This window comes from Vibrio coralliirubri, assembly GCF_024347375.1.
GTDB lineage: Bacteria > Pseudomonadota > Gammaproteobacteria > Enterobacterales > Vibrionaceae > Vibrio > Vibrio coralliirubri.
Genome location: NZ_AP025470.1, coordinates 1,728,967 through 1,844,309, shown reverse-complemented (window position 1 = coordinate 1,844,309; position 115,343 = coordinate 1,728,967). Strand labels below are relative to the sequence as shown.

Below are 115,343 nucleotides of genomic sequence, written 5' to 3'. Positions count from 1 at the left end.
GAGCGTTCCGCTGATTGGGCACAAGGTTTCATCGACAGCGCCAACGTCCATTGCGACGGTTGGGATATTGCATGCTTGAGCTTCGAGTGTAGAAAGCGGCAGACCTTCATGGCGTGAAGGTAGGCAGAAGGTATCCAACGCTCCGTAAAACGTGGTCATGTCTTCAACTAGGCCAAGAAAGATCACTCGGTCATTCAGATTCAAGCGGCTAGTCAGTTGCTCTAGTTGATTGCGTTTAGTACCGCCGCCAGCCAATACGACAACCATGTTTTCAGGTAAAAGAGTCAGTGCTTTAATAAGTTGGTCTTGGCCTTTGACATGTTCTAGTCGACCTGCACAACCGATGATGTGTTTGTCTGTCGGCAGGTTTAGGCTTGCTCTCGCTTGGTCTTTCGACATTGGCTTAAACTTCTCACAATCGACGCCGTTTTTGATGGTAATGATGTTTTCATAAGAAAAAGCGGTGCGTAGTTGGTTATAAACACGTGTTGCGTCGGCAACTAATGTTGGTTGAGCGGCCTTTAAAGCAAGCGCTTGTAATCGACGACGTTTGTTGTTGTTCAGATGCCAAGCGTCATGTTCGGTATGGATTCGAGTTGGAACCCCTGTTACGCGAGCGGCATAACCAGCGTATAACAGTGGGCCTATATGATGAGTATGAACAACATCAGGGCGAATCGCATTGAAGGCTTTAATTAGCTTAATAATGATATTGAATTGTACGCCTGGTGCTTTATCCAAAAAGACGATTTGCTCTTTGTATGGCTCTAGCTTCGGCCAGTTGTTTATAGACTCTTGTTTTGTACCTTCTAAACTGACAATCAATACTTGGTCTGTTGGTTTAGCAAGGCGCAGCAAATCCAGAGTTAGGGTTTCTAATCCACCCGGTGCAAGGTGCTGAACAACGTGTATGATCTTTTTGCCATGCTTCGTTAAATGCGTATTCATAGTTTGGACCCTGCCTTTATAATTCTTGTTTCGCCTTTCTGACGTTTCTCTTGAAGTAACTTCTTTAAAACGTTTATCTACACAAGGAGGTTGCAGGAGTTGTGCCAATTAAATAATCTTTATTTTTCAGTTGTTTAAGTCGTTTTGTTCTAGGGCGGTTTTCATTTCTCAAAATGGGAATCAAAACAAAATACGATTGAATGGCAGTTTGAATCATAGGGCTTGGGTAAATCGAAAGTGGGATTAATAATTGGGGCCTTAAACAAACACAACGCCAAGCGAGTGTTGGCGTTTTGCTCTAGGAAGCTAGGAAGCTAGGAAGCTAGGAAGCTAGGAAGCTAGGAAATTAGAAAGCTAAGAAGCTAGCAAGTCAAATTATGGCTTTGAGGCTGACTAGCTCATTTTAGGGATCACCGTAATCACTGGGACGCCTAAGATCTCTTCGATTTCGTCTTTACGTTTGATTGAAGAGTCAAACAGTTCAAACAACACAGCTAAGCCAACACCCAATCCGATACCTGCAACGAATCCAGCCAGAATAAAGACAAAAGTCGGCATGTTAGATTTGATACTCGGTGTGAAAGGCAAATCAATAATCTTCACACGTTTGTTTTGCTCGAATACACCAAGCGAACCCGTTAGCTGAGCCATTTCATAACGCTCTGTCAGTTCATCATATAGTTGACGTTTGATTTCAACTTGACGTTTAAGGCGGTACATCTCTTTTGCATTTTCGCCGAAATTATTCGCCTTGTGTTCTAATTCGAAAATCATAGTACGAAGGCTTTTGGTCTCTTCGGTTAATGACTCAAAGCGAGCACGAACCAGCTGTAGGCTGTGTAATTGAGTGACCAGAAGAGGTTGGGTATCAGAAAGTTTGTTCAGTGTCGTGCTACTTGCGATGTCCCAAAGCTGGTCGCTGTTCATCGTTGGCTGGGTTACCTCGAGCAAACTCTTACGTTCATTCTCTAGTCTGTCTAACTCACGCACTTTAGCTTGCACAGCACTGTGTTTGTCCGTGTATTTTGCTTGTAACAAGGTTAGGTCGCTTCGAATGTCGATGATCTGGTCTTCCAATTTACCGATCACAGGGTTGGTTCGTGAAAGTTGTTGGTCGATTGACCCTAAACTTTTTTCGACACCCGATAACTCTGCCTCTTTTTCCGCCAGTGTTTGTTTGAGTGACGCTAAGCGATTCAAACTTTGGCTTTGTACCTCAGGTGTCGACTGGACGTTTTCGTTCATGTACAAGGCCAAAGCTTCTTCCGCTTCTTCAAGTTCCACACTCCGTTTGTCGATATGAATTTTTAAGAAGTTACTTGAGTCTTCAATCGATGAACGTTCCGGCGCGAGCAACTGTTCAATGAAATGTTCACTCACCGAGCGCAGCGTCTCTTCCATTCCTGTTGGTGTGTTGGAGGTTAAGCTTATCTTTAGAAAGTCTTTCCCAAGCTGAGTCACCGATAAACGCTGAGACAGGTCAGTAATGATCTCTTGTTTCTCAATTTCAGGCATATCTGGCGTGGTTAATTGCAGTTCATCAGCGACCGAGTAAAGCACATGTCGACTGTGAAGCAGTGTTCTCAATGCATTAAGTCGGTCTTTGAGCATGGTAGAAACGGCGATGTCTTCCAAGAATGGATTCATCTTGGCCGTTTCTTGAATCAACATACTGGTATGCGCGTCATATTTAGTTGGAGCTAACTTGCTCACACCAAAGCCCACAAATGGCAAAATAAGCATTGGCAGAACGATAACATAGCGTTGGCGCCACATCGCATTGATGATAACTAATAACCGCAATTTCAGATTATTCATAGTAGCTCCAACATCCAATGTACGAAGTTACCACGGTTCTGCCAGCTCTCTTGTTCGACGACAGATATAGGTGAATTGCTCAGTTGGCGTGCATGATCAAGCGCCCAAATCATTTGGTTGGCACTACCAACCGTGGTCACGTGCTCTTGATATGGAACCAAAGCAGGGAACGGTGTTGTGATAATGGGTGTGCCAGCCGCAAGGTATTCCATTAGTTTGAGTGGGCTACAAGCTCGGATCTGCTCGTTATCAACAAACGGCAACAAGCTCACATCCCAGTGTTGAGAATAGCTTGGTAGCGTGTGGTGTGGACGAGGACCAAGGTAATGAACGTTACTCAACTTAGGCAGCATGAGCGTATCAAGCTCGTTTGGACCAATGAAAACAAAGTCCCATTCCGGCATCGCATTCGCAACATGATCAATCATTTCATAATCAAGCCATTTAGAAAGGCTGCCATAAAAACCAGCAATAGGGCGGTGGTTGCTTGGTAAATCTTTTGCTCTTGGTACGGGTGTTGAAAACAGGTTTACGTCGACACCATGTGCTAACAAGTGCGCTTTATGCTTTGGAAATTTATCCATCAATTTTTTGCTAGACGCGAATATAAGCGTCGATTTATCGATCAGTTCCGATTCGTGCTGTGCAACGGTTTCATGATCAACACCAGCCAGCGCGCTAAAATCATCACCGCAGTAATAAACCACAGATGACTCGCCTAAGTGTCCGCACAAATCAACAGCGGTCGGAAGAGAAGTCCATAGGATAGGCGCGTTAAGATTAAGCTCTGCAATCACTGGTTTTAGTTGGTGCAACATCATTTGCTGAGCCAACTTTCTAGAAAATTTAGAAGCAGGCGCAGGGATTGTCTTTAAGTTAACGATAGTAATGTTGTCGTGTCCCTCAGAGTCGAGCATGTTTTGAGTAACGGCCTTGGTTTTACCAAACAACTTGTTGAACGCTCGGCTTACATCTTTGGCGGACAGCTTCGGTTGTCTTAGGCCAATAGAGTTGACCCATAAGACTTTGTGTTGCTTAGCAAGGTGACGAACTAAATGTTGAGTCGATGAAGGTAGGCCACCAAAGTCTTCACCAAATACGATTAAATCACGCATGGTCACCTCCATGAGTCTCTAACGAATCGAACATATCGGATTCTGTCACTTCAATGGGTTTAATGTGACCGACAACTCGAGCTGGGTTACCGCCTGCGATTGCGAAGGCCGGGATATTCTTTGTTACTACGCTGCCTGCGGCTATAACGGCACCTTCGCCGATGGTTACGCCACCTTTAACGGTAACATTCGTGCCCAGCCATACATCGGGCTCAAGAATGATGTCGCCGATTTGCTGAGGGTCATCGCCTTCACCTAACGCTCGGCGCTTTGCATCAAGCGGGTGTCCAGAGTATCCAAATAGAAAAGCGCCGCCTGCGATTCGTACGTTGTCAGAGATAACCACTTTACCTCCAACAGCGATAGTCGACTGCCAACCGATGTCGACGTTGTTGCCAATCGACAATAGTGGGTGTTCCAAGCCTTCAAGTGGCTGAGTACAACCAGAGAATGTCGTGTGGCCAGAGATACGGCAGTTGTCTCCAATCGAAATTTGCACCGGACCACTGACGAAAGGCAGTCCACCATACAAATACAGGCGCTTACCACATTGAGCCACACGACCTTTGAAAGCGGGTGTCCAGTAGAAGAATCGAGTAAAGCCAGAAACCAAACTCACCACTAACTTGTGCGCTTGATACAGGCAACGATTGAGTATTTGAGGGGTAGGTAGCTCTGCGCTTCTGATGTCTTTCAAAATGAAAAACACATTTCTAATTCGAGAATTAGGATGAAACTTAAGCCAATGTTTGAATTGATGTATAGATACTGACGTCATAATGAAAATCCTCTATTTTGTTATATAGAAGTACTTTCATATACTGTGCCACTTAATAAATGCAATAATTTCAAGGAGTTAAAATGTTGCCTTTAGGTTTTCTCATTTTGACAGGCAGTTTGAGATACGTTTGAGACGCAAACTGTGAGTGCTGCGAGGATATAGATCGGCCAGTTGAAGCCTTGAGTCAAAAATGTCCCCGACACGATTGTGCCAATCAGACCTGCATAGATCGCATAGGCGACCGCGTTAAGTTCAGGTGCGATTTCTGTGGTCGAGTTTTTTAATCTCGCGAGCGTAGAGCGAGAGGTTTTGATCAAAGAAACGATAAGACAAACAAAAATGATCAGACCAATAAAACCTGTTTCTGCCAACACACCAAACCAAGTACTGTGAACGGCGTGATTCAGCCCGTCCCAGTGCGAGCTGTAAAAGAAGTAGTTCGAGAAGAAGTTGTTCAACCCTACGCCAGTCAGTGGATTCTCAACTGCCATTTTTACTGCTGCTTCCCATGCATAGATTCGCCCCATTGCAGATTCATCGATACCTTGTTCAGCGGCACCACCAGAAGACCTGTCTGAGATCCCAGCAACCAAGTAGAGCACCACGGCTGCGACAGTTCCTACCGAGATTAAGAGGACTTTAGAGCGCACTAGTTTCCACGCAAAAATACCAATCACCGCAATACAACCCAGTAATCCGCCACGGCTTTGAGTGGCAATAATGGCGGCGAGCAGTAACAGACAGACTAAGGCACTGATTAAACGTTTGGATCGTGAGATGCCAGTCGTGGTGGCTTGGCTTATCGTAAAGGCGAGTGGGAACATCAGTACCAGTGCTAGGTCGTTCGGGTCACCTAACATAGAGCCAAAATCGCGGCCAATAGTCACGCGTGAGCCCTCGACAAGCCCAATACCATTTACTGAGTTGTACACGGCAATAGAGCTGACTAAAGCGCCAGCGTAGATAATCGTCATCGCGGTTTTTGCGAGATTTTCAGTGGTATTTACTAGCCAAGTAATCGCAAGCGTCATCACGATGATTTTCCAATAAACGCCTTTGAATTCTGCCAGTGCTATGGGCCTGTTGGACGCGAAGATAATACCAATGAAAACCAATACCCAAAATATGGCGAGCCAATTTAAACAAGGGTGCCAGAAGATTTTAAGCTCTTTACTGATTAATGCATGCCAGAGCAGAGCTGACAGAGCACCTAATGAGAGCATCAGAGGAATTTTTAACGAATAGAGCTGGGGTATGGCTTCGTGAATTCGGAAAAATGAAAAGACAACGAACAATAGAACTAACCAGAATGTCTTGTTTAACACGAATAACCCGGCCAATGGCACAAGAGCGAGGGCCACAATGACAGCGGGATGAGGCACAAAGTACCAAACAACACCAAGCCCAACACACAAGGTGCTGATCGTGATGATGACTGGCAATCTATTGGCTTCAGGGTTGACCATTGTGACCTCTATTGGCAAATAAACTTTTCATGACTCGGCTCGTAATCTTTTAAGACGTAGTTACGCCTGATGTTAAAGATTGCAAAGTGAGTGCCAGTTATGCATTTTGTTTAACTAACTGATTTACTGTTGGATTATTAAGTGAGGGCTTAGCCTTGAGGTGAGTGTTGTCATTTTGAGAATCAGTATAAAACTGACTAAAGCACTTAAATCATCAAGCCCAAATAACCAGTTAACTACTAAGACGAGTATTAACGGTCGAGTTGATAGATTTCCAACAACTGCGGGACAACAGCTTGTGGAGAGTATTGGTTTTTGACGGTTTTTATCGCGTTACTCTTGAGAGAGTCACGTTGCTCGTTCGTCAATGACATCCACAAAGATAAAAACTGTTGTAGCTCGGCCTCTGAATTGGCGAGGTAGCCATTAACTTGATGATCGATGAGTTGAGGCAAGTTACCAACCGAGGTGGCAAGGACGGGAATGCCGCGAATCATGGATTCTAATGCCGCCATAGGTAAGCCTTCAAAGCGAGAAGGGATGATTAACAGATCGATTTGGCTCCAGACGTCATCCATATTGGTTTGATGCCCATGAAAGGTAACATTATCAGGCTGCGATTTAACTAAGACGTCCATTTCTGGTCCGTCACCAAAAAGCTCAAACCGAACATCAGGAAACTGTTTGGCTAATGCGACAAATCGATCCGGCGCTTTTTCATGACTCAATCGCCCCACAAAACCAACATGGAATGGGCTTGATGAACGGGAGTTTGTTAACCCAGTTGGGACTTTAACAAAGTTGTTCAATTGATAGGTCTTGCTCGGTACCTTCGCTTTAATCTTCTCACTGACCACGAGCGACTGATCAGAAAGAAAGCTGCTGTAACGGTCGAGCCAGTCATAAAGCCATACTTTGCCGGTTGGGGTTTCACCAGCGTGATAAGTGGAGATTTGCTTTGTGTTGTTGAAGCGAGGTGGGAGCTTGATTAACTTACTGACCAAACTGGCTTTGTAACCATGAGCATGGATAAGCCTTGGTTGATAATGTTGAACTGCACGTTTCAGCTGTGTCGCGCTATTGCCATTTGAATCTGCAGAACATGAGGCTAAATCGGAGAGGTAACTAAAAGGGATGTTCAGCGCATTCAACTTTTCAACGATGATCGCTTCAGGATTAAACTTAGTCAAAAGAACGACTCTAACAGCCTCTGAATACTGAACGCTTTCAGATATCAGGCCTTGTGCTAATTCTAAAACATGCGTTTCTATACCTCCAAAAGTTTGGCTGTCGATCAACAACCAAATCTCATGAAGGTTTACGTTGAGTACCCCTTGGCTAGGCTTGATTGTACTCATCTTCCGATTCCCAAGCCTGTTTCTTACGATAAACAGTAGAAGGGCTCAGTTCTAACAGCACAGCAGCGTTTAACACATTCCCATCGCAATGATTGATGGCATGTTGAATAGCTTCACGTTCTATTTGCCACATTGGACGAATAGCACCTTCGCTTGTGGTAAATGCAGGCGTCATCGGCTCGTTGTGAGTTTGAGCAACTGACGATTGTTCTAACTCTTCCGGAGTAATCGGTGGCAACTTAGCTTCTGGTGCTTCAACAACAGCAGGTTGGGGCGCAGTTACTCGAATTGGTGTCACTGATTTCGATGATGGAGCTGTATCTACTTTATTAATCGGAGGCGGTAACATGTCTTTGGTCACGCTCGTTTCATTGTTCAACACCACGATGTTACGGATGATGTTTTGCAACTGGCGCACGTTGCCTGGCCACGCATAACGTTTAAGTAGATTCTGCGTTTCTTTGTCTATTGATTTGAACTTCTTCTTGTCTTGCTTAGCGTACAGCTTCAAGAAGTGATTAGATAGGGTGACAATGTCACTTCCTCGTTCACGAAGCGGTGGCATCTCGATAGGCACAACGTGAACACGGTAGTAAAGGTCTTCTCTAAAACGTCCTTCTTCTACCTCGACCAGTGGGTCGCGGTTGGTCGCACAGATAATTCTGACATCCACTTTAATCTCGCGATTACCACCGAGTGGAGTAAACGTACCAGTTTGCAAAAATCTGAGGAGCTTCTTCTGCATCTCCAGTTCCATTTCACAAAGCTCATCGAGAAATAGGGTACCGCCATGCGCTTGCATTGCTGCACCTTTACGGTCGGTTGTCGCACCGGTAAACGCACCTTTAACGTGACCGAAGATTTCACTCTCCATTAGGTCTCGCGGGATAGCGCCACAGTTAATAGCCACGAAGGGTTTGTCATTACGTTGGCTCTCTTGGTGAATAGCTTCCGCACACACTTCTTTACCGGTACCACTTTCGCCGTTAATAAACACGCTGGCAGTGGTTGGTGCTACCGAATCAATGATCTTGTAAACCGCCTGCATAGGTAGGCAAGAGCCAATGAAATTATGAAAACGATCACGATCGAACTTGCTTTGCATGTTATCGACAAGGTTTTCGAGTTTCGCTCTTTTTAGATGTAAGCGAACAGAGGTTTTGAGTCGATCGGCTTGAATGGGTTTCTCTAAGAAGTCTTCTGCACCGCGTTGGATAAGGTCTACCGCAATGTTTACTGAACCATGCGCTGTCGCGATGATGACTGCAGTCGGTATTTCGTTGGCAGTAATCCAATCTAAGACTTCTTCGCCTGGCATGTCAGGCAGTTTAAGGTCGAGAATAACAAGCTGTGGAGAGTGCCTTTCAATGAAGGTCTTAGCTTCCGCGCCGGTTTCGACGTGGAAAATATCATAGGGCTCGTCTTTTACGTACTGCTTGTAGAGTACGGCGAGCGAGGTGGAGTCTTCAACTAACAATACCTTAGGGCGCATTGTGTATTCCTTTTGAAACTTTATCCTAACCAATCAATAACATAGTGATATGCAACCATCAATACGAGTCTTGTGTATTTGTTATCTACCGCATGCAATCTTTTAAGATGTGGCCTGTATAAATTCTCGCATTGCTGTTCATGATGGAGCACATCTTATGGCGACTATATTAATAACGACTGTTTTGAGTTTTTAACCTGCTACCGATAATGAGTATGCAAAGCTAGCTGAAGCCTGCCTCTTTCCTTTCAAGCAAGGCTTTTATTGAACGCTCTGCGAGCTCTAGTAACTCATCAACTTGTCGAAATGCAGCATCATGACTCTGTTCTAAGCATTTTTTTTCTAAAGCGCGAGCTAATTCACCCAAAGGGCGATTACCTAATGAAAGCGCCGTGCTGCCAAGAGTGTGGACCTCGAACTCAAGCATTTGAGCGTCTTTCTGAGTGACAGCCTCTTTTATGGCTACCAAGCGAGTTTGTGATTCTTCGACATAATGGTCGATCAAGATAGGGATAATGTCCGCACTTGTATCGCGAATCATTTGCTCCAGAACGCTTTCATCGACAAGCTCGCTCACTTGTTGTGAGTTTAGATTTGTAGCTGCGTCTGACGCTAAAGTAGAATTCATCAAACTAAGTCCTTTTGTTGAGCTTAATATCCGTGAGTGCAAGGGGCTGTTGACCTTTCGTGGTTAAGTTTTGTTCGAGATAAAATCGTTTTAGGCGCGGCGAAGAGTATGTAGCCTAGTCATTCTAAGCAAATATTCTTCAACAAAGCATAAAACGATTTTAGCTGAACCCTTCGGGCAGCCCTTGTGGTTCATTTCTACTGCGTTAGAGACTTTTCATGTAGGCCAGCTACATGTCAAAGCCTCTTCCTTGTATTAATTTCCCACAAGATGCTGCAAAACCCAGCTCGAAAGGTCAACAGCCCCTATTAAGTTTTAGTCATTTTCTAGAATAATTTCAACTGGTTGCCGTACAAATAGAGCATTTAATTGGCATCTCACTCATCTTGCTATTGGGTTTCTGACAAACCTAACGGACTGATTTTATTTTGTTTTCTCTTATGAAATATAAACTTAGGTGCCTATAAAGCCTAAGGTGCGGGTAGATCTCAGAAGAAAACGAGCCCGATACAAATAAAAAAGACCACTGCAGTGAATTAACAACAGTGGTCTTAGAGCGGGATAAGCAGTTTGGGCTAATCTAAATAGCTATATAACCCAAATAGCGATAACCCAAATACCTATAACGCAAATAGCGGTAATTTAAAAAGCCGTACTTTAAATCACGAAAAGTAGAACTACGAAGCTTTAGCTATCTTTGGCTTTGGGTCGGCTTCTACTTCTTCCTCGCTACTTTCTGAGAAGATATCAGCAACAGCGCTTCTCTCTAGTTCACCTTTTAGATTACCGTCTTCATCAACAACCGGAAGAGAGTAGTCACAAGACATTGTGTCGGGTAGCACTTCTTCAATCACCGCATCAGGTAAGATGGCAGGGACTTCTTCGTATATCTCATCACTAAAGTCATGTACCGATGAATCTTCAACGGCGTCTTGTAGGCTCTCCTGTGTGACTAAGCCTTGATAGCCGTCATCCGTTACGTGATAAGCGTAATCGTTTTTAAGCATCTTCATTTGTGCCAGAGCACCTTCAATCGTTTCTGATGTGATTCGATAGAGAGGAGGCTGCATAACGGTTTCAACGGTCAATGCACGAGCGCGGTTTACGTCTTTCACGAACGCTTCCACGTAATCATCGGCTGGATTTAGCAGAATCTCATGTGGTGTGCCTTGTTGTACTAACTCGCCGTCTTTCAAAATTGCGATTCTATCGCCTAGGCGGAGTGCTTCGTCCAGATCATGAGTGATGAAAACAATCGTCTTATGAAGCTTCTCTTGAAGTTCGATAAGCTGATCTTGCATTTCGCTTCGGATCAAAGGGTCGAGTGCCGAAAAGGCTTCATCCATTAACAAGATTTCAGCGTTAGTACACAGAGCGCGAGAAAGGCCAACACGTTGTTGCTGACCACCTGAAAGTTGCGCAGGGTATTGCTTGCCGTAACCTTTCAGGCCCACCGTTTCTAACCATTCGTTGGCTTTCGCTAAACGGTCTTCTTTTTTGATGCCTTGTACTTCCAACCCGTACGCAACGTTTTCAACCACAGTGCGATGAGGCATTAAGCCAAAGCGTTGGAATACCATCGACATTTTATGACGACGGAACTCTTCTAGCTGTTTAGTGTTGAGGCTCATCACATCAATGCCTTCAACCATGATTTTACCTTGAGTAGGGTCAATCAAACGGTTGAAGTGGCGAATCAGCGTCGATTTACCCGAGCCAGAAAGCCCCATGATTACGAAGATTTCGCCACGGTTAATCTCAAGGTTAATCTCTTTTAAACCAACGGTATGACCCGTATCCGCAAGAATCTGATCTTTGTGTTCGCCGTTTTGAACTCGGTTCATAACAGACATTGGTTTCGGTCCAAACACCTTGTATAGACCACTAATTTCAATCAATGGTTTAGTCATGCTTGAATCCTCCTAAATGCGCATTAGTTCTTCTTGCGTACGCCTGAGAAGCGCGGTCAAAAAGGATTGCGAGGGCAACAATGGCGAAGCCATTCATCAAACCTAATGTGAAGTATTGGTTGGTGATCGATTTAAGAACCGGTTGTCCTAGGCCTTTCACACCAATCATGGATGCGATAACAACCATAGACAGTGCCATCATGATGGTTTGGTTGATACCCGCCATAATGGTTGGCATTGCTAGAGGAAGTTGAACACCCCACAAGCGCTGCTTTTTGCTCGCACCAAAAGCGGTAGCGGCTTCAAGGACTTCTTTATCGACTAGGCGTATGCCTAGATTGGTCAAACGAATCACAGGTGGAATCGCGTAGATAACAACGGCGATTAGCCCTGGAATCTTACCGATGCCGAGTAGCATCACAACAGGAATCAGGTAAACGAATGCAGGCATGGTTTGCATGATATCGAGCATCGGCGTAACGATAGATTGCGCTCGATTTGAACGAGCCATCGCAATGCCAATCGGAATGCCCAAGAATATTGAAACCAAGGTACACACGGTAATGATACTGAGCGTCCGCATGGTGTCTTCCCACATTCCAAAGTAACCAATGAGAAGTAGAGAAACAACACAACCTAAAGCCAGTTTCCAAGAACGGCTTGCTGCGTAGACAAGACTGGTACACACGGCAAGGACAATAATCCAAGGTGTTGAGATAAGGAGTTTTTCAAACCAAACAAGGAATGAAAGAAGAGGGTCAAAGAGAGATTCAATCATTTCGCCGTATTCACGGGAAAATTCACGGTATGCGCCATCTAGCGTCTTTTTTATGGTTCGTAAATCACCGCGTTCCATCTCTGGAAAGCTTGATAACCAATTGCTGTCAGCCATTTTATATCCTTATAGTTCGGAGCCACTCGTTCACGCGATAAGAAAATCGCTAATGAAAAGGGCTCCGAATCATGAATAACATCAAGTATAGCGACGTTATTTCTGTTTTATTGTTGAAGCGTAATTACTTGTTATTAAATCAAGCTCTTACAGCTCTGCTTCAACTTTCTTAGCCACTTCTTCAGAAACCCATGGGTGCCATACTTCTGGGAATTCACTTAAGAAATGCAGACTCGCTTCTTCGCCATCAGCTTGGTTGTCTTCCATCCAAGCAAGTAGCGAGTTCATTTTGTCGTTTGTGAAACCACGTTTAGTAAAGTAGTCGTATGCTTCAGGAGCTCGTGACGCAAAACTTTCAGTGGTAATCGTGTGGACAGGTGAAGGCGGGTACATGGTTGCTTTTGGCGATTCACAATCTTCTTTGGTGGTACAGTTAAGGAACTCTTCCTCATTAACGCCACTGCCAAAGTCGACTTTAACCATGTCGTATTTACCTAGCACAGCGGTTGGTGCCCAGTAGTAACCAAACCAAGCTTCTTCACGTTCATAAGCTTTTGCGATAGAGCCAGATAAGCCGGCACTCGAGCCTGGATCAACAATCGTGAAACCACTGTTTTCTAGCTCAAGAGCGTTAAACAAGTTTCCGGCGCTGATCTGACAGTTCCAGCCTGCAGGGCAGCTGTAGAATGCAGATGTATCTGGGTCTTCAGGGTGTTTGAATAAGCTAGCGTTCTTGCGTACGCCTTCGATGGTTGCCATTTCAGGGTATTGTTTAACTAGGTAAGCCGGAACCCAAAAGCCTTCTTCACCGCCGTTCACAAGTGCTTTACCTGCGTAGCGAAGACGTTTTTCTTCAACACCTTTATCTAATGCGTCTTTTAAGCTGTTGCTCCAAAGTTCAGGTGCAACATCAGGCTGGCCTTTTTCGATCATCGACGTGCCTGTTGGCATAGTGTCGCCAGGGATAAGTTCAGCATCACACCCATAACCATGTTCAAGAATGAATTGGTCGATATTGGCGATCAGTGTTGCAGAGTTCCAGTTCATATCTGCGATTGTTACGCTGCCACATTCTCCAGCGTTAGCATTACCGCTGGCTGCTGCTACTAACAAAAATACGGAGCTTAACTTGTATTTCATATTGAGTTTCCTTTCTCTTTAATAATACAACTAAGGTAACCAAGGTAAATTGATTATCTAAATTGCTCGATGGTGATCCTTTCCGTGTATTTGAACCATTTGAGCAGAAGGAGGGATGGGTGAAGTTTGAATAGATAAACGTGCAAAGTCTGTGAAGTGTGATTTGCCAATTCATCCACTGTGTTTCAACAGCCATCGGATAACTTTGTCAAACTATTACAAATTCGTCAAAAACCACCTCTATTTATAATCTTAGGGAATAATCGTACGAATTCCATCTTTGATGCGATTTACATGGCACTTTAACCGTCTGTGTCACATTACCGCTAAAGTTAGGCGTGGGGCTGTTGATTTTTGAAGGGATTTAAAGGTGGTAAGACCATGGTTGATGTGTGTGAAATGCGTTGAATGGTTTTTAAAATCTTATTTTTAATAATAATTTCGCCAAAAACACCCAATTTGGTTTTGATTTATTCAGAGCTGTCGGGGGCTTGAAGTCTAATAGGATAGGTGGCTGTCATGGTTTTAATGACAGCCAGAAAGTAGCAAAAGAAAGCTACATTGGAAGGTTCAAAAATTCATTTTGATACAGCTTGTTTGCCAAGCTATCGCGAAGCTTAACGGGGATGAATTTCATTCGATTGATTTGTCTGACCAACTCTTGTGCAAAGCTAGGCGTTTGTTTCATGTTCATCACGCAGCCCATTAGGTTGATGCTTTGGGCATCAAGCAGCTTTTTCGCTTGTTCTAGGTGGTGAGTCGACGTTTTACCATAGGCGACAACTATCAGTGTACTGTCACAAGCGCTCGCCACAGACTGTGCCGGAATATTGCCTTTGTTTATGTTGAGAAGCGGTGAGGTATCAATGATGACTCTGTCGTATTTCTCTAACCATTTGTTGACCACTTTTTGTAACGTTGTCGGATCTTTATAAGCCAATTGCGTTGAAGCAACTTGTGGAGCAGGTACACCGATAAACGTACGCTGAGATTCAACATGTTCAATCAATTGACCTTGCTGATTATCTTCTAGCATATTCAAATCTTTGAAAGCAGGGTTGAACAAGTTGAGATCGACATAAAGCGTTGAATGACCCGCAAGAAGAAAACGCTCGGCTAATGCGGTTGCAATAGATGTTACGCCGTCACCTGAATGGCAGGCGGTGACGCATATTGATTTTTGGCCGTTAAGTTCAGAAGCTAAATACAGTTGCTCGACTTCGGCATGGGTCGCTGAAATAGTCATTATAAAGCTCCTATTAATACGATGGTGGTCGTAATACGCAGTATGTCATCAAGTCCGACACGTGCTTTTTCAATAAAGCTTTCGCGACGATCTGGAATGTAAATCGTGTCACCAGCGCGCAGCACCGGCAGGTTGTAAATGTTCGCCGTTTTGCTGAATTCAACAAGGTCGAAGGTACGAGCCTGACCTTGGCAGCAAGACATATTCACAATGGTAATTTTCTCGACGTAAGCATTGTCGGTAGGGCCTGCAGCTTCTGCCAGAATATCTAGAATGGTCATGTTGTCGTTGAATACATAACGCCCTGGGTTGTTAATCGCACCAAGCACACGAACGGTTTCTTCTTTCGGTGTATCTAACCAGTTTTTGCCTTTCTCTGGGATGTAAATCGTGTCGCCAGTGGTTACGTTTGGCAGTAACGATTCGTCACCGGTTTCGAAGTACAGTGATAAGTTAAGTTTGCTTACTTGCGAATAGGTTTTGTCACGATGCGTTACTCGAACGTTGTGGATGTCGGCATCCTTTGTTGGACCGTCAGCCGCAGACAAGATATCAAGGAAGTGCATGTCTTTGGTGAAGCGGTAACGACCAGGCGCATTCACTTGTCCAAAGATGTAGATCGAAGCATCAGAGCTTTGACGAACCCATTGTGATTTATTGTCTGAAGGATCTTGTGGCAAGTCGTGAACACGCACGATAGAGCCCGCTCGAATTTGTGGCATTTGGTCACGTGGCGCACCATTTCGAATAAAATCATCAAGGTTAAACACAACTAGCTTTCTACCAGTAACAACCTCGATTTTCGATGTGTCAGCGCGTAGCGTAGGGCCACCGACGTGTGCCAATAATCCCATGAAGTTCATTTCATCTGACCATTCAATACGACCAGGTCGATTCACCTCACCAATCACGTTAACTGCTCTGTCTGGCGTGATTTTCAACCAAGACTTCTCGTTCATGTCGGTTTTCTCAGGAACGAAAATCGCGTCACCAGCTTTGATGCTAGGAGGGTTAGAGTTAGGTAAGCCTTCAGTGTAAGCCGCTAAATCGAATTTAAGCACTCTGCCATCGGCTTTGATGACACGGATTTGTCGTGACTCTGCAAATCGAGTTGGGCCGCCCGCATTCGCCAAGATATCCATAAAGGTCGCGTCTCTTTTGCCTTCAAAAGCACCAGGTGCTGCGACTTCACCCATCACGTAAACCATGTTTGCGCCAGATTTGATCTCTTCTTCTTGCTTGGGAACGAAAATGGTCGCACCCGGGCGTAAAATTGGAAGCAGACTTTCGTCACCAGAATCTAAGTAACGTTTTAGGTTGAATAGCGTGGGAGTGTTGTTTGAGATTACTCGGATTTGCTCAACACTGGCATAACGAGTGACACCGCCCGAACGCATAAGTACGTCGACAAGGTCGGTGTTCTCTTTGTAAGTGAACGAACCCGGTGCGTTTACCTCACCAAACACTTTAATTGAATTTCGAGAGTCAGCACTGTCGCCTGAGTTAGCAAGCTTTGCTGCATCGAACTCTTGCTCGATGTTACCGACTAATGGAGAAGCTGGAACGAACAATGAATCCAGTGATTGCAGAGTAGGTAATGTTGACTCGTCTCCTGAATCAAGGAATCGTTTGTAGTTAAACTCTTTCTTATCTGCGCCTCGTTTTAGAATAAGCTTATCCAGTTGCGCGCCCGGGCGTAAACCACCCGCAGCGTAAAGTGCCATTTGGATGCTAGAACCTAATGCGAGCGTGTATTCGCCAGGTTGTTCTACATACCCTTGCACGTAGATGATGATTTGCTGCTCTTTTACATACACTGAAGCGTTCGAAAGATCCTTATAAGCGGTTGCCAGCGACTCTAGAACCACTTTGTTAAGCTGCTCACTGTCGTAACCTGCAACAAACACAGCGCCTACTTCAGGAAGGGTAATACGGCCACGCTTATCTACTTGGAACCCCTTGTTTAACGTACTTTCACCGGGTACGTTAACTTGGATAAGGTCACCGACTTGGACCGCGTCTGAAAACTCGTCGTTAGCATTGACGACATTCGCAAAGCATAACGATAGGGTGATGATAAAAGCGATCAAGGATTTCATAGTCCACCTCCCATTTTCTCGGCATTCTTAGGCGAGATAACTTCGATACTTACTCGGCGGTTAGTTAAACGTGTGCCGTCAGATTCACCTTCAAAAAGAGGGACGGTTTCGCCAACAGATACGGCTTTGATTCGTTGAGCGCCTAAGCCAAAAATAGTCAGGTAGCGTTCGACTTGTTTCGCTCGTCCAAGTGCTAACTTATCGTTGTATTCTTCGGTACCTGTCGCATCAGCATGGCCGGTAACAACAAGGTCTAGAGATTTGTGTTCTTTCAGTAGGCTGGTTGCTTCCGCAAGTCTTCCCATGTACTTCGGGTTTACTTCAATCGAATCTTCCGCGAATTGGTTATCAACATTAAGCAGGTTATACAACTGTTCGATAACCGACAGTTGCATTCTAAATTGGGTTTCATTTTTAGGTGGCTCACAGCGGGCTTGAGAGGTTACGTAATCCAGTTGGACTTCAAGTTCATTTAGACGTTTTCTTTGGATCACTAAGTCGTTGGCTGCGTCCAGTAGTAGACCACCTTGAAGTTCACGAGCAATACGATTTTGCTTTTCGATTGCTTGAACAACAGCGGCGGGGAAGCACCAACGAGCGCCTTCTTGGATCAAGGCATCAAGGTGCAATTTAGCAAGCTGCCAATCAAAGCGTAATCCATGTTCTGGGCCAAGTGGCTCGTCTGGCATGACAGGAGAGAAGTCTGAGTTTTGATAGTTGATAGAATCATAACTTTCCGCCAAACCCCCTGTGCCTTGTTCGGGGTAGCTAGTACAGCCACCCAGAACGAGAGCATACAGAGAAAGGGCTATGTAGTTTTTCAGTATTTTCATGCCAACGTCCTATGTTTCTAATTTTTATTATTATTTTTTGTTACTTCTAGCTTAGTGGATCTTCATGAATTTGTAGGATTTTTTGAATTTACTGGGATAGCGTGACCAATACGTAGTAGGTTCATAATTTCAAGAGGCTGACCAGTTACATTTTCAAGTCGCATGTTGCGTTCGCGCTCAGTCAGACGTTTGAACATATAAACAATCGCGCCAACACCAGATGAATCTAAAAACTCAACTTGGCTAAAATCAACTTCGATTTCAGGGTGGCCATCGTTAGAAATCACATCATCGATGTCGGTTTGTGCATCACGACTGCCAGCTGCATCCAGATCACCGAAAATAGAAAGTGTCAGTGTCGTTGTATTTAAATCAATCTTACGTAGTTCCATAGCGATATCTCCTTTAAGTATGTATTGACAAGTGCACTGAATGTGCCAACTTTTATGTTGTTATTTTTCAATGACTTATATTTGTCGTAAATTCCCATCTCATATTGAGAAAAGACGTTTCTCAATATGAGAACTAAAAACGACGGAACATATGAGAGCTACAAGTCATTAATTTAATGAATAAATGCAAAGGTTAGATAAGGTTGGTGAGTGGATCGCATCTTCTGGCAAAGATTGTCTAACTGCGTGTTAGAGCGCTTAGGATTAAAAACATTTGTTGACCACTACAGATATTCATACGGAGCAGATGATGAGATTAACCAAACTGGCTTTAGCCACTCTATGGGCGTGTTCGCTTTCATCTCATTCATCCTATTTGCCTCCTGACCATTTGGTGCTTGCAAACTCCTACCAGCAAGGCATAGATGTTTCTGAATACTGGAAGAGTGAAAAACTTGATGGGATTCGGGCTCTATGGGATGGACAACACCTTTATACACGCAATGGTAATCGCATTTACTCACCCAAGTGGTTTACGGAAAACTTGCCTAAGGTCCATCTCGAAGGGGAGTTGTGGGCAGGAAGGGGCAAGTTCCATCTCGTTCAATCTACCGTTCTCGACCATACGCCGAGTGACACTGCATGGCGCCAAATCGATTTCATGCTGTTTGATATGCCCGGCGCCGCAGGAGATTATCAAAAGCGCTATTACAACATTTTGCATTGGGTAAGCGTGATTGGAGAATCTCATGTCGGCTACATAGAACATGTACCAATTCACAGTGAAGAGGCTTTATTTCATCAACTTGATAATGTCGATAAGCGTAATGGCGAAGGTTTGATGCTTAGAAAGATCACCAGTCGTTATCAAGCAGGCCGAAGTAATGATTTGTTAAAGCTTAAAAGGCATCATGATGCCGAAGCCACGGTTATTGGCTACAAGGGAGGTACAGGGAAGTATAAAGGGATGATGGGTTCAATTTTGGTTCACACAGAAGAGGGTGTGGAATTTTATATCGGCAGCGGGTTCAGTGACCAAATGAGACTCGCACCGCCAGAGATCGGCAGCCGTATTACATTTCGCTACAATGGTTTTACTCAAAACGGAAAACCCAAGTTTGCGCGCTTTGTTCGAGAGAAGAGTGAATATTAAGGCAGATACGATCTTCCTGACCATTAAACGAAAAGAGCCCTGAAAATCAGAGCTCTTTTTTGTATTCGAAATCAGATAGACCGACTTAGTGAGTGCGAATCTAGCGCGAACTAAACTCTAGCTGTACGTCGTCGTCTTGTTTATGCATCCAGTGTAGTCGCATACCCAGCATAATCGCTGCTGATGTTAGACCGACAATGAAACCAATCCAGAAACCGTGCGCGCCCATAGGTTCAACAATCCAATCTTTCATTCCTAAGATGTAGCCGATAGGAAGGCCAAGCAACCAGTAAGCCACAAAGGTGATGTTGAAGATTGAACGCATGTCTTTGTAGCCACGTAGAGCACCTGCTGCGATAACTTGGATGGCGTCAGTACATTGATAAACCGCCGCGAACAACAGCAACTGCATTGCAACGGTAATTACTGCCGTGTTCTCTGTGTAAAGTAACGCAACCTGCTCTCTGAACAGGACAGTTAACGCCGCTGTCATTAAGGCTGTCACTAAACCAACAATGATACCCACGTGTGTCGCGATCTTAGCGCCTTCGGTGTTGTTTTCGCCCAACTTATGCCCAACACGAATACTCACGGCTGCACCGATACTCATTGGAATCATGAAGACCAGTGAAGAGAAGTTGATCGCGACTTGGTGCGCCGCAACAATCAATGAACCTAATGGTGCAACTAACAGAGAAACCACCGCAAACAGAGTCACCTCGAAGAAGATAGCGGCCGCTACTGGGAAACCAAGTCTAAACAGACGGATTTGAGCTTTAAGTTGCGGTTTATGGAACGTACCGAAGATGTTGATTTTTGCCAAACGCTTTGATGTTAAAACGTAAGCGAACAGCAGAGCAAACATCACCCAATATACGATAGCCGTTGCCACGCCACAGCCAACACCACCCAGAGCAGGAGCACCAAGTTTTCCGTATACGAACATCCAGTTCAGCGGGATGTTTAATAGTAAGCCAATAAAACCAATTACCATCGCAGGCTTAGTTAAAGACATACCATCGGTAAAGCTTCGCAATGTTTGGAACAACAAAAACGCAGGTACAGCAAACATCACCGCATTCATATAGCCGATGGTCTTTTCCGCCATGAGTTGTTCAATGTCCATCCACTCCAATATCAATTGTGTCTGAAACAGTACACCAATGATTGGAAGGGCGATGACGAGCGCTAAAAACGCACCTTGTTGAATCTCAAACGGAATTTTGACTTGTCGACCAGAACCATTCAGTTGTGCAACGACAGGAACCAACGCCATCAATAGACCGACACCAAATAAAATTGATGGTAGCCAGATACTTGCTGCAATCGAAACCGCCGCCATATCGATAGCACTTACGCCACCGGCCATTACGGTATCAACAAAACCCATTCCAGTTTGTGCAACAGATGCGATCAATACTGGGGTCGCAAGTTTGATTAGATTCGAGGATTCTTCTTTGTAACGATGCACAAACAACTCCAAATAAGAGGGAAAATTAGAATAATAGTGTAGGAAAGGACATTCTGAAGGAATCAGAGACAATGATCTTAAGCTTCCACTGGACGAATCATAAAGAAATGTCACAATAACTGCTATGAAAAACTGTTATTAGGGCGTGTTGATCTTTCGAGCTGATTTTTGCAGCGAGTTGCTGGGTATTTTTACAAGGCAGAGGCTTTGATGTGTAGCTAGCCTACATGAGAAGCCGATAACGTAGTAAAAATGACCAGCAAACGCTGCCCGAAGGGTTCGGTTAAAAGCGTTTTACTCTTTGTTGAGGGAGATTTGCTTAGGATGCTAGGCTACTTCCCCCTCGCCGCGATTAAAACGCTTTTATCTCGAACAAAATTTAACCGCGAAAGGTCAACATGCCCTAGAATGCTAAATAGGAATCTTATGTTTACAGGTATCGTTCAAGGTATGGCAACACTGGTTGCTATAAACAAAAAAGAGTTGTTTCAAACTCATACCATTGAGTTAAGTGACGAAATGGTTGAGGGATTAGCAATTGGTGCTTCAGTAGCTCATAACGGTTGTTGCTTAACGGTAACGGAAATTTCAGGTAACCTGATTGCTTTCGATTTAATGCAAGCGACACTGCGATTGACGAACTTAGGCCAGCTGAATGTTGGTGACAAAGTGAATGTTGAGCGTGCAGCAAAGTTTGGTGACGAAATTGGCGGGCATAGCATGTCTGGCCACATTACTCTGATGGCTAACCTCGTTGATGTGATTAAGACAGAAAACAACCGCACGCTTTGGTTTGAGCTGCCTCAGGAATCAATGAAGTATGTATTGAGCAAGGGCTACATCGGCGTTGATGGTTGTTCATTGACGATTGGTGAAGTGGAAGAGAACCGTTTCTCTGTTCACCTGATCCCAGAAACGCTGAATCGTACTCTGTTTGGCAGCCGTGAAGTAGGCGACCAAGTAAACATTGAGTTTGATCCTCAAACACAAGCAATTGTTGATACTGTTGAACGCGTACTAGCAAACCAAAAATAGTAGTAGCGGTTTATCAACAGCATTTGCCTAAAAAGCGCTGACTAAGCAAACGTCGCAGATATCAAAAAAGAGCACATTAAGTGCTCTTTTTCTATTTTGTGTATTTGCGTTTTTCTAGGCTAGCCTCAAAATCGAGGGTAGCTTTAAATCGAGGTGTAGATCCAACTCGACAAGAGAGTAGGTGTTAGAAGACTTGTTCGTCGTCTGCATCAATCGAGAGATTAATCCTGTCTCTTACTTCATCTACCTGCATGTCGAGGTGAATGGCATTGCAACACGCTGGGCAATCGTCATAAAAATCTTGGCTCCCATTAGAAGCATCAAGCGTTATGCTGATGGCATGCCCACAGTGGGGGCAGGAGACATGTTTCTCTGTGTATTTATGCATCGCGAATTCTCCTCACTGTAACTTGTTCCAATCGTATTAGCTTGTATAGCTCGTAGTAGCTTCATAGAACGACTTAGCTCGCTGTGATTGGTATTAAACGGCCTGTATCTTCTGAATGCATGCTTCAGTTTGTGCTAAATATTCGCCGCCAAATTGATTGCAGTGGTTAAGAAGATGGTACAAGTTGTAAATGTCTTTCCGATCAGTATAGCCAACGTCGAGTGGATTGACGCTCTGGTAACCGTCATAAAACTCTTTTGGAAATCCTTCAAACAATTCCGTTAATGCCAAATCGCATTCATGATCACCCCAGTAACAAGCCGGGTCGTAACAGATTGGCCCAAAGGCTGAATTTGCTACATTGCCATTCCAAAGATCCCCATGAAGCAAAGAGGGGCGAGGGTTGTGGCCAGCAAGACGCATATTCACCACATCAACGATGTCATCAATATCACCGAACTCGATGCCTTTCTCTTTGAGCAGTTGCAGTTGGAAACCAATGCGTTGCTCGGAGAAAAAGCGACCCCATTTCTTATGCCAAGGGTTGGGTTGAAGTGTGCTGCCGATATAGTTGTCTTGGTCGCAACCAAACTCTTTTTGCTCGCCCCATTGATGAAGCTGCGCAAGCTGAACGCCGAAATCGAAGCTATTGTTGCCCGTCTCGAGCGGTTTGGTCGGCAAGTAATTGAGAATAATGAACGAGCACTCTTTGGTTTTGCCAATAAGCACCAACTCAGGAACGTAAACGGTGGAGGTTTCTCTTAACAAGCGTAAGTTCTCAGCTTCAATTTCAAACTTAGGTAAAAATTCTCGCTGATTCACTTTCACAAAGTAACGTTCATTACCATCGCTTATCATATAGCAATCGTTAATGTCGCCACCAGAAACCTTGGTACGTTCAGTAATCTGAAAGTTAAATAGAAGAGTATCTGAAAGTTGTTGAGAAATGGCCTGCCACATAGGAAATCCTCAAAGACTGAAAGTTAAAAAGATTGAAGGTTAGAAATACTGTTTGTTTAATAGCAATAGTTTAGGATAAATCTGAACAATTTATAGACGCACTCGTCAATGTTCTTAGCTCTTCTTCATCTTACGCAGAATCAATTGGCCGAATTGTGAACTCGAACTGATTCAAGCTCTTTGAAATACAAACATAAATAGAAAACCTGACGTGATGAAATAGTTTGGAACTGGTCTCACAATCGAAACGGTTTTGAACGCCACAAGCTGGAAAAGTGGTTTGAGCTTGTTATTGTCTACCAACCAATTTAAATGAGCTTTTAGAGTAAGTTGAAAAGGCTATTGTTAACTGGCGCAATACTTTGCTTCAAAGTTTGTCTTACACTTTGTTATGCGCGAATTTACTTATGGCTCAAGTATGCAGGTATACCACTTAACCCTATATCGATTTAAATTTAGGCTGAAATACTAACTAGGATCATTTTAATGCGGTTTTGGGCAATAAAGTGATGACAAATAGCTTCATTTACATAGTATTAGGCAAGTACGTATTAATCTGCTCTAGAGCTTAAAACGGAGAATTATTGTGGTTGTAGAAACCGATGGCTATTTGGCTTTAATCGAGCACCTATCATTCAACCTTGATGTGTTTACCAATAGTAATGGTGATACTGGAAACGAAAGTGTCGAAGACATTGTTACCGACATGATTTCAACGAACATCATGGCTATTTTCGAGCAAAACCCAGAGTTGCATTCGAGCGTTCGTTTTCAGCTTTTGAAAGAAGCCGATGCCGTAGTAGCGGATCTTGGTGAAGTATTAGCGGGTGTGTGGGCTAAGAAAGCAACTAACGAACAAATTGTATTCCTTGATGAGTACATCGCGTTAGTGAAGAACCTGTTTGATACTGCTGTTGCTAAATACGACTAACGGTTTGTTTGTCCACTTATTGTCGTAATTGGTCAGCATAAATAACAACGGGCGTTTAAGTCGTATCTTTCTAGAGTTACCTCGCTCAGCGGTTTTTCTTTCGAACCGCTATAAACGCCTAAAGTGCCAAAACTTGGATGCCCAGTAGGGGTTGTCTAACCTAGAAATAATGACACCTTTTGATGTCGAGGCATGTAGGAATTGGTTGTTTCCTAAGTAAACGCCTACATGTCGCACCGTCATCGAAGTCTTGAAAAACACTAAGTCACCACTTGTTGCTTCCCCATATGCAATTTCTTTTCCCTTTTTACTTTGGTCTTTTGTGGTTCTTGGTAGGGCTTGTTGAGTCGCATTTTGCACTGCGATTTGAACAAAAGCGGAGCAATCTACGCCTCGAAATGATGTCCCACCGAAATGGTATGGCACACCTTTCCACTGTTCATAGACGCTCATATAGGCATTTGTAGTCAATTGTTCTGACTTTGATAAAGGTTTCTGTGCGGTTTGACTAAGCTGAGAAGGCGATGGTGACGAGCTACAAGCAGCCAATGTTGCTAAAGTTATTGTAACTACAGCCATTTTTCTGATCTTCATATGTAACTCTTCTGACAAAAAACTGAAATAAAAACGTCATCAAGGACTTCTAGTATACGACCTAACTTAAGGATATCTCTTTTCGTAGTCAAACTGGATTTCACATGCCCGACACAAATTTATCAATAAAACCCTCACGTTATACATTCTCGCTCATTCAAACCGTCACTGCTGTATTTATTTCCATTCTTTTACTCGTTAGTTTTTTATCAATGGTTAGCATTCGGGGCGTTGAACGGGTCGGGGGACATTTTGATGCACTCTCGGAACAAGCATTACCCCTTGCTCTACATAACGCCGAATTAACGCAAAGCGTATTAGAACAAGTAAAACTTCTCACTTACAGTACCCAATCAACCGACTTAGATACACTGAATGCCACAAGAGCCTCAATTGACCAACTCGCGACAGAGAGTAATACCACGCTAGAGGAACTTCTTTTTATCTCCCAATCTTTTCCTGATGCGATCTCTTTAGAGCAACAACAAATCCTTGTCGATGACATGGCGCAACTGCAAGCTATGACCAACACGGTACTGCTGGCGCAGATCGAAATTCAAAGTAAGCAAAATCTGATCGACAGTAAAATGGGCGAGTTCCGTTATGGCGTTGGGTCTATCGGACCAGAAATGAATAGAATCAGCTCATTCTTGGTTGAAGACAACCCAGAAGCGAGCGATGCAGCGAACCGATTTACATCCAGCGCGTCTGCTATGGCGAACACCTTCTTGATGCTGATGATGCAATCTGACATTGATAAAGCACAAGACGAATACCGTCAATTGAGAAACCGAATCGCAGGTCTGAACTTGGCTTACAGCGATTTTGCCGATTGGCACCCAGACATCGCTGAGTTCGCGAGCTTAACGGCGCCTTACGAGATGGTGAAAGAAGGCTTTACCGAAGAAGGCGTGATCAAACAAATCCTCTTGAAACTCGAACTGGTTCAGCAGCAAGGGCAGAACTTAACGCAAGTCATTACCTTAGCGAATACCGTCATCAGCACATTGAATCAGTTGTCTTCTACCGCTTCCCATCTGATTGATGAAAGTGAACTGGTTGTAAATCAAACCATCACCAACATTGATCGTGTGTTGTTTATCAGCGGGCTAGTGATTGCCGTAATCATTGTGATTTCATGGTTCGTGTTACGCCGTTGGATGAATAAAGGGCTTAAAAACATAACTCAACAGTTGAGTTCATTGGCAGATCATGACTTCTCTAAACAGAGCGAATTGCTTGGGCCGCTAGAGCTGCAAGTTATTACTTCAAAACTCAATACGGTCGTTGATTCAACCGCAGATTCGGTTCGTTTAGTAACGCGTAACTGTGAGACGCTTTATCAAACGGCTGAAGTAAGCCACGACGCTGCAGAGCAAACCAATTCGAGCTTGAACGAGCAGAACGAATCACTTCAGAATATGATCACCACCATTACTGAACTAGAAGCATCGATTGGTGAGATAGCTCGTATCTCTAACGCGTCGAACGACGATGCACAAATAGCAGAAGATGAGTCAGTGAATGGCAGCCAAGTGGTTGGCCTTAACCAACAACGATTACAAGCGCTTGAGCAATCTCTTAGCATGAGTGAAGAGTCGATGGCTGACTTGGATGGTCGAGTGAAACAGATTCGTGAAATGGTCGACATGATCAGTGGTATCGCTGAAAACACCAACTTGTTGGCACTGAACGCTGCGATAGAAGCGGCGCGAGCAGGTGAACAAGGTCGAGGTTTTGCGGTAGTTGCAGACGAAGTGCGTAAATTGGCGAGCGGCACATCCCAGCAAACCACCAATATTCGTAGCATGATGAACGAACTAGTAGCGGCAGCAGATCGCTCACGTGCTTCTGTAACGGAATCGAGAAGTGAGATGGCCAATGCATTGCAAACCAGTGGCGATGTAAGACAAGCCTTCGAGAAAATCGAATTCGCGGTTAGCCAGATCAAAGGGCGTGTTGAACAAATCATGGTGGCTACCGAAGAACAAGCTCGTGCAACTGTCGATGTAACCCATTCAATCACTCGCGTATCTGAGCAGGGCGAGAATACTAAGCTGCAACTTGAATCTATGATCGAGAGTTCAGAGCAAGTCGGAGAGATAGCAGGGCACCAACAGGCGATGCTTCATAAGTACGTTTTAAAGTAAACAAGCGTGCTGAAATAAGCGAGCGTGCTGAGTTAAGCCTGACAGCACAAGACTTGAAGCACTAGCTGCGCTTATATTCCTATAGATACACAAACGCCCTTAAATTCTCACATGAATCTAAGGGCGTTTGTGGTTCTAAGATAACTTTGGTATTAAGCTAAGGTTGGTCTCAATATAAACTTGAGACTCAACTGAATTCGAACCTAGTTTTTCGTTGTCGGGAATCGTGCAAATGGCTGACGCAACATTAAATCTAGCCGTTGCTCTTTACCATCTTGAATCTCGGGAACACCAATATGCACCTTGTCATGACCAAGCTTGGGTTGAGCGCGGTAAGTCTTAAACCAGATGTCCCACACTGATAAAAAGAAGCCAAAGTTTGAGTGCGTTTCCTTAACAATGACCGAGTGATGAACGCGGTGCATGTCTGGTGTCACAATCACTTTTCTCAAGCGTTTATCGAACCATAGCGGAAGACGTGCATTGCTATGGTTAAACATCGCGCTGGCATTAAGAACAATTTCAAAGATCACGACCGCAATGACAGGCACACCAAGTGCGATCACCAAACTCACCTTGATGAGCATTGAAAGAATCATCTCAATAGGGTGAAAGCGCGTTCCGGTTGTGACATCAATATCGAGGTCCGCATGGTGAACTCGATGTAGCTTCCACAACCAAGGAACACGGTGAAACACCAAGTGTTGTAGGTAAATGGCACAATCCAAGAGCAATACACAGATCAGAATGGTCAGTTCTTTCGGAAGTGACAGGGTATTGAACAAACCCCATTGGTTGTCTTGTGCGATAACCGCCGCTTGGAAGGCTGCAATAGGAATTAGAGTGGCCAATAGAAAGCTGTTCAAAGCAACCAGCGCAAAGTTGTTTCCCCAGCGAAACCATTTGTTTTGAGTCAGTGCTTTACGTGGAAAACGGTATTCCCAAAGCGCACACAGTCCAAAAACGACAATAAAACAAACAAGGCGAAGCAGTGATGGGTCTTGCATGGGAATTCCTTCTATCATTCTAGGGACACTGTAAGTACAATCGTGCCACTTTTCTAGATTTATCGTTATTGTCCATGAGAATCCACGCTTTTCACCGTTTATATCAACACCGTTTGTCTCTTTCTACCAAGCCGTTTAACGCGCGCGGGTGTAAAGTGGTTCGATGTGAGTTCTGTAAAATCAAACAAGACAGCTGTATCTGTGAACATCAACCAGACGTAAATACGAACGTCGCGACCATGTTGATCTTATCGGACAATGAAATACTTAAGCCAAGTAATACCGGCCGTTTAATTCTTGATACCGTTAAAGACAGCTATGCCTACCTTTGGCACCGCACTGAACCGAATCAAGAGATGCTTGATGTGCTGAAAGACGATAAATATCAGCCAGTCGTGGTCTTTCCTGAAGATTATACCGATGACAAATCGCGCGTGGTTACTGACCTTGGTGAGATGCGAGATTCGAACAAGACGTTGCTGCTGATCTTCATTGATGGCAGTTGGCGTGAAGCGCGACGTATCTTCCGTCGTTCTGAGTATCTGCAAGACTTACCGGTGTTGTCGATTGAACCAGAATCGGTTTCGCAATATATGATGCGTAAGTCAGACAACGAACAACATCTCTCGACTGCAGAAGTAGCGAGCTTGGTTTTGAAACAGGCTGGTGAAGAGCAGGGCGCTCAGACTTTACAGCTGTGGTTTGAGACATTTCGCGAAAGCTACATGCTAAGTAAGACGCGTTATAAGTCCGACCCAACCAAACCAAGCCTGAACGCTTTCATAGAGCACACTAAAAATGAGACGTCACTCTAACCTTTAACCGCTTTGTGCTGACTTGTTGTTCAAACAGATTCGAACACGAGATAAGTTTGTTATCTATCACGGTTTGTAGGGGGAGTGTTATGGATAATGCTTCCTAGATGTTTAATTTGAAAAATTTATTTGCCCGAATTTAGGGAAAAATTGGAGAGATTTCATGTATTACGGCTTCGATGTTGGCGGCACAAAAATTGAATTTGGTGCGTTCAATGAAAAACTTGAGCGAGTAGCAACAGAACGCGTACCAACGCCTACTGAAGATTATCAACTGCTACTTGATACGATTGCCGGTTTGGTGAAGAAGTACGACAGTGAATTTTCTTGCGAAGGTAAAATTGGTCTTGGTCTTCCTGGTATGGAAGATGCTGACGACGGCACGATGCTGGTTGTTAACGTGCCAGCTTCAACGGGGAAACCACTACGTAAAGACCTAGAAGCGCTTATTGGTCGTAGTGTAAAAATTGAAAATGATGCGAACTGTTTTGCGCTTTCAGAAGCGTGGGATGACGAACTTAAAGACGAACCATCAGTAGCAGGCCTAATTCTAGGTACTGGCTTCGGTGGCGGTTTAGTTTACGAAGGTAAAGTGTTCTCTGGTCGTAACCACGTTGCAGGTGAGCTAGGCCACATGCGTCTTCCTATTGATGCTTGGTTCCACCTTGGCGATAACGCACCGCTACTAGGTTGTGGTTGTGGCAAGAAAGGTTGTCTAGACAGCTACCTATCAGGTCGTGGCTTTGAGCTGATTTATGAACACTACTTCGGTGAGAAAAAGAAAGCGATTGAGATCATTCAAGCGTACAACGAAGGTGAAGCAAAAGCGGCTGAGCACGTTGATCGTTTCATGGAGCTATTGGCTATCTGTTTCGCGAACCTGTTTACCGGTCTTGACCCTCACGTAGTTGCATTGGGCGGCGGTCTTTCAAACTTCGAACTTATCTACGAAGAGATGCCAAAGCGTATCCCTAAATACCTACTGTCTGTAGCGAAATGTCCAAAGATCATCAAAGCGAAGCACGGTGATTCAGGCGGCGTTCGTGGTGCTGCATTCCTTAACATTAAGTAATCGTGACTTAAGTTAAGCTAGCTAAGGTTAGATAGTTAAAAAGTACAAATAAAAATGCCGCAATCTCGAAAGAGGTTGCGGCATTTTTTATTGTTCGGTGTTTTCGTTTCTTTAGCTGTTAGCTACAAACGAAAAGCTAGAAACGGCATATTAAGAAAAGAGCCAAGAGGGCTTACTTCTTCTTTTTACCAACACCAAGGTTGTCTTTTTGCTTCAACGTAAGCTTAGTAAAGCCAAGCTTGCGGAAGTAGTTGTCTTGGTAGTTGCGAACCGCTTTAGTATCAGAAATCAACTCAAGCTGTTGCTCAGTTTTTAGATACTCAGAGATGTCGATGCCTTCAGCTGCAGCAACGGCTTCTTGGATCGTGCGGTGTTCTTGTTTTGAAAACAGTAACTCTTTGTCTTCGTCTTTGTAAGTGTACAGAATGGTACGAGCCATGGTGCTCTCCAATAGAATTATTACTTTGCGCGCACTCTACATAAAAACCGTACGTGGCTCAAGGTAATGGTAAGAAATCTTAAGAATATCGTTCTAAACGTTTAGCGTAATTTAAGCTATTTGTCTCTTAGGAAACGAACAGGTTGTTTTTCTCGAAGCGAAAAGAACAAAAAGCCCCTAACATCAAAAAATCTGTATAGGGGCTTCGTTTATGTTTTGGCGAAGATCTTCCAAATCAATTAAAAAGCTTCTAAGTCAATTTAGGTGTTTGTTTTGAGTTAAACGCGACCTTGCAGAGGAATGATCGTCACTGTCTCGCCAACTTTCACGGTATCAACCGCAGGTGAGATCTCGATTAAGCAGTTCGCTTCGCTCATTGAGCGCAGAATACCTGAACCTTGCTTACCCGTTGTTTTCACTTCGAGCACGCCGGATTCATTCATCGAGAACACACCACGGCTGAACTCAGTACGGCCTTGGCGTGAGCGCAGTTGTTCCGTCGCTACAGCATTTGCTTTCACTGGCGTCCAGTTCGTTTGACCTTGAAGCTTGCGGATCGCAGGCTCAACAAAGTTAATGAACGACACCATCACAGCAACAGGGTTACCCGGCAAACCAAAGAACGGTTTGTTTTCAATTTTACCGTAAGCCAGTGGGCGACCTGGACGCATGTTGATACGCCAGAAGTTGATTTCGCCCAGTTTATCTAACGCAAGCTTGATGTAATCCGCATCACCAACAGACACACCACCAGAAGTCAAAACCATATCGGTTTCAAGCGACGCAGAGTGCAGTACATCCATCATCTTTTGTTCGTCATCTTCAATGATGCCGTAATCGACGATGTCACAGCCAAGCTTTTGAAGCATGCCGATAATAGTAAAACGGTTCGAGTCGTAGATAGAGTTTGGTTTTTGTTCGCTACCCGGCGCTTGAACTTCATCACCCGTAGAGAACACACCCACTTTCACTTTACGCAGAACAGGGCAGGTACCAAAACCTAACGACGCCATCATGCCCATTTCTGGCGCTTCGATGCGTGTGCCACGTGTAAAGACAGGTTGGCCGATTTCTAAATCTTCACCTGCCATGCGGACATTTTGTCCAACCGAGATTTTAGCATCAGGGAAGCTCACTTTATCGCCATCTTGGACGGCTTGTTCACGCATCACGACAACATCAACGCCTTCTGGCATTGGTGCGCCGGTCATGATCTTAACCGCTTCACCTTGTTGAACAATTTGCTCGTAGCTGTGACCCGCCATGACTTCAGCAACGATGTTGTAGCTGTCCAATTCTAGATCTTCACTACGTATCGCATAACCGTCCATTGCAGAGTTGGTATTCTGAGGAACGTTGATTGGCGAAATCACATCTTCAGCCAGCACGCGGCCGTAGCCTTGCAGTAATTCAACACTCTCTGTGAGATCAAGCGCGTCAATGCTATCAACAATCTTTTGTTGGCCTTGAGTAACGGTTAAACCTGCAGGAGAGAACGAGTCACAACATACTGCGGGCGCTGCGTCTTTTGAAGGTGAGCATGACACGACTTTGCCTGTTGTAGAGGCAAGGTCAAAGGACTGCGCGTAATCGATGATGAAATCACGAATCGCTTCTAAATCGCTGATCGCCATTTGTGGCAGTTCTGATTCAACTTGGCTGTCTGCCGCGATAGCAATAATGTTGTTATCGTTCGGGTACAACCAAGGTTTGCCCACTTCATCTCGGTGCAGTTCAATTTTAGGGAAGGCGATGTTCTTACAGCCTTCAACCAAAATCAGATCAAGCGTGTTGGTATCAAATCGAGTCAGCAGGTAATCAAAATCTGCTTCGGCTTCTGGTGTTTCTGTCATCATCACGTGACGATTACGAGAAGCGATCAACATTTGGTTTGCGCCCGCTTTACGTAGACGGTAACTGTCTTTGCCCGGCTTATCGACATCAAAATCGTGGTGAGCATGTTTTAACACGCCAACTTTTAAACCCGCATCAGTCAACAGAGGAAGCAGGGCTTCAAGTACGGTCGTTTTGCCTGTACCGCTATAAGCAGCAAAGCCCAATAAAGGAAGGTTAGGGCGTTGTTTAGAATCTTTCATTATTGAAGCGTTCCGAATTGGGTGAGTTCTTCTGGCGTGTTGAGATTAACAAAGCAGTTAGGAGAATCGCTGAAATCAACGTATTCGGTAACACACTCTTTGTATAGCAAGATGATTTTACGATCACCACGTTCCAAAAACGCTTCTAACTTTGGTAGAACACGTTTGTGGAATAGGGTGAATACAGGTTGCTTAAATTCGCCATCATGCGCGACAAGAATGTCGCTGTCTTCTTTAACTGCAGAACAAAAACGCTCTACAAGGTCGTCACTGATTTGCGGGCTGTCGCAAGGGACGAAGCCAACCCAGTCGGTGTTCGAGTTTTTAAGGCCAGCATGAATGCCACCCAATGGACCTGGGTAGTCAGGGAAAGAATCGGAAACAACCGGAGCAAATGCTTTATAACTGTCTAAGTTACGATTGGCATTGATAGTGATGCTGACATCTTGTTGTGACAGCTTGTTTATAACGTATTGAATAAGCGGAGAACCGTTGAGCTCAACGAGTCCTTTATCTTTTCCGCCCATACGGCTGGCCTGTCCGCCAGCCAGAATAACCCAACTAGTTTGCGTTGGAAGCAGCATAAATATTCTCTTGTGCTTTATCTTTCTGAATAACTTGCAGAAGCGGGGATTCGGTCAAAGTATTGTCTTTGATCCACCACTGCTTCTTACATAAATCGGTTAACGCGTTAGTTTGGTGACTGGTGATGACTAAACTCGCGCCTCTCTGAAGAAGATCTTCGGCCATAATCACCAATCTTTCAATAGATTCTTTGTCTAAAGAAGCACTTGGTTCATCCATAAGCAAGATTGAAGGCTTAAGAATCCAAGCTCGAGCCATTGCTACGCGTTGACGCTCACCGCCAGACAACACAGAAATGTGCTCATCTGCCAAGGTTTCTAAACCTACCATTCTCAATGCATTAATTATTTGAGCTCGCTTATCTTTTTGGCTCTCTTTGTTAAAGCGAATGCCATAAGCGACATTTTGGTACACCGAGCCATCAAAAAGATAGGGGGTTTGATGCAGGTAGATGATGTCTTTGAACTTGAGCCGTGGGAATAACTTCTGCTGCCAGCTCTGTGTTGGAGACTGAATACGGCCAGAGCTCGGCTGAATTAATCCAGACAATATTTTAAGTAGGGTCGTTTTACCAACACCATTGTCTCCCTTGAGATAAATGGCATCGTTGGGGCCGATCGACAATTCGGGAATGTGGAACAAAACACGCTCTTTGTAGCGCATTGAAATTTGCTGCGTTGTTATTTTTATACTCATGACAGCGTTCCTAAGTTCTTAAATAGCCTTTTCCTCTCACACTGGAAAGGAAAAAGTTAAGGGCTAATGCCAATGCTAATAACACCATACCGAGGGCGACACCTTGAGCAAATGCGCCTTTGTGGCTTTCCATGGCGATAGCTGTTGGGATGTTTCTCGTCATCCCCATAATGTTGCCACCGACCATCATTGAACAACCGACCTCTGTCACGATACGAGAGAAGGCAGCAATGGTTGCAGCCAACAGAGGAAAACGTGTTTCCCAAATTAAGGTACACGCCACGCGTGTTGTTGATACACCAAGTGTGCGCGCTGTTTCTACGGCTCGGCGGTCACTGGCCTGCAGAGCGCCATGCATCATCGCAACTAGGATAGGGAAACAGATCACCATCTGACCTAGAATCATCGCCTTTTGGGTGAACAGCAATTGCCAGTCACCTAACGGGCCAGAGCGAGAAAGCATCATGTACATCAACAAACCGATCACCACAGTAGGGATCGCTTGCAGGGTGTTGATCACTGAAAGCAAAGCCCATTTCCCGGGGAACTCGGTATAAGCCAATAAGAAAGCCATAAGGATTGCAGGAACAATCACCAATGAGATGGCGGACAAAGATACGCTGAAGGATACCGCGACGATTTTCCACAATTCGTGGTCAAAACTCACAAGTAGATTCATTGCATCAATCGTTGTTTGCCATAGGGTCATGAAGTATCTCGTGTAAATCGATAATAGGTTTTATCGGTAATAACTGATGTTAATCATAGCTGACCCAAACTATTTGAGTGTGTATTGGTCAGCTATTGCTCTTAAGCATGATTGTGTTTCTAAGCATGAATGTGTTGTTAAGCGTGAACGTTATTAAAGCGAGACAGCTTTATAGTGATCTGTTGTTAAACCAAGACAGTTTTTAAAACGACATTGCTTAGGTGCTTCGTTAACTGTTTAGTTAAGCGTAGCGCTAATTGATTCGGGTTGAACCCTTAGCGCTACTTTTACTTACAGAAAACGACAGTTCACTTACAACAAACTATTCTGCGCTTGCAACAAACAGTTGTTTTCCATGCAGTTTAAAGTCGTTAATCAGTTTCTGACCTTTAGGGTTAACTAACCAATCACTGAATACTTTCGCTGCTTGGTAGTTAATGCTTGGGTAGCGCTCAGGATTAACCAGAATCACTTGGTAAGGGTTGAAGAGGTTCTTGTCACCTTGGAAAAGGATTTTTAGATCCAGTTTGTTTTGGTAAGCCAACCAAGTACCACGGTCTGTCATGGTGTAACCTTGCATCTCTGACGCCATGTTCAGAGTAGGGCCCATGCCTTGACCAACACTGCGGTAACCACCAAAGTTTGGTTCGATTTTAGTTTGCGCCCAAATACCCATCTCTTTCTTATGAGTACCAGAGTCGTCGCCACGAGACACAAACGTCACGTTATTAGTCGCGATCGCTTTGAACACATCTGCCACTGCTTTTTGAGATTCAATTTTTGCAGGGTCGCTTTGTGGGCCAACGATGACAAAGTCGTTATACATAAGCTTACGAGGTAAAACGCCGTAACCTTGTTCTACGAAATTCGCTTCAGCCTTTGGTGCGTGAGTCATCACCAAATCAACGTCACCATTTTCACCCATGCGAAGTGATTTACCTGTACCAGCGGCAAGAACATCAACCTTGATACCAGAATCCTTTTCGAACTCAGGCAATAAGTAGTCCAGTAGACCAGAGTGATAAGTACTTGTGGTTGTCGCCAACTTAATATGAGTGGTGTCTTCCGCGCTGCTAGCCGTGTAACTGACGATAGATAGAGCTGCAATAGTTAGGGGAATTGCTTTCATTATTATTATGTCCATTCTGTTATAAATGAATGACATGCCTTCAGTTTTAAAGGGCTCAAAGAAGGGCATGTGCATAAGACGCTAATTGTTGTAATTAGAAATCTACACCTTACTAGCAATCTTAATGCCAACAAATCATGCATCAGATTTCATTAAATTGCTGTTATTTCGGACAAAATTGCGTCATTTACCCCGTTAAAATGAATCAAAACATGAGCTAGGACAAAATGTCGCACATTGTCCCTGTTGGACAAAAGGTTAATTGGTACACTCTGTCCCAACTTTCCTCACCGGCTAATCATTATGTCTTTACCTAGTTCATCTGCATCCAATCTCAACCCGAACACATTGACTCAGTATCAGGCGTTTTCCGTTTTGGTGGTCGATGATGAATTGGGTATGCAGGCTATCTTAAAGAAAGCACTGGGTAAGTTCTTTGGCAAGGTATCGAGCGCAGGGTCGGTTGAAGAGGCTGAAACACTGCGTTCGAGCGAACATTTTGATCTAATTGTCCTTGATATCAACCTACCAGGCCGCTCGGGCATTGAGTGGGAAGAGGCGTTTAACGACACCGACAAACGCGCCGATGTGATTTTTATGACGGGTTATGCCGATCTAGAGATGACCATATCTGCGCTTAAGCTTGGTGCTTCAGATTTTATTCTTAAGCCGTTCAACCTCGAACAGATGATACAAGCGGTGCTGCGTTGTATGGATAAGCGACTCGACCAAAGAATGCAGTACGCGTTGAAGCGTGATGTTAGTCGTCATATCAAGACCGAACTGATTGGCAATTCAGACAAGACCAAACAACTTAAATTGCTGATCAGTCAATTTGCGCCGTCTCGAGCTTCCGTTTTGATAGAAGGTGAGTCGGGTACAGGTAAAGAGCTGGTTGCTCGTGGTGTACATGAAGCCAGTAAACGCACAGGTCCATTTGTGCCAATCAACTGTGGCGCGATTGCTCCAGAACTTCTAGAAAGTGAACTGTTTGGACATACATCAGGCGCATTTACTGGTGCGAAGAAAAACCGTGAAGGTCTTTTCCGAGTCGCAAGTGGCGGCACTTTGTTCCTTGATGAGATCGGTGAAATGCCACTGCCAATGCAAGCTGCGTTATTACGCGTGTTAGAGCAAAGAACCATTCGCCCTGTCGGTAGCGAGAAGGAAATTTCCGTCGACGTACGAGTGGTGGCGGCGACCAACCGAAACCTTCAAGAAGAGGTCGATAAAGGGCACTTCCGCCGTGATCTGTTCTACCGACTCAATGTACTTAAGATTGATGTAGTGCCATTGAGAGAGCGCCCGTCAGACCTGATTGAACTTGTTCCATACTTTACTCGTCTTTTATCGAGCGAGCTTGGCATGCCTGTTCCAAATTGGGCACATGAAGATATCTTGGCGATGAACGAATACGAATGGCCAGGGAACATTCGTGAGCTTAAAAACTTAGTCGAACGATGCATTCTTTTAGACAAGCCACCAGCACACTATTGGCGAGAGATTAATGGTGATCCTGTTCCTGCTAGTATTTCAGTGACGGTGTCACATGGTGCAGAAATGCCAAACTTGAATAACGCAGACGCTGCCGAGGGTTATCCAAACACTTGGACACTCAAAGAAGTAGAAAAATCTCATATAGAACAGCTTGTTAGTTTCCATGATGGCAACAAATCGGCAGCTGCAAGAGATCTTGGCGTGGCACGTAAAACGCTCGAGCGTAAGTACAAAGATTGGAACACAGAAGGCTCTGAATATGCCGATTAGACGTCGTTGGTGGTCAAAGTGGGCGTTCCGATTCAAAACCATGGTTCGCTACCGCCTATTATTCCTAACATCAGCTCCGATAATTTTGACCTTGTGCGCGCTTGTGGCTATCACACTGTATTGGTCAATACATTACACGTGGCAGGGCGCTCTGATTGATGTCGATGAGCGTTTGGATGTTGCCGATAACAGTATTCACCTGATCCAAAATCAGCAAGCATACAACGTTCGTGCGTTTGCCGAGTCTTATAACTTTCGAACCAAACTTGCGAGTGATCTTTCACACGAAGAGCTAACTCGCTGGGTGTCTGAGAACAAATCTCGCTATGAGCTCGATTTTCTGCGTTGGCGCAGTGTCGAGAGTATGGAGAAGAAACTCGAATATCTAAACTTAACTCACAAGTCTTCGTTTTTCAGTGTCTTAAGCCGTAATGAACTCGATTATCTCGATCGTGACCTCGCTAAAAAAGCGGAAGTTCCGATGCTCAATGGGCAAGAAGTTGAGACCCGCGGATTGGTAAGCCGAACCGTTGTATCCATCAAAGATGAACATGATCATGTGATTGGTTTTCTGGATGGTGGGATCTTACTGAACAACAGCACTCAACTTGTCGACCAAATCAGTAACCTTATCTACCCACAACGAGAAGGTTTTAATCGTCATATAGGGACGGTCACAGTCTTCCTTGATGATCTTCGTGTCAGCACCAACGTGCCTTTGAGCAGTGAAGACAGTGTAGGGCGCGCCATTGGTACGCGTGTTTCTCATGAGGTTCACTCAAAAGTCTTGAATGAAGGTAAAGAGTGGCTAGATCGAGCGTATGTTTACGATGCTTGGTACATCACAGCTTACCAACCAATCCATGACCAGTTTAATAATGTGATTGGCATGCTTTACACCGGTTATTTGATTTGGCCGCTGATAGAAACTTACTTGACCAACCTTGGCGAAATCAGCATTACCATTGTGTTGCTGTTGTTGGCATCAGGTTTGATCGTTCACCGTGGCGCACGTGATCTTTTCAACCCAATTGAACGCATTCATAAAGTCGTCAAGCTAGTCCAGATGGGGCAAGACAAACGAATTGGTACGCTAGGTTTGGATGATCAACACGAACTAACGTTACTCGCTAAACAGTTCGACAAGATGTTGGATCTACTGCACGAGCGTAATCAAGAGATTCAACAAGCGGCGTCTGAACTAGAGTGCAAAGTGCATTCTCGTACCGCGAGTTTGAAAGAGAAAACCGAAGAACTCGAACTGCACATCAAGCTTCTCAATCAAGCCAGAGATAAGCTGGTGGTCAATGAAAAACTCGCCGCATTAGGTGAATTAACGGCGGGTATTGCTCATGAGATCAATAACCCAACCGCCGTGATTCTTGGCAACGTTGAATTGATGAAGTTTGAACTGGGCGATGAAGTGAGCCGCGTAGACGAAGAAGTCCACGCGATCATGGAGCAGATTGATCGAATTCGAAACATTACACGAAGCCTGCTCCAGTACAGCCGTCACGGTGGCGTACAAGACGAAATTACGTGGCAACATATCAACCCAATTGTCGATGAAAGTATTACGCTCGTAAAAACAGGCGCGAAGAAGAAAGGCATTGTGTACGTATCACAACTGAATGCTAAAACATCAGTCGAAGTGAACCGAAATCAATTGCTACAGATTCTGGTTAACCTACAAATGAACGCGATTCATGCAATGGATGGTCAGGGCACGTTAACCATTTCGAGTGAAGACTGGGTTGAAAATGGTGTGTCTCATGGCGCTATCGTTCATGTTCAAGATGAAGGCTGCGGTATTAAGGAAGAACAATTGAAACGCATTTTCTCGCCTTTTTATACCACCAAACGTGATGGTACGGGCTTAGGCTTATCCGTTTCTCAAAGTATCTTGAGCCAAACTGGCGGCGAGATCCGAGTTGAATCGGAGGTAGGTAAGGGAAGTTGCTTTAGTATCTATCTTCAACAGAAAGCGACACCTCAATTGCTAGTATCAAACTTATAAGTTCTAAGAACTAATTCACCGACATTATCATCTGATAATACTTCTAACGCGCTTGGGCTATTACACGAACGTTTTAGCCCAAGCACGAAAATCCCGCACTAATAATCTATCGCAAACCAAATCTCAACCTCTGTCGGTTTGACGAGTACCTCTATTTGGCTATGTAACACAGTGTATATCTTTCGATCTTGATGCATATCATCTGAACTGTACGAAATTTTGATACCTTGGCCGAAAATACATAATCAAAACAAATAATAAAGTCAGCCAGCTATGAAATTAAGTAACTTATCTATCAAATCAAAACTCGTCTCCATCGTCATTTTATCGGTTGTTCTATTGGTAATGGCGTCCACTTTTAACCTAATGCAGCAACGTGCTAGTTCCATGCAAGAGCGTCAAGATAAGCTCAGTGCTCAAGTCGAAACTGCAGTCAGCTTAGCGAGCTACTATTACAACCAACGTAATGTGCTCGGTGAAGAGGTCGCAAAGAAACAAGCACTTCAAGCCATCGAAACTCTTCGTTATGACACCACCAATTACTTCTGGATCTTAAACCAACAACTCAACGTTGTTATCCATCCATTAAAACCTGAACTCAATGGAAAGAACGCGGGTAATTTTAAAGATGGTGCGGGTAAACACCACTGGCGTGAGATGGTCACCATTTCTCGTACTCCAGAAGAGAAAGGCTTTCTTGATTACCAATGGATGAGCCCGCAAGGTGAACTCAAAGACAAGATCTCCTACGTACAACTGTTCCCAGAGTGGAATTGGATTGTTGGCTCGGGAATCCTAGTTGCGGACATCCAAGAGGCGTTCTATGCATTGGCGCTCAAAGAGGGATTGGTTGCGGTCGTATTGTCAGGCTTGTTGTTTGCGATGGGTTACGCAATTTCAAATAACATCCTAGTGCCGCTTAACAAGCTTATCGACAACACCCACAAAATCGCCGATGGCGATCTTCGTGTACGCATGAACATGACACGAAAAGATGAACTGGGCGATATGAGTCAGCAAATTGATACCATGCTCGACAAACTGCAAAGCACGCTTCGTACAGCCAATGAATCGGCGGATTTGTCCAGCAACATGGCGAGCCACATTGCTCAAGCCAGTGAAGAAGCAGCAACCAGTGTTAACTCACAACATGCACAGCTTGAATTACTATCTACCGCAATGACAGAAATGAGCGCAACCATTTCTGATGTCGCTGTGAATGCCGAAAATACCGCGGCTAGCACCAATAAGGTTGTCGACCACGCAAACCAGAACGACCAAAACATGCAGGTAACGTCTGAGACTATATCTCAGGTTTCAGAGAACATTTCGACCGCGAACAACTTAGTCAGAGATCTGCAATCAGGCGTGACTGAAATAAGCCAAGTCGTTGGTGTGATTCGTGATGTATCAGAACAAACGAACTTGTTAGCGCTCAACGCAGCAATCGAAGCGGCTCGAGCAGGAGAGCAAGGCAGAGGATTCGCAGTGGTTGCTGATGAAGTCCGCAACCTTGCTAGCCGCACTCAGAATTCAACTAACGAAGTGCAATCCACGATTGAGAAACTGACTCAACAAGCAGAACGCACCTTTAAGGCAATGCAAAGCAGTAACGAGAAGGTTGATCACAGCGTTATCGCGTCTAACGAGACTCGCCAGCAACTCGATGTGATTGTGAATGAACTGCATAACGCCAACGACATGGTCGCGCAGATCGCCGCAGCCTCAGAGCAGCAAAGCACGGTAGCCACTGAAATGAGTGAAAGTGTCACTGGGATTCATCTCGCTGCAAATGAGGTACTGCAGGCCTCACAATCACTCGCAGAAGACAGTCAGAAAATGGCGAACACTACAGAACACCTTACTGAGCAATTGAAATACTTTAAGGTATAGCATCAATACGAACATTAGCTTGAAGATAAAAAGCTAATAAAAAAACACCTCCGCACTCGAGATAAGTTCGGAGGTGTTTCTATTTATGGCAAGTCATTTGCTATCAGAAATAAACGTCTAAAGCACAAACCTAATGCGCCGCCACTGAAATCTTCGGTGGGTTGATGTTGTGCTTCTTAAACTCTTTCATCACACGCAAAGTAATGTCGGTTTCAAACAGCTTCTCATACGCAGTATCCACAACATAAGCCTTACAAGTTAGCTGTATCGCTAGGTAGTTATCGGTAATCGTCTGTTTAACCAAAACCGTTACAGGTTTCGGTAAGTGGATATAACGACTTGAAGACGCCGCTTCTTGAATCAGGTCACGGGCTAGGGTGATGTCTTCATCCATACCAACGTAAAACGGAATCACCACCTGCATGTCCAACGCACCGTAGTTACCACTGGTGGTCACTTCATTTAAGAACTTGTTGTTCGGAATGGTAATGATGTCGTCATTCAGGGTTCTCATTCGCACTGAACGCAAACCAATGGTAATGATATCGCCGTAGTTTCCTTCGAACGTGACGCGGTCACCAACTTGAAAGGGTCTATCAATCATCACAGTGATACCCGCGATGAATGAAGCTGCCAAATCTTTAAGCGCAAAGCCGACTGACACGGCGAGGGTACCACCAATCAAAGCCAGTATTTGGTCGTTGATTCTAAAGCTCATCATGAACACGATAAGACCGGTGCTCACGTAGATAAAGAACTGAGTAAACGACTGCAGTTTCTGTAGCAGCATTCGATATTGCACGAATTGGCTACCAAAACTGGTCACCATTGAGTTGATGAACTTAAGCAGCAACCACATCGCAGCAATAACGATCATGGAGAAGAACACGCCGCTCCATCGCACTAGGCTCGCTATCTTTGAGATGTTTTCTACATTGGCTAACTCTTCCGTCGCAAAGGTCGGGAAACTGACAGCACTTGCCAAGCCAACAAATAGTAGGATAAATAACTTCTTCATTTTACTTCACCAGTAGATGTTGACGGTCGAGAACGTTAGTAATATGGCGGAACCAGTGCTCGGAAATTCGAGCCTTTTCTTCATGCCAACCAATATAACCACGGCTTTCAAAGTAACGCAGAATGCCGGTTATCTCTGCGGTGCTTAGCTGCGTACAATCAGACAAGACTTCCGGAGACGCGATTTCCAACTGCACGATAGAACGAAGCACAGCCAGCATAGGTTTTGGCATGTTTTCTAGTTCCTGTGCTTCTGGAACATGGAACAAGCGCACCACGGCTTGATCGGTATCTTTGTTTCGATTCAATGAGAGTCGGAAGAAGCGCAGAGCAACGGTAGGGTTACCATCAGAGTAGTGCCACAAGATTCGGTAGAAGCCTTGGCGTGCGCGATCTTCTTCGCTCATGTCATCTTGGTCCCACTGTTTAGGCACCACTAAACCATCAAACGACAGCGGCTTCTCAAGCTCTGTATTGATACGGCTATTCAGAAGCTCACCGACTTGTTTCTCTGTCCAACGTGGCAGAAAACACACCAAATCAAACAGCAGACGTTCACCACGCGCTCGATCGACAAATCGCCAGCTCGATTTAGCAATCGAAATGACGATACGGTGGTTCTTTTTAGAACGGCGCAGTAGGTTGGTTAAACGAATCAAATCAGACAGGCCGCCAACCATTGGCTTAACTAGACGTTGTGCATTATCGATCGCAATCAAGTACGTGGTCTTGCTTTTGCGAAGATGCGCCAAGATCTGAATCTCAGTTGCTTTATCTTCCAAGCCGATGCTCACCGCTAGATGCGCTAACAGCTCTTGATAACCTGCGTAAGGGCAACTTACGTAGACAGGTTCAGCGTTAGAGACTTTGTGCAGCAGGGTATAAAGCAGCGTTGTTGCGCCCACACCACGCTCGCCTGAAACAATACAGATAGCAGGGCTGTCCGACATCAAGTAGCGAGACAGTTGCTTAACCTCATCACCGGCGTAATCAATCAGCGTGCTGTCGATATTACCCGGTAGGATGTACTCATAGGTTTGATCGCCTTTAATTCGAACCAAGTTTTGTTGGTTTTTATCAAGGTCAGACTGCTTAGCCACTTCGATTCGAAATAGATAAGCCAAAGCTTGGCTAAACAGCGTGTAATTAGATAGCAAGGCCATGATGCGGTGTTGGAAGCTGTACACGCTCAACCATACGATGCCAATTGCCGTTGCTAATATATTAAGTAGGAAAGTTTCCTTACGGTTTACCGCCCAATTCACCCATACCGGACGATCGGAGATGTGTTGCAACGTATCGAAGACTTTCGCGCGCCATAATCTAAGCACTGAAATGGTAACCAGTACAAACCAGAAAAATAGGGCGCTGTAGATCCAGCTATAGATAGTCCCTTTTCCTAGCGTGATGCTCGATATCTGAAGGGTCACACCCGCAACAATGAAGCTCCATACATAACGGCGAATAGTCGATAGGCGCAGCGCAATCACTTCTTGATTGGATGTGCGACCCAAACGATACGCAAATTCCAAAATAAAGCTGATGGCAATCGAACCACCTAGAATCCACCAGGTGAAGATCTCAAGGAAAATCAGGTGTTGTAGGCTAGGGATGCTGGAGAGCACTCTTAGAGAAAGCGTAATCGCGATTAACCAAGCAATCGCACGATCAGCGCGGCTGATATACCAGATCACACGTACTAAGAAAGGAGGGTTCGTTTTCGCTTCAAGAAAATTAATTCTGAACAACTCAATCAAGCGAGTGCTGTTGGCAAGCCACCACGCTAAACCAAAATAGATAAACAACACTTTTAACGATGCGCCAATCACAGGCACTGGCGAAATAAAGATGTCTTTAACGAGCGCTTTAAAGCTACGAATCTGGAAGTAAACAAGATACTCAATGTTGAGCTTGGTTAATTCCCACTCTTGTTTAAATTGAGTTACGCCGTAAGGGCCAAAACCGGTTAGACGCTCTTTATTAGCGGAGTTCGTCTGCTCTAACAGGTGTTGCTTGCTTACATTCAAGCTATTCAAAGTGACGTAGCTGGTTTGAACGGCAAACCATTGTTCGGCGTCGTTGTTCGCTCTGTAGGCTTTTAACTGTTGCTCGAAGGTTTTGATTTCCTGCTTTTGAACTTGTAGCACTTCAGTGAGCAATATATTGACTTGGCGTCTGTCCGACGGCTCCATAAAGAGGGGATCGGGTAACGAATCAATTCGATCATCGAGGTCAATAGCAGAATCAGATACCTGCGGTTGAGATTGTAAGTCATATTCCAGGTTGGCATGACTGGGCCAAGAGAGAATGGCCAAAGTGAGGATTAAGAAGCGCGATAGTGAACGCATAAAAGTCTCTTAGAATTATGAGGTTAGGATTACTATAGTTAGATAATCTGACTTTGTGAAATCCAACCCCGTGTCGGGGGCGAGTACTTTATTCCCGTTTCGGCTGATTTTGTCATAAAATTGTCAGGGATTAGGCTAGTCTTGCCTATGTATGTTGTTGCTTTGATCGGGTTAGTTTTACTGTGACCAATCAGCATACGATATATTCAATGGTTGGCATGATTTGGGACGTTATATACCGCCCATTATAGGGCGCTGTTCGATATTTTGTTTTTCCTTAAAATCGACGACTTTTCGGCGATAAATAGAAAATCAAAAAGGTGAGTCAGCTCAAACTATGATTTGGCTAGGTTATCACTCACTTAATGGCCAGTAATTGCAATCAATACTTGCAGTTAAAGCCCTGAACAAGTAACGTTGCGGCGTTTTTCACATTAAAAAGGTAATGGCATTGATCTCCACAGCAAATATCACCCAACAATTCGGCGCTAAGCCACTTTTCGAAAATATTTCAGTTAAGTTCGGCGAAGGCAACCGCTACGGTTTAATCGGCGCGAATGGCTGTGGTAAATCGACGTTCATGAAGATCCTATCTGGTGAACTTGAGCCTAGTGCTGGTAACGTAAGCTACGATCCAAACGAGCGCGTTGCTAAGCTAAACCAAGACCAATTTGCTTACGAAGAATTCACGGTAATCGACACGGTTATCATGGGTCACAAAGAGCTTTGGGCTATTAAGCAAGAGCGTGACCGCATTTACTCTTTGCCAGAAATGAGCGAAGAAGACGGCATGAAAGTGGCTGACCTTGAAGTTCAGTTCGCTGAAATGGACGGCTACATGGCAGAAGCGAAAGCTGGTGAGCTTCTTCTAGCGGTAGGTATTGAAGAATCAATGCACTTCGGTCTGATGAGCGAAGTAGCACCGGGTTGGAAACTTCGTGTTCTATTGTCTCAAGTACTGTTTGCAGACCCGCATATCATGCTTCTTGACGAACCAACGAACAACCTGGACATGGACACCATCAAGTGGTTGGAAGATACGCTAAACCAACGTAACTGCACAATGATCATCATTTCGCACGACCGTCACTTCCTGAACTCTGTTTGTACACACATGGCTGACCTTGATTACGGCGAACTTCGTCTATTCCCAGGTAACTACGATGAGTACATGACGGCTGCGACTCAAGCTCGTGAGCGTCTATTGTCTGACAACGCTAAGAAGAAAGCACAAATTGCTGAACTTCAAACGTTCGTATCTCGTTTCTCTGCTAACGCATCTAAAGCGAAGCAAGCAACGTCTCGTGCTAAGCAGATCGATAAGATCCAACTAGACGAAGTTAAAGCGTCTAGCCGTCAAAACCCATTCATCCGTTTCGAACAGTCTAAAGAGCTATTCCGTAACGCACTTGTGGTTGAAAACCTATCTCAAGGTTTTGAAGAAGACCTATACAACAAGTTCGACGGTATTTTCGAAGTAGGTGAGCGTGTTGCTATCATCGGTGAGAACGGTGTGGGTAAAACAACACTACTTAACACACTAGCGGGCGCTCTTGAGCCTCGCACTGGTGAGTACAAGTGGTCTGAAAACTCAAACATCGGTTACTATGCTCAAGATCACGCACACGATTTCGAGACAGACATGAACCTGTTTGATTGGATGAGCCAATGGCGCCAAGAAGGCGAAGACGAGCAAGTTGTTCGTGGCTTCCTAGGTCGTATGCTATTTGGTCAAGACGACATTAAGAAATCTGTAAAGGTTATCTCTGGTGGTGAGCAAGGTCGTATGCTTCTTGGTAAGATCATGATGCATAAACCAAACATCCTGCTAATGGATGAGCCAACAAACCACATGGATATGGAATCTATCGAAGCGCTTAACTTGGCTCTTGAGAACTACAAAGGCACCTTGTTCTTCGTATCTCACGACCGTGTATTCGTAGACTCGCTTGCAACTCGTATCCTTGAAATCAAAGATGGCAAGATCAACGATTTCCGCAGTACTTACGCTGAGTTCTTGAAAGCTCGCGGCTAATACCGTGTAGCAAGAGCTAATACGTAATAACACGTTAGTACGTATTCAAAATTAGAAAGGCCTCTATCTTAGCAATCAGATAGAGGCCTTTTGTTTTTCTATACCACATAAATCAACTAGCTTGCGTCAATCGTCAATCGTCAATCGTTAATCACTAGTACTTAAACTGCGCGACAATCTTCTCTAGCTTCACACTCACGCTCGAGACTTGTTCACTGCAACGTACTGATCCAGAAACCACGGTATAGGTATCACTGGCAAGGTGAGCGATATCCGTAATGTTTCGGTCAATCTCAACCGAAACCATCGATTGCTCTTCGGACGCTGTTGAGATCTGACTGTTTAAGTCGAACATCTCGCCAACTTGGAAGTGTATTCCTTCTATCGCATTCACCACGTCTTTGGTTTGGCTTTTCACCAGCTCAGTTTGTTCTAAGCTCGCTGTCATCTTAGCAACGGTCTTGTCTATCCCAGTGGTTAAACCATGAATCGTTGATTCTATTTGATGGGTTGAGTCGTTAGTCATTAACGAAAGCTGTCGTACTTCCGAGGCAACCACAGCGAAACCTCGTCCATGATCGCCAGCACGCGCTGCTTCAATCGCAGCATTAAGTGCCAATAGGTTAGTTTGCTCAGCAATACCTTGAATGGTCGTCACCACCTGATTGATTTCACGGCTCTGTTCTTCAAGCTGAACGATGAGATCCTGAGACTCTGCGATGTTTTCTACCAAAACATTAATACTGTCGTTGGTTGATTGTGTTTTTTGTAGCGCTTGATGGGCATTTTCTTTGATCTTCTCGGCATTGGTTGCGGCATTTTCGATGTTCGCCGTCACCTCATTACTGGTCATCACTAACTCGTTAACTGCCGTCGCTACCGATTCAGATTGCTGCTTTTGTTTCTCTGCATTGCTCATGCTTTTGACTGCCGCTTCTTCAGAGCTGCATGAACTGTCTGTCAGCACCGTCATCACGCCGGATAGCTCTTTGATGTTACCGTGCAGTTTATCGATGAAGGTATCGAACGAGTGGGCAAGTTGAGCGAGCTCGTCGTTACCTTTGGCGTTCATTCTGACGGTTAAGTCTCCATCTCCATTTGCAATAGACTCCATCATCACGTTTATCGCTTTGATACGACCCAGGATGTTGCGACCGATGAATACCAATAACAGAGAAAGCAGAGCGACGATAGCTGCACCAAACAGATGTAACATGTTTTGTGTGTTTCTAACTGCCGCTGTAATCGCTTGGCTTATCTCATTCTGCACTTCTTCAATGGCTTGTTCCGTTTGATGAACATTGCTACGTAAGGCGCCTCTAAGCCCCAACTCTGAAGACAAACCTAGATTGCTGTTAGCAACCAACAGAGTTTCAATCGCAGCCTTATATTCGGAATAGGCTTGTTCAGTCGCAATCGAAGTTTGGGAGTAGGGTTCAAACTCAACAAGAGCATTAGTTAACGCCGCATTCGTTTGGCCATTAATATGTGCGAGGTAATGGAAGTCTTTTTCAATCAGCTCTAACAACGCAAGTTCCAGTGCCAAACTTGATTCTGATTCGATTGCTGATTTTAGCGCTGTTCTTTTTCCATCGAGAACTGCGACAAAGCCCAAAGGTGGGGTGGTGCGTTCGATGTCATTCACTTGATTAACGATCTGGTGGAACTGTTTCTGATATTGATGAAGGGTATCGGAGATCTTGGTCATTTGATCGGTCAGGTGAAGCTCGTGCGAGGTTAGGGTTTGGTTCAACGTCACCAATCTTTGATTCAATGTGTCAGCGGTTTTATCGAAACGCTCTGCGTATTTTTGATCGTGGCGAGACAAGAAGTCTTTCTCATGTCGCCTAAGCGTTAATAAATCGACTGAGCTTCTGAGGTTTTCGGTTGCAGCGATCTCCAATGATTCCAATTTGTCTAAGCTGAACTGCTCGTAGATGGCATAGATAAAAACAGAAATAAACAGGGTGAGGTTGATTAAAATAAACTTACTGCGAATAGAAAGAGACAGCAAACGATGCTGAGGTTCTGATGGATTGTTCATGGTTAACTCCCTTTAGCCGATGACGTTTCATGTCCATCTATGCTTAATAGTTATTAGATACATTTAAATGATGGATATGTAACTAATAGCCTATAGGATTGTTAAAGCAAGGTCGGTTGGTGGGGAAAGCAACTTAATCGATGATATGAACCAACTTAACGATTAACTTAGTAATTTGAAGAGTCTAGTTAGCTGGGTAAGATGAGGTTAAGCACATGAGATTAGATGCGAAAAGAAAAAGTCCTCATTAACACTCATGTCGGCGATCTTTGAAATCGCAGGCATCGCATTAAGTGAGGACTTTCAGTTATTTTAAGTAGTTAGCTTACTATCGAGTTAACAGTTGTTAGTAACTTTACCGATCAATTTTGTTCGTTTTGTTCATCGAGAAAGTCGGTGTGCTCTAACCACAGCGCATTAATGATTCCAAACGCGCAGGCGAGTAATACGCCCAGTACCCAACATAAATACCACATAGGTTATCCTCCTATTTCATCTTTAATTAATACAGTGACGAGCTGTTATCGTGAATGTATTGGCTGTCTAGTCGACCGAACATTTTGTAGTAACACCAGATTGTGTAACCCAAAATAATTGGCACCACGATAACTGCCACAACCGAGATAATGCTCAGTGTTAACTCACTCGATGTTCCGTCCCACAGCGTTAAGCTGTGCGATGGCATCAAGCTAGATGGCATGATCATTGGGAATAGGGCAACGCCCGCTGTCGTTATGATGCTTGCTATCGATAAGCTCGACGAAGCGAAGGCCAAACCAGCGCGGTTAAGTCGAGTCATCACTGCACAACTCAGCATTCCGATGATGCCTAGAGCAGGGATTCCCCAAAGTACTGGATAGTTTTCGTAGTTATGTAACAGTAAGTCATCAAACTTCATGACATGTTTTAGCAACGGGTTTGAAACACCATCAGTCACAACTGGGCTAGTAATCAGGTAACCCGGAAGTGTATACGCGTATATCCCACCAACAATAAACAGTCCGACAGTGACAAGCGCCATGCATACGATCACTTTCTGCGCGCGTTGTTTTAAATCACCCGTCGTTTTCATCTGTAGGAATGCCGCGCCTTGCGTGACAACCATCGCCAAGCTCACCAAGCCACATAGCAGTGGGAAAGGCGTGAGTAGATCCCAGAAACCACCTTGGTATGACATCATTAGCAATTCGTTAAATTCAAACGGAACACCAATCATCAAGTTACCGAAACCAACACCAAAGATAACCGGAGGAATGAAGCCACTGACGATAAGTGCAATATCACACGCTTTCTTCCATTGTGGGTTGTCGATTTTAGCGCGGTAATCCATACCGAGCGGTCTTAACCACAAGGTCGCCAACACGATAATCATGGCTAAATAGAACCCGGAGAACGCAGCCGCGTAGATTGCAGGCCATATCGCAAAGATAGCGCCACCCGCGGTAACCAACCATACTTGGTTGCCATCCCAGTGAGGGGCAATCGAGTTAATCATGATTCGTCGGTCAACTTCTGACTTCCCTAGAACAGGGAGCAACGCCGCAACGCCCATGTCGAAACCATCGGTAATGATAAAACCGATCAACAACACGCCAATAACTGCCCATGTAAACAGGCGAAGATTTTCGTAATCAAACATCTGAATTCCTTAATGAAGGTCGATAGTTTTATCTAGCTGACGCGGTGCGCTTTGCTCACCTGTAATGGCTAGATCTTGGTTTGATTGCTCATGGTGATAGCGACCCGTTTTCAGTGCGCTCGGGCCCATTTTTGCAAACTTAACCATCAGGAACATTTCTACAATCAGGAATGCGGTGTAGAACAAGTAAACCAATCCGATAGAGATCCATAAACTTGAAGCGGGTAGATTAGAAGCCGCCATGTTTACTGGCAGAATTTCACCAATAGCCCAAGGCTGACGACCGTATTCCGCAACAAACCAACCGGCTTCACAGGCAATCCAAGGTAGTGGAATCGCGCATATTGTTGCTTTCAGTAACCAACGGTTGGTACCAATCTTACGACGACAAATTTGTACGAATGAAAGACCAATGATGGCAAACATCAAGACGCCACACACCACCATGATGCGGAAGCTCCAGAACAGAGGGGCAACCGTGGGGATTGTGTCTTTGGCTGCTTGTTTGATCTGTTGCTCTGTTGCATCCACTACGTTATCGCTGTATTTCTTAACCAGTAATCCATAACCTAAATCATGTTTAACCGATTCAAAATCATCGATATTTTGTTGTGATTTATCACCAGAACGCAGTTTTTCTAATAGCCCATAAGCTAAGATACCGCTGCGAACACGTTCTTCATTCTTTGCCAATAGATCACGAATGCCGACAACTGGCGTATCCAAAGATCGCGTTGCGATAATACCCATCACATAAGGGATCTTAATCGCGTAGTCCGTTTCCATGGTTTCTTGATTCGGGAAGCCGAACAGTGTGAATGAGGCAGGGGCTTCTTCTGTGTACCATTCAGCTTCAATAGCCGCTAGCTTCACCTGTTGAACATCACCCAATTCATAACCAGATTCATCGCCTAGCATCACTGTCGACACAATCGCAGCCATACCAAAAGCACTTGCTACTGCAAATGAACGACGAGCGAACGGTAAATCACGCCCTTTAAGCATGTAGTAAGCACTGATACCCATGATAAATAGCGCGCCGGTTGTGTAACCTGCCGCAACGGTATGTACGAACTTCACTTGAGTCACTGGGTTGAAGATCACTTCGACGAAGTCTGTCATCTCCATACGCATGGTTTCGAAGTTAAACTCTGCGCCCACTGGGTTTTGCATCCAGCCATTGGCCATCAGAATCCACAGACCAGAGAAGTTCGAACCCAACGCCGTCAACCACGTTACCGATAAGTGCTGACGCTTAGAAAGCTTGTCCCAACCGAAGAAGAACATACCGACTAAGGTTGATTCCAAGAAAAACGCAATCAAGGCTTCAATGGCCAGCGGAGCGCCAAAGATATCGCCTACGTAATGCGAGTAATAAGCCCAGTTAGTACCGAACTGGAATTCCATGGTTAAGCCGGTAGCAACACCGACAGCAAAGTTAATACCAAACAACTTACCCCAGAACTTGGTCATGTCCTTGTAGATGGTTTTGTTGGTCATGACATACAGCGATTCCATCACTGCGAGTAAGAAGGAGAGGCCTATAGTTAGGGGGACGAATATAAAGTGATAAAGAGCGGTACTTGCGAATTGAAACCGCGACAGATCAACGACATCTGTAAGCATAAAAACTCCTTCCCGCCACGAGTGTGACGGGTAAGATAATGGAAAATAAGATGATAATTAGAGAGAACTAATTAAGGGTTTTACATGTAGCTGTGTGAAAAGAATCTATTACCAACGAAGTGCTTTGTTTTGTTTTTTAGAGAACTGTTTACGCAGCCAGTAATCTGCACTCACGTAACGGCCACCACCGTAAACAAGCAGTACTAACAACATCACGAAGTAGGTTCCTGCGAACTCCATACCGTTGTTCAGCATTACCGGGTCGCCAAGTTCTGTGATGTAGTTGTAACGACCTGGGAAGTTAACCGCGAGCCATTCGATGAAGCCGTTAAGACGAACGGTTGCTTCCATACCACCAGTCGCAATCGCATCCCAACCGTGTTTCCAGTGAACCATTGCACTTGCTACGCTCATCATGAAAATCATTGGAATCGAGATAAAGCGAGTAAACAGACCTAACGCGATACAGATACAACCTAATACTTCGGTCGCTGCCGCTAGAAATGCCAGTAGCTCAGGGAAGGGAAGGTTAAGACCACCGTCGGCTGCTGAAGCACCAAACCATGCCACTGTTCCCGAGAAGCCCAGCACTTTAGAGCGTGCACCGACATAAATCACCGGAATCAAATAAAGACGTACTGAAAGTAGTACTAAGTAATCGTATTGTTTGCATTTTTCGACAATAGCGTCGTACCAGCTGAGGGCTGACTTAATCATAATTTTTCTCCTAAAGAGTGAACGCCAATCAGTTCAACTTCACTGAAATGTTCGACCCAATTAATAAACTCGAATCTCGCCAATTGTTGAGCAATTATTTGTTTTATATCGGCTAAAGAACGATTTGGTTGTTGTTGAATTATTTGAATAATCGCAACATCAATTTCTCTTAGTTTTATCGTGTTGACGCGTTGGTCACGGTCGCGATAAATCGCGTAATAAATGGGGTGTCGCCTTTGTGTTAGAAACGTCAGTGACTCACCATGAACAAGGAAAGGTACCTGTACGAGCTTCATCGTACTGTTGACTAACAAACCCAATTGAAGCTGTTGTTCATCAACACGAAGGTCACCCGTCCATGACATCGGCAATACTTGCTTTGAAGCGTCAATCTCAACGCAAAAGGCACACCATTCATACTCCAACACCGCTAGCTGGTCGGCTGTAAGATCATGACTCGCACTCAAAGTAGACAAATCACTCAGATTAGACATACCCATTGGTTGAGTGCGACGCTGGATAAAGCTGACAAACTCAGTGGCTATATGATGAAACTCTGGCTCTGAGGCGTAATGCACGACAACAAACTCATCAACCAATATCAGTAGTTGGTCTTGGTCGACTTGCTGGCAAAACAGCGGGAATGTGTTGTTCAATACACCAAATACGTTGTCTCTAATGAACTCGCTGTATCGACACACTGCGTTGTCTTCAAGTGGCGAACGTATCAGTGCGGTTAGTGCGTGTGTTTGAGTAATCATCATGCTAGGAGGGTTATGCATAAACCAACTCCTGATTCATTGGGCGATGAGCAACACCAGCATCTAGAACCTGACTGTGCATCGTTCGTAATTCCTCAGTCAGCACGACCAAAGGCGGTACGTTGTTGTCTCTTTCGAGCAATAACGGTTTACTGCCATGAATAGAGAAGGTGTAACGCGCCAAGTCAATAACCGCTTGCTGTACCGGCATACCGTGGGTATCAATCAGCGATTTGTTACTTCCACCTGAGCCATCACTTTCAACTAAATGCCCAGCAATGTGGTAGTAGCGAATAGCATCGCTTGGTAAAGCCTTAAGCATTTCAGCGGCATCAAAGTGGTGGTTCTGACTGTTCACGTAGAGATTGTTGATGTCGACCAACAACTCACAGCCACTGCGCTTTGCTATTTCAGCGACAAACTCACCCTCAGGCATCTCATCTCCGTAGTTGTGGTAATAAGAGATGTTCTCCATTACCAAAGGACGTTGAATGATGTCTTGGACTTGCTTGATTCTGTCCGCTAAATAGCCGATGTTTTCTGCGTGACGTGGCACGGGTAACAGTTCATACAGATACCCTTGGCTGTCTCGAGAGAAGCTCAAATGCTCGCTGTATACCTGAATATTCAGTTCATCGAGAAATTGACCAACCTGACGTACAAACTTCGTGTTAAGCGGCTGACAATCTCCAATGGATAAGCTTAAACCGTGTGCGATCAAAGGGTATTGCTTCGCTATATCCTGTAGTTGTTCGCGCTTAAGACCACCTAAGCTCATCCAGTTCTCGGGAGCCAATTCCAGAAAATCAATATCAGGGTGCTTTGGGGAACGAGCGAGCAGTTCAATATGCTCACTGCGTAGCCCAATGCCTTTGTCTGTATTCTGAATGGTTCGCACTTTATGGTTTAACTCGCTGCTTTTAGGGGCTTGGTCATTTGATGCTAAAGCCTTAGTTTTTAAAGCTTTAGTTTTATGCGTTTCTACTGGCCACATACTCCACCTGTCACCTTGCTATTCGCCGTTAGGATGCGCTCTTTGCTTGGCGAGATACCTTCAGCCGTTAAGCCACATTTCCCGTCACGAGCGCGCACTAAACGGTCTTGAGGGTTGCTTGTCAGTTCCGCTTTTTCGAAGCGTTTTTCTGTACCACATTTACCCGCAGCACATTTACCACCGTGTCCTGAAGATTGTTTAGCTTCAACAGGGGCTTCGGCAGGTGCATCAGCAAATGCCATTGCAGAGTTAAGGCTAATCACAGACGTGATCGCGATTGATAGGGCGATTTTGTTGTTCATATTATTTCTCCTTTACAGCAGACATAGGGAAGCTCGCTAAATCACGACCAGACATGATTGGTCCGTCGTAGTATTCGCGTACAATTTTGATTGATTCAGATTTGCGCTTAAGGCCTAGACCCATCCAGTGGTTAAGTACCAACATTTTTGGATTGATCTCTTTCGCAATTTCACCAATGACAGAAGGCTTAGCGTGCATGAATGTAGAGACACCATCAGCTTGTTCATGAATCGCCATTGGCATCATCATGATGTCGGCACCACGAGCGAAATCTAAGAACGCCGGGTTGCTACCGTTTTGGTCAGCTGAAATCACCATCACGCCTTCTTCACTTTCTATTCGGTAAGCGAGACAAGGCACATCACCATGAGGAATACCCAGAGCAGTGATTTTCAAACCATCTTTTTCGTAAACGACGGTTGGCACTGTGGATTGATAGTCAACATCGGTAAGATTGACTGGGAATAGACCATCGGTTCCATCGTATAAGCCAGCAAGGTAAGCGTATGCGCCATGGTCTGGGTCAAAGTTCGCTGCAAAGTAACCGTTGAGGCTTGGGAAGGCAGAACCTGCGGCTGGACCTGAAATCTCCAACGCCTTTTCACGTTCAAAGAAGTAGCCGCCTTTAAGAAGAGCGGGCATGTCATTGACGTGATCGGTATGGAAGTGAGTGATACCCATGAAATCTAGGTCTTCAAGTTTTGCACCCGCTTGACCGAAACGCAGGTAAACACCGCCACCGGCATCAATCATGATTCGTGATTTGCCTTTCCACCATACGATTTCACCTGATGATGCACGTAGGTCATCCGAGATAGGACCACCCGAACCCAGTATTTGTAATGTAAAGTCGGTATCGACCGGCTTAAGTTCAATTGCGTGACAGTTGGCGCCCAAGGTCAATCCAAGAGCTATTGCTAAAGCTTTTAAAGGCTGTTTCATATTGTTATCCAATTCTTTTTTCTTATGTGTTTTCTTCGAAGTGAGCATTCAAAGAAGTGAAACTTTCGCCAAGCAGCACGATAAGTGCGTGCTTCGTTCTGTTCACGGAGCATAAGATAAAGAATTGTTAATGTTTGGTATATCTAGTAATTTTGAAATCAACGTTAAGTAAAACTAAACGGCAATATTAAGCGCGTTCTGTTGCTGAAATAATGTGCAGAAAGGGTGGTAACAGCGAACTGGCTGTTAAAATTATGCGAATAGAATGATGGAGCAAGCAGAGGGAACAGTAAGGAGAGTAAATCGAATAGAGGACACAAAAGAAAAAGGTGCAAGCCTTCGCCTACACCTTATATAAGTTCACCAGAAAACTAGCTTTAGATAGCATTTGCCTTTAGAGAAGTGTGCCTTTAAAGAACTTACGCTGATTGTTCGCCTTTAACATCAAAGTCGATCTTGTCTGCACCCGTGAACACTTGGAAGCGTAAACCTTTAGCGCGAGCAATGGTTGTGATGCCGAACTTCTGAGCCAAGTCTAAACCCATTTGCGTTACGCCAGAACGTGATAGCAAAACAGGGATACCCATCTGAGCAACCTTAATCACCATCTCAGACGTTAAACGGCCTGTGGTATAGAAGATCTTGTCTTCACCGGTCTCTTTGTTAAGCCACATCTCACCAGCCAACGTATCAACGGCATTGTGTCGACCAACATCTTCAACAAACGATAGAACCTTGTCGTCTTTGCAAACCGCACAACCGTGCACTGCGCCTGCTTTCTTGTAGGTATCGTTGTAATGAGTCAACGCTTCAAGCGCTGTATAGATTTCAGATTGTTTAATCTTGTTTTGAGGCACTTGGTAATCTTCCAACTGCTTCATTACGTTGCCATACATGGTGCCCTGACCGCAGCCAGAGGTTACTGTCTTCTTCTTAAGCGCTTGCTCAAGTTGGCTCGTGTCTTCTTTGGTGATAACCGCAGCAGAGCTGGTTTCCCAATCGATGATAATGGATTCAACCGCTTCGGGATCGGAAAGGAAGCTTTGGTTCTTCAAATAGCCTAATACTAATGACTCAGGACGAGAGCCCAATGTCATTAAGGTTACGATCTCTTTCCAGTTCAACATCACGGTAAGAGGGCGCTCACACGCGATCTGTTTTGTTAGCTTTTCGCCATATTCATCAAACACTTCAACCTCGATTGTCTGAAGTGGGTTCTCACTGGTTTTTATTATGTTTGGTTTTACCACAGTCATTTCCTACTTAATGAGATAGCGATTTTATGAGATAAGAAGTCAACAAGAGCAATAAGGCTCTCATTCATCAATGCGCTAGTTTGTTAGTTCGCTATAGCCTAGGTTTCGATTATCGTTTCGAACATGCCATAGCTCTGTGAATAACATTAGCGAATTAGCTAAAGCAAATCTTATTCCAAAATAACGGGGATTGATGGAAACATGAAGCATTAGATTAAAATAGCGCAAAATATGAGAGTTCACCGGGTGGAGTTGTCTGAAATAACCAGTATCGACTAACGTTATAGTGACAACTTGATAACGAACGCTATAGATACGCTCTCGCAGTTAATCCGTATTGGCGTGTTTATTGCTTTATGGGGTGTATATGAATGCACACAGTACAAAATGTCCTAAGTGCATTCAGACCAAAGAAAATCAATTGGGTGAAGTATGTCTGAGATAAAAGAATTCAAAGAACAATATGAAAAAACAGAAGCAGCTTGGCCAATCGGTGTCCAAAGAATAGAGAAAGAGATCAAAACAGGTATCTGGGTAACGACGCAATGGGAATTGACGGGGTTTGAACTGTCGCCAGAAGATAATGCCCAAGACGTTTGTTTGCTCCAACTACATAAAGACGAGCGTACAGACTATCGTTTCAACCTCAGCTCGCAGCAACCTAAGCTTTTCTTAGTAATGGATAATGTTGATTCTGGCGTTAAGCCCGTCATTCAGTTACTTACAGCATCACAAACCGTTGCAGGGCAATACATGGACGGTGACAACCAAGTCCTTTCATACGACATTCCATTGCCTGTACAAGCTTGGATGGAAGCATTCATCGGTCGTCATGGCGAGTTATTAGAAGCAAGACGTAAGAAACGTAAAGGCGCGGGTCGATCAAATGGCAACTAACTTTTTTAGCCGTTGGTCTCAACGAAAGCTTGATGAATCGACCGACCAACCATTAGAAGCGCAACAAACTCTTGAGGAAACTGAGCTTACTTCCGCAAAGACTTCGTCTGCTGCTTCATCTATAGACGCAGAAACATCGGAGTCATTAGAGCGTGAGACTTTAGAAAATGGTGCTCTAGAAAATGAGTCTCCAGAACAGAATGAAGACGCTCATGCTGTCGATTCTCAAGCTATTGAATCTCAGGAGATAGCATCAGAAACGACTGAAGACTTGTCTGTTGCTCAATTATTGGTGTCAGAAGCCTCAGAGAGCGTAAAAAAAGCGGCATTGCGTAAATTATTCCTCTCAGAAGAGTTCAACATTCGTGATGGTTTAGATGATTACGACGACGATTACAGTAATTTGAAGTCTCTTTCTGAAGGGGTTGCGGAAACCTTGCGTGATTGGGTTAAAGACAAAACGGAAGAAGAAACTGCGCCAGAAGAAGAGCAAGTCATTGATAATAAAGACGAAGATGAGGTTTTAGAAAATTCTGAAAGCGATCTTGAGGTATCTGATCATGAATTTGAAACGTCAGAAAGTGCCGAAATAACCGAACAAGAAAATGAACTGTATAAAAACACAGTATCAGATAATAACGCTACAGTGTCAGACGAAGCTGACCTGAAAGAGATGGGACAAAATATACCACACAAAGAATAGGTACATTTTGACTAAACACTCAATGAACCGCTTGCGACAAAATGTCCCAAGCGGTTTTTTTATACGCACAATAAACGCTATAAAGGATTAAATTACTGATATATAAGGCATATTAAATTGGCATGGCATTTGCTAAATAACGTTCATTATCAACTTTTTTGTAGATAGACGAGTTCACGGTCTGACCAACGACACACTGGCTAAAGGGTTAGTTGTTAACGGATTACTCAGCAAGTTCTCTATCGCTTACTACAATGAAGGTTGAACAGATTATCCATGTCCAAAGATGGAACTGAGCAATGCTTAAACAATTATTAGAACAAGCAACTTCAAATAACGCTAAAGCAAGACTGTATGCATTTGAAAATACAGTTGAGTTAACAAATCTGATTCCACCTACTGTTAGCTACGAAAGCGGCGGTAATACTCTTGTCATTGGTCCAACTGCGATCATTGAAAGTGCTGCGGCTCAATTACCTCAATTGACGAGCCTAACCTTATTGTCAACAGACGGTGAAAAGGGCACAAACCCAGAACTGTACTTCGCGAATTCGGTTCAAGTATCCGGTTTCCTTGGCACGTTTGAAGTTGTAATCGAAAGTAAAGGCACATCAAGCAACCTAGCGAAGATCGCGATTAATCACGATTGTTTCGATGTTGTTCTAGACCTATGTCTGAATAGCTGCATGACAGAAGAAGTGCCAGTACCGGGTTATTACCCAGTAGGCCGTGGCTATCCAAAACTGGCTGAAGCACTGGAAGAGATTCCAACGCTTATGGGCACATTTGATAAGCCTAAGTTCTTCCGTCTAGACACTGACCTTTGCGCGCACAGTTCTCGTGGCGTAAAAGGCTGTGAGCGTTGTGTAGATGCTTGTCCTGCTGGCGCACTATCAAGTGAAGGCTCTGATAAGACGGGTCACAAGATCGAGATTAACCCTTACCTATGTCAAGGCGTTGGTACTTGTGCAACAAGCTGTCCTACAGAAGCTATTACCTATGCGCTTCCAAACCCTGACGATACTCAAAAGTTTATTGAGCGTACGCTAGCGAACTATGAGCAAGCGGGCGGTCTGGATCCAATCGTACTTATCTGTAGCTCTCGTCATGAGACTTACAATGTGATGGCGCTAAAAGCACTGCCAGATAACGTGATTCCAATCGTTGTTGAAGAACTGCCTTCTATTGGTATCGATACTTGGTTTGCAGCGTTAGTGAATGGCGCAACTCAAGTCCTGTTTGCTGCTTCTCGTTTTATGCCAGAAACCATCATTCGTGTTCTGAATAACGAAGTAGGGATCGCTCAAGAGTTACTAGACCAAATCGGTGTTCCAAAAGAAACCATCGATATCCTATATTTAGAATCTCTACGTGAAGGTCCTCCAACTCTGTGTGTAGATTCATTCGATCTTGCACTTGGTGATCTTCAAGGCAATAAGCGTCAACGCCTGTTCACAGCACTTGATGCAATGTCTTCATCTCGAATTCCAGTTGAGAACATTGTTGAGCTTCCTTCGAATGCGCCATATGGCACGGTTTCGTGTGAAAGCAAAGATTGTACTTTGTGTATGAGCTGTGTGGCGGTTTGTCCTACGCGTGCTCTTCACACCGACGGCGCATCTCCATCACTTAAGTTTGTAGAACAAGACTGTATTCAATGTGGTCTGTGTGAAAAGGCGTGTCCTGAAAATGTTCTGACTCTAACGCCTCGTATGAACTGGGTGAAAGAAGAACGTCAGAAGGCCGTTGTGATTCATGAAGAGAAAGCAGCGGAATGCATTCGTTGTCATAAGCCATTCGCACCGCAGTCTATGATTGACATGTTACAAAATAAGTTACGCGGTCACTCTCATTTTTCAGACGAATCAGCAATCAATCGTATTGCGATGTGTGAAGACTGCCGTGTGATAGATATGTTTGATTCGATGGCTCAAGACCCATTGAAACAACTGAAATACTAGGAGTTGGCATTGGATACTCATTTAGATCAAGCACAAACACCTGAGCTCGCAAAAGAATTAAAGCAAGAACAGACACTAAGAACTGAAATCTATTTGGTTCTTTCTGCATTGTTTCGTAGCGCGCCTTCTGAAGAGGTGATTGATTTCCTAAAGACGCTAGACATTGAAGCGTCTGAGAGCGCAATGCAAAAAGCTTGGATTGCGATTCAACAAGCGGCAACGGAATCAAATCGCGAAGCATTAGAAGACGAATATCAAGACCTGTTCATTGGCATTGGCCGTGGAGAGATTGTTCCATTTGGTTCTTGGCATAGAACTGGCGCCATGATGGAAAAACCATTGGCAGAGATACGTCATGATTTAGAGCTTTTAGGCATTGAGCGTGATGATCAGGTGAAAGAGCCAGAAGATCATATTGCTGCATTGTGTGAAGTAATGGCCATGCTAACCGGTGAAGAAGAAGCGCTTCAACAAGCCGTTTTCAATAAGCATCTTGGCCCTTGGTTCAACTCTTTTACGCGTCAGCTTGAAAGTGCAGAAAGTGCGAATTTCTACCAAACAGCGGCTCAGCTGTGTGAAGCATTCCTAACGTTAGAGCAAGTGCGTTTTAGCGTTAATACCAAAAGCAGTAAGCATAAATTAAAGATTGATGTGAAAAACGTCACTGATTACGAGTAATCGAGCAGTACGCGATTATATCGATAGAGGGGCATTAAGCCTCCAAAAAGATCTACCGTAAGGTAAGGAAGCAATGATGAAAGATAATAAAGAAATAAACACAAGCCGTAGGGACTTACTCAAAGGCTTAACGACTGCAGCCGTTGCTGGTGCCGTTGTCGCTGGTACAACGAAAGTGGCAACTGCTTCAGAAACGGTTGAAATGCCGAAAGAAGACATGAAGAAGACGGGCTATCGTGAAACGCAACACATTCGCGATTACTACGACACACTTTAGGAGATAACGGATGAAACTTGTCAAACGCTCCGATAGTGTGAGCAAAGAAACCAATCAACTGGGTGTGTCTCGACGTGCCTTCATGAAAAACACTTCACTAGCCGCTGGTGGCGCGGTAGTAGGCGCAAGTCTATTCGCTCCGGGTATGATGAAAAAGGCGCAAGCTAAATCAGTCGATCCAGAAGCGAAAACAGAAGTGAAACGTACTATCTGTTCTCACTGTTCTGTGGGCTGTGGTATTTACGCTGAAGTTCAAAACGGTGTTTGGACAGGTCAAGAGCCTGCGTTCGATCACCCATTCAACGCTGGTGGACACTGTGCGAAAGGTGCAGCTCTGCGTGAACACGGCCACGGTGAACGTCGTCTTAAGTACCCAATGAAATTGGAAGGCGGTAAGTGGAAGAAGCTTTCTTGGGAACAAGCGATTGAAGAGATCGGCAACAAAGCGCTAGAACTTCGTAAAGAGTCAGGCCCTGATTCCGTTTACTTCCTAGGTAGTGCAAAACACAGTAATGAGCAAGCTTACGCATTCCGTAAGATGGCGTCGCTTTGGGGTACCAACAACGTTGACCACCAAGCGCGTATTTGTCACTCAACCACAGTAGCCGGTGTTGCAAACACTTGGGGTTACGGTGCGATGACAAACTCGTTCAATGACATGCACAATTGTAAGTCGATGCTGTTCATTGGTTCGAACCCTGCAGAAGCTCACCCAGTTGCGATGCAACATATCTTAATCGCGAAAGAGAAGAACAACTGTAAGATCGTTGTTGCGGATCCTCGTCGTACGCGTACTGCTGCGAAATCTGATCACTATGTTTCTCTTCGCCCAGGTTCAGACGTTGCGTTTATCTGGGGTGTGTTATGGCATGTCTTTGCTAACAAGTGGGAAGACCAAGAATTCATCCGCCAACGTGTATTCGGCATGGACGAGATCCGTGAAGAAGTTGCGAAGTGGAACCCAGCAGAAGTTGAGCGTGTAACAGGCGTTAGCGAAGAAGACGTTTACCACACAGCAAAACTGCTTTCAGAGAACCGTCCGGGTTGTATCGTTTGGTGTATGGGTGGTACTCAACATACTACGGGTAACAACAACACACGTGCTTACTGTGTACTTGAGCTTGCGCTCGGTAACATCGGTAAATCAGGTGGCGGTGCAAACATTTTCCGTGGTCACGATAACGTACAAGGCGCAACTGACCTTGGCGTACTATCAGACACACTACCGGGTTACTACGGCTTGTCTGAAGGTTCTTGGCGCCATTGGTCTAAAGTTTGGGATATCGACTTTGACTGGGTTAAAGGGCGATTTGACGACAACGCATACGGTGGTCAAAAACCAATGAACAGTGCAGGTATTCCTGTCTCTCGTTGGGTTGATGGCGTGCTTGAAGACAAAGACAAGATTCGTCAGCGCGAAAACATCCGTGCCATGTTCTACTGGGGTCACGCGGTGAACTCTCAGACTCGTGGTCCAGAGATGAAGAAGGCGATGCAGAAGCTGGATATGATGGTTATTGTTGACCCATACCCAACAGTTGCAGCGGTAATGAACGATCGTACCGACGGCGTTTACTTGCTTCCTGCAACCACTCAATTTGAAACCTACGGCAGTGTAACGGCATCAAACCGTTCTCTACAGTGGCGTGACAAGGTTGTTGATCCTCTGTTCGAATCTAAGCCTGACCACGAAATCATGTACCTTCTTTCTAAGAAGCTTGGTTTCTCTGATCAGCTGTTCAAAAACATCCGTGTTGAGAACAACCAACCATTGATTGAAGACATCACACGTGAATTCAACAAAGGTATGTGGACGATCGGTTACACAGGTCAAAGCCCAGAGCGTTTGAAAGAGCACCAACAAAACTGGCACACGTTCCACAAAACCACGCTTGCTGCAGAAGGCGGCCCAGCGAATGGCGAGACTTACGGTCTGCCTTGGCCATGTTGGGGCAACCCAGAGATGAAACACCCAGGTACGCATATCCTTTACGATACGTCTAAGACTGTCGCTGAAGGTGGTGGTAACTTCCGTACTCGTTTCGGTGTCGAATTTGAAGGTCAAAGCCTATTGGCGGAAGACAGCTACTCAAAAGGCAGCGAAATCAAAGATGGTTACCCAGAGTTCAGTGACAAACTACTGAAGCAACTGGGTTGGTGGGATGACCTAACAGCAGAAGAGAAAGCCTCTGCTGAAGGTAAAAACTGGAAGACTGACGTTTCTGGCGGCATTCAACGTGTGGCTATCAAGCATGGTTGTATTCCTTTTGGTAACGCGAAAGCGCGTGCGATTGTTTGGACATTCCCAGACCGCGTACCACTGCACCGTGAACCACTTTACACACCGCGTCGTGACCTAGTTACTGACTACCCAACATGGGATGACAAGGAAGCAATCTTCCGTGTTCCTACGTTGTACAAGTCAATCCAAGAGCAAGACAAGTCTGGTGAATACCCGATTATTCTTACTTCTGGTCGTCTGGTTGAATACGAAGGTGGTGGTGAAGAAACTCGTTCTAACCCTTGGCTAGCAGAACTGCAACAAGAGATGTTTGTTGAAGTGAACCCGAAAGATGCAAACGACATTGGCTTTAAAGATGGCGATGACGTTTGGGTTGAGGGTGCTGAGAAGGGCCGAATTAAGGTTAAAGCGATGGTAACTCGTCGTGTGAAACCGGGTCTGGCGTTCATCCCATTCCACTTCGGTGGTAAGTTCGAAGGCGAAGATTTGCGTTCTAAGTATCCAGAAGGCACTGATCCTTACGTTATTGGTGAAGCTGCTAACACAGCAACCACATACGGTTACGACCCTGTCACGTTGATGCAGGAAACGAAAGTAACCCTTTGTAATATTCGTAAAGCGTAAGGAGTCTTAAAATGGCTAGAATGAAATTTCTTTGTGACACCAAGCGTTGTATCGAATGTAACGGTTGTGTCACTGCATGTAAGAATGAAAATGATGATGCTCTGGAATGGGGTATTCAGCGTCGCCGCGTTGTAACACTAAACGACGGTGAACCGGGTGAAAACTCTATCTCAGTAGCGTGTATGCACTGTACTGATGCACCATGTATGGCAGTTTGTCCTGCGGACTGTTTTGAACATACAGAAGACGGCATCGTACTTCACAATAAAGATCTGTGTATCGGTTGTGGTTACTGCTTGTTTGCTTGTCCGTTTGGCGCACCGCAATTCCCTAAACAGGAAGCATTTGGTGAGCGCGGTAAGATGGACAAATGTACGTTCTGTGCAGGTGGCCCTGAAACAGAGCCAGGTTCTGTTGAAGAGCGTCAGAAGTACGGTGCGAACCGTATCGCTGAAGGCAAACTACCAATGTGTGCTTCTTTATGTTCAACCAAAGCACTGCTAGCGGGTGATGCAGAGAAAGTCTCTGATGTATTCCGTCAGCGTGTTGTTGAACGTGGTGCGAAAGGTGCAGGTTGGACAGACGGCAACGACCTTTCTTACGATGCGACTAAGAGCTAAGTAGGAGAGACATATGCTTACAATGTTTAAGCGTCTCTTCCTTGTTGTGCTGCCGATGTTGGCAGCACTAACAATGCTTTCTCCTATGAGTCATGCATCTGAGACGAACTCATCACAAACTCAATCGAGCTCTGCTCAACGAGAAATCACACAACTTGCTGGCGCTGATTTTTGGCGACAAGTAAGAAATGGTGAGGAAGGTTACACCACATCTCAATCAGCTGAGCATGGTGTGTTGATCAGTACTCCGGGTCAAACGTGGTACATATTGAAAGAGAAGTGGATGTCACCAGCCGGTGCCGTCGCTATCTTTGGCAGTATTGCTTTCGTGACTTTGATGTACGTTGTGATTGGCCCGCTAATGCTAAGTGCACCAAGAACCGGCCGTAAGATCAAACGTTGGTCTCGACTAGACCGTGCCTTGCACTGGAGTATGGCGTTTACCTTCTTAACACTGGCGTTCAGTGGTTTGATGTTGGTTTACGGTAAGCACTTCTTGAAGCCGTATATACCAACGGACCTTTGGGGCTTCATCGTTCTATTGGCGAAGCAATACCACAACTACATCGGCCCGATTTTCTATGTGCTGTTGATGGCTGTTCTCATCAAGTGGTGGCGCAAGTCTATCTTCAAGATGGTCGATGTCCAGTGGTTCATGAAACTGGGCGGTATGGTTGGGAAACATAAAGGTTCTCATCCATCTGCAGAGTTTTCGAACGCGGGTGAAAAAGCGCTGTTCTGGCTCTTGATTGTAATGGGTAGTGTCGCTGCGATCAGTGGCTTGGTTTTAGACTTCCCAATCTTCGGTCAAACGCGTCGTGATATGGAGCTTTCAAACCTAGTCCACATGTTGGCTGCTTTGATCCTTATCTGTGGCTTTGTGTTCCACATCTACATCGGCTTGTTCGGTATGGAAGGTGCACTAGAAGGCATGGTAACAGGCGAAGTTGATGAAACTTGGGCAAAAGAGCACCATGACCTTTGGTACAAAGAAGTGATGGAACAAGAGAAAAACGGCGTTGAACAAAGCGCTAACGCAGCAACAGAGAAAACGGAAGGGGTGAATAAGAATGAACAAACCTCATAAAGGTATTTGGGTTGCTTACATCCTAAGCTGCTTTACACCATTTACTTGTCTTCTCTCTGGTGTGATTGCCATTATCTACGCAGGCTATCGTTTAGATAAAGGTGAAGACGGCGAAGTAGTGGATACCCATTACTACGGCTTGATTCGCTCGTTCTTCTTGAACCTGACGTTCTTTGTTGTGCTTATCGTCACGGTAGCGACCTCAAACGGCGTGTTAATTGGTGTGAACGATTACTGGTATCAAAACCACATTATCGATGACATCGCTTACTACATCCCGTATGTAGGCATGTTGTTTGGTGGTGTTGCGATTGTAGTTTGGTTTATTCGTATGTATCAAGGTATGCAGCGTTTAAGTCAAAACCTACCGCAAAACCCGACAACAGGTCCAAACTTGTAGTCGAGTATTGGCTCATTAGATAGCGAATTATCCAGCACAATAATCCTTTTGAAAGCCCAATGATTTCGGTCATTGGGCTTTTTGTTTCTAATCAGCAACGAAACTTAATGAAGCATGGTATTGACCGCTTCAATATGGTGCAACTCCCTTAATTGGTGCAATTCTTGTTTCCATTTTCACGCTTATTAAGAACCAAGAAAGTGCACTGATAAATTTATGCACTATTAATCAGTAAGTTAAAAGCAAAAACTGTTGCACGAAAATTACACCACACACTTGGAACGCATCTTGCGTTCACTGTTGAGTCTTTAATTAATTACAACATTGAATCGCACGATATCAGTGCAAATCAGATAAAGCGAAGGAGAATGCTTTAATGAGTGAAACGGTGACTCAAGTTCATAGTGCAGTACAAACCCTTACCCAAAGTTCAGATACTTTATTCCTATTACTCGGTGCCATCATGGTTTTCTTGATGCACGCTGGCTTTGCATTTCTAGAAGTCGGTACCGTTCGAAAGAAGAACCAAGTAAACGCGCTCGTTAAGATCCTGTCGGATTTTGGTGTCTCCGCCATTGCTTACTTCTTTATCGGTTACTGGGTTGCTTACGGTGCACACTTTTTTGCAGACGCAGAAACACTGTCGCAAGGCAACGGGTATGAGCTGGTGAAGTTCTTCTTCCTTATGACATTCGCTGCGGCAATCCCAGCGATCGTTTCAGGCGGTATCGCAGAGCGTGCACGTTTCTACCCAATTTTGATTGCGACACTGTTTACGGTTGGTTTCATCTATCCATTTTTTGAAGGCATCATTTGGAACGGCAACTTTGGATTCCAAGATTGGCTAGAAGGCCAGTTTGGTTATGGGTTCCATGACTTCGCAGGCTCTGTAGTGGTTCACGGAGTAGGTGGTTGGATTGCTTTGGTTGCGGTTTACTTCCTAGGGATGCGTAAAGGTCGAATCCGTGCGGGTAAACACACTAACTTTGCACCATCGAACATTCCTTTCCTAGCACTAGGTTCTTGGATCTTATGTGTGGGTTGGTTTGGCTTTAACGTGATGTCTGCACAAGCAATCAACGGCATCAGCGGCCTAGTGGCGATGAACTCACTCATGGCTATGGTTGGCGGTATTCTTGCGGCTCTAGTTGCAGGTAAAAATGACCCAGGTTTCATCCACAATGGTCCTTTGGCTGGTCTCGTCGCTATTTGTGCGGGCTCAGATTTAATGCACCCATTGGGCGCTTTGGTGACGGGCGGCGTGGCAGGCGCGCTGTTTGTTTACCTATTTACTTACATGCAAAACAAAACACAGATCGATGATGTACTGGGTGTATGGCCTCTGCACGGCGTATGTGGTGCTTGGGGTGGCGTTGCAGCAGGTATCTTCGGTTCGCAAACATTCTGGGGGCTAGGGGGCGTGAGCTTTGCTTCTCAAGTTGTCGGTACACTAGCGGGTATTGCTGTGGCATTGATTGGCGCAATGATTGTTTATGGTGTGTTGAGCAAACTAACAGGCCTGCGTTTAAGTGAAGAAGACGAATTCAACGGCGCGGATCTTTCAATCCATAAGATCTCGTCTATCAACGAAGACTAACGTCGTTCACTTTGATGGGTTTAAGCTCATCAAGTAGGCATCAGTTAAACAGAACTAAGCGGCTTCGGTCGCTTTTTTTGGTTCTGTGAAAAGCTAAACCAAGAGTTTGAGTAACAACGGCAGTATCCATCAAGCGAGTTATGTCACAAATATCCAATGAATTCAGTTGCCTAAGACTATGGTCTAATCCCTAAAACTATTGTTGGAATTTGAACAGTGCTAAGCTGTTACAAAGTGACATATTGAAAAGGACGTTGTATGCATTTCCCATATCGAAATATCGTAATTCTTACTGGCGCTGGCATCTCTGCGGAGTCGGGGATACAAACATTCCGAGCACAAGACGGGCTATGGGAAAACCATAAAATCGAGGATGTCGCGACCCCAGAAGGGTTTGCTAAAGATCCCGACTTGGTTCAAGCATTCTATAATAAACGTCGCCATGGCTTACAAGGTGAGAGCATTCAACCAAACTCCGCCCATAAGGCGCTAGGTGAGCTCGAAGACAAACTTGATGGCAAAGTAACAATCATCACTCAGAACATCGACAACCTACACGAGAGAGGCGGTAGCAACAACATTATTCACATGCACGGTGAACTTTTAAAAGCACGTTGCAGTGAATCGAATCAAGTTATCGAGCATAAAGGTGACATCGAAACCGGTGAACTTTGTCACTGCTGTCAAATTCCAGCGCAGATGCGCCCTCATATTGTGTGGTTTGGCGAGATGCCGTTAAGAATGGGTGACATCTATTCAGCACTGGAAGAAGCAGATCTGTTTATCTCTATCGGAACGTCAGGTGTCGTTTATCCAGCGGCAGGCTTTGTTCATGATGCGAAAATGCATGGTGCGCATACCATCGAGATAAACCTCGAACCTAGTGCGGTTGAAAGTGAATTTGAAGAGAAGCGTTACGGCAAGGCGAGTATCGAGGTGCCTAAACTGGTTGGCGAGCTGTTATGTTCAGAGAAGGGCTCTCTAACGGCTTAAAACTTCCTAATCCGTTATCAATGGCAAATGTACATCGGCTTTAAGAACACTAGAGTCACATGTATGTTTGCTTTTTTGTTTCTACTTACGCTTTCGCAAATGTCGTAAGGCGAAACGGGCGTTAATGCAAGGTTCAATTATGTTCGTTGAGCTTTCTTCATCTCGTACATTGCCTTATCTGACTCAATAAGCGCCTGTTTAAAGTTATCTTGATTGGTCACTTCAATGCCGTAAGAGAAACTGATGTTTTCTCCATGCAGTAGGTTAGTAAGTTGAGTAACAAACTCGCCTCCACGGCCCAACTGCGCTGTCGCAACAAACTCATCGCCTCCAACCCTAAAGACCATTTCATCTTCAAGTGCAGCTTGACTGAGCGCTTGAGAAAAACGAACGATCATCAGATCGCCAACTTGATGCCCTTTGCGGTCATTGATTTTCTTTAATCCATCCAAATCAAAGTAGATTAACTCGAATTCCTTAAGCTGAATCGCGTCGAATTTCTTACGATTGTATAAACCTGTTAGCTCATCTTGCTTGCCCTGATCTTTCAATTTGGTTGTCAGTTCAGTAATACCGTAAGCGATAAGTAGGAAGGCGATCTGCAATAAACCATCTTCAAGAAATGTATCGAGTAATTCGTTTCTATCTGCCCACTCATCAAGATATTTGAGCTCTGTCGTTACATCATAAAAGAGGTTGAAAATAAGCAGTAGAGCGCCGCAGCGAAGGATTTTATGAGGGCGAATGGCATGTCGAGCAACGTAATAGATATACATGGTAATCACGAGCGTGTTTGTTTCGAAAAACAAGTCGTAATTTGAATCGATATGGATAAACGAACTGAGAGCAAGCATCAAGAATGACGCGAGAAGCATCAGTGTCACGACCAATAAAATAGGGTTTGCTGGCATATTAAATCGCACTTCGTATTGTTTAATACAATCCTATATAAAGTGTAGATAAAAATAAAGCGGCTTACGCCGCTTTAATTAACTTATTAGCAAGAACCTAGTTGTTTACTTTAAGTTTTTGGAAGTACTCGTCATAAATGACACTCGCTTCACCAACTTCGTCTTGCCAAACACCGTTATCCATCACTGATTGCGGTGGGAAAACGTTCTTGTCTTCAGCAAATTCTTTAGGAAGAAGAGGGTAAGCGGTTTTAACTGGTGTCGGGTAACCGATCTCCAGAGCAATTTTCGCAGCGTTCTCAGGGCGAAGAAGGAAGTCGATCATCTTATGAGCCGCTTCAGTGTTCTTAGCACCTGCTGGAATTGCTAGGCTGTCCATCCAGAAGATAGCGCCTTTTTCTGGCCAGATAATGTCAATCGTTGCGCCTTCTTGGCGTGCCATGTAAGCAGAGCCATTCCAAAGCATACCAAGCGACACTTCACCCGCTAGGTAAGGGTTCGCTGGGAAATCTGAGTTAAATACCAATACGTTTGGCATTAGCTTACGAAGTTCTTCGTAGGCTTCTTTGATTTCTTCAGGGTTAGTCGTGTTTGGAGAGTAGCCCAGTTTAGATAGAGCGATATGGAAAACCTCACGAGAGTCATCCATCATCATCAGTTGACCTTCCCACTGCGTATCCCACAGATCGCCCCAGTTTTTAACTGAAGACTTGTCTAGCATGTCTGAGTTGATACCAATACCCGTCGCACCCCAGATGTATGGGATTGAGTAGTTATTGTTTGGGTCAAATGGCTTATCTAAGTAATTGGGATCCAAATCTGCAAAGTGGCTTAGCTTGGTTTTATCAAGCTCTTGAAGCATGCCTTCTTTACGCATCTTAGAAACGAAGTAAGTAGAAGGAACCACTAAGTCGTAACCCGCACCTTGAGTTTTTAACTTAGCGTACATGCTTTCGTTAGACTCATAAGTAGAGTAGTAGACTTTGATGCCAGTCTCTTCTGTGAAGTCTTCTAGTACTTCATTTGGAATATATTCAGACCAGTTGTAAAAATACAGTTCTTGGTCAGCTGCGAAAGAGGGTGTAGAAAGTAAAGTAGCAGCACACAATGCGCCGGTATACAGTGTTTTTTTCATTACTGTTCCGTTCATTTGTTTGATTTGGAGCTGGGTAGTGAACCCAAAGTAAAAGGATTTCGAAAAATCGCGCTATATTATAGCAGCGATATAATAAAATAGGCAGCCTAAGCTGCCTATTCATTGATATTCTTATTTTTAACTTATTGATTCTCTACGTCGGGCTGTTAAGTAAACCCGTTACTTAGTCGCTGTGAGATAATAGGCTAAATTACTGACCTGCTTTAAGTTTCATGAAGTAATCTTCATACTTCACTGTCTTATCGCCAACCGCAGCTTGCCATTCAACACGATCAAGGTCTTCTTGCGATGGGAATAGCGCAGGGCTGTCTTTGAACTTCTCGTTAGACGCTTTAACGGCTGTTAGGTAGCCGGTGTCACGAGAAATTTGCTCAGCAATCTCAGGGCGAAGTAGGAAGTCGATCATCTTATGAGCCGCTTCTACGTTTACCGCACCAGAGCTAATCGCGAAGTTATCAACCCAACCGATACCGCCTTCTTTAGGGAAAACCAGTTTGATTGGTAGACCTTCGTTTTGCGCTGCAGCAGCAGAACCGTTCCACAGCATACCAAGACCCACTTCACCAGACATGTAAGGCGCACCTGGGTTGTCTGAGTTAAATACTAGAACGTTCGGCATTAGCTTTTGTAGCTCAGCGTACGCCTCGTCGATCTCTTTTTCGTTGGTTGTGTTACCAGAGTAACCTAACTTACGCAACGCGATGTGGAACACTTCACGAGTGTCGTCCATCATCATCAGTTGACCTTCAAGCTCTGGCTTCCATAGATCAGCCCAGCTTTGGAAATCTTCTGGATCGTACATGTCAGTGTTAACAGCAAGACCTGTGATCGCAACTACGTGTGGAATAGAGTAGTCGTTGCTTGGGTCGTACGGCTTATCTAGGTAGTTAGTATCTAGATTCTTGAAGTTGTTCAGCTTAGTTTTGTCGATCTTTTGTAGCATACCTTCGTCACGCATCTTAGATACGAAGTAAGTCGACGGCACAACTAGGTCATAGCCTTTGTTGTGTGTTTTTAGCTTTGCGTACAGGGTTTCGTTCGACTCGTAAGTCGAGTAGATAACCTTGATACCAGTTTCATCAGTGAACTGTTCTAGAATCTCACTGTTGATGTAAGGTCCCCAGTTCATGAATACCAATTCTTTGTTATCTTTTGCAAATGATGGTGCAGATAACATTGAAAGCGCACATGCACTACCAGCTAATAGAGTAGCCCATTTTTTCATTGACGTTAGCTCCAAACTAAACGTTGCCCGAAGGCAGTAGATAGAAAAACAGAATGGCAATTTACCATTCTGTTTATGATTAACACTTTTTTGAACTTGAAGTCTCTTAACTTCTTAATCAAGCCTGTCTCTGTATAGAGTAGGAGACTTACTTGATTTTTTCTCTCGCTAATAACTGAGAAATGATCACCAGTATTAACGACACCACTAACATCACTGTTGCTAGGGCGTTTACCTCAGGAGAGATACCCACTTTAACCATTGAGTAAATCTTCAGTGGTAAGATTTCATACGTTGGGCCGGTTACGAAAGAGCTGATGATCACATCGTCCAAAGACAGAGTGAAGCTCAATAACCAACCCGCAGCAACCGCTGGCTTAGCAAGAGGTAGAATGATCTGCTTTAGAATCGTCCATTCACTTGCACCTAAGTCTTTTGCGGCTTCTAGCATCTTCACATCAAAACCATTCAAGCGACTGTAAACCGTTACCACAACGAACGGTAGACAGAAGGTAATGTGAGCAGCAAGTAGGGTAAAGAACCCAAGTTGAACACCCATTACCAAGAATAGCGCAAGAAGCGAAATCGCCATTACGATATCTGGAGACATCATTACAATGAACAGCATGCCATTTACGATGCCTTTACCTTTGAATTGGTAACGGAATAGGGCTACTGCTGTAAGGCTCCCGACAATCGTTGCGGCTGTTGCAGAGAACACCGCTACGTTGATCGAGTGCCACGCAGCCTGCATTAGGCTGTCGTTGTTAATAAGCGCGTCATACCATTTAGTGGTGAAGCCACCCCATTTCATACCAAACTTATTGGCATTAAACGAGTTAGCGATCAATACGATAATAGGTAGGTATAAAAAGGCGTATACCAGCGCCATAAAGCTGAACTTAACTGTGCGACCCATTAGTCTAGCTCCACTTTCTTGTTCAATAGCTTACCTGCTCGGTAGTAGGCATACAGCATCACAGCCATTGCCATGGTCAGTGCGATACTCGTCGCTGCACCAAACGGCCAGTCTCGAGCGTTGAGCACCTGGCTCTTAATCACGTTACCAATCAATAGGTTCTTAGCTCCGCCTAATAGGTCAGAGATGTAGAACATACCTAACGCTGGCAGTAGTACTAATAAACAGCCGCCAATAATGCCCGGCATTGTTAGTGGCAGTACCACTTTCAATAACGTTTGCAGTTTGTTCGCACCTAAATCTTTAGCCGCTTCTAAGTACGTATCGTCCAGTTTTTCAATCGCTGAATACAGCGGCAGAATCATAAACGGAAGTAGGATGTACACTAAACCGATCATTACTGCGGTTTCTGAGTACATGATACGTAGCGGTTTATCAATGATATCGAGCGCTAACAAGCTTTTGTTCAAGACACCTTGCGTACCCAGTACAATTTTCAATCCGTATGTACGAATCAAAGAGTTAGTCCAGAATGGCACTATCACTAGGAACAACATGATTGGACGCCACTTCGCTGGCATTTTTGCCACGATGTAAGCGAACGGGTAACCAATGATTAAACAAAGTAGGGTTGCGACAATTGCCATATAGAAAGAGTGCATCAACACTTTAAAATACAGCGGGTCAGCCAAACGCACGTAGTTATCGAGAGTGAAGGTCATCTCGATCAAGTTCGCTTCATCACGAGTTAAGAAGCTAGTACCAATGATCATGATGTTTGGAATCATCACGAACAGCACTAACCAACCTGTGATTAAAGCAACAATTGCGTTTTGTAAATTAAACTTCTTGCTCATCTTCTAATACCACTTCCCAGCTCTCAACCCAAGTTACTGCAACTTTTTGGCCCAGTGAGTGATCAACATCAGGGTCATCTTCGTTGAAGAATTCGCTAACCATGACACGCATACCAGATTCAAGTTCTACGACTGAATCTAATGTCATGCCTTTATAGGTTCGCTCGACAATGTGGCCAACAATACCGCGTTGCTCAGACTCTTTAATTTCTTCGATACGAAGATCTTCAGGGCGAAGCAATACTTGCAGTTTTTGACCCGGTGTTACGTCTTTATCGTGATAGATAATGGACTCTTCACCTTCGATTGTCGCAACAATGCGTTTTTCATCTTGACGAGATTTCGCTGTCGCTTCGAATACGTTAATTTCACCAATGAAACGCGCTACAAATAGGTTCTTAGGCTCTTCGTAGATCTCTCTTGGCGTTCCGTCTTGTTCAATCACGCCATCACGCATAACAATAATACGGTCAGACATAGACAGCGCTTCTTCTTGGTCATGCGTTACAAAAATGAACGTAATACCAAGTTGGCGTTGTAATTGTTTCAGCTCAATTTGCATCTGTTTACGTAGTTTGTAATCCAGAGCAGATAGAGATTCATCCAACAAAAGAACTTTAGGCTTATTAACGACAGCACGAGCGATTGCGATACGTTGCTGTTGGCCACCAGATAGCTGGTGTGGCTTTCGTTGTGCCATTTGTTCTAGACGCACCATTTTCAAAGCATCCATTACACGAGGTTCAATCTCGCTGTTTGGAACTTTCTGCATGCGTAAGCCAAATGCCACATTGTCGAAAACGGTCATATGGGGGAATAGGGCATAGCTTTGGAATACAGTGTTTACATGCCTTTGTTCAGCAGGAACTTGGGTTACGTTTTGTTCAGCTAATAATATTTGACCACTATCTGCCGTTTCAAAACCCGCAATCATTCTTAGCACGGTTGTTTTACCACAACCTGATGGGCCTAAAATCGTGAGAAACTCACCATGATTTACGTTTAAATCCAGATTGCCGATGACTTCCTTACCATCGAAACTTTTACTGATGCCAGTTAGCTGTACTACTGGCTTTCCTACTGATTTTTTAGCGTTCAACGTCTGTTTTTCTCCACCTTGGTTCTATTTGAGACCTGTTGCTATACACCTTTAAGGCGCGCATCATAATCACCAAAAACGTGAATTCAAAGCATTTTTTACCTTTCGAAGATAAAAAATTTCGCAGGTAAAAGTAAACATCCTTTACCATACTGTTATTTACTGGGTTTACACCCTAACAAGTGTCTAATTATTAACCATTAAGACGCAAAAGCAAGCCTTGTTACAGATTCATATTTTAGTTTGTATCCGACATATGAGTATAATGAAGGTAATTTTTTATCAATAAGTTAGGTGGCTTCGCTTAATCGGCACACCTAGGTATCAATATGAACAACGACATCGAAAAAGATTTTAATTTGGGCGGTAGTATCAACCGTGCACTTTCTGGCGATTATGAGCTCAAAGCAACGGCTGTATTCCAAGAAGCTTGGAAACATACGATAAGTCACTTTCTTTCGTTTTCCCCAGCGATTATTGCTTTGATGTTTGTGCAGCTCGCTATCTTTTATATCGCACTAAAACTACAGCTTGGTGATCCTGCGGTTATCTTGGATGCAGTTATCGACCCAGAGTCGTTCACGCCACAAATCGTTGAATCGATTTTTATTGCGAACTTTAGCTATGAAGTGATCAGTGCGCCTATCTATGCTGGTATCTGTTTAATGGCAATGAGCCACGCCGCTGGCCTACAAACCAAAGTGCGCCACATCGGTAAAGGTTTGCAGTTTACGGTTCCGGTTATTCTAGTGACTTTGTTTAGCCTAATGCTTCAAGGCATCGCAGGTATGATTCTGCCGTTCTTGTCTATCTACTTCTCACTTGCGTTCAGCCATTCGATTCTGCTTATATGTGATAAGAAAGTGCCGCCAATGCAATCGCTGCTGCTTTCATTAAGAGCGGTAAACAAGAAGATCTTCGTAGTCGCGTCTATTTACCTAATGGTTATGTTGATGTTCATCGTGGCTGCGATGATGTACGGCATTGGCTTAATCTTCGTTCTTCCGTTCTTCTTCCACGTGAAAGGTATCCTTTACCGTGAGATGTTTGGCATCAAGTTGAAACTGATTGCTTCAGATCGTCCAAAGAGCGATGACGATAACAACGACAGCAATAACGACGACAATAACAAAAATCCACAGGTGTTCGATGCATAAAGACACACAGGCAAGCACAAGTAAATCACTTGCGCTTAAAGTGACGGCACTGGCTCTTGTTGGCTCTATTTCACTGATTGGTCCTTATATTTACCAAGAAGAAGAGCGTCGACGTACGACAGAACAGACCTCCAATTCAGCTGACCAGTTTGGTGACTTGACGGTTTCTTCGAGCACACCAAACTTTGCAGCCATCGAAGATGTGAATGAGAAAAAGGACACGTTCTTTTCGTTCCTTCGTCCAAGCATCAATATTGAAAACAAGCGTATCACCAAAGAGCGCGCGTTTTTAACTAAGCTCTCTGAATCTGGTTTAAGCAGTATTGATTCTGAAGACGCGTCTTATGCGAAAAGGTTAGGGAAGTTATACAGCTTGCCAGTGCCTAGTGAAGGTTTGGATCAGGCATGGCTGACAGAGATGCTTAACCGCGTCAATGTGCTGCCAGAAGCGCTTGTACTGACACAGGCAGCAAATGAGTCAGCTTGGGGAACATCGCGTTTCGCCACCAAAGCGAACAACTATTTTGGACATTGGTGTTACACCAAAGGTTGTGGCCTTGTTCCGCTACAACGTAACGAAGGTAGCTCGCATGAAGTCGCCACTTTCTCTTCAAGCCAAGAATCCGTACATCGTTACTTCATGAACCTTAATCGTAATCGTGCTTACGCCGATCTAAGAGCGATTCGTGCAAAACTTGCTGCGCAAGGTGATGACCTTTTAACAACCGCAACGGCGACAGAGCTCACCAATGGCTTGTTAAAATATTCTGAGCGAGGTTCCGACTATGTGACTGATTTACAAGCTATGATCCGTCACAACGAGGTATACTGGAAAAAGTAACTCATTTTGATACCAACTTGGTTGCCTTCGATAGTCGGCTTATACCAAGTAATGTCACAAAAAGAGCAGCTCATTGGCTGCTCTTTCTATTTATAAACGCTCAACTTCGACAAGATTATAATAATGAAAAAGACAGCACTCGCTTTATTAGCCTCATTAAGCCTTGGGGTTTCTCTTCCTGCTTCAGCGCAAGAATACATGTTCACGTATTCTAAGCTTTATACTCAGCTGAAAAACAACACCAAAGAAGGGCATGATGATGTCAAAGTTGCGGTCTTCTTTGTTGATCAACAAGCTCAGCAAACCTGTCACATCAGCAAAGCTTGGATGGAAAAAGAAGAGCACTACGAAGAGCTAAAAGTCTCTCCAGCCAATGAACTGCTTCTACCGGTAGATCAAAACCTACGCTCAGCAAACCCTCTTATCTTTGTACAAACTCAAGAACAAGAGTGTGCGTACTCTTTAGTTGTGATGACTCAAGAGCCTTTAGCTGGCACAGTAGAAGTTGCACAGATAGAAAACCTATTACCACAGATGCAGGCGATGCTTGAAGACGTCAGCGGCATGTTCTCTGGTTGGTTCACGCCAGATATCCAAGGGCTAACGCTAGAGTTCGCTAATAAGCTGGAAGGTAACATCGAGCTTTCAAATGGTAAGCAACTACCAATCAAAGAAGGGCGAGCGAAATTCACCTTAGAAGAACTGAATGGAAGTGACAGCATCACGTTACCAGAACCAACAGTTCGCGTATTACCCTACATTCCCGCGCAATAATTTTTAATGGAATCATTGTTAGTGAAGTAAAAGCTTAGCGGAATCATTCCCCTAAGCTTTTATGACATATCTTAAAGCAGCCTCATCGAATAAGAGCAGGCTGCTTTTCTTTATCTGCAATACAAACCGAAAGCTTGTGAAGCCACGTTTCTCTACCGTTTAGGGCGCTTATCGAACAATAAAAGCAGAATCTTTCTATTACTCAGCTTGTTTATCCTGCCGTTACTATTTCAACATCAAATAAAAATCCGTATAATCCACGCCCTAAAACAGTCCCACTAGCAATCTACAGTCGGTAATACGACGGTGTGAGAGTCGCAATGAACCAAAACGATAATAGAAAAGAAACACTTGAATTCAACAAACTTCAGAAACGTCTGAGAAGAAATGTTGGAAATGCCATCATCGACTACAACATGATCGAAGAGAATGACGTAGTAATGGCATGTATTAGTGGCGGTAAAGATTCATTTGCGATGCTAGACATTTTGCTACGTTTACGTGAAGCAGCACCGATCAAATTTGATGTTGTGGCAGTAAACCTAGATCAAAAACAACCTGGGTTCCCTGAACACATTCTTCCTGAGTACTTTGAAACACTGAACATTCCTTACTACATCGTAGATAAAGACACGTATTCAGTGGTTAAAGAGAAAGTGCCAGAAGGCAAAACAACGTGTGGCCTATGTTCTCGTCTTCGTCGTGGTACTTTGTACTCATTCGCAGAGAAGATTGGTGCAACTAAGATCGCACTAGGTCACCACTTAGACGACATCGTTGAGACCATGTTCCTAAACATGTTCCACGGTGCGCGCTTAAAGGCTATGCCACCAAAGCTTCGTTCAGATGATGGTCGTAACGTTGTTATTCGTCCACTGACTTACTGTCGTGAAACGGACCTAATCAAATACGCTGAGCACAAAGAGTTCCCAATCATTCCTTGTAACCTATGTGGCTCTCAAGAGAACCTACAGCGTCAGAACATTAAAGCGATGCTAATTGATTGGGATAAGAAGACGCCAGGTCGTGTTGAGAAGATCTTCAAGTCAATCCAGAACGTAAGTCCAAGCCAACTGGCTGACCGCGAGCTGTTTGACTTCGTGAACCTTCCACTAGACCGTAGTGAAGACCGCAAAGCGTACGAATTCGAAGAAGCTGAAATCTCATCTTCTAACATTGATGAGTCAATGTTCATCGACGTAACGAACGTTTAGCCAATTGACTGGATAAAGATGATATTAGCGATTCTGTATTTGGAATGGCGTTGCTCTAGATAAACAAAAACGCCTCAAGCAATGCTTGAGGCGTTTTTTTATAAGTTAAACTTTTCTCTGACTTAACCTTTCGAAAGGTTAGGATCTAGTGGGCTCACGTAACCAGACGGTTTAAGAGCCAACACATCACAGTTAATCTTATCGATAACATGTTCCGCTGTATTACCAATAAATACGGCAGACAAGCCAGTACGACCGGTTGTGCCTAGGATCACCATAGCAGCGTTATTTTCAGAAGCGACACGAGGAATAACATCTTCAGGCAAGCCTTGCTCGACCACAGTTTGCTCTTCACACATACCGTGCTTCTGGCGCAATGCTTTCATTGCTGTTAAGTGATGACCACGAACTGCGTCGGTATAAGACGTTGGATCAAACTCTGGCAGTTCAATGGTAATATTCGCAGGTGTCACCGGGTAGGCATTCACCAAGAAAGGTTCTGCATCCAAACGACCGGTGATCTCTAGCAATCTGTCGACCATCGTATCGTTAAGCTCTAAATGAGCTTCTGTTTCAGAACCTACATGAACTGAAGCAAAAATCTTCGCGTGATCTGGCCAGAAATCGTTTTTAACCAATAGCACTGGGCTAGGGCACTTTCTCAATAAGTGCCAATCGGTTGGAGTGAAGATGACAGATTCCAAGGTATCGTGCTTTCGCGTGCCTTTGATTAAGATATCGTGCTCGCCACTATATACCTCGGCAATGATCGCTTCATACGGGCGGTTATGCCAAACCACTTGTACATTAAATTCAATAGAATCATCTAGGTAAGGTTCTGCGACTTTATTCATCCAAATTTCGCGTTGATGAATGACGCCTTTGCGCATTGCGTCTCTTTCATCGATAGAGAGCATAGATGTCATTTCATACGAGAAGTCGTATATCGACAAAAAGAAAGTGATGTGGCTTGTTGAGGTGCTTTTCTTAGCAAGTTGGATAGCACGAACTAGAGCAGGTTGCTCATCGTGATTAATGTCTGCGACAACTAAAATTTTGTTATAGATACTCATAACTAAGCCTACTTTTCAGACCGAACATATAAATAATGTAGCGTAGTTATGGAGAGATTAAGAGAAATATAAGAGGTTTTAAGAGAGAAACATGATGTAGCTCATTATTGAACTACATCATTGATATCTAGACTATTCTTTTGAAACGCCAGCAAGTTCCATCAACGCATCGTGATCTTCGATAGTGATATATTTGCCTTTAACGCTCAAGATGTCTGCTTTTTGGAAACGGCCTAGAAGACGGCTGATTGTTTCAACAGTCAAACCAAGGTAGTTACCAATATCGCCACGAGTCATCGTTAGGCGGAACTCACGCGGGCTGAAGCCACGTTGAGAGAAGCGAGTAGAAAGGTTGTAAAGGAATGCAGCAAGGCGCTCTTCCGCGTTCTTCTTAGAAAGAAGCAGAATCATTTCTTGGTCACCTTTAATCTCGTTACTCATCAGGCGCATAATTTGCTGACGCAATTTAGGCATTTTTCCTGATAGGTCATCAAGAATCTCATATGGGATTTCACATACCATAGAAGTTTCTAGCGCTTGTGCGAAGCTAGGGTGTTGGTCACCAGTAATCGCATCGAAGCCAACAAGATCGCCCGCTAGGTGGAATGCAGTAATCTGCTCATCACCTTGCTCGGTAATCGTGTAGCTCTTGATCGTTCCAGAGCGAATAGCATATAGAGATTTAAGCTCGTCACCGGCTTTAAATAACTCTTGGCCTTTTTGAATAGGCTTTTTTCTCTCAATGATCTGATCAAGTTGATCGAGTTCAGATTCATTCAAAGTAAACGGAATACAGAGCTGGCTAATACTACAATCCTGGCAATGGATCGCACAGCCACCAGACTGAACACGTTTCGTCACAGGCTTTTCAGAAATCATAACAATCTTTCACTATTTGATATACGTCAATATTTTAGCATTCCTTTATCCAGTTGGGTAGTAAAAAAACCGGATTTAAAGATTGCCTATACGGTATAAATAATGAGCTGCAATGCCATATATCCGGTATAGAAACCGTAAAGGAGGATTAAAATTGCGCCTAATTGGCGAAATAAGTCAGCTTGTTGCAGTTTTTTGAGGAAATTAGCGCCCATACCAACGGTGAGCATTGCCGGAAGCGTACCTAAACCGAAAGCAAGCATGATACCGGCTCCGTTGTACCAACTTCCTGATACGGCTGCCCACGTAAGCATAGAGTAAACCAAGCCGCATGGCAGCCAACCCCAAATAAAGCCAAACGGTAAAGCGTGACTAGGGTGCTTCAATGGTAGAAATGATTTACCTAAAGGAGAAATATAGCGCCATAGCTTCTGTCCGACTTTTTCAAAGAACAACAAGCCGAACCACCATTTACCGATATACAAACCTAAGACGATCATGAAGCCAGCAGCAAATAATCGCAGCCAACCCAGCAGAGCGTTAAAATCGCTTAGCTGACCTATCGAAGAGATTGCACCGCCAATCACACCACCAATCACGGCATAGCTTAGCAAGCGTCCTAGGTTATAAAGCAGGGGAATAACAGGGGAAGGTTTACTGTTGCCAATCGAAAGAAGCGACGCAATACCACCACACATTCCCATGCAGTGGCCTGCGCCGATCAATCCAACAACAAAGGCTCCGATCCAATCAGGCGTCATCGTTCTTTTTGTCTACGTTAGTTTGGCTTTCGCTGTTAGCTTTCTCATTCTTGACAGGTTTGCTATCAGAATGGTTGTGAGCCTTTTCGTCTTCATCAAACAGAATGTTGTGACCTTGACGTTCTAGGTCTTCAAACTGTTCGCTCTTCACCGCCCATAGAAAAATACCAACAGCAATGCACACCAGTACAATCGCAATGGGGATCAGGATGTATAAACTTTCCATTATTTACCTTGCTCTTTTAAAAGCCTTAACGAGTTTGACACAACAATAATAGAGCTGGCAGACATGCCCACAACGGCAATGTATGGAGCAACCAAACCCGCTACGGCCAATGGAAGGATCAGTAGGTTATATCCTAATGACCAAGCTAGGTTTTCACGGATTATCTTACGCGTTTTTAATGCCAAAGTACGCGACTTAAGTAATCTATCGAGCTTATCACCCAATAACACCATATCTGCAGAGGCTTTCGCCACATCGGTACCGCCGCCCATAGCAACGGAAAGGTGAGCACCCGCAAGAATAGGGGCATCGTTAATACCATCGCCAACCATCATGGTAATATCACTTGCATCTCGAGAGTTCAGGTAAGCAAGTTTATCTTCAGGTTTCGCGTTAGCAACAATATCAGTAATCCCGATCTCTTCAGCAACAGGCTTCGCATTGATCAAAGAGTCGCCAGTCAGCAGAGTCGTTTTGATTCCCGCTTCTTTAAATTGCTTAATAAACTCAATGCTTTCTTTACGAATGGGATCTTCATAAGTAAATGTCGCGATATGACGACCCGCCATCGACAAGTAAATGCCGTTGCTTTCCGATGGTTGAGCTTCACCTAGAATGAATTCGCTACTACCAATCGCAACTTCTTGGCCGTTCCACTCACCAGTGATGCCTGAACCAATTACGTTATTGACAGACTCTACTTCGATATCATCTGAAATATGAGTCTTGAACGCTTTAGCGATAGGGTGGTTAGCGTGTTGTTCCAGGCTCGCCGCTACTTTGAGACAAGTGTCTTTATCAAGTTCAGCGAAGGTTTCAACTTGGCTGATACGAATATCACCCTCAGTCAATGTGCCTGTTTTATCGATGATCAAGTGATTCACTTTGCACAAGGTTTCGAATACGTGGCCTTTGCGCAGCAAAATACCGAAGTTACCCATGCGAGAAGTGGAACAGGTAATCGCCGTCGGTGTTGCCAGTGACAGAGCACAAGGACACGTTGCGACCAATACCGAAAGCATGATCCAGAAAGCGTCTTCTGGTCGTGTTTGGTGCCAGTAAACCCAAGTCCCGAATGAGATGATTAAGATCACCGCAACAAAGTATCGCGCCACAACATCAGCAATTTCTGCGATGCGAGGTTTAGACAATTGCGCTTCGTCTTGCAGGCGAACGATATTGGAAATAACCGAATCCGCTTTTGACGTCATCACTTCCAATTCAAACGATTCATCACCATTCAATGTACCGGCGAAGACGGTGTCGCCTTCGTTTTTGACCACATGGATAGATTCGCCAGTCAGCATCGATTCATCTATATGGACTCTGCCAGATAATACTTTGCCATCGGCAGGAATGTGTTCACCCGGAAGAACGCGAATTTGGTCGCCAACTTTTAAGGTTTTTACCGGAACTTGTTCGCCATCTAACGTTGTTGCCATAGCAGGAACGAGCTTAAGCAGGTTACCACTAGCGGCTGCTGCTTTACGACGAGCTCGCATTTCAAGGAAACGACCAAGCAGTAAGAAGAAGGTAAACATCGAGATGGATTCGAAGAATACTTCACCTTTCTCTGTCACCGTTGCGACCAAACTTGCAACGTAGGCAAACAACAGAGCAATCGATACAGGTACATCCATACCCAATGTTCGACCTTTGAGGCTACGCCACGCATTGATATAGAAAGGCAATGCAGAGTAGAGCAGAACCGGTGTTGCGAAGATTAAGCTCACCCAACGGAAGTAACTTTTGAATTCGGGCTCAAGGTTACCAAAGACTTCAAGATAAAGCGCCACAGCCAGCATCATGACCTGCATGGTTGCTAAACCAGCAATACCAAGACGATAGAGATAATTCTTCATCGAACGATGATAGGCGGCTTCTTGTTGATCAGCTTCGAATGGTGCGGCTTTGTAGCCTAAGGTATGGATTGCAGACAACAGCTCGCTCAGTTTTGTCTGAGTGTTGTCCCAACTGAGCAGGGCGCGGTTAGTCGTGGTATTAACACGAATACTCACAACCCCTAACTTTGAAGAGACTTGCTTCTCAATAAGCCACGCACAAGCAGCGCAAGAGACACCTTCTAGTGACAATGTCACTTCAGAGGTGTTTTCAGAGTTACGGACGAACTCCAATTGAACATCTTCGTTGTCGTAATGACTGAGTGCCAGAAGTTGCTCTGGCACTAGATCTGCTTTTTCAGCTGGAGCGGTACGATATTGGTAGTAAGAGACCAAACCGCTATCAACGATTGTCTGGGCTACGGTTTCGCAACCCGGACAACACATAAGTCGCACCGATCCTAAGATTTCTACTTTAAAATCCGTTTCCGCTGGTACATCTTCACCGCAGTGATAACAGGATTCACACATAAGCTTTAGTTCGTTAGTTGAGTAGGAGTATCAATAGGGAAGTTCATGCGACCTTGCACTAACCATTCAGAATTATGCGGAGAAAGCTCGATAAACCATGGACCTTGCATTTCATGGTCCAGAGTCAACGTGTAGTTGCCTCTCGCATCAGCGGTCAGTAGCTGAGTAAAGTCACGGTCAGGCAGCGTTCGGTGCACGAACATTGCGCTAATAGCAGGGAAGTGGTCTAGCTTGCCTTTGTCTAGGGTAATGATAACTGAGTTACCTTTCTCGCTAACTGAAGCTGATAGGCCAAGCTCTTTAGCAACATTTACTTTCGAAATGTCGACATTAATACCTTTACCTTTTTTATAGTAATCTTCAGTGACAACGTTAACTGAATGGTTGGTAAGTATCGCGACTCGAACCAATGTTAGCATAGAAACGCCAACGGTTAGGAAGATCAAAAACCACGGCCAAAACTGCTTATACCAAGGTTGTTCCATATTATTATTCTCAATATATACAATGAAATAAAACTAATTTTTACAAACACTTAAGGTTATAACTGTAAAAGAAAGACAGCCCCTTAAGAAGGGGCTGTTATTATTATGTTACTCTTTATCTGAGTTGCTGAGGCTCCAGACGTAGGCAGAGACGAGCTGAACCTTATCCTCACCGAGGATGTCCTTCCAAGCCGGCATTACACCAGAACGTCCGTACATGACTGTTTCCGTCACATCAGCGCGAGAATCGCCGAATAGCCAGTCACGGTCAGTCAAGTCAGGTGCGCCAACAGCAGGGTTACCCTTACCATCAGTACCGTGACACGCTGCACACACTACAAAGCGAGCTTTACCAGCTTCTGCTTCACGAGCGTTTACGCTACGACCTGAAAGGCTAAGCGTGTAGCTAACTACTTCTTTTACGCCTTCTTCGCCAAGAGCGTCTTTCCAACCTGGCATTTGACCGACACGACCATGCATGATGGTAGTAACGATAGCTTGTGGTTCACCACCATATAGCCATGCGTCATCAGTTAGGTTCGGGAAACCTTTCTGACCACGTGCATCAGAGCCGTGACACTGAGAACAGTTTTGTAGGAACAAACGTTGGCCCACTTTGATTGCATCAGCATCTGATGCAATGTCAGGGACAGAACGTAGACCATTTTCGTCGTGAGCTAGCTTTCTGAATGCTTCACCAAAGTAGGTGTCTGCATCATCAAGCTCTTTCGCGTATGCGTCTAACTGTTTGTTTGCTTGCGCAGCAGCGATTGCAGAGCGAGACTCTTCTACGCTACGAACTGTTTGGTTTGAACTCGTCCAACCTAGTAGACCTTTAAAGTTGCCAAGGCCTGGGTATAGAGCTAGATAAACAGCTGCAAACACAATTGTGCTAACGAAAAGGTATGTCCACCATTTAGGTAGCGGGTTATTAAGCTCACGAATACCATCGTATTCATGGCCCATATCCTGACCTTCTTCTACACCTGTTTTATCGTTGGAACACCAACGAAGTAAGGCTGCACAGCCAATCAATGTACCGATTGTGATTACTGTTACCCAAATACTCCAGAATGTACTCATTACTTCGTCACTCCTTGATTTTTATCTTTCGCAGGTGCTTCATCAGCGAACACTAGGTTTGCATCTTCGTCGAAGCGCGACTTACGATTTTTACCGAAAGCCCACCAAACGATGCCGATGAAACAAGCAAAAACAGTAACAGTCCAAACACTTTGAAATGTAATAATGTCCATAATTATTCCTTATTTCATTGCGTGGCCAAGCGATTGAAGGTAAGCGATGATTGCATCCATCTCTGTTTTTCCTTCAACATCTTGTTTAGCGTTAGCAATTTGTTCGTCTGTGTAAGGAACACCAAATTGATTACGGAAGATTTCAAGCTTCTGTTTAGTCAATTTGCCATCAAGTACATTCTCAGCAAGCCATGGGAAACCAGGCATGTTTGATTCAGGAACAAGTTCACGAGGGTCGATAAGGTGAACACGGTGCCACTCATCAGAGTAACGATCACCAACACGCGCTAGGTCAGGACCAGTACGCTTAGAACCCCATAGGAATGGGTGTTCCCAAACACTTTCGCCAGCTACAGAGTAGTGACCGTAACGTTCAGTTTCAGAGCGGAAAGGACGAATCATTTGGCTGTGACATACGTTACAACCTTCGCGAATGTAGATATCACGACCTTCCATTTCCAGAGCAGAGTAAACACGTAGATTTTCTACAGGTTCAGTAGTCTGCTTTTGGAAAATAAGTGGGGTAATTTCTACTAAAGCACCAAAACTGATAGCAATAACGATCAGAATCGCTAGTAGGCCAACGTTCTTCTCTACCAACTCATGGCGATTATTTGAATTTGAGCTCATTCTAAATCTCCTTAAGCCGGTTGAGGGATAGCTTTAAGGCTATCTTTAGGTGCAGAAACAGTTTTGTACGTGTTGTATGCCATTAAGAACATACCAGATAGGAAGATGAAACCACCTAAGAAACGTACAAAGTAGAACGGGTAAGACGCTTCTACAGATTCAACGAAGCTGTAAGTTAATGTACCGTCAGAGTTAACTGCACGCCACATCAGACCTTGCATCACGCCAGAGATCCACATTGCAACAATGTAGAAAACCGTACCAATCGTTGCCAACCAGAAGTGAACATTGATTAGAGACACAGAGTACATACGCTCTTGACCAAATAGTTTAGGAACTAAGTGGTAAACCGAACCGATAGAAACCATTGCAACCCAACCTAACGCACCAGAGTGAACGTGACCGATAGTCCAGTCCGTGTAGTGAGATAGTGCGTTAACCGTTTTGATTGCCATCATTGGGCCTTCGAAAGTCGACATGCCGTAGAATGATAGAGAAACGATTAGGAAACGTAGGATTGGGTCGTAGCGAAGCTTATGCCACGCACCAGATAGAGTCATAATACCGTTGATCATGCCACCCCAAGATGGAGCAAACAGAACCAAAGACATAACCATACCTAGAGATTGAGTCCAGTCAGGAAGTGCAGTGTAGTGTAGGTGGTGAGGACCAGCCCAGATATACAGAGACACGAGAGCCCAGAAGTGAACAATCGACAAACGGTAAGAGTAAACAGGGCGACCAGCTTGTTTAGGAACGAAGTAGTACATCATACCTAGGAAACCAGCTGTCAATAGGAAGCCTACCGCATTGTGTCCGTACCACCATTGCACCATTGCATCGATCGCTCCGGAATAAATCGAGTACGATTTAAACGCAGATACAGGAACAGCAAGGCTGTTAACGATGTGCAACACGGCAACCGTGATGATGAAGGCTCCGAAGAACCAGTTTGCTACGTAAATGTGCGATGTCTTACGTTTAATCATGGTTCCGAAGAACACGACCGCATAAGCTACCCACACAAGAGTAATAGCAATATCGATTGGCCATTCAAGTTCTGCGTATTCTTTACCCGAGGTTAAACCTAACGGTAAAGTAATTGCAGCGGACAGGATAATCGCTTGCCAACCCCAAAAGGTAAAGGCTACGAGAGGGCCACCAAAGAGACGCGTCTGACAGGTACGTTGTACAACATAATATGATGTTGCAAACAGCGCACTTGTACCGAACGCAAAAATAACCGCATTAGTATGCAGGGGACGTAAACGACTGTACGTCAACCACGGCGTATCAAAGTTTAGCTGTGGCCAAACTAATTGAGCGGCAATCAAAACACCAACGCCCATACCGACAATACCCCACAAAATTGTAACTAGGGTAAATTGACGGACGACCGTATAGTTGTAGTTTTGTTCAAGCTGCTTTTCTTGGCTCATTTGCATGCTTCCAATTTCTTATTTACTACACTTTACTTCCAACACGACTCACGTCGTAATGCCACCCAAATTAGAAAAGGAAATTCAGCCTATTCAGGGCTTTATTTCCACTTGCTGATTTTAAAAAAAAGTGGCATTTTCAACGCGACACTATACTTGAATTAACAAATCAATGACAGAGTAGTAACCTTACGCTTGGTCTGGAATTGGATTTTTATTTAAAAACTTTGAACTTTGTAACAAGGAGTAAAGATTATAATGGCGGCACAAAAGCTAACAAAAGGCAGGCTTGTTCAAATTATCGTCATGTTGGTTATTTTAATAGCTGCATTTACTTGGAGAACAGTAACATACGATAATAACGAAACAGTAAACTGTATAGTTTCAAAACCTTGTGAATTTGGTATTGATAATCATAATGTTTTAATTTCGGGCGATAACCTAGGGTATTCGATCGAAACATCTAAAACTGGCAAATTTATCATTAGCTATAATGAAAGCGGAATTCTGGAAGAAAAAGGGCCATCAAATTGGCTGTTACAAACTAATGATAAGACCTCCTCAATAACGGTTACATTTCCACAACAGGTGAGCACGTTTTCTGTAAACTTGTCCAAAGAGTAACAGAGATAAAACTGGGGCACGCCTCGGGTCTTTTGATAGAAATATATACCAAATCAGTGAAACACAATGCATTAAAGTGTTATAAAGAGAGCATTAATAAAGTTACCCAGAATCTATGAAATTTCTATCAAAAGTCTCTTACTCCCTAGATGATAAAATCGCAGTAGATGAGTTGCTCAGTGGGGTGGAAAACCCTGACGATATTGCTTGTCTTATTTGCTACTGCACAGAAGAGTATTCGACACTCGCTGTGCAGAGATATTTCGTAGATGCTCTCCCGAACACTCCCATACATGGCTGTACCACTTGTCACGGCATTATGACCGAAACTGGTTTTCATTCTGGCCCAGTCATTGGCGTTCTCATTATTTATGACTCGGGGATCAACGCCTATGGTACGGGAATCGAACATTTCAGTGACTCCATAGACCGCAGTACCTTCAGCGCGATAGACAAAGCACTCAAGAACGCCAACCGAGAAGGTGAAATCCCTGATCTTATCTTGTTGCATTCCACACCGGGTAACGAAGAAAAGGTGATGGCGGCTATCGATAAGAAATTTGGTACTGAAGTGCCAATTATTGGTGGCAGTGCTGCAGACAATCAGGTTTCAGGAAACTGGAGTATCTTCACCGAAGAGTCGCTGTCTATAAATGGTGTGTCTTTAACGGTGGTGTTTGCGTCTCAGTCCATCTATTCCTCTTTCAGCGCCGGTCATACACCTACGCGCTATTCAGGCACCGTGACCAAAGTCAGAAACCGAATATTATTGGAGATAGACCATAGGCCAGCCGTCACCGTTTACAACGAATGGACTAATTTCCACTTAGGTGGCAGTGATGATGGCTATATATTCGAAAAATCTTCTGTCTATCCACTAGGCAGGAAAGTCGGCTCTTCATACGATTACCCATATTTCAAATTGTCTCATTCAATCAGAGAGACTGAGTGTAATGGAATTGAGCTATTCACAGACATCAGTGAAGGTGACACCATCTACTTGATGCAAGGTTCTAAGCAGCAGTTGATTAGCCGCGCCGCGAATATCATTCACTCCTCATACTACAACGACATGGATCTTGAAGAGAAACTCGGGGCGATCAATATCTTTTGTGCCGGTCCAATGCTCAATCTTAAACAAGATATGGATGAGGTTTGTGACCAAATAAATCAAGCACTTAATGGGCTTCCGTACATATGTCCATTTACGTTTGGTGAACAAGGAAGACTCTCTGGTGGTGAGAATGCACACGGGAATTTAATGGTATCGTCTGCAACGTTTTATAGGTTGAAAAAGTAATGGGTTCTGAAGGTCAAGAAGCGCTGCAAGAAGCACGTATTGAACTGCAAAAACTAAAAGCCCGTGAGCGAAAACTGGCTGAAGAGAACAGGGTGATCTTATCAACCATCTCTGCGATCAGTAAGGCAAGTAACATATCTGAGATATTCTCCAGCCTTGAGTTCGTGCTCAAAAAATACATTAAGTTTGACGACTTTATCGTGGTATCAAGGGTAGGGAATGAAGGCAGTTTCAAAACCCTGCTAAGCAATAACAAAGTCTTCGAACAGATGAATTGGAGCGATTGTGGCAAGCTATCGCGAGTCATCAATGGTGAATGCGCCATCCTTTTCGAACCCAAGTCTCTTGGGGAATTCAACTCTCTGCATCCCATTGTTCTCGACCAAATCAACTCCGTTCTTATTACGGGTATAGATAGCGGACTAACACAATCCGTCATCATATTTATCCACTCAAATACCAAGCACTTTAGTATTGAAACCAAGGCCACACTAAACCGTTTCCGACCGTTGATAGAGCGTGCTGTTTTCGATATTGAGAACAAAGAAAAGCTTGAAGCAACCGTTCGAGAACGTACAGCAGAGCTTGTCACAGCAAGAAAAGACGCAGAAAGAGCCAACAAGGCCAAGTCTGAATTCCTGGCGATGATGAGTCATGAATTAAGAACTCCGCTAAATGCCATCATTGGCCTAATAGACACCCTAAAATCCACATCATTGAACGAAGAGCAACAGTCTATACTGCTTAATATGAGCACATCATCTGAGCTTTTGTTGGCAATTATCAGTGACGTATTGGATTTTTCTAAGATTGAATCTGGATGTTTCTCGTTGGCTCCTCAATGGAGCAACGTAAGAGACACTGTAACTTTTGTATTATCTGAACAAAAGAAGACAGCAGACGATAAAGGTTTGGCGCTAACATTAACCAGCGATATCCCTGAGGGTGAACTGCATTACATCGACCCAAGCCGGTTAGCACAGATCCTATTTAATCTGATTGGTAATGCTATTAAGTTTACTGAGCATGGGCATGTCCATGTTTCTATCAAGTACCAGCAGAGCTCTTTCTATATAACGGTGGAAGACACAGGGATTGGCATTAGCTCGCAACAACTTTCGTCGCTGTTCAGTCCATTTGTGCAAGCTGATAGCACAATCACACGTAGATTTGGTGGCACAGGTTTAGGCTTGGCTATCACTAAAAGACTGGTTGAGCTGATGCGCGGGCGCATATCGGTTGAAAGTGAACCAGGAAAAGGCTCCAAATTCGAAGTACAGCTGCCAGTGCTTACTAGAGTGACGAATAATCAGGCCAACAACGAAGATGAATCTTCACGAGAGTTAAGAAGCCGTTATTCAGTGTTAGTTGTCGAAGACAATCCAACCAATCAAATGGTGATCAAATTAATCCTAACGCGACAAGGCCACGAAGTTTTCATCGCAAGCAACGGTGAGGAAGCTATTGGTTTTGTGGAAAGAGCCAATGACTCGATAGACATTATCTTAATGGATGTGTCGATGCCGGTCATGGATGGATTAACCACAACCAAATACATGAGAGACGCAAACATCAAAACACCAATCGTTGCGCTAACAGCACACACATCAGTAGAAGACAAATGTTCGTGCTTAGATGTCGGCATGAATGATTTCGTGACCAAGCCAGTAAGAACTAAAGAGATCACAGAAGCAATTGATCGATTAATGCTTGAAGTCTAATAAACGTATTCTTAATCGAAGATTAGGAAATATGTTTATTAGATATTTTATGGTAAATAGCCTTACTGTTAAATAGAACGTCGATTTGGTAGATAAACAAGAGGCAGGGCATCACACAAAGATACCTGTCTTATAAACACCAAGTTTAATTTAACATAATATACATAATACGCACTTAGGATGTTAGAGCAATTTAGTAATGTCCGGTTTGAGCCATTTTAAAATGTCCTCCTAAGCTTACCTATATTGGTCTGCTTAGGAGTTATCCGGATGCTTATTACTATGAGTGAAAAAGATATTCATCGATTCAAGGTGCTTACTGACGTACGTGAAAAACGACTACGCCAAGTTGACGCCGCTATAATTTTGAATCTGTCTGCGCGCCATATCCGACGTTTGGTGAACAAACTGGTCTCTCTTGGTGCTCAAAGTCTTACACACGCAGCGCGTGGACGCCCAAGTAATCGACGCTACTCAGAACATTTCAGAATTGAAATACTGAAACTTATCCGTGAGCATTACTCTGACTTCTCACCAACGTTCGCTCTGGAAAAACTGACTGAACGACACAATCTATCCGTCTCTAAAGAAACACTCCGTCAATGGATGATCGCCGACGGACTGTGGCTTCCACATTCACAACGCAAACCTCGAGTCTATCAGCCTCGTTACCGTCGTGATTGCTTGGGTGAACTTATCCAAATTGACGGCTCCCATCATGACTGGTTTGAAGGCCGCAGCGACAAATGCTGCCTATTGGTGTTCATTGATGATGCGACTGGCCGTTTGATGAACCTAAGATTCAGCGAGACAGAATCCGCATTTGACTACATGTTGACCACGCGTGAATACCTCAATGAGCACGGTAAACCCATCGCATTTTACAGTGACAAGCACTCAATTTTTCGAGTGAATCAGGAGAAACACAAACAAGTTGGCCAAACTCAATACGGGCGCGTGCTGAAAGAACTGGCCATAGAACTCATCTGTGCCAACAGCTCCCAAGCCAAAGGCCGCGTTGAGCGAGCCAACCTCACGCTGCAAGACCGACTGGTTAAAGAGATGCGCTTACAAGGTATCGACACCATCGAACAAGCCAACGCCTGGCTTCCCTACTTCATCGCCGATTTTAACCATCGCTTTGCTAAGCCCGCTCAATACCCAAAAGACATGCATCGCCCGGTTCGAGAGTCCAAGCAAGAACTCGACGATATTTTCAGTTGGCAAGAAACCCGCAAGCTCTCAAAGTCGCTGACATTTCAATACGATAAAGTGATTTATCTCATTGAACCTACTGAAGAAAACAGCCGACTAGCGCACGAACATGTCAAGATACTCGACTACCCAAACGGTGAAATCGCCATCCAATACGGGCATCGAAAACTCGAATTCAAAACCTTCGACAAACTCGAGCACGTTCAACAAACCCAAATCGTCGACAACAAACGCCTCGGCCAAGTTTTAAAATTTGCTCAGCAACAACAAGAAGAATTCGAACAACAACAGCAACGAACCCGCAGTAAGAAAGCCCCCAAGCGCCGTGCACAACAAAGAGCCCTTCAAACAGCGCCTCGAGCCATCAACCCTGTCCTCACCGAACCATTCAAAGCTTCCAGTCGAAAGACCTAACAAGGGGACATTTCTATTTGGGACAAATGAGGACATTTTAAAGTGGGATTGACATAGGATTCCTTAATGAAAAAGAACAATGCACCTAAAAAAGCAAAAGAAACACAGATACCATAGTAATAATCAATCACTAAAAACTCCTTATAAATACGTTAGATAAACCCAAGCTGTAGAAAAACCAAAAACAAACCAAACCGTTCTGCTAAGTGGCTTGGCCTGATTAGATTTTCTAAACGGCTTAGGGTCGTAAACATAATCCTTACGATGTTGGTTTAAGTTGCGAATTTTGGATTTCATTACATAGCTTCAATTGTAGAACTTGCTACCGAAGATAAACTAAAGTCATCTAATACACTTCCGTCCGTTTCGGGTTTTGCGCTTGGTGGCGCAATCTTACAAGTAATCTTGATTGTTACATTGTCATAAGTAGTTAACCAAGCAACACATGGAGCAGCTGGCGTAACAGTTAAACCATAATGGAATACATCAAATGAACGATGTGACTTGTCGTGAATTGCATAATCATAATTTATAACACCATCTTTACGGCTCATGACGTAACCGGAAATATAAACACCATCGAGATAATCTGGAATAACTGGCGCAACAAGTTGAGAATTAGAAGCCGTTGTTTGTGCAACATGCTCAGGAACGGAGCTGAGAGGTTTTGATTTAGTGTCAGAAACAGTCATTGAATATGCAAATGCAGAAAGACCACCAAACAAAAAACAAAGCGACAGACTACCCCAAGGAAACTTAGATTTTTTCTTTTTAGGTTCAGAAACAGATTCTTTTGAATACCATGATTTAAGTGTCTTACCTGATATATAAGAAAATGGAGCGCGCATATCAATTACACGACCATCAATATAATCACTATCAACTTCAAAAATTTGGTTAGTATCATAAGTTCCAAAATAATCCTTTGGTTTATAAGTCTCCTTAAAATATGAAGGATTGCCCTGCTTAGATTTACCCCTGCGCCATTGAGCGCGGTTAACATGAGGTAATATATTCTTTCTCTGTTCCCTACCCTTAGTTTTGACTAACTGATAAAAATCAACCAAATCAGAAATAATGGGAATACGGAAATGATCCAAACGGGAGCAACAAATAAAGTTTTCGCCTAATGCACCAAGAGCTTGCTTGTCTGTTGATTCAGGGTCTTGTACTGCGATAAAAATATCCCAACCCAACTTTCGAATCATTATAAGTTTATCGATTAATTGCTTTCGACCTTTAGCATTCCAATCACGAGAGTTTAACCACATTGCACCTTCATCAAGGAACAAGCCACCAAGTTGGGTTTTTTCTTCCTCTGGACATCCACGGCCTAGTTGCTCCAAATCTTCCAAACGAAAAATGGACGGCACCCGAGAAATAGAAGCCTCAGTATTAGGACTAAGATTCTCAGGGAATAGGTCTACGTTCGTAGCAACACGAGAACCACGAGCTAAATATTCTTTCATCTTACGCGCTAGGAATATGCCCTTACCCGCACCAAGAGTTCCATAAACAAAGTAACAAGACATTAAGCCGCCTTAGAAGATAGTTTAACAATCTTCATTTTCATCATGAAAACATGAGCCACAACATGACCCGCAGCAACGGCTGACATACATTGACCGATGTTACCTGGTAGCAACGCAAGACCCGCAGCAACATTCCCCCCTGGTTGAATTGGTGAGAACGAAAAAACCGCAGCAACCGAAGCCATGAAAGCAACGTATAAAGCTAAAAACATTGCAATCAAGATGCCTAAAAAGACATAGCGATTTGTGGCATTGAAGACCTGAAAACCAATCAGGCCAGTGAGCCAAGAACCAATTTTTGCAAATAAAGCACCCATTACAAGCTCCTAACTGTTCGAGTAAACATCATGTAGAGATAAAGTCCGGTTGATAGGTAAAGTGACCATTCGAGCGTTGGCCTAACATAGTCCTCAAACGGTGGACAATGAGAATCAAAGGTAACGTTTTTAGTCTTACCACCAATCGAAAGGTTAAAGCTGAATGCAATGCAGCTACCGCCACCATAAGAGAAATAACCGAACGGATTGAACCCAAACTCAGGGACATCAACATCAACGCTATCAGCAATAAAATCATTCATTGCCTTGGTAATTTCGTCCTCATGCTTTTGAAAATTCGGGTCAGGCAAGTTAGTCGTAGCCTCACTAAAGTTTTTAGCTTGAACCTGTTCAAACTCAGTTCGAGTTAATGGACCGATAACCGGAAGCGGATTAGGCAACGGGGACGGGTCGACAGGAATATCAGGGTCAGTTGGTTTGTCAGGGTCAGTCGATGGGTCAGATAATGGAGTTGAACCCGGCAAAGGCCATTCAAGAGGGAAATCACCCGGTGAAACAGGAACACTACCCGGCTCCGGCCAATCACTAGGCCAAGAGCCCGGCAAATCGAAAGGAAAATCACCATAATCAGGTTTAGGGTCAGAAGTCGGACGTTTATCAGGATGTGAATCAGGCAGCGTTTGAGGGTAACTAGGCGAAGGCGTATAAGGCGTTGTTACAGGGTCAGAATTAGGAAACCAATTAGGGTCTGGATGAACTGGACTAGGTGTTTCAGGCGTTGACTCTGGAAGCCAAGTTTCAGCGGGTACGTCAGGCGAAGTTTTCCAAAAATCTTCGAAAAATAAATCATCAGTTACTGGCTCAACTTTATTACTATCATGGTAAGTAATTCGAGCCGCATCTTTAACACCTTGAGGTAAATTAGTTTCTTTATTATATGCCTGAACTTTATAGTAAAGATGTTTGTAATCTCGACCGTTATCCCCCTCTGTAGGCGTTGCAATAGGTTTGTGATAATAGTTTGTATTAACTGAATCAAGTTCAGATACTTTCTGTGCAACAAGAGCTTGAGCCTTAGAATAACATTCATCAAAAGAGGGATAAGAACCAACATTAGTAGACGAACGATAAACAGAACAATTGTTCATTTCAATTTTTGAAATATTGCCAGAACTGTTAAGGCCATAACCAATCGCAGCAAAAAGAGCTAACCAAGGCATCGACTTTTTAGCCTTTGAAGTCCAACTAGATTTTGGAGTCTTGGCATTACAAGCAAAAACGGGATCATTAGCACCCCAAGGTTTTTTACCACAAATAGCCTTAGTGATTATGGTGTCGGCAGCAACGGCCAAAGCAGAACCCGCCACAACATCAAGAACGACAGCAGCTAACGGCAATGCAGCTTGAACTTGACGATACGGCAAATAACAAACAAAGAAGCAAAGCCAATAAACAGAGAGGCGTTTAAAAAAAAGCTTCATAAAATGTCATCCTTGAATTTTGATCAAAAAAAAGGCGAACCGAAGCCCGCCTAATGAGTTGCGATTGGGGATTAACTTGCACCCGCAGAGATGAAGTTTTTGACCAAACCGAAACCAACACGACCACCAAGAACGACCGCAAGAATTGCAAAACCTGCCGCGATAGCGATACCCGCATCCGAGGTAACACCCGATACAATGGAATCAACAACAGCTTGATCCAATGCAGCGTTAGCAGAAGTTGAAACAGTAGCAACCGCACCAGTTACAGCAACAGTTACCATTTTACGATTATTAGAAATCGCAGCTTTTACTTTATCAAACATATACTTTCTCCGTGTTTAGTTTGAACTTGCAGAAATAACAATATTTCTTAAATAACGAACGGAAATACCCGCCCCTAGACCTGTTAGCCAACAAAGAAACCCCCCGCTGACTATGTGTAAAATAATTTCAATGCTATACATTCGAGCTAAAACCCTGAGCAAATAAAATGACATAAGCTAAAGCTACATAGATAGTCTCAGGTGGTAATAAAGTTTCCATGTTAATAAGACCACCAATAAAGTAGAGCCCCAACAAATAAGGCAGCAAGCAAAGTGCCTAAGAAATAGTTATAAATAAATTCTAAATCCATAGTTGGGGCTCAAATTTTAAGAAACTGGAATAAGAGTAATCTTACGGTCAAATTCTAAACGACCATAATTACCCACTTTGAAAGAAGATGAATGAACGTAATATTTACCAACAGAATGTGCAGGTTGTCCCTCTTCTAAAGATAAAGACATTTCAACAGGGAATTTACCGCCTAAATGTGCATAAGCAATTTGACTATAGAGAGTCATTGCCCCACGGTCGCCCTTTGCAGGGATTACGCGAGAATCAACTAATTCATTTTCTTTAAAAATTTCAATTATCAAACCGTTTGTATTATTCATTTCTTATTCCTAAGCTACTAAGTTAATTACGTTATTTTCGAGACCATACATTTTAGTAATGTTGCCAATTGGCTCTACCCAGTCAGATGGTCGTTGCTGACTAAAATCTATTTCTATAACTTGAAGTAATGGAACTACGTTATCTAAGTTATTACCCTGCATTTGTTGAAGTTGAGCCTTAGAGAAACCAATGACTAGAAGATCGTTTAAATGTCTAGAGAACGTAGCTCTAGAAGTAAACGTTGACTTAACAGAGGCTTTGTTGCGTAATTCAATGGAACTAAATCAAGAACCTACGATCTGATCAGCTACCTCCACTCTATCTCGTAGTCCTATGCCTAAGCCTCGTTATAAAACAACCAACTGGAAGCAATACAACCGATCACTCATTAACCGTGGTTCTCTGACTTTTTGGATTGATGAAGAAGCAATAAGCGGATGGGCGCAAAGCAAACAGAATAAGCGCGGTAGGCCGCGTCGGTTCAGTGATTTAGCTATCACGACAGCACTCATGGTCAAACGAGTTTTTTCTATGCCATTGAGAGCGCTGCAAGGATTTATCGACTCGATATTTAGGTTAGCCCATGTACCGTTAAGTTGTCCGCATTACACCTGCATCAGTCGTAGAGCCAAGCAAGTTGAGGTTTCATTTAAGACTAAAACGAGAGGAGCGATACAGCACCTAGCCATTGATGCTACTGGCCTTAAGGTTTATGGCGAAGGTGAATGGAAAGTCAAAAAACATGGGACGGATGGCAAGCGTAGAGTCTGGCGAAAGCTGCATATTGCAGTCGATACCAACACTCATGAGATCATTGCCGCCGAGCTAAGTTTATCGACGGTTACAGATGGAGAAGTACTCCCGAACTTACTGAAACAAACACGCCGAAGTATCCTTGAGGTGTCTGGTGATGGCGCTTACGACACGAGAGCGTGTCACGCTGCTATTAAGATTAAGGGAGCTATTGCGCTTATTCCCCCAAGAGAAGGGGCTGCCTTCTGGGAGCGTGGTCACCCTCGAAATTTCGCCGTGGGTTGCCAGAAATTATACGACTCAAATAAGTATTGGAAAGAGCGGTATGGATACCACAAACGTTCACTCTCAGAAACAGCGATGTATCGAGTTAAACAGTTGCTAGGAGGGAAACTGAGCTTAAGAAATTACAATGCCCAGGTGGGTGAAACTTACGCGATGATAAAAGCGTTGAACAAGCTTACTGGGTTAGGTATGCCTGAAACTTGTCGTATTGACTAAGAAACAAGCGAAACGGGTTGGCTCTATCTCTAAATTTAATTACGCAACAAAGCCCTTAACAGAATCAAAACCATCAGAAACGATAGAACGATAAAATCGAAATAGCCTATCTGCCTTAGAGTAAGAAATGTTACCTTTTGGCGTTGTTGTGAAAAATTCAGCTTTAAGTTTTAAATAAATTTCTTCGTCATTAAATATATTCATCTTTTGCCCCTCTAGAGCCTCCAGTAATGGGGAGAATGCCCGTTTCCATATGTCAGCGATTAAACTATTTCCATCTTTCTCGTATTCAGCCTGATAGCGGCATGCTTCGAATAAGTTTTTCGGCACGTTGAATTCGTCTAGGTATCTTCTTTTTGCACCCGCTTCGAATCGAATTAAATTTCGTGCGTAATTGATTAATTTTGGGTCACTCATAACGTCAATAACACGGTCATGAGCTTTGTCCCCTTTTTCTTGAAGTGCGCGTAAACCATTGAGTTGACGATTAAATTCAGCACCTTTCAAATACACTTTTCTGTCTACATGTCTCGAACCACGGCTAAAGTAACAAGTCGTTTCATGTTCGTTGCGAACACTCGCACGCATTTGTTTATTCGAGACTGTTTTTAATTGATTGATAACCTGTTTTGCCTGAAGCTCAGTTCTAGCTTTTGCAGAATATGTGCAATCAATTGCATCAAGTAAGGTCTTGTTGATGTCTAGCATTTCGTAGAACTCAGGGTATGAGTTGTAAAGAGCCATCATCATTTCCATTGCACCAGACATGATATTTGTTGAGCCATAAACGTTATGGCCTTGAATAATTTTTGCAGGTGAAGCTTTAAGCTCTACACAAGCATCGCGAAGCTTAGTTCCTTGAAATATTTTGAAAGCTAAACCAGTAAAAGACGTAGGCAAAGATTGGTAAGGATGGCGAAGATCGGCAACCTCTAAAGTGTCTTTAACCTTACTACCAGTAAAGTGAACAACCTTTGCTTCTAAACCAATACCACGTCTAGAGCATTCTTTAATGTCTACATAACACACGCAGTTAGACGATGAGTCCTGTTGGGTTTCCAACAAGAATTCACGCTTAAACGGTATAGAAATTTTGAGCAAATCAATCATATGTATACATTAAACAAATTACATTTGCAGTGAGTGTATACATGTAGCATGTTAATCGTCAACAAGTGACTTATATTCTTTGTTACATGTATATAAGATATATGAACACGGTCGAACTAAAATGAAATTGATGAAAAAGTTAATACAAAATGTGCGAGTGAAGCCTGACCATGCACAACGACTTAAAGACAAGGCATTTACCCTTTCGATGAAGAAAGGCGACTTCTTACGAGAGTCAGAAATCATCCATTTTCTAATAGACGAATACTTAGAAGAGATAGATTTTGTGGACGGGAAGTTAGTTGGGAAAGTTTCAAAATGAAACAAGAGTACACTATTAAAGATAGTGTACTCTCGACACATCCCCACCCCCGAATCCCGAGCTCGCGGAGCGGCTCGAACTTCGGGCTCGGGGCTGACGGATGGTAGAAGAGAAACACAAAAAAGGTGTTTAAAATTTATCGATTGAACCGATGATTGGCAGTGCCCTGTACCAAAAAGACATTCTGGCAAGATGAAGGGGTGTTTTGTGGTTTCAATTGGGGAAGTACGCTTCGCTGCTTTTCGGGGATTTAGATGAGCCATACCCAAGAACTGAGTCGAGTCCCCTTATCCCTGCGGGGCGAGTATGTCATTTTTTGACATACTGGTATGTCAAATCAACTTAAGTACGCATTGTGCAAATTATGTTACGGGTTAACTTCTAACAACGATTTTCCTAACGAGCATCAAAAAGGCCGGACAAGCCGACCTCCTCATTGAGCATGTTAATCAACCACGTTCTTATTCAGTTAAGCACAGCAAACCACTCAACATAATTCAGACCCATAATACGCAGTTAATTTGTTAGAGCAATTTAGTAATGTCCGGTTTGAGCCATTTTAAAATGTCCTCCTAAGCTTACCTATATTGGTCTGCTTAGGAGTTATCCGGATGCTTATTACTATGAGTGAAAAAGATATTCATCGATTCAAGGTGCTTACTGACGTACGTGAAAAACGACTACGCCAAGTTGACGCCGCTATAATTTTGAATCTGTCTGCGCGCCATATCCGACGTTTGGTGAACAAACTGGTCTCTCTTGGTGCTCAAAGTCTTACACACGCAGCGCGTGGACGCCCAAGTAATCGACGCTACTCAGAACATTTCAGAATTGAAATACTGAAACTTATCCGTGAGCATTACTCTGACTTCTCACCAACGTTCGCTCTGGAAAAACTGACTGAACGACACAATCTATCCGTCTCTAAAGAAACACTCCGTCAATGGATGATCGCCGACGGACTGTGGCTTCCACATTCACAACGCAAACCTCGAGTCTATCAGCCTCGTTACCGTCGTGATTGCTTGGGTGAACTTATCCAAATTGACGGCTCCCATCATGACTGGTTTGAAGGCCGCAGCGACAAATGCTGCCTATTGGTGTTCATTGATGATGCGACTGGCCGTTTGATGAACCTAAGATTCAGCGAGACAGAATCCGCATTTGACTACATGTTGACCACGCGTGAATACCTCAATGAGCACGGTAAACCCATCGCATTTTACAGTGACAAGCACTCAATTTTTCGAGTGAATCAGGAGAAACACAAACAAGTTGGCCAAACTCAATACGGGCGCGTGCTGAAAGAACTGGCCATAGAACTCATCTGTGCCAACAGCTCCCAAGCCAAAGGCCGCGTTGAGCGAGCCAACCTCACGCTGCAAGACCGACTGGTTAAAGAGATGCGCTTACAAGGTATCGACACCATCGAACAAGCCAACGCCTGGCTTCCCTACTTCATCGCCGATTTTAACCATCGCTTTGCTAAGCCCGCTCAATACCCAAAAGACATGCATCGCCCGGTTCGAGAGTCCAAGCAAGAACTCGACGATATTTTCAGTTGGCAAGAAACCCGCAAGCTCTCAAAGTCGCTGACATTTCAATACGATAAAGTGATTTATCTCATTGAACCTACTGAAGAAAACAGCCGACTAGCGCACGAACATGTCAAGATACTCGACTACCCAAACGGTGAAATCGCCATCCAATACGGGCATCGAAAACTCGAATTCAAAACCTTCGACAAACTCGAGCACGTTCAACAAACCCAAATCGTCGACAACAAACGCCTCGGCCAAGTTTTAAAATTTGCTCAGCAACAACAAGAAGAATTCGAACAACAACAGCAACGAACCCGCAGTAAGAAAGCCCCCAAGCGCCGTGCACAACAAAGAGCCCTTCAAACAGCGCCTCGAGCCATCAACCCTGTCCTCACCGAACCATTCAAAGCTTCCAGTCGAAAGACCTAACAAGGGGACATTTCTATTTGGGACAAATGAGGACATTTTAAAGTGGGATTGACAGGATGGAGATTGAAATCTGAGAGGTTTCATAGCCAATTACTAACGGATTTTACGTACAGTGCTGCATGAATCTATCTATTTAATTACTTTCTGGCTTTGACTCCGCGTTAATTGAATTAAATCGTGATGGCTTTATCACATGTCGGCTCAAACTTAATTAAGACTTCTGATTACGAATGCCTCTCCAAAGTTAGTCCAGAGTCTCTGCTGGTTGAGTATTAAAAACTATTACGCTGATTTTGTTTCCCGAAAGAACCTAGATTATTAACACTTCCACTAACTCTCGGTCTATTGTCCGTACTACCAATAGACTGAAAAGACTTGGTTACTCTTGTTCGCTAGATTTAACGGTCCCAAAAGACCAAGCGAACTCTCGAATCATCTAGTCTTGTTTATCTATGTTGGCTTGTTCTTCACCAAATTGAATTAACTATCAACGCCATCAGTAACATCCGTACTCGTTTTTTCAAACCACTAACTTTGGATTTTCTCATGCCCAACGGTCAGTGTTACCAAACTGCGTTGCCATCCAAAACGAACTTCTCTAAACGACGTGGCTGATAGTAAGTTACAGTGCAACATAAATTCTATTAACCTCTGTCTGGACTGTCTTACCTTGTCTCATAACTGCGATAATGACACTTCTATTACCAACAAGTCTTAAAAATCAGATGTTTAGGCTAGTTCTCAATTAGTTAGAGTATCTTTTGTTTGTTAACATATTCTGGAACTGAATAACTTATTATCTTAGAAGGCTTTAAATGAAAATCAGTACAATCGCCCTATCGCTATTCACCGCTTTTTTTGGCATCAGCTCGCAGGCGCTTGCTAGTGAAAACGAAAACTCACCTAGAGAGCATGGTCATTTTTATGCTGGTGTTGATATCGGCTTTTATAATGAAACTGAATTAGAATATCGTGGCAGCGCCATTGAAGATTCATCTGATCTATCAGACTTTAGCTATAACTTGGTTGGGGGCTACGAATTCAATACACACGATGTCGTCAAACTGGGACTAGAGGCCGAGTACCGAAAAATCGGAAAAGTTAACTATAACGACTTAATGGATATTGAAGGCCAAGCTTTCTTCGTAAACATTAAACCAAAGTTTATTGTTAAAGGTGACGTCTTAGATCTGTATGTATCTCTATTAGCCGGTGTTGGCTCTATGGATATGGAAGCGAAAGCTTTTGGAGTATCAGACTCTAAGTCTGAAGCGGCCTACCAAGTCGGTGCTGAGCTTGGTGCGATAGTGACAGACAATATCGACATTCATATTGGTTACCGCTTTGCAAACGTTGAAATTGAATCCATCGATGTCTCACCTCAAACCGCTTACCTAGGTGCAAGGTACCACTTCTAAACTTGCTTCACTCGTAGGCTCAATACTACTAAAGCCGTCCTTTTAAAGCTCGGCTTTAATTTTGATCACCTATTTCCCTACTCGACCTCTCTACTTTGACCAGACAATTCAGCCATAAATAAAGTTACGTTGTATCTTTCTTTAAAACTGCAACCTGAAAGCTTAGCCTTAATGCAAAATAAACCACTTTAACAGGCTACTATTTCGTGTTTAAATTTTGATCTATCAAACAGTTATATGAATAAATTTGGTGATTAAGCAATCAAATGCTATGCATTCAATCTTTAAAACTAAATTAAAGTGTTAACATCAGGCAATTTTGTAAACTAGGTGTTTGATATGTTGCCTAAACTTTATAAGTTCAGATCGCTCCACGACAGAAACATACAATCTATTTCCGAGTGTTCGTTGTGGTTTGATTACGCTAAAACTTTTAATAACCCTTTTGAATCTAACCAAGTATTCAACAAAGAACTTCAAGAAAACTTTAAGATCATGTGCTTCTCTCAGTCGAGCGACCACCCAATACTATGGTCGCAGTATGGTGACAACTTTAAAGGCATGTGTATCGAGTATGATCTCAACTGCTATAACGGCGAGGCCAATCTCAACTGTTTTGAAGTCCAGTATGAAGACGAACCTAGTATGTTCCACCCGGCATCGCTAAGTGGTTTACAAACAGCAAGACTGGGAGCTGAGATATTCAAAATTAAGCATTCTAATTGGCGCTATGAAAAGGAATACCGCTGGGTATTACCTGATGACGAGATGATCGGAAATAAACTCTACCTTAATAGAGAGTGCCTAAGTTCGGTGATTCTGTCAGAGCACGCTCCTGCCGACAGGAAGTTAAAAGTTCTGATGACTTGCCAGCGCCTTGGTATCCCTGTTAAACACGCAATAGCAAAGCAAGAATCGTTTACCTTCGAAGTGGTCAGTTAAGTAGAGCTTAATCCTACTGTTTAGCGCCAAAACCAGATATTCACATAAAGTTACAGCGCAACAAAAAAGAGAGCCACATTAATGCGACTCTCTCTTTTTATTACATGTTCACCGTAAGCTTTCCCAATCCTTTATCTCGCATCTGCTCAATAGTCGCGATAGACATTTGAACAGTTGAAAACCAATAAGGTCGGTGCTTAACGTTAAATAGTTCACTATTATCTAACGCCTCGAAAACAGAATATTTTCTACCTTGAGCCAAAGCTGCACCATAAACCGTTCGCTCAAGTACTGGAATGTCATTCACTTCCTCTAGAAGTGCCCTCTTGATGAACTGGTTTCCCGGGCTCCAATCGATAAATTCAACGAGATTTTTTAGTAGTTTAAGCTCTAGCTGCTCGACCATTGCTTCGAGAAACTGTGTGTTTGGCATCACCTCAGTACAAGCATAATATTCGTCATGTTTGTCACTTGCTTCACGATAACCAAGCATCGTTTTTACCAATGCGTCTTCAAACGTTGAAGAAAAGTGGTTACAAATTAAAAACAAAGGCAGAACTCTCAACACGCCAAGTAAAATTCCTACGTTAGGATCTTTAACCGACGTTTCTTGAAGTCGAATCCGAGTCGCATTTGACGTCACGACCAAGTGTTGCCAAACCTTAGGTGTGATGTGTTTAATGTTGCCATCATTCCATTTAATCAGCTGCTGACTCATTAACAATGGGAACAATAAACGACAATTTTCGATTCCTATCTGTCGTGCTGCAACTTTAGGATCAAGAACTACCTTAGATTTCTTTCCATATTTATCTGCAAACTCTTGATTGGAAACAAACTCGATTAAGCTAGAGCTCAATGGCCTGCTTTTCGCAGATATTTCGTGAAGTTTTGAAAAGTTTAAAGATGGCGAATACGCAACACTAGCGAACTGGTTGTAATCGGGTAAGTCTGAAAATAGCGAACTTATTAATGTGCCTTGAAGCTTCTCAAGCATTAGAGCCGAAGCTGCATTGCTAACATCATCGATCACGTATCGTAAGGTTTGTTGCTTCGCGTTGACCTTCTCACGATGAGCATTAACTCTATCTTGTTCACAGCGTAGTAGAATACGTTGGTTGTGAGATATGCGGTCAGATTCATCAAATATGACGCTATCACAATACCTATTTTCTAAACTTAGTAACGTGTCTACTGTAGATTGTGCAAGCTTATATTCAGGTGAGATTAACCATCGATTAAAGCGAGCTTCAACGTTGATTGAGACCTTCCTAGAGATCTCAACCACTTCAGGGGGGTAACTTTTATTTGTTAACAACAACCGTGACTTTCCTTTGCCGTAAATGCTCTTGTATCGGCATATCCTGCCTTTATAACAAAACTAATATTAATAGAAATAAGAGATTGGTTCACGAAATTGTTTCAACAAAATTAAGACCATTTAGTTATAGTGCATTGTAAGCGGTTAATACATGACATGTAACCGGATATACTTTTCTGGAAAGCTGTATTTGAACCTTTTCTTCTTCGGCAAGTACTTTTTCGCCTGTTTGCAAACGTTGCTATCACCAGACGTTCTCACCTTTTTGATTCTTGCGTAACCTTTAGAGTGCTTCATCTCAATCATAAGATCGCAATAACCATCGAAATCAACATTGCTCTTGTTGAGCCCTTTCATGACGGTGACTTTGATTTTTTTAGCTACGGGATTAACCAATGCATCGTCGGCAAAAGTAACTGGGGATAAAAAACACAATAGGAATACTAGATATCTCATACTGCTCTCTCTTTGTTGAAGATGAGAACAGTATGCGGAGATTTAAGGAAAGTGAAGGATTAACTTAGTATGAAGATTGACCAGCTAACACGTAACTCTCAACGATTACGCTTTCTTTGAGCCTTTAGACTTAAACCCATTATGCGGAAACACGTTACGAATACGTTGTTGTACGTTTTTAGGCACATCTTTAGTGAACTTGAGATTGTAGCCAGAGCGTTTAGCATACACTTTTAACTCACCTTTAAAGGCGTTGTTGTGACCAATTTCTTGAAGGTTGTGCTTAAAGCTCGGTGGCAGGTGACCTTTAACTTGTTCGATCGCCCCATCGTTAAATTTGATTTTTAATACCGGTCGATCAACAGCAACTAACCAAAAGACCAACGCCGCACCGATTAAGATCACGTACATCATAACGTCACCACTACTGTTGATGATTATTTATCGTCAGAAAGAAGCTTGCTTAAGTCTTCTTTGAGACTGGTTACTGTTTTGCTCGCCTGTTCACTACGGGACGCTTCGCTAACCAAATACTCGATAGCATCTGAGAGCGTACAGCCTAGCTCGTTCGCGCGTTGAGATAGCTTTTCCCATACGCGGTAATCAAGGTCGATTGATTTTTTCTTTGTATGAACTTGTTCAGCATTGAAGTGGCGTTTTCGCTTAGCTCTGATCGCTTGTTTAAGCTTGTTATCGAGCTCAGGAGACATGTTCTTAGATATCCATTCAAGGACACCTGTAGGTTGGTGTTCAAGCTTCAATAAGGCTTTAACAGCAACGTCAGCTTCACTTGAATCAATGTGGCAGGTGATCGACTCGCCTTCTTTCCATTTTTTGACCAGATAGTTCCATTTCCAACCACATTCCAAGTTTTCAAGTTGCTGATATTTCATGTCTAATCTCGAGAGTTAATCCTAGTGACAGCGTAACCCAAAATAGGCTATTTAACAATTATTGTCTTGAAAGAATAGACCAAGATCATACTTATATTAGCTTAGTGATTAGTAACTACAACATAGAGCTACAAGCGAGATCAGTTTTTCTATATACTCCCTACCTCATTATCATAATCAGAAACTTAAATGACTCAAGTAGATTGGCGACATGTTACGCCTCAGTACGACGAATATAGCGCTCAATTAGAGCAATTCCCTGACATCTCGCCTTTCCCGTTTTCAGATATTCAACATAGATTCAAAGATGCGCTAACCCGCTTTGTCCGTTTGTCTAACCTTTCGCGTGTTTTGCTTGTAAACGCTCCAGACAATTCGATCTATCGTCAAATGATTGTTGAATCTCTAGTCACTGCTTTAGATGATCACACTCTACCGGTTATAAAAACTGAGTCTTTAAATGCTGTCTCTCTGTTTGACCAAGTTCAGTCAAAAGACGGTAAGGTTGTAGCGACAAAGCCCGGCCTACTGGCTAGAGCAAACAACGGCTATCTGATCGTTTCAGCAAACTTGATCTTGGCCAACCCAGGAAGCTGGTTACTGCTTAAATCAGCATTGCTTGGTGAAGCCGTAGAGCCAATCAGCAGCAACCCAGAGCACTTGAACCAATCTCCAACTTTGCCTCTGACATACAACATTAAGTTGATTGTGGTTGGAGATAGAGCTCAACTAGGTGACCTTGATTACCTGGACAGAGATATTCAAACCGGTTTTTGCCTATTTAGCGAAATTGAACAAGATATCAAGCTATCTGAAGATACTTTGACTCAATATCTTGGTTACCTTAAGTGGCTTCAACAACGCTATGAATTGCCAACCATCACGCAACAAGCGTTAACGGGCATTCTTACTGCCGGAGCAAGAGAGACTGAAGATCAGAGCTATATTCCATTATGTCCTATTTGGCACAATGCGTTATTGAACGAAGCTTTGATTGAATCCGACAATGGCGAGATTGATATTCACCATATCCAACAAGCTCAACAGCACAAATACAACCGTGAATCGTACCTACCAGAACGCGCTCTTGATGATATTCGAGATGGCCAAGTCATTATCGAAACTGAGGGCGAACAAGTTGGTCAAGTTAATGGTCTGACGGTTATCGATGTTCCAGGACACCCGATCTCTTATGGTGAACCTGCACGAATTTCCTGCGTTATTCACTTTGGTGATGGTGACATTGCCGACGTTGAGCGCAAAGCCGAACTGGGTGGTAATCTTCATGCTAAAGGTATGATGATCATGCAAGCATTTGTGAGCAGCGCACTAAACCTTGAAGATCCGTTGCCATACGCTGCTTCTGTTGTGTTTGAGCAATCGTATTGCGAAGTCGATGGCGATAGTGCTTCTCTAGCGGAACTGTGCTCTCTGGTGAGTGCTTTGTCTGAATACCCTATCAATCAACAAATTGCGGTTACAGGTGCAGTTGACCAATTTGGTCGTGTACAAGCGGTTGGCGGGCTAAACGAGAAAATCGAAGGCTTCTACCATGTGTGTAAGCACAACGGCTTAACAGGCGAACAAGGTGTGATCCTTCCAAGATCGAACTTAAGACATCTTGCACTAAAGCCTGACCTTATTGAAAGCATTAAGAATGAAGAATTCCATATTTGGTCTGTGTCTAATGTAGACGAAGCAATTCCACTCATTATGAACAAACCATTTAGAGACGATGAACAAGAAAGCGTTCTGAGCAAAATCGCGGAACGTATTGAAAACTTTGAAAGACATGAGCACCCTATTGGAATCGTTGGACGCATTAAAAACTGGTTTGTCTAGTACTGATCGGACTTGTTTAGCGTACACCTGTTCACTAATATGCACCTATCAAAAATCGGAGTAATTGATAATGCAAAACAAACGTGATTCTTACACTCGCGAAGAGCTTCTAGCATCAAGCCAAGGCGAACTATGGCCACAAGGCCCTCAACTACCAGCACCGAACATGCTAATGATGGATCGCATCACTAAGATGTCTGAAACTGAAGGTGATTATGGTAAAGGTTTAGTTCTTGCTGAGCTGGATATTACTCCTGACCTATGGTTCTTCGATTGTCACTTCCCGGGTGACCCAGTAATGCCTGGTTGTCTAGGCCTTGACGCAATGTGGCAGCTAGTTGGCTTCTACCTTGGTTGGGTTGGCGGCGAAGGTAAAGGTCGTGCTCTAGGTGTTGGCGAAGTGAAATTCACTGGTCAAATTCTACCTACTGCGAAAAAAGTAACTTACGAGATCCACATGAAGCGTGTTGTTAACCGTCGCCTAGTTATGGGCCTTGCGGATGGTCGCGTACTTGTTGATGGTAAAGAGATCTATGTTGCTAAAGATCTGAAAGTTGGCCTTTTCCAAGATACGTCAGCATTCTAATCTGTTAGTTAGATTTTTAGTAAAGCAGCCCATGGCTGCTTTATTTTCGCTCCAATAAATTTAGTTATAGTGCATTAAAATATCCCGTATTAAGCTTGAAACAGGATAAATCCACCAGCGATACGCTTATGATAGCGAAACTAGAATGCTACATAGCTCTGGGAGTCTTTGTGTTGTTCTGAAACTAACAAGGCTCCAGCCGTTGTAATCAACAGACAATGGAGCCCTGACCTTGAATTCTTTACGCCCTATCTACTTATAGAGACCTGATTGCTTATCATCTTTGGCATCACGCCAACCACCTAACCAATAAGACCGAGAATCCATTTGGCTATATGGGCAAGCTTCTTGCGACCGTCCATTTAAACCAGCCTTGTAACCTTGAGATTGTGCTCGTTCTAGTCGATCACGCTTTTGTCTCTTCATAGTGCAGTCCTCATACGGGTGTTCCATTTACTAACATACAATGATTACAACTTTGCGGAGTTTTTGTTACTCCAACTTTAAGAATCGATCAGATTTTCACTTTTCTCAAGGCGAAAAAAAGCCCGAGTTCAGAATTGTGAACTCGGGCTCAAGAGATAAAATTATTTAAATTTTCTGCGGAACCCTAACAGACCAAGCACAGTCAAAGTTAACCAACCTAGGCTACCACCTTGGCGATCTACTTTCTCGGTATCTGCGCTACGAGTTTGAATATCATCTTTAGTTGCACCAGCAATTGGAACCAGTTTAACGGCTACAACCTCTTCTACCGCGTTAGACGAAGCGCCACCACAGTAAGAGTTGTGTGATGTTGTATCATACGCTTGTGCCTTGCCACCCACGGTACATTTTATAGCAGTACCAGAGATAACACCTGCATCATTAATATCTGTTGCATCAATAATTCGGAAATAGTTATTAGCATCAGAGTAGTCTTGACCATCAGCATTTGCACCATTGGTCAGATCATCTAGCCACCAAGCCTGATTGTTAAATACTGCGTCAACTCTCACATTATTTGGAGCCTCAACAGCATAAGGGTAAATAAAACCACGGTGTCTACGCTCGCTGCCATCTACTTCACGAGTCGTCTCAGCGTCAATCTGGCCAACAAACTCATTGAAATTGTTTACCGCTTTAGCTTCACCACTTGAACCACCAAAGAAGATACCACCAGACAAGTACGTTGCTGTTGGGTTTTTGGCATCGGTTACAACGAAAGGCTTATTACCTGCACTACCGCTCTCTGGTACATAACCATTACGCTTAGAATAACCAACCGCGAACAAATTATCGTTGATGTCAGTCGCTACAGAGTTACTGTATCTAGCATCATCGTTGGACGAGCCAGACTTAACCTCTGCACCGCTAATAATTTTAGTTGTCCAAGTAGCTCCTGAAATATCTAATGAGTTACTCACAAAGACACTTGCGTTCATGTCTTGTAGGTCATTGTTACCATTAGCGGTATCAAACCCTACACCATATAATTTACCATCGTTCTCAACAAGACCACGCATACTGCCCTGGGCAAAGTAATCTCCTTCCTGAGCATTCCCCCCACGAGTCCAGTCAAACTCGTGTACTTCACCATCTTTCCAGATAGCAGCTTTAGAGCTGAATGTCGTATCGGAAGTATCCGTTTTAGGTCCTTTAACAGAAATACTACCAAAATTGTAAACGATGTCTGCAGTACCATCATTAACGGTTAGAGCGCCCCAAGCACGTGATTCAGATGAGGCTGTAAGAGGCACTGTTGTAACCGCATTGTAACGAATGTCGTTACCGTTTGACTCAATACCAAGTGGTGCACCTGATTCATCCAGAGCGGTAATTGCTACATTGTAAGGACTTATAGAGCTACCGTTATCAATAAAAGCTTTCGCGTTTACATAACTAAGGTCGCTTTCTTTACTCCAAGTAGCCCAACGATTGTCTGCCCAACTTTCACAAGTAGAATATCTAAGCTCACGGTAGCAGTAGTTTTCAAAGTCATCACGTTCTTGAATGTATTGGAACGGTGCATCCATAGCAAACGGAACTTCTTCGCGATAACCGATTCCATCAACTGCATTGCGAGTTTCACCAGCTAATTTGAAGCTGTCACATGCCACCCCACCGACAGTACCAGTAGTAAAACAACTCTCTGTCCCAGAAACAGTCGCTGGCTGAATAGCTACACCAAATATCTCAGATATTTCAGGTTCATCAGCAAAAGAAGGCGTTACTTCCACTACCTTATAAAGCGCAGCGTTCGCGTTAGTTGCAGCAAAAACTAATGCTGCAACTGTAGTTAATTTAAATTTAGTACAAGTCATTATTACTTCTTAACTTTCCTGTTGTAGTGCCTCGAGCTCTTCCCAGCGCTCAAAAGCAACTTCAAGCTCCTGCTCTGCTGCAGATAGCTTATCTAATACTGGTTGTGTCTGCTCTACAGATTTTGAAAAGAAGCTTGGATCGTTGACTTCTTCCTGAAGAGTTTCAATTTGAGTTTCCAATTCTTCTAAACGCATTGGTAGCGCTTCTAGTTCTCGTTGTAGCTTATACGATAACTTCTTAGGTTTAGCCTTAACTGGCGCAGTTTTGGGAGTTTCCTCAACTACTTTCTCAGGCTTTGATGGCTTTTCAACCTGTCGGTACTCTAATGCTTGCTTTCTTTGCTGCTGAGCATCGTGATAACCACCAACAAATTCTTCAATCACACCGTTACCTTCGAAGATCCAACTTGTCATAACGGTGTTATCAACAAACTGACGATCGTGGCTCACTAAAAGAAGCGTACCCTGATAGTTGGCAAGCAAATCTTCTAAAAGTTCCAAAGTTTCGATATCTAGATCGTTGGTTGGCTCATCGAGAATCAATAAGTTGTTCGACTTAAGGAAGATACGAGCTAATAACAGACGGTTTTTCTCACCACCAGATAGCGCTTTAACAGGAGTACGAGCACGTTTAGGAGAGAATAAGAAATCTTGTAAGTAGCTTAGTGCATGACGCTCACGGCCGCCTACTGTCACTTCTTGCTTACCATCCGCTAGGTTATCAATTACAGACTTCTCAGGGTCTAGGATTTCGCGGTATTGGTCGAAATAAGCCACTTCAAGTTTAGTACCACAATGCAGACGACCTGAATCAGGCTTAAGCTGGTCAAGAAGTAGTTTAAGTACTGTACTCTTACCACACCCGTTAGGACCAATCAGAGCGATACGATCGCCACGCATAATGTTAAAGCTAAAGTCCTTAACAATTTCTTTGCCTTCAAAGCCAAAGTTAAGATTCTCAGCTTCAAATACAATCTTGCCTGAACGCTGGCCATCGTCGATTTGGATAATCGCTTTGCCCTGTACTTCACGACGGTTCAAACGTTCTTCACGTAGCTTCTTAAGCGCACGTACGCGGCCTTCATTACGAGTTCGACGAGCTTTAATGCCTTGACGAATCCATACTTCTTCTTGAGCAAGCTTCTTATCAAATTCAGCGTTTTGCATCTCTTCGACACGTAACGCTTCTTCTTTATCTAACAGGTAGTTTTCGTAATCGCCAGGGAACGAGCTCAACTTACCACGATCAAGATCAACAATGCGTGTTGCCATCGATTTGATGAAAGCACGGTCATGCGAGATAAAGATGATTGAACCACGGAAGTCTTTCAGGAAGCCTTCTAACCATTCGATTGTCGCAACATCCAAGTGGTTAGTCGGTTCGTCAAGTAGAAGCACGTCTGGGTCACATACAAGCGCACGAGCAAGCGCCGCTTTACGCTGCCAACCACCAGATAAATCAGTCAGTTTTGTTTCAGCAGTGAGTTTAAGCGCAGCCATTACGTTACTTACGCGATCTTCAAAGCGCCATGCGTTCGCATGATCCAGTTGCTCTTGAACGCGAGTAAGGCGGTTTAGGTTCTTTTCGCTAGGGTCAGTACCGATGAGATCCAGAAGATCATGATAGATCTTCAACTGTTCGCCGATTTCCGCTAGGCCACCTGCAACGTAATCATAAACGGTGCCTTCTTCATTACGCGGTGGATCTTGCTCAAGGCGAGATACAACCACATCTTGTGTGATTTGCATCTTGCCGTCGTCCATGATGATGTTCCCAGACAGGATTTTCATCAATGTAGACTTACCAGCGCCATTGCGCCCTACTAAACACACACGTTCGTTTTCTTGCAGTGCAAAATCCGCACGATCTAATAACGGGTGATCGCCAAACGCTAATTGCCCGTTATGAATTGTAAGTAATGCCATTCTTCTTTAACCAATCATTAAGTTCTAACAAGCCAAATGGCCAGTTAAGCTCTGAGCTTTGAGAAAGATCAGAGCTTTCAAATTTGAGCACCGGAATAGTGACCCCGTAACGGGAAAAGAGCTCATCATCAAATGCAATGTCGACAACGTTGACGTGATGGCTAATGTTTAACTGTTCCGTGAGTTTGAATGCCATCTCACATAGATGGCACCCTTCTGTACTGTAGAGAGTCAGCACTATATATCCTTATACAATCTCTTAATTACTTATGTGTAATCAACCAGCAGTTATGAATGTGCTTATTGCGAGAGAAGTCCAATGGAAGCGTCTTAGCTGAGATATTCTGAGCTTTAAGACCTAACGCTTCTAGACCTTCTAGATCCATTTTGAAGTGACGTTTGTTGTTAGAGAACACAATCGTGCCTTCTTCACGAAGAAGACGCTTAAGGTTTTCCATCAACTGAATGTGATCACGTTGAACATCGAAAGATTGATCCATACGCTTAGAGTTTGAGAACGTAGGTGGATCAATAAAGATCAGGTCGTAAGAACCCTGCTCTTTAACCAACCACTGTAAGCAGTCAGCTTGAACAAACTGGTGTTGACGACCAACACGACCGTTAAGCTCCATGTTCTGTTTTGCCCACTCAAGGTAGGTATTCGACATATCAACCGTTGTTGTAGAGCGTGCGCCACCCACTGCAGCATGAACAGATGCACTGCCCGTGTAAGCAAACAGGTTTAGGAAGTCTTTGCCAGCAGCCATCTCACCAATACGACGACGAGTGATCTTATGATCTAAGAACAAGCCTGTATCTAGGTAATCATGAAGATTAACAATCAGCTTAACGCCGTATTCGTTCACTTCTAGGTTAGATGAGTCTTGAGCCATCTTTTGGTATTGAGAACGGCCTTTCTGCTTCTGACGAACCTTAAGAACCACGTTGTTTGCTTCAACGCCCGTTACTTGAATAGAAGCACGGATAATATCGGTTAGGCGACGTTTTGCTTTGTCTTCCGGTACATCTTTAGGCGCTGCGTATTCTTGAATCACAAGGTGACCTGGGTATACGTCAATCGCTACATTGTATTCTGGTAAGTCCGCATCGTAGATACGGTAACAATCTAATTGCTCTTTCTTAGCCCACTTGCCAATTTTACCGATGTTCTTTTTAAGACGGTTTGCAAAGTCAGGAGCAATCAGCTGTTCTTGCTCGCCTGTTGGACGCTCTGACATCGGACGATCTGAAATTGAGTAGTTCTTTTGGTGACACGGTAACGCACCGTTGTTCAATTTGAACTGTTTGTCTGCACGCATGCGTAAACAACTCAGTAGTTCGTCTGAACTAGAGAAGATAGACGCGTTACAACCGCCAAATTCAGCTTTAAGCTGCGCGCCGAACGCCGTGTAAAGTGCAATAAGACCCGGCTCTGT

At 43.9% G+C, this 115,343-nt stretch carries 104 protein-coding genes and 2 pseudogenes (2 of these 106 only partly in view); 36 read left to right on the top strand and 70 right to left on the bottom strand.

Annotated elements, in window-relative coordinates:
* The 15 genes from OCV20_RS08270 to OCV20_RS08200 all read right to left on the bottom strand — a co-directional run.
* Positions 1-948 carry the 5' portion of a glycosyltransferase gene (locus OCV20_RS08270; RefSeq protein ID WP_086775154.1) on the bottom strand. The gene continues 153 nt to the left of window position 1, outside the view, so the window shows 948 of its 1,101 coding nt (coding positions 1-948); the start codon lies at positions 946-948; its stop codon lies off the left edge, out of view.
* Positions 949-1,341: 393 nt separating this feature from the next.
* Positions 1,342-2,766, bottom strand: a complete 1,425-nt coding sequence (locus tag OCV20_RS08265) for a GumC family protein (protein ID WP_086775153.1) — start codon at positions 2,764-2,766, stop codon at positions 1,342-1,344.
* Entirely contained in the window at positions 2,763-3,881 is a 1,119-nt protein-coding gene (locus tag OCV20_RS08260; RefSeq protein WP_086775152.1) for a glycosyltransferase, read from the bottom strand. The genes OCV20_RS08265 and OCV20_RS08260 overlap by 4 nt, the downstream gene beginning before the upstream one ends.
* Entirely contained in the window at positions 3,874-4,659 is a 786-nt protein-coding gene (locus tag OCV20_RS08255; RefSeq protein WP_086775151.1) for an acyltransferase, read from the bottom strand. Before OCV20_RS08255 ends, OCV20_RS08260 begins: the two co-directional genes overlap by 8 nt.
* Before the next feature lie 92 nt (positions 4,660-4,751).
* Positions 4,752-6,128 carry an O-antigen ligase family protein gene (locus tag OCV20_RS08250; protein WP_086775150.1) on the bottom strand — a complete coding sequence of 459 codons (1,377 nt, stop codon included), beginning with the start codon at positions 6,126-6,128 and terminating at the stop codon, positions 4,752-4,754.
* Positions 6,129-6,379: 251 nt separating this feature from the next.
* Positions 6,380-7,486: a glycosyltransferase family 4 protein gene (locus tag OCV20_RS08245; protein WP_086775149.1), complete on the bottom strand. Its 1,107-nt coding sequence runs from the start codon at positions 7,484-7,486 to the stop codon at positions 6,380-6,382.
* Positions 7,467-8,978, bottom strand: coding sequence for a sigma-54-dependent transcriptional regulator (locus OCV20_RS08240; protein ID WP_086775148.1), 1,512 nt, complete (start codon positions 8,976-8,978; stop codon positions 7,467-7,469). The genes OCV20_RS08245 and OCV20_RS08240 overlap by 20 nt, the downstream gene beginning before the upstream one ends.
* Positions 8,979-9,201: 223 nt before the next feature.
* Positions 9,202-9,606 carry an Hpt domain-containing protein gene (locus OCV20_RS08235; protein ID WP_086775147.1) on the bottom strand — a complete coding sequence of 135 codons (405 nt, stop codon included), beginning with the start codon at positions 9,604-9,606 and terminating at the stop codon, positions 9,202-9,204.
* 677 nt (positions 9,607-10,283) lie between these two features.
* Positions 10,284-11,516 carry a quaternary amine ABC transporter ATP-binding protein gene (locus tag OCV20_RS08230; protein WP_048615892.1) on the bottom strand — a complete coding sequence of 411 codons (1,233 nt, stop codon included), beginning with the start codon at positions 11,514-11,516 and terminating at the stop codon, positions 10,284-10,286.
* Positions 11,509-12,408, bottom strand: coding sequence for an ABC transporter permease (locus OCV20_RS08225; RefSeq protein ID WP_019823103.1), 900 nt, complete (start codon positions 12,406-12,408; stop codon positions 11,509-11,511). Before OCV20_RS08225 ends, OCV20_RS08230 begins: the two co-directional genes overlap by 8 nt.
* 147 nt (positions 12,409-12,555) lie before the next feature.
* Positions 12,556-13,548, bottom strand: coding sequence for an ABC transporter substrate-binding protein (locus OCV20_RS08220; protein ID WP_017063893.1), 993 nt, complete (start codon positions 13,546-13,548; stop codon positions 12,556-12,558).
* A 556-nt stretch (positions 13,549-14,104) separates the two neighbouring features.
* Positions 14,105-14,794: a P-loop NTPase family protein gene (locus OCV20_RS08215; RefSeq protein ID WP_086775146.1), complete on the bottom strand. Its 690-nt coding sequence runs from the start codon at positions 14,792-14,794 to the stop codon at positions 14,105-14,107.
* Positions 14,794-16,893: an SLBB domain-containing protein gene (locus OCV20_RS08210; RefSeq protein ID WP_086775145.1), complete on the bottom strand. Its 2,100-nt coding sequence runs from the start codon at positions 16,891-16,893 to the stop codon at positions 14,794-14,796. The genes OCV20_RS08215 and OCV20_RS08210 overlap by 1 nt, the downstream gene beginning before the upstream one ends.
* Entirely contained in the window at positions 16,890-17,726 is an 837-nt protein-coding gene (locus tag OCV20_RS08205) for an OmpA family protein (protein ID WP_086775144.1), read from the bottom strand. The genes OCV20_RS08210 and OCV20_RS08205 overlap by 4 nt, the downstream gene beginning before the upstream one ends.
* A 62-nt stretch (positions 17,727-17,788) precedes the next feature.
* Positions 17,789-18,118, bottom strand: coding sequence for an STAS domain-containing protein (locus OCV20_RS08200; protein WP_004733793.1), 330 nt, complete (start codon positions 18,116-18,118; stop codon positions 17,789-17,791).
* A 310-nt stretch (positions 18,119-18,428) separates the two neighbouring features.
* Between OCV20_RS08200 and OCV20_RS08195 the strand changes: the two genes are divergently transcribed.
* Complete coding sequence (locus tag OCV20_RS08195) at positions 18,429-19,271, top strand: DNA ligase (protein WP_086775143.1); 843 nt, start codon at positions 18,429-18,431, stop codon at positions 19,269-19,271.
* Positions 19,272-19,371: 100 nt separating this feature from the next.
* Here the strand turns inward: OCV20_RS08195 and OCV20_RS08190 are convergent, their stop codons facing one another.
* Positions 19,372-20,742 carry an MATE family efflux transporter gene (locus OCV20_RS08190; RefSeq protein ID WP_261881438.1) on the bottom strand — a complete coding sequence of 457 codons (1,371 nt, stop codon included), beginning with the start codon at positions 20,740-20,742 and terminating at the stop codon, positions 19,372-19,374.
* A gap of 426 nt (positions 20,743-21,168) precedes the next feature.
* Here OCV20_RS08190 and OCV20_RS08185 point away from each other — a divergent pair, with 426 nt between their 5' ends.
* Complete coding sequence (locus OCV20_RS08185) at positions 21,169-21,777, top strand: riboflavin synthase subunit alpha (RefSeq protein WP_086775141.1); 609 nt, start codon at positions 21,169-21,171, stop codon at positions 21,775-21,777.
* 184 nt (positions 21,778-21,961) lie between these two features.
* Here the strand turns inward: OCV20_RS08185 and OCV20_RS08180 are convergent, their stop codons facing one another.
* Both OCV20_RS08180 and OCV20_RS08175 read right to left on the bottom strand, forming a co-directional pair.
* Positions 21,962-22,165 carry a CPXCG motif-containing cysteine-rich protein gene (locus OCV20_RS08180; protein WP_004733789.1) on the bottom strand — a complete coding sequence of 68 codons (204 nt, stop codon included), beginning with the start codon at positions 22,163-22,165 and terminating at the stop codon, positions 21,962-21,964.
* 93 nt (positions 22,166-22,258) lie between these two features.
* A complete protein-coding gene (locus tag OCV20_RS08175; protein WP_048611040.1) occupies positions 22,259-23,125 on the bottom strand; it encodes a fructosamine kinase family protein in 867 nt (288 codons plus the stop codon).
* A 586-nt stretch (positions 23,126-23,711) separates the two neighbouring features.
* Here OCV20_RS08175 and OCV20_RS08170 point away from each other — a divergent pair.
* A complete protein-coding gene (locus OCV20_RS08170; protein ID WP_010440912.1) occupies positions 23,712-24,056 on the top strand; it encodes a DUF3802 family protein in 345 nt (114 codons plus the stop codon).
* A 108-nt stretch (positions 24,057-24,164) separates the two neighbouring features.
* Here the strand turns inward: OCV20_RS08170 and OCV20_RS08165 are convergent, their stop codons facing one another.
* Positions 24,165-24,650 (bottom strand): C40 family peptidase, encoded by a 486-nt coding sequence (locus OCV20_RS08165; RefSeq protein ID WP_050649097.1) that lies wholly within the window; start codon positions 24,648-24,650, stop codon positions 24,165-24,167.
* Between the two features lie 104 nt (positions 24,651-24,754).
* Between OCV20_RS08165 and OCV20_RS08160 the strand changes: the two genes are divergently transcribed.
* On the top strand, positions 24,755-26,800 hold the full coding sequence (locus OCV20_RS08160; RefSeq protein ID WP_086775140.1) for a methyl-accepting chemotaxis protein: 2,046 nt from the start codon (positions 24,755-24,757) through the stop codon (positions 26,798-26,800).
* 203 nt (positions 26,801-27,003) lie between these two features.
* On the opposite strand, the gene OCV20_RS08155 is transcribed toward OCV20_RS08160, so the two are convergent.
* A complete protein-coding gene (locus OCV20_RS08155; protein WP_086775139.1) occupies positions 27,004-27,807 on the bottom strand; it encodes a sterol desaturase family protein in 804 nt (267 codons plus the stop codon).
* A 68-nt stretch (positions 27,808-27,875) separates the two neighbouring features.
* Here OCV20_RS08155 and OCV20_RS08150 point away from each other — a divergent pair, with 68 nt between their 5' ends.
* Both OCV20_RS08150 and nagK read left to right on the top strand, forming a co-directional pair.
* The gene (locus tag OCV20_RS08150; protein WP_084703188.1) at positions 27,876-28,622 is read left to right on the top strand and encodes a tRNA-uridine aminocarboxypropyltransferase; all 747 of its coding nucleotides are present in this window, start codon (positions 27,876-27,878) and stop codon (positions 28,620-28,622) included.
* 163 nt (positions 28,623-28,785) lie between these two features.
* Positions 28,786-29,694, top strand: coding sequence for an N-acetylglucosamine kinase (nagK, locus tag OCV20_RS08145; RefSeq protein WP_017068179.1), 909 nt, complete (start codon positions 28,786-28,788; stop codon positions 29,692-29,694).
* 172 nt (positions 29,695-29,866) lie between these two features.
* Here nagK and OCV20_RS08140 read toward each other — a convergent pair whose 3' ends face one another.
* The 6 genes from OCV20_RS08140 to OCV20_RS08115 all read right to left on the bottom strand — a co-directional run bounded on the left by OCV20_RS08140 (position 29,867) and on the right by OCV20_RS08115 (position 35,348).
* The gene (locus OCV20_RS08140; RefSeq protein ID WP_017063882.1) at positions 29,867-30,133 is read right to left on the bottom strand and encodes a DUF2960 family protein; all 267 of its coding nucleotides are present in this window, start codon (positions 30,131-30,133) and stop codon (positions 29,867-29,869) included.
* 278 nt (positions 30,134-30,411) lie between these two features.
* Positions 30,412-32,229 carry a bifunctional molybdopterin-guanine dinucleotide biosynthesis adaptor protein MobB/molybdopterin molybdotransferase MoeA gene (locus OCV20_RS08135; RefSeq protein ID WP_086775138.1) on the bottom strand — a complete coding sequence of 606 codons (1,818 nt, stop codon included), beginning with the start codon at positions 32,227-32,229 and terminating at the stop codon, positions 30,412-30,414.
* Positions 32,229-32,813 (bottom strand): molybdenum cofactor guanylyltransferase MobA, encoded by a 585-nt coding sequence (gene mobA / locus OCV20_RS08130; RefSeq protein ID WP_086775137.1) that lies wholly within the window; start codon positions 32,811-32,813, stop codon positions 32,229-32,231. The genes OCV20_RS08135 and mobA overlap by 1 nt, the downstream gene beginning before the upstream one ends.
* Positions 32,791-33,510, bottom strand: a complete 720-nt coding sequence (locus tag OCV20_RS08125) for an energy-coupling factor ABC transporter ATP-binding protein (RefSeq protein ID WP_048611022.1) — start codon at positions 33,508-33,510, stop codon at positions 32,791-32,793. The genes mobA and OCV20_RS08125 overlap by 23 nt, the downstream gene beginning before the upstream one ends.
* Before the next feature lie 10 nt (positions 33,511-33,520).
* Complete coding sequence (locus tag OCV20_RS08120) at positions 33,521-34,219, bottom strand: ABC transporter permease (RefSeq protein ID WP_017067174.1); 699 nt, start codon at positions 34,217-34,219, stop codon at positions 33,521-33,523.
* 322 nt (positions 34,220-34,541) lie between these two features.
* Positions 34,542-35,348 (bottom strand): ABC transporter substrate-binding protein, encoded by an 807-nt coding sequence (locus OCV20_RS08115; RefSeq protein WP_048611020.1) that lies wholly within the window; start codon positions 35,346-35,348, stop codon positions 34,542-34,544.
* Between the two features lie 303 nt (positions 35,349-35,651).
* On the opposite strand from OCV20_RS08115, the gene OCV20_RS08110 reads away from it, so the two are divergent.
* The 3 genes from OCV20_RS08110 to OCV20_RS08100 all read left to right on the top strand — a co-directional run bounded on the left by OCV20_RS08110 (position 35,652) and on the right by OCV20_RS08100 (position 41,025).
* Complete coding sequence (locus OCV20_RS08110; RefSeq protein WP_048612064.1) at positions 35,652-37,115, top strand: sigma-54-dependent transcriptional regulator; 1,464 nt, start codon at positions 35,652-35,654, stop codon at positions 37,113-37,115.
* Positions 37,105-39,132 carry a sensor histidine kinase gene (locus tag OCV20_RS08105; protein WP_261881437.1) on the top strand — a complete coding sequence of 676 codons (2,028 nt, stop codon included), beginning with the start codon at positions 37,105-37,107 and terminating at the stop codon, positions 39,130-39,132. The genes OCV20_RS08110 and OCV20_RS08105 overlap by 11 nt, the downstream gene beginning before the upstream one ends.
* Positions 39,133-39,405: 273 nt before the next feature.
* Complete coding sequence (locus tag OCV20_RS08100) at positions 39,406-41,025, top strand: methyl-accepting chemotaxis protein (protein ID WP_086774445.1); 1,620 nt, start codon at positions 39,406-39,408, stop codon at positions 41,023-41,025.
* 130 nt (positions 41,026-41,155) lie between these two features.
* On the opposite strand, the gene OCV20_RS08095 is transcribed toward OCV20_RS08100, so the two are convergent.
* The gene (locus OCV20_RS08095; RefSeq protein WP_048612067.1) at positions 41,156-42,043 is read right to left on the bottom strand and encodes a mechanosensitive ion channel family protein; all 888 of its coding nucleotides are present in this window, start codon (positions 42,041-42,043) and stop codon (positions 41,156-41,158) included.
* A gap of 1 nt (position 42,044) precedes the next feature.
* Positions 42,045-44,390 carry an ATP-binding protein gene (locus tag OCV20_RS08090; RefSeq protein WP_086774444.1) on the bottom strand — a complete coding sequence of 782 codons (2,346 nt, stop codon included), beginning with the start codon at positions 44,388-44,390 and terminating at the stop codon, positions 42,045-42,047.
* A 451-nt stretch (positions 44,391-44,841) separates the two neighbouring features.
* Here OCV20_RS08090 and OCV20_RS08085 point away from each other — a divergent pair, with 451 nt between their 5' ends.
* Positions 44,842-46,425, top strand: a complete 1,584-nt coding sequence (locus tag OCV20_RS08085; protein ID WP_086774447.1) for an ABC-F family ATPase — start codon at positions 44,842-44,844, stop codon at positions 46,423-46,425.
* 154 nt (positions 46,426-46,579) lie between these two features.
* Here OCV20_RS08085 and OCV20_RS08080 read toward each other — a convergent pair whose 3' ends face one another.
* From OCV20_RS08080 to OCV20_RS08035, 10 genes are all read right to left on the bottom strand, one after another.
* Positions 46,580-48,469, bottom strand: a complete 1,890-nt coding sequence (locus OCV20_RS08080) for a methyl-accepting chemotaxis protein (protein ID WP_086774443.1) — start codon at positions 48,467-48,469, stop codon at positions 46,580-46,582.
* Positions 48,470-48,831: 362 nt separating this feature from the next.
* A complete protein-coding gene (gene cydX / locus OCV20_RS08075; RefSeq protein ID WP_004733754.1) occupies positions 48,832-48,945 on the bottom strand; it encodes a cytochrome bd-I oxidase subunit CydX in 114 nt (37 codons plus the stop codon).
* Between the two features lie 26 nt (positions 48,946-48,971).
* On the bottom strand, positions 48,972-50,108 hold the full coding sequence (cydB, locus tag OCV20_RS08070; protein WP_050052530.1) for a cytochrome d ubiquinol oxidase subunit II: 1,137 nt from the start codon (positions 50,106-50,108) through the stop codon (positions 48,972-48,974).
* Positions 50,109-50,117: 9 nt separating this feature from the next.
* Positions 50,118-51,734, bottom strand: coding sequence for a cytochrome ubiquinol oxidase subunit I (locus tag OCV20_RS08065; protein WP_086774442.1), 1,617 nt, complete (start codon positions 51,732-51,734; stop codon positions 50,118-50,120).
* Between the two features lie 108 nt (positions 51,735-51,842).
* Positions 51,843-52,451: an HvfX family Cu-binding RiPP maturation protein gene (locus OCV20_RS08060; protein ID WP_017083666.1), complete on the bottom strand. Its 609-nt coding sequence runs from the start codon at positions 52,449-52,451 to the stop codon at positions 51,843-51,845.
* Positions 52,448-53,233, bottom strand: a complete 786-nt coding sequence (locus OCV20_RS08055) for an HvfC family peptide modification chaperone (RefSeq protein WP_046225232.1) — start codon at positions 53,231-53,233, stop codon at positions 52,448-52,450. The genes OCV20_RS08060 and OCV20_RS08055 overlap by 4 nt, the downstream gene beginning before the upstream one ends.
* Positions 53,226-54,110 (bottom strand): MbnB/TglH/ChrH family RiPP precursor modification enzyme, encoded by an 885-nt coding sequence (locus OCV20_RS08050; protein ID WP_086774446.1) that lies wholly within the window; start codon positions 54,108-54,110, stop codon positions 53,226-53,228. Before OCV20_RS08050 ends, OCV20_RS08055 begins: the two co-directional genes overlap by 8 nt.
* 83 nt (positions 54,111-54,193) lie before the next feature.
* Positions 54,194-54,508, bottom strand: a complete 315-nt coding sequence (locus OCV20_RS08045) for a hypothetical protein (RefSeq protein ID WP_004733741.1) — start codon at positions 54,506-54,508, stop codon at positions 54,194-54,196.
* A gap of 1 nt (position 54,509) precedes the next feature.
* Entirely contained in the window at positions 54,510-55,451 is a 942-nt protein-coding gene (locus OCV20_RS08040) for an MBL fold metallo-hydrolase (protein WP_046225231.1), read from the bottom strand.
* Positions 55,452-55,870: 419 nt separating this feature from the next.
* Positions 55,871-56,701, bottom strand: a complete 831-nt coding sequence (locus tag OCV20_RS08035) for a formate dehydrogenase accessory sulfurtransferase FdhD (protein ID WP_048611568.1) — start codon at positions 56,699-56,701, stop codon at positions 55,871-55,873.
* Positions 56,702-57,139: 438 nt separating this feature from the next.
* Here OCV20_RS08035 and OCV20_RS08030 point away from each other — a divergent pair, with 438 nt between their 5' ends.
* The 11 genes from OCV20_RS08030 (at position 57,140) to cobB (ending at position 68,786) form a co-directional block, all read left to right on the top strand.
* Positions 57,140-57,604, top strand: a complete 465-nt coding sequence (locus tag OCV20_RS08030) for a DUF3305 domain-containing protein (protein WP_050649915.1) — start codon at positions 57,140-57,142, stop codon at positions 57,602-57,604.
* Entirely contained in the window at positions 57,594-58,307 is a 714-nt protein-coding gene (locus OCV20_RS08025; RefSeq protein WP_086774441.1) for a DUF3306 domain-containing protein, read from the top strand. Before OCV20_RS08030 ends, OCV20_RS08025 begins: the two co-directional genes overlap by 11 nt.
* A gap of 299 nt (positions 58,308-58,606) precedes the next feature.
* Positions 58,607-60,268: a 4Fe-4S dicluster domain-containing protein gene (locus tag OCV20_RS08020; RefSeq protein ID WP_086774440.1), complete on the top strand. Its 1,662-nt coding sequence runs from the start codon at positions 58,607-58,609 to the stop codon at positions 60,266-60,268.
* Positions 60,269-60,277: 9 nt separating this feature from the next.
* Entirely contained in the window at positions 60,278-60,946 is a 669-nt protein-coding gene (locus OCV20_RS08015) for a TorD/DmsD family molecular chaperone (RefSeq protein WP_414503110.1), read from the top strand.
* A 76-nt stretch (positions 60,947-61,022) separates the two neighbouring features.
* On the top strand, positions 61,023-61,223 hold the full coding sequence (locus OCV20_RS08010; protein ID WP_004733728.1) for a twin-arginine translocation signal domain-containing protein: 201 nt from the start codon (positions 61,023-61,025) through the stop codon (positions 61,221-61,223).
* Between the two features lie 10 nt (positions 61,224-61,233).
* The gene (locus OCV20_RS08005; protein ID WP_086774438.1) at positions 61,234-64,089 is read left to right on the top strand and encodes a formate dehydrogenase subunit alpha; all 2,856 of its coding nucleotides are present in this window, start codon (positions 61,234-61,236) and stop codon (positions 64,087-64,089) included.
* An 11-nt stretch (positions 64,090-64,100) separates the two neighbouring features.
* Positions 64,101-64,709: a formate dehydrogenase FDH3 subunit beta gene (gene fdh3B / locus OCV20_RS08000; RefSeq protein ID WP_004742271.1), complete on the top strand. Its 609-nt coding sequence runs from the start codon at positions 64,101-64,103 to the stop codon at positions 64,707-64,709.
* 13 nt (positions 64,710-64,722) lie between these two features.
* Positions 64,723-65,796 carry a formate dehydrogenase subunit gamma gene (locus OCV20_RS07995; RefSeq protein WP_017068194.1) on the top strand — a complete coding sequence of 358 codons (1,074 nt, stop codon included), beginning with the start codon at positions 64,723-64,725 and terminating at the stop codon, positions 65,794-65,796.
* The gene (locus OCV20_RS07990; RefSeq protein ID WP_010440849.1) at positions 65,780-66,196 is read left to right on the top strand and encodes a hypothetical protein; all 417 of its coding nucleotides are present in this window, start codon (positions 65,780-65,782) and stop codon (positions 66,194-66,196) included. The genes OCV20_RS07995 and OCV20_RS07990 overlap by 17 nt, the downstream gene beginning before the upstream one ends.
* Before the next feature lie 376 nt (positions 66,197-66,572).
* A complete protein-coding gene (locus OCV20_RS07985; protein ID WP_086774437.1) occupies positions 66,573-67,793 on the top strand; it encodes an ammonium transporter in 1,221 nt (406 codons plus the stop codon).
* Between the two features lie 258 nt (positions 67,794-68,051).
* The gene (gene cobB, locus OCV20_RS07980) at positions 68,052-68,786 is read left to right on the top strand and encodes a Sir2 family NAD+-dependent deacetylase (RefSeq protein ID WP_048615943.1); all 735 of its coding nucleotides are present in this window, start codon (positions 68,052-68,054) and stop codon (positions 68,784-68,786) included.
* Positions 68,787-68,923: 137 nt separating this feature from the next.
* Here cobB and OCV20_RS07975 read toward each other — a convergent pair whose 3' ends face one another.
* The 6 genes from OCV20_RS07975 to potA form a co-directional block, all read right to left on the bottom strand.
* The gene (locus OCV20_RS07975) at positions 68,924-69,709 is read right to left on the bottom strand and encodes a GGDEF domain-containing protein (RefSeq protein WP_086774436.1); all 786 of its coding nucleotides are present in this window, start codon (positions 69,707-69,709) and stop codon (positions 68,924-68,926) included.
* 85 nt (positions 69,710-69,794) lie between these two features.
* Positions 69,795-70,832, bottom strand: coding sequence for an extracellular solute-binding protein (locus OCV20_RS07970; RefSeq protein ID WP_086774435.1), 1,038 nt, complete (start codon positions 70,830-70,832; stop codon positions 69,795-69,797).
* A 211-nt stretch (positions 70,833-71,043) separates the two neighbouring features.
* The gene (locus OCV20_RS07965) at positions 71,044-72,078 is read right to left on the bottom strand and encodes an extracellular solute-binding protein (protein WP_017059628.1); all 1,035 of its coding nucleotides are present in this window, start codon (positions 72,076-72,078) and stop codon (positions 71,044-71,046) included.
* A gap of 148 nt (positions 72,079-72,226) precedes the next feature.
* Positions 72,227-72,997 (bottom strand): spermidine/putrescine ABC transporter permease PotC, encoded by a 771-nt coding sequence (gene potC / locus OCV20_RS07960; RefSeq protein WP_004733706.1) that lies wholly within the window; start codon positions 72,995-72,997, stop codon positions 72,227-72,229.
* On the bottom strand, positions 72,997-73,854 hold the full coding sequence (potB, locus tag OCV20_RS07955) for a spermidine/putrescine ABC transporter permease PotB (protein WP_017059630.1): 858 nt from the start codon (positions 73,852-73,854) through the stop codon (positions 72,997-72,999). Before potB ends, potC begins: the two co-directional genes overlap by 1 nt.
* The gene (potA, locus tag OCV20_RS07950) at positions 73,838-74,953 is read right to left on the bottom strand and encodes a spermidine/putrescine ABC transporter ATP-binding protein PotA (RefSeq protein ID WP_017059631.1); all 1,116 of its coding nucleotides are present in this window, start codon (positions 74,951-74,953) and stop codon (positions 73,838-73,840) included. Before potA ends, potB begins: the two co-directional genes overlap by 17 nt.
* Positions 74,954-75,282: 329 nt before the next feature.
* On the opposite strand from potA, the gene OCV20_RS07945 reads away from it, so the two are divergent.
* The 4 genes from OCV20_RS07945 (at position 75,283) to ttcA (ending at position 78,939) form a co-directional block, all read left to right on the top strand.
* Positions 75,283-76,110 carry a DUF2189 domain-containing protein gene (locus OCV20_RS07945; RefSeq protein WP_048612081.1) on the top strand — a complete coding sequence of 276 codons (828 nt, stop codon included), beginning with the start codon at positions 75,283-75,285 and terminating at the stop codon, positions 76,108-76,110.
* A complete protein-coding gene (locus tag OCV20_RS07940) occupies positions 76,103-76,951 on the top strand; it encodes a glucosaminidase domain-containing protein (protein ID WP_086774434.1) in 849 nt (282 codons plus the stop codon). The genes OCV20_RS07945 and OCV20_RS07940 overlap by 8 nt, the downstream gene beginning before the upstream one ends.
* Positions 76,952-77,074: 123 nt before the next feature.
* On the top strand, positions 77,075-77,725 hold the full coding sequence (locus tag OCV20_RS07935; protein ID WP_048612083.1) for a DUF2987 domain-containing protein: 651 nt from the start codon (positions 77,075-77,077) through the stop codon (positions 77,723-77,725).
* Between the two features lie 320 nt (positions 77,726-78,045).
* Positions 78,046-78,939, top strand: a complete 894-nt coding sequence (gene ttcA, locus OCV20_RS07930) for a tRNA 2-thiocytidine(32) synthetase TtcA (protein ID WP_017059635.1) — start codon at positions 78,046-78,048, stop codon at positions 78,937-78,939.
* A 122-nt stretch (positions 78,940-79,061) separates the two neighbouring features.
* Here the strand turns inward: ttcA and uspE are convergent, their stop codons facing one another.
* From uspE to ccoN, 10 genes are all read right to left on the bottom strand, one after another.
* Complete coding sequence (gene uspE / locus OCV20_RS07925) at positions 79,062-80,012, bottom strand: universal stress protein UspE (protein WP_017070547.1); 951 nt, start codon at positions 80,010-80,012, stop codon at positions 79,062-79,064.
* Between the two features lie 132 nt (positions 80,013-80,144).
* Positions 80,145-80,891 (bottom strand): FNR family transcription factor, encoded by a 747-nt coding sequence (locus tag OCV20_RS07920; protein WP_017059637.1) that lies wholly within the window; start codon positions 80,889-80,891, stop codon positions 80,145-80,147.
* A gap of 86 nt (positions 80,892-80,977) precedes the next feature.
* Positions 80,978-81,652 (bottom strand): sulfite exporter TauE/SafE family protein, encoded by a 675-nt coding sequence (locus OCV20_RS07915; RefSeq protein WP_017059638.1) that lies wholly within the window; start codon positions 81,650-81,652, stop codon positions 80,978-80,980.
* Positions 81,642-81,878 (bottom strand): cbb3-type cytochrome oxidase assembly protein CcoS, encoded by a 237-nt coding sequence (ccoS, locus tag OCV20_RS07910; RefSeq protein WP_017059639.1) that lies wholly within the window; start codon positions 81,876-81,878, stop codon positions 81,642-81,644. The genes OCV20_RS07915 and ccoS overlap by 11 nt, the downstream gene beginning before the upstream one ends.
* Positions 81,878-84,250: a heavy metal translocating P-type ATPase gene (locus OCV20_RS07905; RefSeq protein WP_086774433.1), complete on the bottom strand. Its 2,373-nt coding sequence runs from the start codon at positions 84,248-84,250 to the stop codon at positions 81,878-81,880. Before OCV20_RS07905 ends, ccoS begins: the two co-directional genes overlap by 1 nt.
* 5 nt (positions 84,251-84,255) lie before the next feature.
* Positions 84,256-84,735: a FixH family protein gene (locus OCV20_RS07900; RefSeq protein WP_086774432.1), complete on the bottom strand. Its 480-nt coding sequence runs from the start codon at positions 84,733-84,735 to the stop codon at positions 84,256-84,258.
* A gap of 108 nt (positions 84,736-84,843) precedes the next feature.
* The gene (gene ccoP, locus OCV20_RS07895; protein WP_017063857.1) at positions 84,844-85,818 is read right to left on the bottom strand and encodes a cytochrome-c oxidase, cbb3-type subunit III; all 975 of its coding nucleotides are present in this window, start codon (positions 85,816-85,818) and stop codon (positions 84,844-84,846) included.
* Positions 85,818-85,991: a CcoQ/FixQ family Cbb3-type cytochrome c oxidase assembly chaperone gene (locus OCV20_RS07890; RefSeq protein WP_004733679.1), complete on the bottom strand. Its 174-nt coding sequence runs from the start codon at positions 85,989-85,991 to the stop codon at positions 85,818-85,820. Before OCV20_RS07890 ends, ccoP begins: the two co-directional genes overlap by 1 nt.
* A gap of 9 nt (positions 85,992-86,000) precedes the next feature.
* On the bottom strand, positions 86,001-86,621 hold the full coding sequence (gene ccoO / locus OCV20_RS07885; protein ID WP_017059643.1) for a cytochrome-c oxidase, cbb3-type subunit II: 621 nt from the start codon (positions 86,619-86,621) through the stop codon (positions 86,001-86,003).
* Between the two features lie 11 nt (positions 86,622-86,632).
* Entirely contained in the window at positions 86,633-88,066 is a 1,434-nt protein-coding gene (ccoN, locus tag OCV20_RS07880; RefSeq protein WP_009846707.1) for a cytochrome-c oxidase, cbb3-type subunit I, read from the bottom strand.
* 252 nt (positions 88,067-88,318) lie between these two features.
* On the opposite strand from ccoN, the gene OCV20_RS07875 reads away from it, so the two are divergent.
* The 4 genes from OCV20_RS07875 to OCV20_RS07860 all read left to right on the top strand — a co-directional run bounded on the left by OCV20_RS07875 (position 88,319) and on the right by OCV20_RS07860 (position 93,334).
* Positions 88,319-88,684 carry a hypothetical protein gene (locus OCV20_RS07875; RefSeq protein WP_048610975.1) on the top strand — a complete coding sequence of 122 codons (366 nt, stop codon included), beginning with the start codon at positions 88,319-88,321 and terminating at the stop codon, positions 88,682-88,684.
* 115 nt (positions 88,685-88,799) lie between these two features.
* Positions 88,800-89,984, top strand: a complete 1,185-nt coding sequence (locus tag OCV20_RS07870) for an FIST signal transduction protein (RefSeq protein WP_050621314.1) — start codon at positions 88,800-88,802, stop codon at positions 89,982-89,984.
* Positions 89,984-91,705 carry an ATP-binding protein gene (locus OCV20_RS07865; RefSeq protein ID WP_086774431.1) on the top strand — a complete coding sequence of 574 codons (1,722 nt, stop codon included), beginning with the start codon at positions 89,984-89,986 and terminating at the stop codon, positions 91,703-91,705. The genes OCV20_RS07870 and OCV20_RS07865 overlap by 1 nt, the downstream gene beginning before the upstream one ends.
* 282 nt (positions 91,706-91,987) lie before the next feature.
* Positions 91,988-93,334, top strand: a complete 1,347-nt coding sequence (locus OCV20_RS07860) for an ISNCY family transposase (protein WP_108721727.1) — start codon at positions 91,988-91,990, stop codon at positions 93,332-93,334.
* A gap of 296 nt (positions 93,335-93,630) precedes the next feature.
* Here OCV20_RS07860 and OCV20_RS07855 read toward each other — a convergent pair whose 3' ends face one another.
* The 6 genes and pseudogenes from OCV20_RS07855 to OCV20_RS07830 all read right to left on the bottom strand — a co-directional run.
* Entirely contained in the window at positions 93,631-94,803 is a 1,173-nt protein-coding gene (locus tag OCV20_RS07855) for a zonular occludens toxin domain-containing protein (protein ID WP_238382979.1), read from the bottom strand.
* A gap of 62 nt (positions 94,804-94,865) precedes the next feature.
* On the bottom strand, positions 94,866-95,183 hold the full coding sequence (locus OCV20_RS07850; protein WP_086775972.1) for a DUF5455 family protein: 318 nt from the start codon (positions 95,181-95,183) through the stop codon (positions 94,866-94,868).
* The gene (locus OCV20_RS07845) at positions 95,183-96,625 is read right to left on the bottom strand and encodes a chromosomal replication initiator protein DnaA (protein WP_086775973.1); all 1,443 of its coding nucleotides are present in this window, start codon (positions 96,623-96,625) and stop codon (positions 95,183-95,185) included. The genes OCV20_RS07850 and OCV20_RS07845 overlap by 1 nt, the downstream gene beginning before the upstream one ends.
* A gap of 71 nt (positions 96,626-96,696) precedes the next feature.
* Positions 96,697-96,951 carry a hypothetical protein gene (locus OCV20_RS07840; protein ID WP_238382980.1) on the bottom strand — a complete coding sequence of 85 codons (255 nt, stop codon included), beginning with the start codon at positions 96,949-96,951 and terminating at the stop codon, positions 96,697-96,699.
* A 327-nt stretch (positions 96,952-97,278) separates the two neighbouring features.
* Positions 97,279-97,563: a single-stranded DNA-binding protein gene (locus OCV20_RS07835; protein ID WP_086775974.1), complete on the bottom strand. Its 285-nt coding sequence runs from the start codon at positions 97,561-97,563 to the stop codon at positions 97,279-97,281.
* 9 nt (positions 97,564-97,572) lie between these two features.
* Positions 97,573-97,818 (bottom strand): annotated as a pseudogene (locus OCV20_RS07830) (phage/plasmid replication protein, II/X family); the annotation flags it as partial.
* Positions 97,819-97,897: 79 nt separating this feature from the next.
* Between OCV20_RS07830 and OCV20_RS07825 the strand changes: the two are divergent.
* Positions 97,898-98,818: an IS5 family transposase gene (locus OCV20_RS07825; protein ID WP_086773621.1), complete on the top strand. Its 921-nt coding sequence runs from the start codon at positions 97,898-97,900 to the stop codon at positions 98,816-98,818.
* Between the two features lie 57 nt (positions 98,819-98,875).
* On the opposite strand, the pseudogene OCV20_RS07820 reads toward OCV20_RS07825, so the two are convergent.
* Positions 98,876-99,928, bottom strand: a pseudogene (locus tag OCV20_RS07820) (phage/plasmid replication protein, II/X family); the annotation flags it as partial.
* Positions 99,929-100,058: 130 nt separating this feature from the next.
* Here OCV20_RS07820 and OCV20_RS07815 point away from each other — a divergent pair.
* From OCV20_RS07815 to OCV20_RS07800, 4 genes are all read left to right on the top strand, one after another.
* A complete protein-coding gene (locus OCV20_RS07815; RefSeq protein ID WP_238382913.1) occupies positions 100,059-100,250 on the top strand; it encodes a hypothetical protein in 192 nt (63 codons plus the stop codon).
* Between the two features lie 623 nt (positions 100,251-100,873).
* Positions 100,874-102,220, top strand: a complete 1,347-nt coding sequence (locus OCV20_RS07810; protein WP_108721727.1) for an ISNCY family transposase — start codon at positions 100,874-100,876, stop codon at positions 102,218-102,220.
* An 815-nt stretch (positions 102,221-103,035) separates the two neighbouring features.
* On the top strand, positions 103,036-103,638 hold the full coding sequence (locus OCV20_RS07805) for a porin family protein (RefSeq protein ID WP_048615960.1): 603 nt from the start codon (positions 103,036-103,038) through the stop codon (positions 103,636-103,638).
* Positions 103,639-103,977: 339 nt separating this feature from the next.
* Complete coding sequence (locus OCV20_RS07800; protein WP_050621311.1) at positions 103,978-104,580, top strand: DUF2971 domain-containing protein; 603 nt, start codon at positions 103,978-103,980, stop codon at positions 104,578-104,580.
* A 100-nt stretch (positions 104,581-104,680) separates the two neighbouring features.
* On the opposite strand, the gene OCV20_RS07795 is transcribed toward OCV20_RS07800, so the two are convergent.
* The 4 genes from OCV20_RS07795 to matP form a co-directional block, all read right to left on the bottom strand.
* The gene (locus OCV20_RS07795) at positions 104,681-105,901 is read right to left on the bottom strand and encodes a hypothetical protein (RefSeq protein WP_086775757.1); all 1,221 of its coding nucleotides are present in this window, start codon (positions 105,899-105,901) and stop codon (positions 104,681-104,683) included.
* Between the two features lie 144 nt (positions 105,902-106,045).
* Entirely contained in the window at positions 106,046-106,357 is a 312-nt protein-coding gene (locus OCV20_RS07790; RefSeq protein WP_086775758.1) for a hypothetical protein, read from the bottom strand.
* Positions 106,358-106,462: 105 nt separating this feature from the next.
* A complete protein-coding gene (locus OCV20_RS07785; protein ID WP_048615968.1) occupies positions 106,463-106,771 on the bottom strand; it encodes a DUF3634 family protein in 309 nt (102 codons plus the stop codon).
* Positions 106,772-106,794: 23 nt separating this feature from the next.
* A complete protein-coding gene (gene matP, locus OCV20_RS07780) occupies positions 106,795-107,250 on the bottom strand; it encodes a macrodomain Ter protein MatP (protein ID WP_086775759.1) in 456 nt (151 codons plus the stop codon).
* Between the two features lie 189 nt (positions 107,251-107,439).
* Here matP and OCV20_RS07775 point away from each other — a divergent pair, with 189 nt between their 5' ends.
* Together OCV20_RS07775 and fabA are read left to right on the top strand one after the other, a co-directional pair.
* Entirely contained in the window at positions 107,440-109,092 is a 1,653-nt protein-coding gene (locus OCV20_RS07775; RefSeq protein ID WP_086775760.1) for an AAA family ATPase, read from the top strand.
* 70 nt (positions 109,093-109,162) lie between these two features.
* Positions 109,163-109,678, top strand: coding sequence for a bifunctional 3-hydroxydecanoyl-ACP dehydratase/trans-2-decenoyl-ACP isomerase (gene fabA, locus OCV20_RS07770; RefSeq protein ID WP_017059675.1), 516 nt, complete (start codon positions 109,163-109,165; stop codon positions 109,676-109,678).
* A gap of 252 nt (positions 109,679-109,930) precedes the next feature.
* Here the strand turns inward: fabA and rmf are convergent, their stop codons facing one another.
* From rmf to rlmKL, 5 genes are all read right to left on the bottom strand, one after another.
* On the bottom strand, positions 109,931-110,104 hold the full coding sequence (rmf, locus tag OCV20_RS07765) for a ribosome modulation factor (protein WP_017059676.1): 174 nt from the start codon (positions 110,102-110,104) through the stop codon (positions 109,931-109,933).
* Positions 110,105-110,265: 161 nt separating this feature from the next.
* Positions 110,266-111,981: a DUF3466 family protein gene (locus OCV20_RS07760; RefSeq protein WP_086775761.1), complete on the bottom strand. Its 1,716-nt coding sequence runs from the start codon at positions 111,979-111,981 to the stop codon at positions 110,266-110,268.
* Between the two features lie 9 nt (positions 111,982-111,990).
* On the bottom strand, positions 111,991-113,907 hold the full coding sequence (locus tag OCV20_RS07755) for an ABC transporter ATP-binding protein (protein ID WP_048610939.1): 1,917 nt from the start codon (positions 113,905-113,907) through the stop codon (positions 111,991-111,993).
* Positions 113,885-114,103 (bottom strand): glutaredoxin family protein, encoded by a 219-nt coding sequence (locus OCV20_RS07750; protein WP_048610937.1) that lies wholly within the window; start codon positions 114,101-114,103, stop codon positions 113,885-113,887. The genes OCV20_RS07755 and OCV20_RS07750 overlap by 23 nt, the downstream gene beginning before the upstream one ends.
* A 67-nt stretch (positions 114,104-114,170) precedes the next feature.
* Positions 114,171-115,343: the 3' portion of a bifunctional 23S rRNA (guanine(2069)-N(7))-methyltransferase RlmK/23S rRNA (guanine(2445)-N(2))-methyltransferase RlmL gene (gene rlmKL / locus OCV20_RS07745; RefSeq protein WP_048610935.1), read on the bottom strand. 948 nt of this gene lie beyond the right edge of the window; only the last 1,173 of its 2,121 coding nucleotides appear in the window; its start codon lies beyond the right edge, outside the window — the gene reads right to left on this strand; its stop codon occupies positions 114,171-114,173.

Excerpts from the sequence above, each read along its gene's own strand:
- OCV20_RS08265 (WP_086775153.1), bottom strand. The coding sequence starts at position 2,766 with ATGAATAATCTGAAATTGCGGTTATTAGTTATCATCAATGCGATGTGG.
- OCV20_RS08260 (WP_086775152.1), bottom strand. The coding sequence starts at position 3,881 with ATGCGTGATTTAATCGTATTTGGTGAAGACTTTGGTGGCCTACCTTCA.
- OCV20_RS08255 (WP_086775151.1), bottom strand. The coding sequence starts at position 4,659 with ATGACGTCAGTATCTATACATCAATTCAAACATTGGCTTAAGTTTCAT.
- OCV20_RS08250 (WP_086775150.1), bottom strand. The coding sequence starts at position 6,128 with ATGGTCAACCCTGAAGCCAATAGATTGCCAGTCATCATCACGATCAGC.
- OCV20_RS08245 (WP_086775149.1), bottom strand. The coding sequence starts at position 7,486 with ATGAGTACAATCAAGCCTAGCCAAGGGGTACTCAACGTAAACCTTCAT.
- OCV20_RS08240 (WP_086775148.1), bottom strand. The coding sequence starts at position 8,978 with ATGCGCCCTAAGGTATTGTTAGTTGAAGACTCCACCTCGCTCGCCGTA.
- OCV20_RS08235 (WP_086775147.1), bottom strand. The coding sequence starts at position 9,606 with ATGAATTCTACTTTAGCGTCAGACGCAGCTACAAATCTAAACTCACAA.
- OCV20_RS08230 (WP_048615892.1), bottom strand. The coding sequence starts at position 11,516 with ATGACTAAACCATTGATTGAAATTAGTGGTCTATACAAGGTGTTTGGA.
- OCV20_RS08225 (WP_019823103.1), bottom strand. The coding sequence starts at position 12,408 with ATGGCTGACAGCAATTGGTTATCAAGCTTTCCAGAGATGGAACGCGGT.
- OCV20_RS08220 (WP_017063893.1), bottom strand. The coding sequence starts at position 13,548 with ATGAAATACAAGTTAAGCTCCGTATTTTTGTTAGTAGCAGCAGCCAGC.
- OCV20_RS08215 (WP_086775146.1), bottom strand. The coding sequence starts at position 14,794 with ATGACTATTTCAGCGACCCATGCCGAAGTCGAGCAACTGTATTTAGCT.
- OCV20_RS08210 (WP_086775145.1), bottom strand. The coding sequence starts at position 16,893 with ATGAAATCCTTGATCGCTTTTATCATCACCCTATCGTTATGCTTTGCG.
- OCV20_RS08205 (WP_086775144.1), bottom strand. The coding sequence starts at position 17,726 with ATGAAAATACTGAAAAACTACATAGCCCTTTCTCTGTATGCTCTCGTT.
- OCV20_RS08200 (WP_004733793.1), bottom strand. The coding sequence starts at position 18,118 with ATGGAACTACGTAAGATTGATTTAAATACAACGACACTGACACTTTCT.
- OCV20_RS08195 (WP_086775143.1), top strand. The coding sequence starts at position 18,429 with ATGAGATTAACCAAACTGGCTTTAGCCACTCTATGGGCGTGTTCGCTT.
- OCV20_RS08185 (WP_086775141.1), top strand. The coding sequence starts at position 21,169 with ATGTTTACAGGTATCGTTCAAGGTATGGCAACACTGGTTGCTATAAAC.
- OCV20_RS08180 (WP_004733789.1), bottom strand. The coding sequence starts at position 22,165 with ATGCATAAATACACAGAGAAACATGTCTCCTGCCCCCACTGTGGGCAT.
- OCV20_RS08175 (WP_048611040.1), bottom strand. The coding sequence starts at position 23,125 with ATGTGGCAGGCCATTTCTCAACAACTTTCAGATACTCTTCTATTTAAC.
- OCV20_RS08165 (WP_050649097.1), bottom strand. The coding sequence starts at position 24,650 with ATGAAGATCAGAAAAATGGCTGTAGTTACAATAACTTTAGCAACATTG.
- OCV20_RS08160 (WP_086775140.1), top strand. The coding sequence starts at position 24,755 with ATGCCCGACACAAATTTATCAATAAAACCCTCACGTTATACATTCTCG.
- OCV20_RS08155 (WP_086775139.1), bottom strand. The coding sequence starts at position 27,807 with ATGCAAGACCCATCACTGCTTCGCCTTGTTTGTTTTATTGTCGTTTTT.
- nagK (WP_017068179.1), top strand. The coding sequence starts at position 28,786 with ATGTATTACGGCTTCGATGTTGGCGGCACAAAAATTGAATTTGGTGCG.
- OCV20_RS08140 (WP_017063882.1), bottom strand. The coding sequence starts at position 30,133 with ATGGCTCGTACCATTCTGTACACTTACAAAGACGAAGACAAAGAGTTA.
- OCV20_RS08135 (WP_086775138.1), bottom strand. The coding sequence starts at position 32,229 with ATGAAAGATTCTAAACAACGCCCTAACCTTCCTTTATTGGGCTTTGCT.
- mobA (WP_086775137.1), bottom strand. The coding sequence starts at position 32,813 with ATGCTGCTTCCAACGCAAACTAGTTGGGTTATTCTGGCTGGCGGACAG.
- OCV20_RS08125 (WP_048611022.1), bottom strand. The coding sequence starts at position 33,510 with ATGAGTATAAAAATAACAACGCAGCAAATTTCAATGCGCTACAAAGAG.
- OCV20_RS08120 (WP_017067174.1), bottom strand. The coding sequence starts at position 34,219 with ATGACCCTATGGCAAACAACGATTGATGCAATGAATCTACTTGTGAGT.
- OCV20_RS08115 (WP_048611020.1), bottom strand. The coding sequence starts at position 35,348 with ATGAAAGCAATTCCCCTAACTATTGCAGCTCTATCTATCGTCAGTTAC.
- OCV20_RS08110 (WP_048612064.1), top strand. The coding sequence starts at position 35,652 with ATGTCTTTACCTAGTTCATCTGCATCCAATCTCAACCCGAACACATTG.
- OCV20_RS08105 (WP_261881437.1), top strand. The coding sequence starts at position 37,105 with ATGCCGATTAGACGTCGTTGGTGGTCAAAGTGGGCGTTCCGATTCAAA.
- OCV20_RS08100 (WP_086774445.1), top strand. The coding sequence starts at position 39,406 with ATGAAATTAAGTAACTTATCTATCAAATCAAAACTCGTCTCCATCGTC.
- OCV20_RS08095 (WP_048612067.1), bottom strand. The coding sequence starts at position 42,043 with ATGAAGAAGTTATTTATCCTACTATTTGTTGGCTTGGCAAGTGCTGTC.
- OCV20_RS08090 (WP_086774444.1), bottom strand. The coding sequence starts at position 44,390 with ATGCGTTCACTATCGCGCTTCTTAATCCTCACTTTGGCCATTCTCTCT.
- OCV20_RS08080 (WP_086774443.1), bottom strand. The coding sequence starts at position 48,469 with ATGAACAATCCATCAGAACCTCAGCATCGTTTGCTGTCTCTTTCTATT.
- cydX (WP_004733754.1), bottom strand. The coding sequence starts at position 48,945 with ATGTGGTATTTATGTTGGGTACTGGGCGTATTACTCGCCTGCGCGTTT.
- cydB (WP_050052530.1), bottom strand. The coding sequence starts at position 50,108 with ATGTTTGATTACGAAAATCTTCGCCTGTTTACATGGGCAGTTATTGGC.
- OCV20_RS08065 (WP_086774442.1), bottom strand. The coding sequence starts at position 51,734 with ATGCTTACAGATGTCGTTGATCTGTCGCGGTTTCAATTCGCAAGTACC.
- OCV20_RS08060 (WP_017083666.1), bottom strand. The coding sequence starts at position 52,451 with ATGATTAAGTCAGCCCTCAGCTGGTACGACGCTATTGTCGAAAAATGC.
- OCV20_RS08055 (WP_046225232.1), bottom strand. The coding sequence starts at position 53,233 with ATGCATAACCCTCCTAGCATGATGATTACTCAAACACACGCACTAACC.
- OCV20_RS08045 (WP_004733741.1), bottom strand. The coding sequence starts at position 54,508 with ATGAACAACAAAATCGCCCTATCAATCGCGATCACGTCTGTGATTAGC.
- OCV20_RS08040 (WP_046225231.1), bottom strand. The coding sequence starts at position 55,451 with ATGAAACAGCCTTTAAAAGCTTTAGCAATAGCTCTTGGATTGACCTTG.
- OCV20_RS08030 (WP_050649915.1), top strand. The coding sequence starts at position 57,140 with ATGTCTGAGATAAAAGAATTCAAAGAACAATATGAAAAAACAGAAGCA.
- OCV20_RS08025 (WP_086774441.1), top strand. The coding sequence starts at position 57,594 with ATGGCAACTAACTTTTTTAGCCGTTGGTCTCAACGAAAGCTTGATGAA.
- OCV20_RS08020 (WP_086774440.1), top strand. The coding sequence starts at position 58,607 with ATGCTTAAACAATTATTAGAACAAGCAACTTCAAATAACGCTAAAGCA.
- OCV20_RS08010 (WP_004733728.1), top strand. The coding sequence starts at position 61,023 with ATGAAAGATAATAAAGAAATAAACACAAGCCGTAGGGACTTACTCAAA.
- OCV20_RS08005 (WP_086774438.1), top strand. The coding sequence starts at position 61,234 with ATGAAACTTGTCAAACGCTCCGATAGTGTGAGCAAAGAAACCAATCAA.
- fdh3B (WP_004742271.1), top strand. The coding sequence starts at position 64,101 with ATGGCTAGAATGAAATTTCTTTGTGACACCAAGCGTTGTATCGAATGT.
- OCV20_RS07995 (WP_017068194.1), top strand. The coding sequence starts at position 64,723 with ATGCTTACAATGTTTAAGCGTCTCTTCCTTGTTGTGCTGCCGATGTTG.
- OCV20_RS07990 (WP_010440849.1), top strand. The coding sequence starts at position 65,780 with ATGAACAAACCTCATAAAGGTATTTGGGTTGCTTACATCCTAAGCTGC.
- OCV20_RS07985 (WP_086774437.1), top strand. The coding sequence starts at position 66,573 with ATGAGTGAAACGGTGACTCAAGTTCATAGTGCAGTACAAACCCTTACC.
- cobB (WP_048615943.1), top strand. The coding sequence starts at position 68,052 with ATGCATTTCCCATATCGAAATATCGTAATTCTTACTGGCGCTGGCATC.
- OCV20_RS07970 (WP_086774435.1), bottom strand. The coding sequence starts at position 70,832 with ATGAAAAAAACACTGTATACCGGCGCATTGTGTGCTGCTACTTTACTT.
- OCV20_RS07965 (WP_017059628.1), bottom strand. The coding sequence starts at position 72,078 with ATGAAAAAATGGGCTACTCTATTAGCTGGTAGTGCATGTGCGCTTTCA.
- potC (WP_004733706.1), bottom strand. The coding sequence starts at position 72,997 with ATGGGTCGCACAGTTAAGTTCAGCTTTATGGCGCTGGTATACGCCTTT.
- potB (WP_017059630.1), bottom strand. The coding sequence starts at position 73,854 with ATGAGCAAGAAGTTTAATTTACAAAACGCAATTGTTGCTTTAATCACA.
- OCV20_RS07945 (WP_048612081.1), top strand. The coding sequence starts at position 75,283 with ATGAACAACGACATCGAAAAAGATTTTAATTTGGGCGGTAGTATCAAC.
- OCV20_RS07940 (WP_086774434.1), top strand. The coding sequence starts at position 76,103 with ATGCATAAAGACACACAGGCAAGCACAAGTAAATCACTTGCGCTTAAA.
- OCV20_RS07935 (WP_048612083.1), top strand. The coding sequence starts at position 77,075 with ATGAAAAAGACAGCACTCGCTTTATTAGCCTCATTAAGCCTTGGGGTT.
- ttcA (WP_017059635.1), top strand. The coding sequence starts at position 78,046 with ATGAACCAAAACGATAATAGAAAAGAAACACTTGAATTCAACAAACTT.
- uspE (WP_017070547.1), bottom strand. The coding sequence starts at position 80,012 with ATGAGTATCTATAACAAAATTTTAGTTGTCGCAGACATTAATCACGAT.
- OCV20_RS07920 (WP_017059637.1), bottom strand. The coding sequence starts at position 80,891 with ATGATTTCTGAAAAGCCTGTGACGAAACGTGTTCAGTCTGGTGGCTGT.
- OCV20_RS07915 (WP_017059638.1), bottom strand. The coding sequence starts at position 81,652 with ATGACGCCTGATTGGATCGGAGCCTTTGTTGTTGGATTGATCGGCGCA.
- ccoS (WP_017059639.1), bottom strand. The coding sequence starts at position 81,878 with ATGGAAAGTTTATACATCCTGATCCCCATTGCGATTGTACTGGTGTGC.
- OCV20_RS07905 (WP_086774433.1), bottom strand. The coding sequence starts at position 84,250 with ATGTGTGAATCCTGTTATCACTGCGGTGAAGATGTACCAGCGGAAACG.
- OCV20_RS07900 (WP_086774432.1), bottom strand. The coding sequence starts at position 84,735 with ATGGAACAACCTTGGTATAAGCAGTTTTGGCCGTGGTTTTTGATCTTC.
- ccoP (WP_017063857.1), bottom strand. The coding sequence starts at position 85,818 with ATGAGTACATTCTGGAGTATTTGGGTAACAGTAATCACAATCGGTACA.
- OCV20_RS07890 (WP_004733679.1), bottom strand. The coding sequence starts at position 85,991 with ATGGACATTATTACATTTCAAAGTGTTTGGACTGTTACTGTTTTTGCT.
- ccoO (WP_017059643.1), bottom strand. The coding sequence starts at position 86,621 with ATGAGCTCAAATTCAAATAATCGCCATGAGTTGGTAGAGAAGAACGTT.
- ccoN (WP_009846707.1), bottom strand. The coding sequence starts at position 88,066 with ATGCAAATGAGCCAAGAAAAGCAGCTTGAACAAAACTACAACTATACG.
- OCV20_RS07875 (WP_048610975.1), top strand. The coding sequence starts at position 88,319 with ATGGCGGCACAAAAGCTAACAAAAGGCAGGCTTGTTCAAATTATCGTC.
- OCV20_RS07870 (WP_050621314.1), top strand. The coding sequence starts at position 88,800 with ATGAAATTTCTATCAAAAGTCTCTTACTCCCTAGATGATAAAATCGCA.
- OCV20_RS07865 (WP_086774431.1), top strand. The coding sequence starts at position 89,984 with ATGGGTTCTGAAGGTCAAGAAGCGCTGCAAGAAGCACGTATTGAACTG.
- OCV20_RS07860 (WP_108721727.1), top strand. The coding sequence starts at position 91,988 with ATGAGTGAAAAAGATATTCATCGATTCAAGGTGCTTACTGACGTACGT.
- OCV20_RS07855 (WP_238382979.1), bottom strand. The coding sequence starts at position 94,803 with ATGAAAGAATATTTAGCTCGTGGTTCTCGTGTTGCTACGAACGTAGAC.
- OCV20_RS07850 (WP_086775972.1), bottom strand. The coding sequence starts at position 95,183 with ATGGGTGCTTTATTTGCAAAAATTGGTTCTTGGCTCACTGGCCTGATT.
- OCV20_RS07845 (WP_086775973.1), bottom strand. The coding sequence starts at position 96,625 with ATGAAGCTTTTTTTTAAACGCCTCTCTGTTTATTGGCTTTGCTTCTTT.
- OCV20_RS07840 (WP_238382980.1), bottom strand. The coding sequence starts at position 96,951 with ATGTTTGATAAAGTAAAAGCTGCGATTTCTAATAATCGTAAAATGGTA.
- OCV20_RS07835 (WP_086775974.1), bottom strand. The coding sequence starts at position 97,563 with ATGAATAATACAAACGGTTTGATAATTGAAATTTTTAAAGAAAATGAA.
- OCV20_RS07825 (WP_086773621.1), top strand. The coding sequence starts at position 97,898 with ATGCCTAAGCCTCGTTATAAAACAACCAACTGGAAGCAATACAACCGA.
- OCV20_RS07815 (WP_238382913.1), top strand. The coding sequence starts at position 100,059 with ATGAAAAAGTTAATACAAAATGTGCGAGTGAAGCCTGACCATGCACAA.
- OCV20_RS07810 (WP_108721727.1), top strand. The coding sequence starts at position 100,874 with ATGAGTGAAAAAGATATTCATCGATTCAAGGTGCTTACTGACGTACGT.
- OCV20_RS07805 (WP_048615960.1), top strand. The coding sequence starts at position 103,036 with ATGAAAATCAGTACAATCGCCCTATCGCTATTCACCGCTTTTTTTGGC.
- OCV20_RS07800 (WP_050621311.1), top strand. The coding sequence starts at position 103,978 with ATGTTGCCTAAACTTTATAAGTTCAGATCGCTCCACGACAGAAACATA.
- OCV20_RS07790 (WP_086775758.1), bottom strand. The coding sequence starts at position 106,357 with ATGAGATATCTAGTATTCCTATTGTGTTTTTTATCCCCAGTTACTTTT.
- OCV20_RS07785 (WP_048615968.1), bottom strand. The coding sequence starts at position 106,771 with ATGATGTACGTGATCTTAATCGGTGCGGCGTTGGTCTTTTGGTTAGTT.
- matP (WP_086775759.1), bottom strand. The coding sequence starts at position 107,250 with ATGAAATATCAGCAACTTGAAAACTTGGAATGTGGTTGGAAATGGAAC.
- OCV20_RS07775 (WP_086775760.1), top strand. The coding sequence starts at position 107,440 with ATGACTCAAGTAGATTGGCGACATGTTACGCCTCAGTACGACGAATAT.
- fabA (WP_017059675.1), top strand. The coding sequence starts at position 109,163 with ATGCAAAACAAACGTGATTCTTACACTCGCGAAGAGCTTCTAGCATCA.
- rmf (WP_017059676.1), bottom strand. The coding sequence starts at position 110,104 with ATGAAGAGACAAAAGCGTGATCGACTAGAACGAGCACAATCTCAAGGT.
- OCV20_RS07760 (WP_086775761.1), bottom strand. The coding sequence starts at position 111,981 with ATGACTTGTACTAAATTTAAATTAACTACAGTTGCAGCATTAGTTTTT.
- OCV20_RS07755 (WP_048610939.1), bottom strand. The coding sequence starts at position 113,907 with ATGGCATTACTTACAATTCATAACGGGCAATTAGCGTTTGGCGATCAC.
- OCV20_RS07750 (WP_048610937.1), bottom strand. The coding sequence starts at position 114,103 with ATGGCATTCAAACTCACGGAACAGTTAAACATTAGCCATCACGTCAAC.